Annotated in this window: 115 protein-coding genes (2 of these 115 cut by a window edge); 45 read left to right on the top strand and 70 right to left on the bottom strand. The window is 63.0% G+C overall.

Annotation, left to right across the window (positions count from 1 at the left end; all coding sequences use genetic code 11):
- Together JQ628_RS04865 and JQ628_RS04860 are read left to right on the top strand one after the other, a co-directional pair.
- On the top strand, positions 1 to 183 hold the end of the coding sequence (locus JQ628_RS04865) for a DMT family transporter (RefSeq protein ID WP_212220092.1). Its footprint begins 696 nt before the window's first position; the window shows 183 of its 879 coding nt (coding positions 697-879); the start codon falls outside the window, past its left edge; the stop codon is at positions 181 to 183.
- A gap of 212 nt (positions 184 to 395) precedes the next feature.
- Entirely contained in the window at positions 396 to 1823 is a 1428-nt protein-coding gene (locus tag JQ628_RS04860) for a caspase family protein (protein ID WP_212220089.1), read from the top strand.
- A gap of 190 nt (positions 1824 to 2013) precedes the next feature.
- Here the strand turns inward: JQ628_RS04860 and JQ628_RS04855 are convergent, their stop codons facing one another.
- Entirely contained in the window at positions 2014 to 2253 is a 240-nt protein-coding gene (locus JQ628_RS04855; protein WP_212220087.1) for a BrnA antitoxin family protein, read from the bottom strand.
- 3 nt (positions 2254 to 2256) lie between these two features.
- Positions 2257 to 3234, bottom strand: a complete 978-nt coding sequence (gene cysK, locus JQ628_RS04850) for a cysteine synthase A (RefSeq protein WP_212220084.1) — start codon at positions 3232 to 3234, stop codon at positions 2257 to 2259.
- Between the two features lie 244 nt (positions 3235 to 3478).
- Here cysK and JQ628_RS34420 point away from each other — a divergent pair, with 244 nt between their 5' ends.
- Positions 3479 to 3694: a hypothetical protein gene (locus JQ628_RS34420; protein ID WP_249127487.1), complete on the top strand. Its 216-nt coding sequence runs from the start codon at positions 3479 to 3481 to the stop codon at positions 3692 to 3694.
- 12 nt (positions 3695 to 3706) lie between these two features.
- Here the strand turns inward: JQ628_RS34420 and tgt are convergent, their stop codons facing one another.
- Entirely contained in the window at positions 3707 to 4840 is a 1134-nt protein-coding gene (tgt, locus tag JQ628_RS04845) for a tRNA guanosine(34) transglycosylase Tgt (protein ID WP_212220081.1), read from the bottom strand.
- Positions 4841 to 5033: 193 nt separating this feature from the next.
- Between tgt and JQ628_RS04840 the strand changes: the two genes are divergently transcribed.
- The 5 genes from JQ628_RS04840 to JQ628_RS04820 all read left to right on the top strand — a co-directional run bounded on the left by JQ628_RS04840 (position 5034) and on the right by JQ628_RS04820 (position 9774).
- Positions 5034 to 6197 carry a patatin-like phospholipase family protein gene (locus tag JQ628_RS04840; RefSeq protein WP_212220078.1) on the top strand — a complete coding sequence of 388 codons (1164 nt, stop codon included), beginning with the start codon at positions 5034 to 5036 and terminating at the stop codon, positions 6195 to 6197.
- 229 nt (positions 6198 to 6426) lie between these two features.
- A complete protein-coding gene (locus tag JQ628_RS04835; protein WP_212220075.1) occupies positions 6427 to 7167 on the top strand; it encodes a TetR/AcrR family transcriptional regulator in 741 nt (246 codons plus the stop codon).
- Between the two features lie 303 nt (positions 7168 to 7470).
- Positions 7471 to 8049 carry a PepSY domain-containing protein gene (locus tag JQ628_RS04830; RefSeq protein WP_433996102.1) on the top strand — a complete coding sequence of 193 codons (579 nt, stop codon included), beginning with the start codon at positions 7471 to 7473 and terminating at the stop codon, positions 8047 to 8049.
- 241 nt (positions 8050 to 8290) lie between these two features.
- Positions 8291 to 9316 carry an aspartate-semialdehyde dehydrogenase gene (locus JQ628_RS04825; protein WP_212220070.1) on the top strand — a complete coding sequence of 342 codons (1026 nt, stop codon included), beginning with the start codon at positions 8291 to 8293 and terminating at the stop codon, positions 9314 to 9316.
- A 170-nt stretch (positions 9317 to 9486) separates the two neighbouring features.
- Positions 9487 to 9774, top strand: coding sequence for a hypothetical protein (locus JQ628_RS04820; protein WP_212220066.1), 288 nt, complete (start codon positions 9487 to 9489; stop codon positions 9772 to 9774).
- A gap of 2 nt (positions 9775 to 9776) precedes the next feature.
- Here the strand turns inward: JQ628_RS04820 and queA are convergent, their stop codons facing one another.
- From queA to coaD, 5 genes are all read right to left on the bottom strand, one after another.
- On the bottom strand, positions 9777 to 10853 hold the full coding sequence (gene queA, locus JQ628_RS04815; RefSeq protein WP_212220063.1) for a tRNA preQ1(34) S-adenosylmethionine ribosyltransferase-isomerase QueA: 1077 nt from the start codon (positions 10851 to 10853) through the stop codon (positions 9777 to 9779).
- Between the two features lie 131 nt (positions 10854 to 10984).
- Complete coding sequence (locus tag JQ628_RS04810; protein ID WP_212220060.1) at positions 10985 to 11449, bottom strand: peptidylprolyl isomerase; 465 nt, start codon at positions 11447 to 11449, stop codon at positions 10985 to 10987.
- A complete protein-coding gene (locus JQ628_RS04805) occupies positions 11425 to 11814 on the bottom strand; it encodes a TonB C-terminal domain-containing protein (RefSeq protein WP_249127485.1) in 390 nt (129 codons plus the stop codon). The genes JQ628_RS04810 and JQ628_RS04805 overlap by 25 nt, the downstream gene beginning before the upstream one ends.
- Positions 11815 to 11865: 51 nt before the next feature.
- Positions 11866 to 12408: a peptidylprolyl isomerase gene (locus tag JQ628_RS04800; protein ID WP_212220057.1), complete on the bottom strand. Its 543-nt coding sequence runs from the start codon at positions 12406 to 12408 to the stop codon at positions 11866 to 11868.
- 44 nt (positions 12409 to 12452) lie between these two features.
- Positions 12453 to 12947, bottom strand: a complete 495-nt coding sequence (gene coaD / locus JQ628_RS04795) for a pantetheine-phosphate adenylyltransferase (protein WP_212220054.1) — start codon at positions 12945 to 12947, stop codon at positions 12453 to 12455.
- A 266-nt stretch (positions 12948 to 13213) separates the two neighbouring features.
- Between coaD and JQ628_RS04790 the strand changes: the two genes are divergently transcribed.
- Positions 13214 to 13471 (top strand): hypothetical protein, encoded by a 258-nt coding sequence (locus tag JQ628_RS04790; protein ID WP_212220051.1) that lies wholly within the window; start codon positions 13214 to 13216, stop codon positions 13469 to 13471.
- A gap of 105 nt (positions 13472 to 13576) precedes the next feature.
- On the opposite strand, the gene gyrA is transcribed toward JQ628_RS04790, so the two are convergent.
- Both gyrA and JQ628_RS04780 read right to left on the bottom strand, forming a co-directional pair.
- On the bottom strand, positions 13577 to 16306 hold the full coding sequence (gyrA, locus tag JQ628_RS04785; RefSeq protein ID WP_212220048.1) for a DNA gyrase subunit A: 2730 nt from the start codon (positions 16304 to 16306) through the stop codon (positions 13577 to 13579).
- Between the two features lie 188 nt (positions 16307 to 16494).
- Complete coding sequence (locus JQ628_RS04780) at positions 16495 to 16893, bottom strand: DUF2306 domain-containing protein (protein ID WP_212220045.1); 399 nt, start codon at positions 16891 to 16893, stop codon at positions 16495 to 16497.
- A 243-nt stretch (positions 16894 to 17136) separates the two neighbouring features.
- Between JQ628_RS04780 and JQ628_RS04775 the strand changes: the two genes are divergently transcribed.
- The gene (locus tag JQ628_RS04775; RefSeq protein WP_212221106.1) at positions 17137 to 17481 is read left to right on the top strand and encodes a low molecular weight protein tyrosine phosphatase family protein; all 345 of its coding nucleotides are present in this window, start codon (positions 17137 to 17139) and stop codon (positions 17479 to 17481) included.
- On the opposite strand, the gene JQ628_RS04770 is transcribed toward JQ628_RS04775, so the two are convergent.
- A complete protein-coding gene (locus tag JQ628_RS04770) occupies positions 17478 to 17966 on the bottom strand; it encodes a single-stranded DNA-binding protein (protein WP_212220042.1) in 489 nt (162 codons plus the stop codon). The genes JQ628_RS04775 and JQ628_RS04770 overlap by 4 nt on opposite strands.
- 449 nt (positions 17967 to 18415) lie before the next feature.
- Here JQ628_RS04770 and JQ628_RS04765 point away from each other — a divergent pair, with 449 nt between their 5' ends.
- The 6 genes from JQ628_RS04765 (at position 18416) to JQ628_RS04740 (ending at position 25945) form a co-directional block, all read left to right on the top strand.
- Positions 18416 to 19165, top strand: coding sequence for an outer membrane protein (locus JQ628_RS04765; protein WP_212220039.1), 750 nt, complete (start codon positions 18416 to 18418; stop codon positions 19163 to 19165).
- Between the two features lie 311 nt (positions 19166 to 19476).
- The gene (gene uvrA / locus JQ628_RS04760) at positions 19477 to 22446 is read left to right on the top strand and encodes an excinuclease ABC subunit UvrA (RefSeq protein ID WP_212220036.1); all 2970 of its coding nucleotides are present in this window, start codon (positions 19477 to 19479) and stop codon (positions 22444 to 22446) included.
- A gap of 24 nt (positions 22447 to 22470) precedes the next feature.
- The gene (locus tag JQ628_RS04755; RefSeq protein ID WP_212220033.1) at positions 22471 to 23508 is read left to right on the top strand and encodes a hypothetical protein; all 1038 of its coding nucleotides are present in this window, start codon (positions 22471 to 22473) and stop codon (positions 23506 to 23508) included.
- 163 nt (positions 23509 to 23671) lie between these two features.
- Positions 23672 to 24235: a DinB family protein gene (locus JQ628_RS04750; protein ID WP_212220030.1), complete on the top strand. Its 564-nt coding sequence runs from the start codon at positions 23672 to 23674 to the stop codon at positions 24233 to 24235.
- Between the two features lie 88 nt (positions 24236 to 24323).
- Entirely contained in the window at positions 24324 to 25298 is a 975-nt protein-coding gene (locus JQ628_RS04745; protein WP_212220028.1) for a c-type cytochrome, read from the top strand.
- Positions 25299 to 25309: 11 nt separating this feature from the next.
- Complete coding sequence (locus JQ628_RS04740) at positions 25310 to 25945, top strand: HAD hydrolase-like protein (RefSeq protein ID WP_212220025.1); 636 nt, start codon at positions 25310 to 25312, stop codon at positions 25943 to 25945.
- A 110-nt stretch (positions 25946 to 26055) separates the two neighbouring features.
- Here JQ628_RS04740 and JQ628_RS04735 read toward each other — a convergent pair whose 3' ends face one another.
- The 3 genes from JQ628_RS04735 to JQ628_RS04725 all read right to left on the bottom strand — a co-directional run bounded on the left by JQ628_RS04735 (position 26056) and on the right by JQ628_RS04725 (position 30135).
- Positions 26056 to 26838: an AAA family ATPase gene (locus JQ628_RS04735; protein ID WP_212220022.1), complete on the bottom strand. Its 783-nt coding sequence runs from the start codon at positions 26836 to 26838 to the stop codon at positions 26056 to 26058.
- Positions 26839 to 27654: 816 nt separating this feature from the next.
- A complete protein-coding gene (locus JQ628_RS04730) occupies positions 27655 to 28530 on the bottom strand; it encodes a PCC domain-containing protein (RefSeq protein ID WP_212220020.1) in 876 nt (291 codons plus the stop codon).
- A 3-nt stretch (positions 28531 to 28533) separates the two neighbouring features.
- Positions 28534 to 30135: an acyl-CoA synthetase gene (locus tag JQ628_RS04725; RefSeq protein ID WP_212221104.1), complete on the bottom strand. Its 1602-nt coding sequence runs from the start codon at positions 30133 to 30135 to the stop codon at positions 28534 to 28536.
- A gap of 143 nt (positions 30136 to 30278) precedes the next feature.
- On the opposite strand from JQ628_RS04725, the gene JQ628_RS04720 reads away from it, so the two are divergent.
- On the top strand, positions 30279 to 30608 hold the full coding sequence (locus JQ628_RS04720; RefSeq protein WP_212220017.1) for a hypothetical protein: 330 nt from the start codon (positions 30279 to 30281) through the stop codon (positions 30606 to 30608).
- A gap of 58 nt (positions 30609 to 30666) precedes the next feature.
- Here the strand turns inward: JQ628_RS04720 and JQ628_RS04715 are convergent, their stop codons facing one another.
- Both JQ628_RS04715 and JQ628_RS04710 read right to left on the bottom strand, forming a co-directional pair.
- The gene (locus JQ628_RS04715) at positions 30667 to 31143 is read right to left on the bottom strand and encodes an Lrp/AsnC family transcriptional regulator (protein WP_212220014.1); all 477 of its coding nucleotides are present in this window, start codon (positions 31141 to 31143) and stop codon (positions 30667 to 30669) included.
- Positions 31144 to 31296: 153 nt separating this feature from the next.
- Positions 31297 to 31701 (bottom strand): SPW repeat protein, encoded by a 405-nt coding sequence (locus JQ628_RS04710; protein ID WP_212220011.1) that lies wholly within the window; start codon positions 31699 to 31701, stop codon positions 31297 to 31299.
- Between the two features lie 170 nt (positions 31702 to 31871).
- Here JQ628_RS04710 and JQ628_RS04705 point away from each other — a divergent pair, with 170 nt between their 5' ends.
- Both JQ628_RS04705 and JQ628_RS04700 read left to right on the top strand, forming a co-directional pair.
- On the top strand, positions 31872 to 32150 hold the full coding sequence (locus tag JQ628_RS04705) for a GNAT family N-acetyltransferase (protein WP_212220008.1): 279 nt from the start codon (positions 31872 to 31874) through the stop codon (positions 32148 to 32150).
- 84 nt (positions 32151 to 32234) lie between these two features.
- Positions 32235 to 32507: a GNAT family N-acetyltransferase gene (locus JQ628_RS04700; RefSeq protein WP_212220006.1), complete on the top strand. Its 273-nt coding sequence runs from the start codon at positions 32235 to 32237 to the stop codon at positions 32505 to 32507.
- A 36-nt stretch (positions 32508 to 32543) separates the two neighbouring features.
- On the opposite strand, the gene JQ628_RS04695 is transcribed toward JQ628_RS04700, so the two are convergent.
- Positions 32544 to 33332: a fumarylacetoacetate hydrolase family protein gene (locus tag JQ628_RS04695; RefSeq protein WP_212220002.1), complete on the bottom strand. Its 789-nt coding sequence runs from the start codon at positions 33330 to 33332 to the stop codon at positions 32544 to 32546.
- Positions 33333 to 33422: 90 nt separating this feature from the next.
- The gene (locus tag JQ628_RS04690; RefSeq protein WP_212219999.1) at positions 33423 to 33806 is read right to left on the bottom strand and encodes a DUF3597 domain-containing protein; all 384 of its coding nucleotides are present in this window, start codon (positions 33804 to 33806) and stop codon (positions 33423 to 33425) included.
- 319 nt (positions 33807 to 34125) lie between these two features.
- On the opposite strand from JQ628_RS04690, the gene JQ628_RS04685 reads away from it, so the two are divergent.
- Positions 34126 to 35034 (top strand): DUF2189 domain-containing protein, encoded by a 909-nt coding sequence (locus tag JQ628_RS04685; protein WP_212219996.1) that lies wholly within the window; start codon positions 34126 to 34128, stop codon positions 35032 to 35034.
- A 199-nt stretch (positions 35035 to 35233) separates the two neighbouring features.
- The gene (locus tag JQ628_RS04680; RefSeq protein WP_212219993.1) at positions 35234 to 36049 is read left to right on the top strand and encodes a lytic murein transglycosylase; all 816 of its coding nucleotides are present in this window, start codon (positions 35234 to 35236) and stop codon (positions 36047 to 36049) included.
- Between the two features lie 50 nt (positions 36050 to 36099).
- Here the strand turns inward: JQ628_RS04680 and JQ628_RS04675 are convergent, their stop codons facing one another.
- Positions 36100 to 36495 carry a hypothetical protein gene (locus JQ628_RS04675; protein ID WP_249127484.1) on the bottom strand — a complete coding sequence of 132 codons (396 nt, stop codon included), beginning with the start codon at positions 36493 to 36495 and terminating at the stop codon, positions 36100 to 36102.
- 593 nt (positions 36496 to 37088) lie between these two features.
- On the opposite strand from JQ628_RS04675, the gene JQ628_RS04670 reads away from it, so the two are divergent.
- The 4 genes from JQ628_RS04670 to JQ628_RS04655 all read left to right on the top strand — a co-directional run bounded on the left by JQ628_RS04670 (position 37089) and on the right by JQ628_RS04655 (position 40814).
- Positions 37089 to 37241, top strand: a complete 153-nt coding sequence (locus JQ628_RS04670; protein WP_212219991.1) for a DUF1127 domain-containing protein — start codon at positions 37089 to 37091, stop codon at positions 37239 to 37241.
- Between the two features lie 114 nt (positions 37242 to 37355).
- Positions 37356 to 38789: a methylenetetrahydrofolate--tRNA-(uracil(54)-C(5))-methyltransferase (FADH(2)-oxidizing) TrmFO gene (gene trmFO, locus JQ628_RS04665; protein ID WP_212221100.1), complete on the top strand. Its 1434-nt coding sequence runs from the start codon at positions 37356 to 37358 to the stop codon at positions 38787 to 38789.
- Between the two features lie 7 nt (positions 38790 to 38796).
- Positions 38797 to 39900, top strand: coding sequence for an AMP-binding enzyme (locus tag JQ628_RS04660; protein ID WP_212219989.1), 1104 nt, complete (start codon positions 38797 to 38799; stop codon positions 39898 to 39900).
- A 200-nt stretch (positions 39901 to 40100) separates the two neighbouring features.
- On the top strand, positions 40101 to 40814 hold the full coding sequence (locus tag JQ628_RS04655) for a DNA helicase (protein ID WP_212219987.1): 714 nt from the start codon (positions 40101 to 40103) through the stop codon (positions 40812 to 40814).
- Positions 40815 to 40842: 28 nt separating this feature from the next.
- Here JQ628_RS04655 and JQ628_RS04650 read toward each other — a convergent pair whose 3' ends face one another.
- Genes JQ628_RS04650 through yajC form a run of 5 tightly spaced genes read right to left on the bottom strand, consistent with a single transcriptional unit; the run spans position 40843 to position 45167 of the window.
- A complete protein-coding gene (locus tag JQ628_RS04650) occupies positions 40843 to 41712 on the bottom strand; it encodes a phytoene/squalene synthase family protein (protein WP_212219985.1) in 870 nt (289 codons plus the stop codon).
- On the bottom strand, positions 41709 to 42089 hold the full coding sequence (locus JQ628_RS04645) for an Mth938-like domain-containing protein (RefSeq protein WP_212219983.1): 381 nt from the start codon (positions 42087 to 42089) through the stop codon (positions 41709 to 41711). The genes JQ628_RS04650 and JQ628_RS04645 overlap by 4 nt, the downstream gene beginning before the upstream one ends.
- 6 nt (positions 42090 to 42095) lie before the next feature.
- Positions 42096 to 43145 (bottom strand): protein translocase subunit SecF, encoded by a 1050-nt coding sequence (gene secF, locus JQ628_RS04640; protein ID WP_212219981.1) that lies wholly within the window; start codon positions 43143 to 43145, stop codon positions 42096 to 42098.
- A gap of 16 nt (positions 43146 to 43161) precedes the next feature.
- Positions 43162 to 44763 carry a protein translocase subunit SecD gene (secD, locus tag JQ628_RS04635; RefSeq protein WP_212219979.1) on the bottom strand — a complete coding sequence of 534 codons (1602 nt, stop codon included), beginning with the start codon at positions 44761 to 44763 and terminating at the stop codon, positions 43162 to 43164.
- 41 nt (positions 44764 to 44804) lie between these two features.
- Positions 44805 to 45167, bottom strand: coding sequence for a preprotein translocase subunit YajC (gene yajC, locus JQ628_RS04630; RefSeq protein WP_212219977.1), 363 nt, complete (start codon positions 45165 to 45167; stop codon positions 44805 to 44807).
- Between the two features lie 187 nt (positions 45168 to 45354).
- Between yajC and JQ628_RS04625 the strand changes: the two genes are divergently transcribed.
- The gene (locus JQ628_RS04625) at positions 45355 to 46335 is read left to right on the top strand and encodes an ATP-binding protein (RefSeq protein ID WP_212219975.1); all 981 of its coding nucleotides are present in this window, start codon (positions 45355 to 45357) and stop codon (positions 46333 to 46335) included.
- 126 nt (positions 46336 to 46461) lie between these two features.
- Here the strand turns inward: JQ628_RS04625 and JQ628_RS04620 are convergent, their stop codons facing one another.
- The 3 genes from JQ628_RS04620 to JQ628_RS04610 all read right to left on the bottom strand — a co-directional run bounded on the left by JQ628_RS04620 (position 46462) and on the right by JQ628_RS04610 (position 50372).
- The gene (locus JQ628_RS04620) at positions 46462 to 47973 is read right to left on the bottom strand and encodes a DHA2 family efflux MFS transporter permease subunit (RefSeq protein ID WP_249127483.1); all 1512 of its coding nucleotides are present in this window, start codon (positions 47971 to 47973) and stop codon (positions 46462 to 46464) included.
- Positions 47974 to 48227: 254 nt separating this feature from the next.
- Positions 48228 to 49613: a peptidoglycan DD-metalloendopeptidase family protein gene (locus JQ628_RS04615; protein ID WP_212219973.1), complete on the bottom strand. Its 1386-nt coding sequence runs from the start codon at positions 49611 to 49613 to the stop codon at positions 48228 to 48230.
- A gap of 108 nt (positions 49614 to 49721) precedes the next feature.
- Positions 49722 to 50372: a protein-L-isoaspartate(D-aspartate) O-methyltransferase gene (locus JQ628_RS04610; RefSeq protein ID WP_212219971.1), complete on the bottom strand. Its 651-nt coding sequence runs from the start codon at positions 50370 to 50372 to the stop codon at positions 49722 to 49724.
- A 284-nt stretch (positions 50373 to 50656) separates the two neighbouring features.
- Here JQ628_RS04610 and JQ628_RS04605 point away from each other — a divergent pair, with 284 nt between their 5' ends.
- From JQ628_RS04605 to JQ628_RS04585, 5 genes are all read left to right on the top strand, one after another.
- On the top strand, positions 50657 to 51034 hold the full coding sequence (locus JQ628_RS04605; RefSeq protein ID WP_212219969.1) for a response regulator: 378 nt from the start codon (positions 50657 to 50659) through the stop codon (positions 51032 to 51034).
- Positions 51035 to 51115: 81 nt separating this feature from the next.
- On the top strand, positions 51116 to 51454 hold the full coding sequence (locus JQ628_RS04600) for a hypothetical protein (protein WP_212219967.1): 339 nt from the start codon (positions 51116 to 51118) through the stop codon (positions 51452 to 51454).
- Positions 51455 to 51703: 249 nt separating this feature from the next.
- Entirely contained in the window at positions 51704 to 52237 is a 534-nt protein-coding gene (locus JQ628_RS04595) for an REP-associated tyrosine transposase (protein WP_212219965.1), read from the top strand.
- A 442-nt stretch (positions 52238 to 52679) separates the two neighbouring features.
- Positions 52680 to 53351 carry a hypothetical protein gene (locus tag JQ628_RS04590; RefSeq protein ID WP_212219963.1) on the top strand — a complete coding sequence of 224 codons (672 nt, stop codon included), beginning with the start codon at positions 52680 to 52682 and terminating at the stop codon, positions 53349 to 53351.
- Positions 53352 to 53458: 107 nt separating this feature from the next.
- Positions 53459 to 53713, top strand: coding sequence for a helix-turn-helix domain-containing protein (locus tag JQ628_RS04585; RefSeq protein WP_349628018.1), 255 nt, complete (start codon positions 53459 to 53461; stop codon positions 53711 to 53713).
- A gap of 21 nt (positions 53714 to 53734) precedes the next feature.
- Here the strand turns inward: JQ628_RS04585 and surE are convergent, their stop codons facing one another.
- Positions 53735 to 54502, bottom strand: a complete 768-nt coding sequence (gene surE / locus JQ628_RS04580) for a 5'/3'-nucleotidase SurE (RefSeq protein ID WP_212219961.1) — start codon at positions 54500 to 54502, stop codon at positions 53735 to 53737.
- Between the two features lie 271 nt (positions 54503 to 54773).
- On the opposite strand from surE, the gene JQ628_RS04575 reads away from it, so the two are divergent.
- The gene (locus JQ628_RS04575; protein ID WP_212219959.1) at positions 54774 to 55727 is read left to right on the top strand and encodes a hypothetical protein; all 954 of its coding nucleotides are present in this window, start codon (positions 54774 to 54776) and stop codon (positions 55725 to 55727) included.
- Here JQ628_RS04575 and JQ628_RS04570 read toward each other — a convergent pair.
- The 11 genes from JQ628_RS04570 to JQ628_RS04520 all read right to left on the bottom strand — a co-directional run bounded on the left by JQ628_RS04570 (position 55709) and on the right by JQ628_RS04520 (position 67125).
- Complete coding sequence (locus JQ628_RS04570) at positions 55709 to 56452, bottom strand: hypothetical protein (protein ID WP_212219957.1); 744 nt, start codon at positions 56450 to 56452, stop codon at positions 55709 to 55711. The two genes, JQ628_RS04575 and JQ628_RS04570, sit on opposite strands and share 19 nt — an antisense overlap.
- A gap of 25 nt (positions 56453 to 56477) precedes the next feature.
- Positions 56478 to 57800, bottom strand: coding sequence for a serine--tRNA ligase (gene serS, locus JQ628_RS04565; RefSeq protein ID WP_212219954.1), 1323 nt, complete (start codon positions 57798 to 57800; stop codon positions 56478 to 56480).
- A gap of 157 nt (positions 57801 to 57957) precedes the next feature.
- Positions 57958 to 58764 (bottom strand): twin-arginine translocase subunit TatC, encoded by an 807-nt coding sequence (gene tatC, locus JQ628_RS04560; RefSeq protein ID WP_212219952.1) that lies wholly within the window; start codon positions 58762 to 58764, stop codon positions 57958 to 57960.
- Positions 58761 to 59279, bottom strand: coding sequence for a Sec-independent protein translocase protein TatB (gene tatB, locus JQ628_RS04555; RefSeq protein ID WP_212219949.1), 519 nt, complete (start codon positions 59277 to 59279; stop codon positions 58761 to 58763). The genes tatC and tatB overlap by 4 nt, the downstream gene beginning before the upstream one ends.
- A gap of 87 nt (positions 59280 to 59366) precedes the next feature.
- On the bottom strand, positions 59367 to 59606 hold the full coding sequence (locus JQ628_RS04550; RefSeq protein ID WP_212219946.1) for a twin-arginine translocase TatA/TatE family subunit: 240 nt from the start codon (positions 59604 to 59606) through the stop codon (positions 59367 to 59369).
- 161 nt (positions 59607 to 59767) lie between these two features.
- On the bottom strand, positions 59768 to 60538 hold the full coding sequence (gene scpB, locus JQ628_RS04545; RefSeq protein WP_212219943.1) for an SMC-Scp complex subunit ScpB: 771 nt from the start codon (positions 60536 to 60538) through the stop codon (positions 59768 to 59770).
- Positions 60539 to 60558: 20 nt separating this feature from the next.
- Positions 60559 to 61377: a segregation and condensation protein A gene (locus JQ628_RS04540; RefSeq protein WP_212219941.1), complete on the bottom strand. Its 819-nt coding sequence runs from the start codon at positions 61375 to 61377 to the stop codon at positions 60559 to 60561.
- Entirely contained in the window at positions 61374 to 62402 is a 1029-nt protein-coding gene (nagZ, locus tag JQ628_RS04535; RefSeq protein ID WP_212219938.1) for a beta-N-acetylhexosaminidase, read from the bottom strand. The genes JQ628_RS04540 and nagZ overlap by 4 nt, the downstream gene beginning before the upstream one ends.
- A gap of 57 nt (positions 62403 to 62459) precedes the next feature.
- Positions 62460 to 64010, bottom strand: coding sequence for an SPOR domain-containing protein (locus JQ628_RS04530; protein WP_212219935.1), 1551 nt, complete (start codon positions 64008 to 64010; stop codon positions 62460 to 62462).
- A 105-nt stretch (positions 64011 to 64115) separates the two neighbouring features.
- Positions 64116 to 65906, bottom strand: a complete 1791-nt coding sequence (argS, locus tag JQ628_RS04525) for an arginine--tRNA ligase (RefSeq protein ID WP_212219932.1) — start codon at positions 65904 to 65906, stop codon at positions 64116 to 64118.
- 10 nt (positions 65907 to 65916) lie between these two features.
- Positions 65917 to 67125 (bottom strand): deoxyguanosinetriphosphate triphosphohydrolase, encoded by a 1209-nt coding sequence (locus JQ628_RS04520; protein WP_212219929.1) that lies wholly within the window; start codon positions 67123 to 67125, stop codon positions 65917 to 65919.
- Positions 67126 to 67241: 116 nt separating this feature from the next.
- Between JQ628_RS04520 and erpA the strand changes: the two genes are divergently transcribed.
- Entirely contained in the window at positions 67242 to 67571 is a 330-nt protein-coding gene (erpA, locus tag JQ628_RS04515) for an iron-sulfur cluster insertion protein ErpA (RefSeq protein ID WP_212219926.1), read from the top strand.
- Positions 67572 to 67958: 387 nt separating this feature from the next.
- Here erpA and JQ628_RS04510 read toward each other — a convergent pair whose 3' ends face one another.
- Genes JQ628_RS04510 through JQ628_RS04500 form a run of 3 tightly spaced genes read right to left on the bottom strand, consistent with a single transcriptional unit; the run spans position 67959 to position 73081 of the window.
- Complete coding sequence (locus JQ628_RS04510) at positions 67959 to 68798, bottom strand: amidohydrolase family protein (RefSeq protein ID WP_212219923.1); 840 nt, start codon at positions 68796 to 68798, stop codon at positions 67959 to 67961.
- 17 nt (positions 68799 to 68815) lie between these two features.
- The gene (locus JQ628_RS04505; protein WP_212219920.1) at positions 68816 to 71944 is read right to left on the bottom strand and encodes an efflux RND transporter permease subunit; all 3129 of its coding nucleotides are present in this window, start codon (positions 71942 to 71944) and stop codon (positions 68816 to 68818) included.
- A 3-nt stretch (positions 71945 to 71947) separates the two neighbouring features.
- On the bottom strand, positions 71948 to 73081 hold the full coding sequence (locus JQ628_RS04500; RefSeq protein ID WP_212219917.1) for an efflux RND transporter periplasmic adaptor subunit: 1134 nt from the start codon (positions 73079 to 73081) through the stop codon (positions 71948 to 71950).
- Positions 73082 to 73236: 155 nt separating this feature from the next.
- On the opposite strand from JQ628_RS04500, the gene xth reads away from it, so the two are divergent.
- Together xth and JQ628_RS04490 are read left to right on the top strand one after the other, a co-directional pair.
- Positions 73237 to 74028, top strand: coding sequence for an exodeoxyribonuclease III (gene xth / locus JQ628_RS04495; RefSeq protein ID WP_212219914.1), 792 nt, complete (start codon positions 73237 to 73239; stop codon positions 74026 to 74028).
- Between the two features lie 14 nt (positions 74029 to 74042).
- Positions 74043 to 74516 carry a GNAT family N-acetyltransferase gene (locus JQ628_RS04490; RefSeq protein WP_212219911.1) on the top strand — a complete coding sequence of 158 codons (474 nt, stop codon included), beginning with the start codon at positions 74043 to 74045 and terminating at the stop codon, positions 74514 to 74516.
- A gap of 16 nt (positions 74517 to 74532) precedes the next feature.
- On the opposite strand, the gene JQ628_RS04485 is transcribed toward JQ628_RS04490, so the two are convergent.
- From JQ628_RS04485 to JQ628_RS04415, 15 genes are all read right to left on the bottom strand, one after another.
- Positions 74533 to 75369: a tetratricopeptide repeat protein gene (locus tag JQ628_RS04485; protein ID WP_212219908.1), complete on the bottom strand. Its 837-nt coding sequence runs from the start codon at positions 75367 to 75369 to the stop codon at positions 74533 to 74535.
- A complete protein-coding gene (locus JQ628_RS04480; protein WP_212219905.1) occupies positions 75356 to 75976 on the bottom strand; it encodes a dihydroxy-acid dehydratase domain-containing protein in 621 nt (206 codons plus the stop codon). The genes JQ628_RS04485 and JQ628_RS04480 overlap by 14 nt, the downstream gene beginning before the upstream one ends.
- A 241-nt stretch (positions 75977 to 76217) precedes the next feature.
- Entirely contained in the window at positions 76218 to 77429 is a 1212-nt protein-coding gene (locus JQ628_RS04475; RefSeq protein WP_212219902.1) for a cytochrome P450, read from the bottom strand.
- Positions 77430 to 77668: 239 nt separating this feature from the next.
- Positions 77669 to 77977 carry a DUF3551 domain-containing protein gene (locus tag JQ628_RS04470; RefSeq protein ID WP_212219898.1) on the bottom strand — a complete coding sequence of 103 codons (309 nt, stop codon included), beginning with the start codon at positions 77975 to 77977 and terminating at the stop codon, positions 77669 to 77671.
- A 274-nt stretch (positions 77978 to 78251) separates the two neighbouring features.
- Positions 78252 to 79220, bottom strand: a complete 969-nt coding sequence (locus JQ628_RS04465; RefSeq protein ID WP_212219895.1) for a tripartite tricarboxylate transporter substrate binding protein BugD — start codon at positions 79218 to 79220, stop codon at positions 78252 to 78254.
- A 139-nt stretch (positions 79221 to 79359) separates the two neighbouring features.
- Positions 79360 to 80601: a threonine synthase gene (locus JQ628_RS04460; protein ID WP_212219892.1), complete on the bottom strand. Its 1242-nt coding sequence runs from the start codon at positions 80599 to 80601 to the stop codon at positions 79360 to 79362.
- Positions 80602 to 80728: 127 nt separating this feature from the next.
- Positions 80729 to 82150 (bottom strand): dihydrolipoyl dehydrogenase, encoded by a 1422-nt coding sequence (lpdA, locus tag JQ628_RS04455; RefSeq protein WP_212219889.1) that lies wholly within the window; start codon positions 82148 to 82150, stop codon positions 80729 to 80731.
- Positions 82150 to 82326, bottom strand: a complete 177-nt coding sequence (locus JQ628_RS04450) for a hypothetical protein (protein ID WP_212219886.1) — start codon at positions 82324 to 82326, stop codon at positions 82150 to 82152. The genes lpdA and JQ628_RS04450 overlap by 1 nt, the downstream gene beginning before the upstream one ends.
- 10 nt (positions 82327 to 82336) lie before the next feature.
- Positions 82337 to 83695 (bottom strand): pyruvate dehydrogenase complex dihydrolipoamide acetyltransferase, encoded by a 1359-nt coding sequence (locus JQ628_RS04445; protein WP_212219883.1) that lies wholly within the window; start codon positions 83693 to 83695, stop codon positions 82337 to 82339.
- A 2-nt stretch (positions 83696 to 83697) separates the two neighbouring features.
- Positions 83698 to 84003, bottom strand: coding sequence for a DUF5076 domain-containing protein (locus JQ628_RS04440; protein ID WP_212219880.1), 306 nt, complete (start codon positions 84001 to 84003; stop codon positions 83698 to 83700).
- A gap of 6 nt (positions 84004 to 84009) precedes the next feature.
- Complete coding sequence (locus tag JQ628_RS04435) at positions 84010 to 85407, bottom strand: pyruvate dehydrogenase complex E1 component subunit beta (RefSeq protein ID WP_212219877.1); 1398 nt, start codon at positions 85405 to 85407, stop codon at positions 84010 to 84012.
- Positions 85408 to 85492: 85 nt separating this feature from the next.
- A complete protein-coding gene (gene pdhA, locus JQ628_RS04430) occupies positions 85493 to 86521 on the bottom strand; it encodes a pyruvate dehydrogenase (acetyl-transferring) E1 component subunit alpha (protein ID WP_212219874.1) in 1029 nt (342 codons plus the stop codon).
- Between the two features lie 227 nt (positions 86522 to 86748).
- Positions 86749 to 87075, bottom strand: a complete 327-nt coding sequence (locus JQ628_RS04425) for an FtsB family cell division protein (protein ID WP_212219871.1) — start codon at positions 87073 to 87075, stop codon at positions 86749 to 86751.
- 54 nt (positions 87076 to 87129) lie between these two features.
- Positions 87130 to 87681, bottom strand: coding sequence for an NADPH-dependent FMN reductase (locus tag JQ628_RS04420; RefSeq protein ID WP_212219868.1), 552 nt, complete (start codon positions 87679 to 87681; stop codon positions 87130 to 87132).
- Between the two features lie 139 nt (positions 87682 to 87820).
- A complete protein-coding gene (locus JQ628_RS04415; RefSeq protein ID WP_212219865.1) occupies positions 87821 to 88960 on the bottom strand; it encodes a zinc-binding dehydrogenase in 1140 nt (379 codons plus the stop codon).
- A gap of 276 nt (positions 88961 to 89236) precedes the next feature.
- Between JQ628_RS04415 and JQ628_RS04410 the strand changes: the two genes are divergently transcribed.
- On the top strand, positions 89237 to 90478 hold the full coding sequence (locus tag JQ628_RS04410; RefSeq protein ID WP_212219862.1) for a hypothetical protein: 1242 nt from the start codon (positions 89237 to 89239) through the stop codon (positions 90476 to 90478).
- A 124-nt stretch (positions 90479 to 90602) separates the two neighbouring features.
- Here the strand turns inward: JQ628_RS04410 and eno are convergent, their stop codons facing one another.
- Positions 90603 to 91886: a phosphopyruvate hydratase gene (eno, locus tag JQ628_RS04405; RefSeq protein WP_212219859.1), complete on the bottom strand. Its 1284-nt coding sequence runs from the start codon at positions 91884 to 91886 to the stop codon at positions 90603 to 90605.
- Positions 91887 to 92061: 175 nt separating this feature from the next.
- Here eno and JQ628_RS04400 point away from each other — a divergent pair, with 175 nt between their 5' ends.
- From JQ628_RS04400 to queF, 3 genes are read left to right on the top strand one after another with little or no spacing between them, the layout of a single operon-like run.
- Entirely contained in the window at positions 92062 to 93048 is a 987-nt protein-coding gene (locus JQ628_RS04400; protein ID WP_212219856.1) for a Vgb family protein, read from the top strand.
- Entirely contained in the window at positions 93045 to 93410 is a 366-nt protein-coding gene (locus JQ628_RS04395) for a c-type cytochrome (RefSeq protein WP_212219853.1), read from the top strand. The genes JQ628_RS04400 and JQ628_RS04395 overlap by 4 nt, the downstream gene beginning before the upstream one ends.
- Before the next feature lie 56 nt (positions 93411 to 93466).
- Positions 93467 to 93919, top strand: a complete 453-nt coding sequence (gene queF / locus JQ628_RS04390; protein ID WP_212219850.1) for a preQ(1) synthase — start codon at positions 93467 to 93469, stop codon at positions 93917 to 93919.
- 82 nt (positions 93920 to 94001) lie between these two features.
- On the opposite strand, the gene JQ628_RS04385 is transcribed toward queF, so the two are convergent.
- From JQ628_RS04385 to JQ628_RS04360, 6 genes are all read right to left on the bottom strand, one after another.
- Complete coding sequence (locus JQ628_RS04385; RefSeq protein ID WP_212219847.1) at positions 94002 to 95234, bottom strand: HlyD family secretion protein; 1233 nt, start codon at positions 95232 to 95234, stop codon at positions 94002 to 94004.
- Entirely contained in the window at positions 95227 to 95679 is a 453-nt protein-coding gene (locus JQ628_RS04380; RefSeq protein WP_212221096.1) for a hypothetical protein, read from the bottom strand. The genes JQ628_RS04385 and JQ628_RS04380 overlap by 8 nt, the downstream gene beginning before the upstream one ends.
- Positions 95680 to 95886: 207 nt before the next feature.
- Positions 95887 to 97761, bottom strand: coding sequence for a glutaminase A (glsA, locus tag JQ628_RS04375; protein ID WP_349628017.1), 1875 nt, complete (start codon positions 97759 to 97761; stop codon positions 95887 to 95889).
- A 93-nt stretch (positions 97762 to 97854) separates the two neighbouring features.
- Positions 97855 to 99054 (bottom strand): MFS transporter, encoded by a 1200-nt coding sequence (locus tag JQ628_RS04370; protein ID WP_212219841.1) that lies wholly within the window; start codon positions 99052 to 99054, stop codon positions 97855 to 97857.
- On the bottom strand, positions 99051 to 99914 hold the full coding sequence (gene kdsA / locus JQ628_RS04365) for a 3-deoxy-8-phosphooctulonate synthase (protein ID WP_212219838.1): 864 nt from the start codon (positions 99912 to 99914) through the stop codon (positions 99051 to 99053). Before kdsA ends, JQ628_RS04370 begins: the two co-directional genes overlap by 4 nt.
- 90 nt (positions 99915 to 100004) lie before the next feature.
- Entirely contained in the window at positions 100005 to 100331 is a 327-nt protein-coding gene (locus tag JQ628_RS04360; protein ID WP_057834587.1) for an NIPSNAP family protein, read from the bottom strand.
- 192 nt (positions 100332 to 100523) lie between these two features.
- Between JQ628_RS04360 and JQ628_RS04355 the strand changes: the two genes are divergently transcribed.
- The 3 genes from JQ628_RS04355 to JQ628_RS04345 all read left to right on the top strand — a co-directional run bounded on the left by JQ628_RS04355 (position 100524) and on the right by JQ628_RS04345 (position 103361).
- The gene (locus JQ628_RS04355) at positions 100524 to 101198 is read left to right on the top strand and encodes a response regulator transcription factor (RefSeq protein WP_212219835.1); all 675 of its coding nucleotides are present in this window, start codon (positions 100524 to 100526) and stop codon (positions 101196 to 101198) included.
- Positions 101195 to 102574 carry a sensor histidine kinase gene (locus JQ628_RS04350; protein ID WP_212219832.1) on the top strand — a complete coding sequence of 460 codons (1380 nt, stop codon included), beginning with the start codon at positions 101195 to 101197 and terminating at the stop codon, positions 102572 to 102574. The genes JQ628_RS04355 and JQ628_RS04350 overlap by 4 nt, the downstream gene beginning before the upstream one ends.
- 106 nt (positions 102575 to 102680) lie before the next feature.
- Positions 102681 to 103361, top strand: coding sequence for a class I SAM-dependent methyltransferase (locus tag JQ628_RS04345; RefSeq protein ID WP_212219829.1), 681 nt, complete (start codon positions 102681 to 102683; stop codon positions 103359 to 103361).
- Here the strand turns inward: JQ628_RS04345 and JQ628_RS04340 are convergent.
- A complete protein-coding gene (locus tag JQ628_RS04340) occupies positions 103328 to 104959 on the bottom strand; it encodes a CTP synthase (protein WP_212219826.1) in 1632 nt (543 codons plus the stop codon). The two genes, JQ628_RS04345 and JQ628_RS04340, sit on opposite strands and share 34 nt — an antisense overlap.
- A 167-nt stretch (positions 104960 to 105126) precedes the next feature.
- Entirely contained in the window at positions 105127 to 105516 is a 390-nt protein-coding gene (gene secG / locus JQ628_RS04335) for a preprotein translocase subunit SecG (protein WP_212219823.1), read from the bottom strand.
- A 212-nt stretch (positions 105517 to 105728) separates the two neighbouring features.
- Between secG and JQ628_RS04330 the strand changes: the two genes are divergently transcribed.
- Positions 105729 to 106295 carry a helix-turn-helix domain-containing protein gene (locus JQ628_RS04330; RefSeq protein ID WP_212219820.1) on the top strand — a complete coding sequence of 189 codons (567 nt, stop codon included), beginning with the start codon at positions 105729 to 105731 and terminating at the stop codon, positions 106293 to 106295.
- A 3-nt stretch (positions 106296 to 106298) separates the two neighbouring features.
- A complete protein-coding gene (locus tag JQ628_RS04325; RefSeq protein WP_212219817.1) occupies positions 106299 to 106826 on the top strand; it encodes a GNAT family N-acetyltransferase in 528 nt (175 codons plus the stop codon).
- Here JQ628_RS04325 and tpiA read toward each other — a convergent pair.
- Complete coding sequence (gene tpiA, locus JQ628_RS04320; protein WP_212219814.1) at positions 106823 to 107575, bottom strand: triose-phosphate isomerase; 753 nt, start codon at positions 107573 to 107575, stop codon at positions 106823 to 106825. The genes JQ628_RS04325 and tpiA overlap by 4 nt on opposite strands.
- Positions 107576 to 107702: 127 nt before the next feature.
- Here tpiA and JQ628_RS04315 point away from each other — a divergent pair, with 127 nt between their 5' ends.
- A complete protein-coding gene (locus JQ628_RS04315; RefSeq protein ID WP_212219811.1) occupies positions 107703 to 108632 on the top strand; it encodes an FkbM family methyltransferase in 930 nt (309 codons plus the stop codon).
- A 65-nt stretch (positions 108633 to 108697) separates the two neighbouring features.
- On the opposite strand, the gene JQ628_RS04310 is transcribed toward JQ628_RS04315, so the two are convergent.
- The 3 genes in view from JQ628_RS04310 to JQ628_RS04300 are tightly spaced (at most 14 nt apart) and all read right to left on the bottom strand, a layout consistent with a single transcriptional unit that may run on beyond the window.
- Positions 108698 to 109417, bottom strand: coding sequence for a class I SAM-dependent methyltransferase (locus JQ628_RS04310; RefSeq protein ID WP_212219808.1), 720 nt, complete (start codon positions 109415 to 109417; stop codon positions 108698 to 108700).
- Entirely contained in the window at positions 109414 to 110118 is a 705-nt protein-coding gene (locus tag JQ628_RS04305) for a glycosyltransferase (protein ID WP_212219805.1), read from the bottom strand. Before JQ628_RS04305 ends, JQ628_RS04310 begins: the two co-directional genes overlap by 4 nt.
- Positions 110119 to 110132: 14 nt before the next feature.
- Positions 110133 to 111064: the 3' portion of a GDP-mannose 4,6-dehydratase gene (locus JQ628_RS04300; RefSeq protein ID WP_212219802.1), read on the bottom strand. Its footprint extends 1 nt past the window's final position; the window shows 932 of its 933 coding nt (coding positions 2-933); the start codon is cut by the window's right edge — 2 of its three bases fall inside, at positions 111063 to 111064; it ends in the stop codon at positions 110133 to 110135.

Raw genomic sequence — 111064 nt, 5'->3', positions numbered from 1 at the left:
GCCGATGCCACCGTCGTGGTTCCGATGGATTTCCTGCGGGTTCCGCTCACCGCCTTGATGGGCTGGCTGCTCTATTCGGAGCGGCTGGATGCCTTCACCGTGCTTGGCGCGGCGCTGATCCTCACCGGCAATTTCCTCAACCTGAGGCCGGGCAGTCCCGCGCCGGCGCGCGCAAGTACCTGACATCCACAGAATTTCCTTCCCGATTCCTCTGCCATTTGTGATCCAGATCACGCAGCCTTGGCGGCCGGCTGCGTAACCGTTGCGGCCGATGGCCGGCGCTGAAAGATGGGCACGGGCGCTCAATTTTTTCTGGCGCGAAGCATGGCCGTTTCATGTAGTCTGTGTGGCAGCGTTACTGCCAAAACGTTTTCGATTCTGCGGGGTATTTTCCAATGCGCTACTTCACCCTCATCGTTTCGCTGGTCTGCATGGCATTTGCGGCGACCAGCGCCAAGGCCGACAAGCGCGTCGCCTTCGTCGTCGGCAACGGCACCTACAAGAACGTGGCCCAGCTTCCCAATCCGCCGATCGACGCCAAGGCGATCGCCGGCGCGCTGCGCAATGTCGGCTTCGAAGTGGTCGAAGGCTCCAACCTCACCCGCGACAAGATGACCGAGCGGCTGCTCGATTTCGGCAAGCGCGCGCAAGGCGCCGACGTCGCCGTGTTCTTCTATGCCGGCCACGGCATCGCCATCTCGGGCACCAACTATCTCCTGCCGGTCGATGCCGACATCAAATCCGAAATGGACGTGAAGCTCGGGGCCGCCATCAACATCGACCTCACACTCGAGCAGACCATGGGCGATGCCAAGGTCAAGCTGGTGTTCCTCGATGCCTGCCGCGACAATCCGTTCGCCGCCAAGATCAAGTCGAACTCGGCGACCCGCAGCGTCAACGTGCAGACCGGCCTTGCCGAGATGAAGTCGGGCGAAGGCACCCTCATCGCGTTTGCGACCGGCCCCGGCCAGACCGCGCTTGACGGCACCGAAGGCGGCAACTCACCGTTCACGCGCGCGCTGCTCGCCAACATCACCCAGCCCGGCGTCGAGATCCAGCAGGCCATGACCAAGGTCCGCGCCCAGGTCAACGAGGAGACCAACAAGGGGCAGCTTCCCTGGGGCCACACCAACCTGATCGGCTCGGTCTACCTCAACGGCGCGCCCGCCCCGGCCGCCCCCGGCGCCGCGCCGAGCGCGCCCGCCGTCGCTGCTGTTACGCCGGGTTCGGAGGTCGAGGTGGAGTTCTGGCGTTCGATCAAGGACTCCAACAAGCCCGAAGAGCTACAGGCCTATTTGACCAACTACCCGAACGGCCAGTTCAGGCCGCTGGCGCTGTCGCGCATGGCAGCGCTGGAAAGCGGCAAGACGGATAAGGACAGCCAGACCCGCAACCTCACCACCGGCATTGATCCTGCAACCTTCACCGCGGAATCGAGCCAGCTCACCGAGGACCAGATCGGCCTCGACAAGGGCCAGCGCCGCGACGTGCAGCGCCGCCTCAATGGCCTCGGCTTCGATAACAAGGTCACGGGCGCGTTCAACGAATCCACCCGCTCGGTGATCAAGCGCTGGCAGGCCGCGCGTGGCTATCCCGCCAGCGGCTATCTCAACAAGCTCCAGCACAAGGCGCTGCTGACCGAAATCGTGGCGACTACGCCGACCGCGAGCTCCAGCGACGAGGAGCCGAAGCAGCGTCGCCGCGCCAGCAGCGGTGGTGGCGGAGGCGGTGGCGGCGGCTATCAACAACAACGCTCCCACGGCCCGGATCCCGCCGGCGCCGGCCGCTTCATCGGCGGCGTGATGGGCGGCATGCTCCGCTGAGCCGTGATCGCCTCAGACAGGCAAAAGCCCGGGATCATCTCCCGGGCTTTTTGTTCTGCTGATCCAATGCTCGGCACCGTCACCCTGAGGCACTCGCGAAGCGAGCCTCGAAGGGCGACGGCCCGTCGGTGGCCGATTCATCCTTCGAGGCCCGCGCGTTTGCGAGGGCGCCTCAGGATGACGGGTATGCTTACTTCCCCGCCGCCTTGCGCAGCGCCTCGTTGATCCGGTCCTGCCAGCCGGGACCGCCCTCCTGAAAGTATTCCAGCACATCCTGGTCGATGCGCAGCGTCACCTGCTCACGCACGCCGGGGATCGCCGCCTGCTTCGGCGGGGCTTCCACCGGCTTGGTCGTGGTGCGCTTGAAGGCTGCTTCCGCTTCGGTGCGGGCATCGTTCAGGGTTCGCGGCCGTCGCGGCTGGTCGGGCATGAATCAGATTCCTTCAAACAGGGCGGTCGACAGATAGCGTTCGGAGAACGACGGCACGATGGCGAGCACCGTCTTGCCCGCCGCTTCCGGCCGCTTGCCGACCTCCAGCGCGGCGGCAATCGCCGCACCCGAAGAGATGCCGCCGGGAATACCCTCCTGGCGCGCCAGCGCGCGCGAGGTTTCGATCGCGGTCGCGCTGTTGACCTTGACGATCTCGTCGATGACAGAGCGATCCAGAATGTCCGGAATGAAACCGGCGCCGATGCCCTGGATCTTGTGCGGCGTGTGCTGCCCGCCCGACAGCACCGGGCTTTCCTCCGGCTCGACCGCGATGATCCGGAGCGACGGCTTGCGCGGTTTGAGCACCTGGCCGACGCCGGTGATGGTCCCGCCGGTGCCGACGCCGGCCACGAAGAAATCGATATTGCCGCCGGTGTCGTTCCAGATCTCCTCCGCCGTGGTGCGGCGATGGATTTCTGGATTGGCGAGGTTCTTGAACTGCTGCGGCATCACGGCATTGGGCGTGGTCCGCACCAGCTCCTCCGCCGTTGCGATCGAACCCTTCATGCCCTGCGCCGCCGGCGTCAAAATGATCTCGGCGCCGAGGAAGGCCAGCATCTTGCGCCGCTCGATCGACATCGATTCCGGCATCACCAGTTTCAGCCGGTAGCCGCGCGAGGCCGCGACAAAAGCGAGCGCGATGCCGGTATTGCCCGAGGTCGGCTCGATCAGCACGGTGTCGGCGTTGACGATGCCCGCCTTCTCCATCGCGATGATCATCGCAGCCCCGATGCGGTCCTTCACACTCGCCGCAGGGTTGAAATATTCGAGTTTTGCTAAAATCGTGGCGTTGACGCCGTGGGCTTGCGGCAGCTTGCGCAGGCGCACGATCGGCGTATCGCCGATGGCGTCCACGATGGAATCGAAGACGCGGCCGCGGCCGGGACGGTGCACTGCACCCGTGGTTGACGAGGCGTCCATCGCAAGCGCTCCTGTTGGCGAGATGTGCGGGGGAATTGCAGTTCCCCAAGTTAGGTGCACCGCATGGCTACGCGCAAGGTGCAACGCGTGCATCAAAGAATTCGCTGCATCGCAAAATCGGGAACTATTGAAATTCTTCAAATAACGCAAAGCCAACGCATTTGTGTTGCGACAGCGTCAAAGATTTCAGTGTATACTTTCGTCGTGAGTGGAAACCCAGGTTCTGAACGCAAAGGAGGTCACGATGCCAGCAGTTGCTGAAATTCTGTCGACCATCGCGTCTCAACCCGACCCGCGCGGAAGTGATCTACCAACCTGCCCGGTCTGCGCAGATTCCATGGTTGCCGCGGAAGCATCGGCGTACCTGACTGACCACGTCATCTCGTATCTGTGGACGTGCGACACCTGCGGTTATGGTTTTGTCACAAAACACTCCGTGAAGCGCTTCCAATGTAACTGAGTTGTGAAGCGCTCACGTTGGAGCGATGTCACCGCGCGCCCACCCGGCGCGCGTTTCATTTTTGAATGCTTCAAATGTGCCGCTGCAAATCGCCGTGCGCATATCGCGCATGAGCTGCTGATAGTACGCGACATTGATCTCCGACAGCAGCATCGCGCCCAGCGTCTCCCCTGAACGCACGAGATGGTGAAGATAGGCGCGCGAATAGCTTTTCGCAGCCGGCCACAAACTCTCTTCGTCCAGCGGCCGCGGGTCGTCGGCGTGGCGGGCGTTGCGCAGGTTGATCTGGCCGAAGCGCGTGAATGCCATGCCGTGGCGGCCGTTGCGGGTCGGCATCACGCAATCGAACATGTCGATGCCGCGCGCTACCGCCTCCAACAGATCCTCGGGCGTGCCGACGCCCATCAAATAGCGCGGACGGTCTGTGGGCAGAAGCGGCGCGCTCTCCTCGATCATCGCCAGCATCACTGCCTGCGGCTCGCCGACCGCCAGCCCGCCGATCGCATAGCCGTGGAAACCGATCTCCACGAGCTTTCGCGCGCTCGTCTGGCGCAGCGCCGGCACGTCGCCACCCTGCACGATGCCGAACAGCATGTAGCCTTCGGGCGCACTCTCGAACGCGCGCTTGCTGCGCTCGGCCCAGCGCAATGACAAAAGCATCGCACGCTCGATGTCGCCGCGCTCGGCCGGCAGCCGCACGCATTCGTCCATCTGCATCGCGATGTCGGAGCCGAGCAACCGCTGCACCTCGATCGAGCGCTCCGGCGACAGCTCCACCTTGGTGCCGTCGATATGCGATCGGAACGTCACCGCATGCTCCGTGACCTTGCGCAGCTCCGACAGCGACATCACCTGGAAGCCGCCGGAATCGGTGAGCATCGGCCCGCCCCACCCGGTGAATCTCTGCAAACCGCCCAGCGCCGCGATGCGCTCCGCGCCGGGCCGCAGCATCAGGTGATAGGTATTGCCGAGCACGATGTCGGCGCCGGCATCGCGCACGTCGCGCCAGTGCATGCCCTTCATCGCGCCGGCCGTGCCGACCGGCATGAAGGCCGGCGTCTGCACCAGACCGTGCGGCGTGGCCAGGCGGCCGGCCCGGGCCTCGCCGTTGGTCGCTAGGAGTTCAAAATGGTTGGGAGGGTTCATGCGGCTGCTTATTGCTTGCCGGGGAATGCCGATCAACCGCTGCGTGCCCGCATCAGATCGCCCTGCCCAATCCTGGACACAATCGGCTTGTCTTGTTAAACAAAACGATACCGTATAGTTTTATCAGAAGGCGGATGAAGCGCCACAGTGACGCTGGCGGCGATAGCAATTGCGTGAACGGTACCGGCGGCGAATGCTCTTCTCCTCTCTTCTAACTGCACTTTCCGTCCGGTCCGACGGCGTTCGTCTGCGCAAGGCGGTCGCCGTGCTGTGCAGCTTTGCGCTGGCCGCCTGCACGTCCCTGCCGCGTACCCCCTACACCGAGGCCGATGCCAGCAGTGCCCGCGTGCTCAACCTCGACGGTCTCAGGCGCTACACGGACGAGCCCATCGCGAACTTTCGTTTCGAAAAGCGCGATTTTTCCGGCACCAGAGCCTATCTTGCGCTCTCCGGTGGCGGTGCCGACGGCGCCTATGGCGTCGGCGTCCTGAACGGCTGGACCGCGGCTGGTACCCGTCCGATCTTCTCGGTCGTATCCGGCGTAAGCACGGGCGGTCTGATCGCCCCCTTTGCATTTCTCGGGCCGCAGTACGACGATACGCTGAGAGAGGTTTACACCGGTGGTATCGCGGAAAGCCTGCTGGACGATCCCAGCATCATGCGCGTGCTCTTTGGGTCCGGCCTGTTCGGCAACACGCGGCTGCGCGAGCTGGTCGCCCGCTATGTCGGCCCCGAGATAATGGCCGCCGTCGCCCGCGAACATGCCAGGGGGCGCCGGTTACTCGTCGTAACCACCGACCTCGATACCCAGCGCACCGCCATCTGGGACATGGGGAAGATTGCCGCGATCGGCTCGCCCGACGCGCTGCACCTGTTCCGCGACGTGATGGCTGCGTCAGCCAGCATTCCTCTTGTGTTTCCGCCGATCCTGATCGAAGCCGAAGGCCAGGGCCGGCGGTTTCAGGAGATGCATGTCGATGGCGGCGTGACGACCCCCGTTCTCACGGTGCCGGACGCCTTGCTGTTTCATAATCGTCTGCCGGGGGACGGCCGCCTCAACATCTACATCCTCGTCAACAAGAAGATCGAACGCACCTTCGAGCTCGTGCCCAACGGCACGATCGACGTGGCTTCACGCAGCCTGTCGTCGATCACCCAGTCGCAGACGCGCTCCGTCATCTTCTCGACCTGGGATTTCGCCAGGCGGAATCGGTTTGGTTTCCATCTCTCCTATATCGAGCGCGATTACCCGTCTTCGTCTTCGAACGGATTCGACACCGCCTATATGCGTGCCCTCTATCAGTATGGATACGAGAAGGCGGCGGCCGGCAGGGCATGGAGTTCGGAGCTTCCCTAAGCCGAAGCACCGGCATTCGATCCAGAGCATGATCCGGAAAAGTGGGCACCGGTTTTCCGAAAAGATCATGCTCAAACAAAGAGCTAGCGCGAGATGACGATTCGAAGAAAAGTCATCTCGCTCTAGGTCGTTGAAAACAGGGGCTATTCGTCCAGTTTGGCGATGACGCGCCGATGGCCGCACGTTATAGAGCGTAGCGATTGTCCCTATCGCGCAGGGATCAACAGGCATGGGATTGACTGCGACCAAGGCAAGACCGGGAAAACGCGATGTGCCGAAATCGCGCGGCGGCCGGCCGACGAAGAGCGCCGCTCTCGAGCGCGATCAACGGCTGATCGAGGTCGCCACGCGCCTCTTCCTCGATCGCGGCTATGATGCGACCTCGCTCGATGCGGTCGCGGAAGCTGCGCGGGTCAGCAAGCCCACTGTCTACGCGCGCTATGGCGACAAGCGCGGGCTGTTCGCGGCGGTGCTGAGACGCGAGATTGCACGCTGGCTTGCTCCGCTTGCGAAGGCTGCCGAAGTACAGCTCACGAGCCCTGCGAACATCTCGGCCGAACAGCGCCTGGTGGATGTCGGGCGCGAGATGCTGACATTCACCTGTGGTCCCGATGCCGCGGCCTTCAGCCGCATGCTGACGGCGCAGTCGATCAACTTTCCCGAGTTCGCCAAGCTCGGCGAGGAAGAAGGTTGGTTGAAGGCGGTCGCCACCACAGCGCGATTCTTTGATCATCTCGTGGCGCAAGGTGCACTCGACGTCGAGGATACGACAATCGCCGCCGAGGTATTCCTCGACGTCGTTGTCGGTCACACGCACCGCATGGCGACGTTCGGCATGCCCCTTGAGATAAAGGCGGCCGAAAAGCGCATGCGATCGGCAATCAGGCTTTTCCTGGCGGGCGCGCTTGGCCCGGCGGGCCGCAGCCGGTCCGCTTCCCAACCAACCATCCGGCGGCGCCCCTCCCGCTGACAATTCCGTGAGAACGGAATTTCCCGCAGGCCGCGGCTCGACCCATCCTTGACCGAAACAAAACGATACGGTATGGTTTAATTATAGGCAAGATGCGGCCTCCGCGTTCGACAGCCCCGCCGGGCGCGCGCCGCGCTTCGAGCGTCGCAACGAGGTACAGCCTCGTTGCGACGCTCGGCGGCCGACCCGCCCGCTCAAAGGGTCGGCCGCGCCTTTGTTCGAGACGATCCTGCCCATCCGACGGCAGAGTTGGACCCAAGGTTGGAGACTGCAAGAATGCGTATGCCGAGAGGTTGGAGACACTTGCTTGCGGTCATGATTCTGGCACTGCCCCTTCCTGCCCCGGCCTATGCCATCGCCCCATCAACGGACGAGCGAGCATCGCCCTACACCGGGAACGGCGACGGAGCCGAAGCCAGCCAGCCAGCGATTAACCGCGAGCTCGAGCTCTTCCGTGGGTCAACGATCTCGCTCAGCCAGGCGATGGCGATTGCCGAAGCGCTCCACGCGGGCTCGACGACTGCCGATGTCAGCTTCGACGGCGCGTCGGACTTGCCGGTCTACCGGGTTAAAATCCTGCACAATGATCGCATCTGGCAGCACGCCGTCGATGCCGCCACCGGCAGGATCGTCGGCGGCGCCGCCGCGCTCCCACTGACGGAGCTCGACGCTGACGACCGCAACAATCTGGCTGCGCTCAGGGCCGTCCGGCACCGGCTGCCGGAAGCCGTGCGGGTGGCCGAGCATGCGGCATCCGGCAAGGCGATCAGCGGCGGACTGATCCGCGAACGCGGCAGGCTGAATTTCGCGATCGTCGTGATCAGTGGCAGCGAGTTGAAGGAGGTCATCCTTGAACCCCCGGGGCGCCGGCCGGCAAAATGACGAGGCCGGCGCTGTTGCAGTCCGGATTGTGGTGAAAAGCCGTTGACGGCGCCAAAACTCTCCCGCATAAGTCCGCGCCATGACGCTGACCACCAAAACCGCGACCAAAACCACCAAACCCATCAGGGGTTCGGGAGGCGTGCGCGCGTAGTCAGTTAGGTCGCATCGACTTCATCCGAAGCCCCGCCTGAAAAGGTCCGGGGCTTTTTTGTTGCCCGCATCACAAACATGGAGAATTAAAGTGAGTAACGATCCCGTTGTAGCGATTGTCGGCGTGACCGGCGCCGTCGGCGCCGAATTCATCGCCACCATGGACCGCCGCAATTTCCGCATCGGCAAGCTGAAGGCGCTGGCGAGCGCCCGCTCGGCGGGCAAGACCTTGCAGTTCCGCGGCCGCGAGATCGTCATCGAGGAGCTGAACGAGAACGCTTTCCGCGATGTCGACATCGCCCTGTTCTCGGCCGGCGGCAGCATTTCCCGGAAGTACGCGCCGATCGCCGTGCAGGCCGGCGCCGTCGTGGTCGACAATTCCTCGGCCTTCCGGATGGATCCGAACGTGCCGCTGGTCATCCCCGAGATCAACGCCGGCCGCATCCGGGATCACAAGGGCATCATCGCCAACCCGAACTGCGCCGCGATCACCGCGCTGGTGCCGCTCTGGCCGATCCACCGCCAAAACCGCATCAAGCGCCTGATCATCTCGACCTACCAGGCCGCCAGCGGCGCCGGCGCCGCCGCGATGGAAGAGCTGGTGGAATCCACCCGCGCCAGCCTTAACGGCGAGGCTTACCAGCCCAAGGTGCTGCCGCACCCCTACGCCTTCAACCTGTTCAACCACAACACCACGGTCGACCCCGAGACCGGCTACAACGACGAAGAGACCAAGGTCATCAAGGAAACCCGCAAGATTTTCGAGGACGAGAAGATCGCGGTCGGCGTCACCTGCGTTCGCGTGCCTGTCCTGCGCGCCCATTGCGAAGCCATCACCTTCGAATGCGAGCGGCCGATCGGCGAGGACGACGTGCGCAAGCTGCTGGCGGGCGCGCCGGGCGTGAAGATCATCGACGATCGCGCCGGGAATTATTTCCCGATGCCGATCGACGCCTCCGGCCAGGACGACGTGCTGGTGGGCCGCATCCGGAAGGATCTCAGCGATCCCTCAGGCCACTCGATCTCGATGTTCGTGGCGGCGGATCAACTGCTCAAGGGCGCCGCACTCAACGCGATCCAGATCGCCGAACTGTTGCCGCAGCGCGTAATGGCGTGAAGCCTCGGCGGACAACGGCGCGATTGCGCCGTTGTCCGCCACCCGTTCATTAAAATTATCCGCAAATTGCCAACCGGCAGCCAACCACCTTGGCAAAAGCGTGGCGGGCTTAAACCCGCCCTTGATGGCGCGCGGTGCAACCTCCTTCGAAAAGGAGGCTCGCTCAGATTATGCCCGTCGGTAAATATTTTGGTTATGTTGGATCTGCCCTGCTCGCATTGCTGTTCGTATTTGACGCTTGCTTCGGTGATAACGAGAGCAACACGCGCTTCGATGCGTCGCTGTTCGATAGCGCCACCTACGCGCCTCGGCAGGAGCAAATGCCGGCGCCATACGAGTTTCGCTATTCGCGCGATATGACGCCGGCCAGCCGCGTCAGGGACGTGTTTGCCCAGTTCGTTCCCGGCGAAACGAGGCGCGCCAGGCCAGTCTCGTCCGCCATCATCATCGTTCGCTAGGTTCAGTCCGGCGCACGAAACAACAGGCACGCATCTCCGTACGAATAAAACCGGTACCCGCTCTTGATCGCGTGCGCATAGGCCTGCTTCATCGTCTCGAGCCCACTAAAGGCCGAAACCAGCATGAACAGCGTCGAACGCGGCAGGTGGAAATTGGTCAAGAGGATGTCGACCGCGCGAAACCGGTAACCGGGCGTGATGAAGATCGAGGTCTCTCCGGTATAGGGCTGGATGGTGCCGTCCTGCGCCGCCGCGCTTTCCAGGAGCCGCAACGAGGTCGTGCCGACCGCGACGACGCGGCCGCCACGCGCGCGCGCCTCGTTCAGCGCGCCCGCCGTCGCCGCGGTGACGCAGCCCCATTCCGCATGCATGCGGTGTTCGGCAGTATCATCGACCTTGACCGGGAGGAACGTTCCCGCCCCGACATGCAGCGTCAGCCGATGCAGGCCGACGCCGTGGTTGCGTAGCGCAGCCTCCAGCGGCGGCGTGAAATGCAGCCCGGCGGTGGGCGCCGCGACCGCACCCTCATTGGCCGCAAACATGGTCTGGTAATCGGCCGCGTCCTGATCATCGGGCGTGCGCTTTGACGCGATGTAGGGCGGCAGCGGCGGGCTGCCGAGATCCGATATTGCCTGGTCGAGCGTGGGTCCATGGAACGAGAAGGACAGCGTCACCTCGCCCTCCTCGCCCTTGGCCTCGACCTCGGCGTCAAGATGGCCGAGCAGGCACACCTTGCCTTCGTTGCCGAAGCGGATGCGATCGCCGGCAGCGAGTTTTTTCGCCGGCTTCACCAGCGCCTGCCAGCGCGAACCGTCGAGCCGCTTGATCAGCGTTGCGTCGACCTTCGGCTCGGTCTCGCGGCCGATGCGGCGTCCCCTGAGCTGGGCCGCGATCACCTTGGTGTCGTTGACGACGAGTTGGTCGCCCGGCTCGAGCCAGGCCGGCAGATCGGAGATCGCGCGATCGCGCAGCACACCATCGGGCTGCACCACCAGCATGCGCGCGGAGTCGCGCGGGCTGGCTGGCCGTAGCGCGATCCGTTCAGGCGGGAGGTCGAAGTCGAAGAGGTCGGTGCGCATGGCGCGTTACCCTGCCGACCCTCATCCTGAGGAGCGCGAAAGCGCGTCTCGAAGGATGAGGCCCGGATGGTTCAGTGGCCGCATGGTTCGAGACGCCTGCTGTGCAGGCTCCTCACCATGAGGAGGTGGAGTTAGGCCGCATCCGCCGCCATGTGGGCCTTCACGATCTTGTCGGGGTCCTTCACCGGCTCGCCGCGCTTGATCTTGTCGACGTTCTCCATGCCCTCGGTGACCTTGCCCCACACCGTGTACTGGCCGTTGAGGAAGGAGGCATCGTCGAAGCAGATGAAGAACTGGCTGTCGGCGGAGTCGGGGCTGGCCGCGCGCGCCATCGAGGCGGTGCCGCGCACATGCGGCTCCTTGTTGAACTCGGCTTTCAGCTTCTGGCCGGAACCGCCGGTGCCGGTGCCGTGCGGACAGCCGGTCTGGGCCATAAAGCCCTCGATCACGCGATGGAACACGATGCCGTCGTAAAACCCCTCGCGCACCAGTTCCTTGATCCGCGCCACATGGCCGGGCGCCAGATCCGGGCGCATTTCGATGGTGACGGGGCCCTGGGTGGTTTCGAGGATCAAAGTGTTTTCGGTGACAGCCATACTTGTCTCTCTGCTGGTTTGGGTGTGGATTTTCTGGTCCTGAATGGAATTGCAAGGGGCCGGCCCGCAACGGCGCCGCCCAGTGCTTCGGTAAATGGCAACGGCGTGCAGCGCTGCAATGCCTCCATCACCGCAAGCCGGTACTGCAAACGGTCGTGATCGCTAGCCCGCTCCGATTCATGAGTGATCCGCGGACGGCCCAGGATGTGTCCGTCGCGGTTGAAGCTGACGACGACGGTGATGTCCATCGGGCTGGCCCGCGACAAGGGCGGCGCCTTCCAGCAGCCTTGCAGTCTTGCGAACAGATCCTTGAGGGTGTCGAGCTGTTGGGCTTGTGCCGTCGATATCAGTACCGGCAGCAGCAATAGCAGTGCCGCAAACCAGAGGAGTGGTTTGCCGCATCGCACCGCCGCCACTCACTTGATGTCGGATGCGACCTGCACCTTCACCATCTTGTCGGGATCGGTGACCGGTTCGCCGCGCTTGATCTTGTCGACGACATCCATGCCCGAGACTACCTCGCCCACCACGGTGTACTTGCCGTTCAGGAACGAGCCGTCGGCGAACATGATGAAGAATTGTGAATTGGCCGAATTGGGATCGCCGGCACGCGCCATGCCGACGATGCCGCGCTTGAACGGCACGTTGGAGAATTCGGCGGCCAGGTTGGGATATTTCGAGCCACCGGTACCGTTGAAGTTCTTGCCGTCACCGGTCTGCGCCATGAATCCCTCGATCACGCGGTGGAACGGCACGTTGTTGTAATAGCCGTCGCGCGCGAGTTGCTTGATGCGCTCGGCATGCTGGGGCGCGAGGTCCGTGCGCAGCTTGATGACGATGCGGCCCTTGTTGGTGTCGATCACGATGGCGTTGGCCTTGTCGAGATTGGCCGGCAGCGGCTGCGCGATGGCGGGAGCGGCGCAGATCAGCGCGGCGATGAGGGCGAGAGCTCGGATCATGAAAACTCCGGATCGGATGAAAGAGTGGAGCCGCGAAACAGGCGTTAGCTGAATTTGGTCTTGAGGCTTTTGGCGACCGCGGGCGGCACGAAGGCGGAGACGTCGCCGCCCATGCCCGCGATCTGACGCACCAGTGTGGCGGTGATCGGGCGGACCGCCGGCGAGGCCGGCACGAATACCGTGTGCACCTCGGGCGCCATGGTCTCGTTCATGCCCGCGATCTGCATCTCATAATCGAGGTCGGTGCCGTCGCGCAGGCCCCGGATCATGATGGTGGCGCCCGCCTTCTGTGCCGCCGTCACCGTGAGGTTGTCGTAGGTATTGCAGTCGAAGGCGCAGCCGGCCTTCTTCGCCACCGGCTCGAAGACGGCTTTGACCATTTCCAGCCGCTCCTCGGTCGAAAACAGCGGCTTTTTGCCGGGATGCACCCCGATCGAGACGATCAGCCTGTCGCAGAGCGTCACGGCGTGCCGGACGACGTCCAGATGGCCGTTGGTAACGGGATCGAAGGAGCCGGGATAGAGCGCGATGCGGGGCATGGCCCCTCCCTAGCCCGCCCCGGGCGGCCGGGCAAGCCGCCCCGGTTCACACCTCGGCCACCGGCCGATTTTCGCCCGGCCAATGAACCACTTCCCGTCTGAGCGCGTCTGCCGGGGGAATGTTTCGTCCCGCAGGCGGCCACGAAACAAAACAGGGATGTGACGAAACCATTTTCGCCGGCCGAGAAGACGTCCGGAAACCCGGCTTGGTTACTTCTTCACCATCAAACGGGGGCCAAAAACGGCCCGATGACTTGGGGACCGTCATGATCAAGGCAATTTCTGCGCTGGCCGCAGCCGCGTTCATCGCTGCCGCTCTCACCGTTCTTCCGGGTTTTGCACCGCAGGTCGAAGCCAGCGTGCCGGTAGCCCTGGCCAAGGGCGACCGCCTGGACATCAAGCAGGTCGGCCGCGACTGCTCCGAAAAGGCCTGGCCGAATTTCGAAGCCTCCTGCCTGCGCTCCGCCGGCACCAACACCATCGTCCGCGAAGCCCGGCTGGTGACCGCCGACCGCAACCCGTAATTCCGCTCCAGGACGTCCAGGTTGCTCTGGATCGAAGCCCTCGGGATGCCCCCCGAGGGCTTCTTCGTTTTTGAAGGACGTTACGTCAGGGCGCGGCGCGACGGATCAGCTTCCGTTGCCATTCCCATTGCCGTTCTCTTCCTCGCCGATATGCTCGACCGAGACCACATGCTCGTCCTCGGCGGTGTCGAACACGATCACGCCCTGGGTCGAGCGGCCGGCGACGCGGATGTCCTCGACCGGGCAGCGGATGAGCTGGCCCTTGTCGGTGACCAGCATGATCTGGTCGCTGTGCTCCACCGGGAAGGACGCCACCAGCTTGCCGTTTCGGTCGTTGACACTCATCGCGACGATGCCTTTGCCGCCGCGGCCGGTGGTGCGGTACTCGTAGGACGAGGTGCGCTTGCCGTAGCCGTTAACGGACACGGTCAGCACCACCTGCTCCAGCGCGGACATCTCGGCATAGCGTTCCTGCGAGAGCTGGATCGCGCCCGATGCCTCTTCGGTCTCCGCCTCGATGCCCTCCTCGGCCGAAGCTTCGCCCGCGACCGCGCGGCGCATCTTCAGGTAGGCCGAGCGCTCGTCCGAGGTCGCCTCGACATGGCGCAGGATGGCGAGCGAAATCAGCTTGTCGCCTTCCGCCAGCGCAATGCCGCGCACGCCCATCGAGGTGCGTCCGGTGAACACGCGCACCTCGGGTACGGCAAAGCGGATACACTGGCCGCCGGCGGCCGTCAGCAGCACGTCATCGCGCTCGGTGCAGATCTGCACGTCGACGATCGCCTCGCCCTCGCCGAGCTTCATGGCGATGATGCCGGAGCGGCGCACGTCGACGAAGTCGGAGAGCTTGTTGCGGCGGACGGTGCCGCCGGTCGTGGCGAACATCACGTCGAGATTGGCCCAGGAGGATTCATCCTCCGGCAGCGGCATGATGGTGGTGATGCGCTCGCCCTGCTCCAGCGGCAGGATGTTGATCAGCGCCTTGCCGCGCGCATTGGGCGCCGCCATCGGCAGCCGCCAGACCTTTTCCTTGTAGACCTGGCCGCGCGAGGAGAAGAACAGCACCGGCGTGTGCGTGGAAGCCACGAACAGGCGGGAGACGAAATCCTCATCGCGCGTCTGCATGCCGGCGCGGCCCTTGCCGCCGCGGCGCTGGGCGCGATAGGCCGACAGCGGCACGCGCTTGACATAGCCGGCGTGCGAGACGGTCACGACCATGTCCTCGCGCTGGATCAGGTCCTCGTCCTCGACCTCGCCTTCCTGCTCGATGATCACGGTTTTCCGAGGCGTGGCGAACTCGGCCTTGATCTCGGCCAGCTCGGTCTTGACGATCGCCTGCACCCGCGCCCGCGAGCGCAGGATGTCCAGATAGTCGGCGATCTCGACCTTGAGCTTTTCGAGTTCCTCGGCGATCTCGTCGCGTCCGAGCGCGGTCAGGCGCTGTAGGCGCAGATCGAGGATAGCGCGCGCCTGCTCCATCGACAGGCGGATGGTCCCGTCGTCATTGAGGCGGTGACGCGGATCGTCGATCAGCTTGAGCATCGGCTCGATGTCCCTCGCCGGCCAATCACGCTCCATCAAGCGGTCGCGCGCGGTGGCGGGATCGGGCGAGGTCCGGATCACCTGGATGATTTCGTCGATATTGGCGACCGCGATGGCAAGGCCGACCAAGACGTGGGCGCGGTCGCGCGCCTTGTTGAGCAGGAACTTGGTGCGCCGGGTGACGACCTCTTCGCGGAACGCGACGAAGATCGTCAGCAGGTCCTTCAGGTTCATCAGCAGCGGCCGGCCGCCGTCGAGCGCCACCATGTTGGCGCCGAAATTGGTCTGTAGCGGCGTGAACCGATAGAGCTGGTTCAGTACCACGTCGGGCACGGCATCGCGCTTCAACTCCACGACCACGCGGAACCCCTCGCGGTCGGATTCGTCGCGCAGTTCGGAGATGCCCTCGATCTTCTTCTCGCGCACCAGTTCGCCGATGCGCTCGACCATGCTGGCCTTGTTGATCTGGTAGGGGATCTCCGTGATGATGATCGCTTCGCGATCCTTGCGGATGGTGTCGATCGTCACCTTGCCGCGCATCACGATCGAACCGCGGCCGAGGTGATAGGCCGATCGGATGCCCTGATGCCCGAGGATGATGCCGCCGGTCGGGAAATCCGGACCCGGGATGATCTTGATGAGGTCGTCGATGCCGAGCGCCGGATCGTCGATCAGCGCGATGCAGGCATCGATGACCTCGCCGAGATTGTGCGGGGGTATGTTGGTCGCCATGCCGACCGCAATACCGCCGGCGCCGTTGACAAGCAGGTTCGGGAATTTCGCCGGGAGGACCGACGGCTCCTTCTCCTGGCCGTCATAGTTCGGAACGAAGTCGACGGTGTCCTTGTCGAGATCGTCGAGCAGATGCTGCGCGACCTTGGTCAGGCGCGATTCCGTGTAGCGCATCGCCGCCGCCATATCGCCGTCGACCGAACCGAAATTGCCCTGACCGTCGATCAGCGGCACGCGCATGGAAAAGTCCTGCGCCATGCGAACCAAGGCGTCATAGACCGATTGGTCGCCGTGCGGATGATACTTACCGATGACGTCGCCGACCGTGCGCGCCGATTTGCGGTACGGCTTGTTCCACTCGTAACCGCTCTCGTACATCGAGTAGAGGATGCGCCGGTGCACGGGCTTGAGGCCGTCGCGCGCATCAGGCAGCGCACGCGACACGATCACGCTCATGGCGTAATCGAGGTAGCTGCGCTTCATCTCGTCGAGAATGGATACGGGACGAATATCGGAGGGCACCGGCGGTTCGCCGGGCTTGTCATCTTCGCTATCGGACAAAGGGGAATCCGTGAGTTCTTAGGTGCGGAATCATATAGCCCATCTGGGGTCTTCAGACCACTTTTTAAAGCGCCCGCAAAGCGCTTTTTCCCTCAGTTTTTTCAGGGGCTTATGGCGCGGTCGCGGCCCCGCAAAATCGCTTCGTGGGAAGACCTTGAAATGCGGCTTTCGGAACCGCGATCACCCCCTTAGGGGCCGAAAACCACCGTGTGCATGATCCGCCCGGGCACGAATGTGAACAGTCCCGCGATCACGAGCGCGCCAAAGAAGATCGAAACCATCGCGATCCTGTGGCCGCGCACATTGTGCCGGCGCGCGTACCACACCGCGAGCACCAGCATGACCGGCGTGAAGATCGACAGGAAGTGGATCGGGCTCCACGGACCCCACAGCCGGATTTCGTGAATCCAGAATGAGGAGATCGCAACCACCGCCATCAGGCCTACCCAAATCCAGCCGACGGTCCGGTGCGGCAGCGTGCCCTTTGGCGCCGCGATCTGGACCGCACCGAGCACGAACGCCGCCATCGCGGCGAAGGCGTGCACCTGGATTTCGGGGGCCGCGGCGAGCAATGGAGCGAGCGACATCGAAACACCTGCAAAAATGACTCGACGATCGATGTGACGAGTATTCACATCAATCTTTCCACTGTCAAGTTTGCGGATGGTGCTGAAATGCATCATGGCCGGACTCGCGAGCCCGGCCACGCCCGAATGCCATCAGGTTGCGACGCAGTCAGAACGGAATATCATCGTCATGTCGGCGTTGCCGTTTCCGGCCACAGGGTAAGTCTGCGAACATCGCGCTCCGTCGCCCCTTCGAGTGACAAAGTGACAAATGTCCTTTTCGTCTGTAGCGCCAATCGCCTTCGCAGCCCAACCGCCGAGCAGATCTTTTCGACGTGGCCAGGGATCGAGACCGACTCGGCCGGCATCTCCAACGGCGCAAACGTGCCGTTGTCGTCCGAACAGGTCGAGTGGGCCGACATCATCTTCGTCATGGAAAAGACCCATCGCACCAAGCTGAACCGGAAATTCCGTTCCAGCTTGAAGGGCAAACGGGTCATCTGCCTCGATATTCCGGACGACTACGAATTCATGGATCCGATCTTGGTTCGGATGCTCGAAAGCCGGGCCGGCCGTTTCCTGTCCCGATCGGCTCTTCCTGCGCGTTAGAACGGAATGTCGTCGTCCATGTCGGCGTTGCGGCCGCCGCCGGCACCTGCCGCGGCCACCCGGCGCGGCGCCGGGCTGGAGCTGCCGAAATCGCCGCCGGCGTCATCGCCAAAGCCGCCCCCGCCTCCGCCGCCGCGGCCTTCGAGCATGGTCAGTGTCGAGTTGAAGCCCTGTAGCACGACTTCGGTGGAATACTTTTCGACCCCGCTCTGGTCGGTCCATTTGCGGGTCTGTAGCGCGCCCTCGATGTAGACCTTCGAGCCCTTCTTCAGGTACTGCTCGACGACCTTGCACAGCCCCTCATTGAAGATCACCACGCGGTGCCATTCGGTCTTTTCCTTGCGCTCGCCGGTGTTCTTGTCGCGCCAGGTCTCCGAGGTGGCGATGGAGAGATTGGCGATCGGCCGACCGTCCTGGGTGCGGCGGATCTCCGGGTCCTTGCCCAGATTGCCGACCAAAATCACCTTGTTCACACTTCCCGCCATCGCCGCTCTCCACGCTCGAAATTACTGGGCCGCCCCGGACACCCCGTCGCTGTCGCCGCCCGCCGCCAAATGTTGAGGCGCGACCCTATACGCTCAACGGCGGCGCGGTGGCCCCGATCCCGACGCCCGCGGCGGTTATCCACATATAGCACCGTTTTCCCCGTTGTTCCAGTTTTGTTCCCGACTGGCGGAGATTGGCCCACCCCGGCCAAGGCCATCGGCCTCCAAGGAACCGGCGGAACCACGGTCCGGAAATATTCTAAACAAATCACGATCTTGCCGTTCCCCACTTCGTCCGCCACTGTTGCATTTCGGAGACGGCTTTTTGGCGCTGAATCGCGTAGGTTCCGCTCATCAATGGATGGTTGCGGCGCTCGCACCGATTTTTCCTGACGCTTCGGGGACAACGAAAGCGGATCAGGAGCCGGAGTAGCCAAATGAAAATTGCAATGAAGAAGATTCTGCTGGGTCTCGCCGGTCTTGCTGCACTGGCCGTTCCTGCTTCGGCCGCTGATCTCGCCGCACGCCCTTACACCAAGGCGCCGCCTGCGATGATCCCGGTGCTCTATGACTGGAGCGGCTTCTACATCGGCGCCAACGGCGGCTGGGGTTCGAGCCACAAGTGCTGGGATCGCGAAGCGCTCGGTGTCTTCGTTGCTGCGGAGGGCTGCCACGATGCGACCGGCGGTACGGCCGGCGGTCAGATCGGTTATCGCTGGCAGGCCGGCACCTGGGTGTTCGGTCTGGAAGGCCAGGGCAACTGGGCCGACTTCAAGGGCAACCATGTGAGCGTGTTTGCGCCCGCCATCACCGCTGAATCGAAGATCGGCGCGTTCGGCCTGCTCACCGGTCAGATCGGCTACGCCTGGAACAACGTGCTGCTCTACGTTCGCGGCGGCGGTGCGGTCACCGACGATCGCTTCCGCATCTACTCCACCGCGACCGGCGCGCTCATCGCCAACACCACCGACGATACCCGCTGGGGCGGCGTGGTCGGCGCTGGCGTCGAATTCGGTTTCTCGCCGAACTGGTCCGCCGGCGTCGCCTACGACCACCTGTTCATGGACAGCCGCAGCTACACCTTCAACACGGTGCCGGGCGGCGCGCTGTTCGCAACCGACCGCATCAGGCAGGACGTCGATGTCGTCACGGTGCGTGTGAATTATCGCTGGGGCGGTCCGGTCATCGCAAAATACTGACCGTCCGACATATACGGAATGACGAAGGCCGGCCTCGCGCCGGCCTTTTCATTTGTTTGTTCCATCAGCGCCGCTGACACCTGCTGCCAGTAAAAGTGCCTTCAAAACAAACCGTTGATGATTCGCAGGCCGCACTGGAAATCATCTCCCGTTCTTCCTACGTTCCGATATCATCACTCCATTGGCGTCTGATCCCGGATTTTCCCGGCGATGCGCGCCAAGCATGATCGGAAAAAGCGGGCACCGGTTTTCCGGCAAGATCATGCTCAAACAAACAACAGCGGCCGTCAGGCGCGCCTGGGAATGCCGATATGGATGAAATACTCCGCGCCAAACGCCACCAGAATGCGTCCGCAACGCGCGCGATCACCATCCGCGGCGCGCGCGAGCACAATCTGAAAAACATCGACGTCGAGATTCCCCGCGACAAGCTCGTGGTGTTCACCGGCCTTTCCGGCTCCGGCAAATCCTCGCTCGCCTTCGACACCATCTATGCCGAGGGACAGCGCCGCTATGTCGAGTCGCTCTCCGCCTATGCGCGCCAGTTCCTGGAGATGATGCAGAAGCCGGACGTCGACCAGATCGATGGCCTGTCGCCCGCCATCTCGATCGAGCAGAAGACGACGTCGAAGAACCCCCGCTCCACCGTCGGCACCGTCACCGAGATCTACGACTACATGCGCCTGCTCTGGGCCCGCGTCGGCGTGCCCTATTCGCCCGCCACGGGCCTGCCGATCGAGAGCCAGATCGTCTCGCAAATGGTCGACCGCGTGCTGGCCCTGCCCGAGGGGACGCGCCTCTATCTGCTCGCCCCAGTCGTGCGCGGCCGCAAGGGCGAGTACAAGAAGGAACTCGCCGAATACCTCAAGAAGGGTTTTCAGCGGGTCAAGATCGACGGCACCTTCTACGAGCTGTCCGACGCGCCGTCGCTCGACAAAAAATTTCCGCACGACATTGACGTGGTGGTCGACCGCATCGTGGTGCGTCCGGATCTTGCCCAGCGCCTCGCCGAAAGCTTTGAGACCGCGCTGAAGCTCGCCGAGGGCCTCGCCGTCATCGAATACGCCGACGCGCCGGCCGCCGCCACCGAGGACAAGAAGAAGACCGCAAAGATCCACGACAAGAGCGGCCCCGAGCGCATCCTGTTCTCGGAAAAATTCGCCTGCCCGGTCTCCGGCTTCACCATCCCCGAGATCGAGCCGCGGCTGTTTTCCTTCAACAACCCCTATGGCGCCTGCCCCGCCTGCGGCGGCCTCGGCGTCGAACAGCACATCGACGAGGACCTCGTCATCTCGGACAAGGAGCTGACCTTGCGCAAGGGCGCGATCTCGCCCTGGGCAAAGTCGTCCTCGCCCTATTACTTGCAGACACTGACCGCGCTGGCAAAGCACTACAAGTTCACGCTCGACACCAAGTGGAAGGATCTGCCGAAGAAGGTCCAGCAGGTGCTGCTGCACGGCTCCGGCGAGGAGGACATCAAGTTCTCCTACGAAGACGGCGTGCGCTCCTACGACACCAAAAAGCCGTTCGAGGGCGTGATCACCAACATCAACCGCCGCTACCGCGAGACCGAGAGCGAGTGGGCGCGCGAGGAGCTGGCAAAGTATTTTTCCGACATTCCCTGCGAGGCCTGCCACGGCCACCGCCTCAAACCCGAGGCGCTCTGCGTCAAGATCGGCGGCAAGCATATCGGCGAGATTTCAGAGCTTTCAGTCAAGCGCGCCGGCGAATGGTTCGAGAGCGTGCCTGAAGCGCTCAACGCCCAGCAGAACGAGATCGCCGCCCGCGTGCTGAAGGAGATCCGCGAGCGCCTCTCCTTCCTGCTCGACGTCGGCCTCAATTATCTGACGCTCTCGCGCTCGTCCGGCACGCTGTCCGGCGGCGAAAGCCAGCGCATCCGCCTCGCATCGCAGATCGGCTCGGGGCTGACCGGTGTGCTCTACGTGCTGGACGAGCCCTCGATCGGCCTGCACCAGCGCGACAACGCGCGCCTGCTGGAAACGCTGAAGCGGCTGCGCGACCTCGGCAATACCGTCATCGTCGTCGAACACGATGAGGACGCCATTCGCCTTGCCGACTACGTCCTCGACATCGGTCCCGGCGCCGGCATGCATGGCGGCAACATCGTCGCCGAAGGCACGCCGCAAGACATCATGCGCGATCCCAATTCGCTGACCGGAAAATATCTCACCGGCGAATTGAACGTGGCGATCCCCGAGCGGCGCCCGCCGAACCACCGCCGCACCATCAAGGTGGTGAACGCGCGCGGCAATAACCTGAAAAACGTCTCGGCCGAAATCCCGCTCGGCCTGTTCACCTGCGTGACCGGCGTCTCCGGCGGCGGCAAGTCGACGCTCCTCATCGACACGCTCTACCGCGCCATCGCGCGAAAACTGAACAACGCCAGCGAAGGCGCCGCCCCGCACGACCGCATCGAGGGCCTCGAGCACATCGACAAGATCATCGACATCGACCAGTCGCCGATCGGCCGCACCCCGCGTTCGAACCCGGCGACCTATACCGGCGCCTTCACGCCGATCCGCGAATGGTTCGCGGGCCTGCCCGAAGCCAAGGCGCGCGGCTACGAGCCCGGCCGCTTCTCCTTCAACGTCAAGGGCGGCCGCTGCGAGGCCTGCCAGGGCGACGGCGTCATCAAGATCGAGATGCACTTTCTGCCCGACGTCTACGTCACCTGCGACACCTGCAAGGGCAAGCGCTACAACCGCGAGACGCTGGAAGTCCTGTTCAAGGGCAAGAGCATCGCCGACGTGCTCGACATGACCGTGGAAGAGGCCGCCGAGTTCTTCAAGGCCGTCCCGCGCGTCCGCGAAACATTCCGGACGCTGCACCGCGTCGGCCTCGACTACATCCATGTCGGCCAGCAGGCCACCACCCTCTCCGGCGGCGAAGCGCAGCGCGTCAAACTTGCCAAGGAATTGTCAAAGCGCGCCACCGGCCGCACGCTCTACATTCTGGACGAGCCGACCACCGGTCTGCACTTCCACGACGTCAAGAAACTGCTGGAAGTGCTGCACGAACTGGTCGCCCAGGGCAACACGGTGGTGGTGATCGAGCACAATCTCGAAGTCATCAAGACCGCCGACTGGGTCATCGACCTCGGCCCCGAAGGCGGCGACGGCGGCGGCGAAATCGTCGCCTGGGGCCCGCCGGAAGACATCGTGAAGGCGCCGCGGAGCTACACGGGCAAGTTCCTGGCCCCGGTGCTGAAGAAGGTCGCGCCGCGGAAGAAGAGCAGCGGGGCGAGCGAGGCGGCGGAGTGACGAGTTATGCCTAGCATGCCAGCAATGGATGGAAAGATCGTCGCGGCTCCTCACATAGTTATTTTAGGGGCGGGCGCGAGCATTGCTGCTTACCATGACTGGGGCAAGATTGGTCCAGCACTTCCTTCTATGCTTAATTTGATCGACCTGCTGTCCCTACGAACTGACGTAAGCGCGGCCGGATACGATCCCAATCTGACGAACTTTGAGTTGCTCTATGACGAACTGGCATCAACTGGGAAGAACGAAGAGCTTCGCAAGCTGATCGAAAGCCGCGTCTACGAATATTTCTCAACCCTTTCACTTCCAGAAGCACCAACGATTTACGACTATCTCGTCTTGTCGCTTAGAGAAAAGGATACCATTGCAAGTTTCAATTGGGATCCATTTTTACTTCAAGCTTATCAACGAAATGAATGCGTGTCGAAGATACGACGACCTCGCATTTGCTTCTTGCACGGGAACGTTAAGATAGGAATTTGCGAAGCTGACCGCATCTCCGGCGTCAATGGCAACAAATGCTCGAAATGCAACAAGTTTTTTGAACCATCAAAATTGTTGTATCCCGTGCAGCACAAAGACTATTCAACCGACATTTTTATTAAGAGCGAGTGGGATGCGCTTCGATACGCGCTTAGCTATGGCTACTATCTTACGATCTTCGGTTATAGTGCTCCAAAGACTGACGTCGAAGCTCGTCAACTTATGCTAACCGATTGGAAAAAGAACCCAACGTTGGAGCTAGCCGAGGTAGATATTATTGATATCAAGCCGAAGGATGAACTAGAGGAAAATTGGCAGGAGTTCTTTGTAAGCCATCATTACGGAATTCAAACGGACATCCATAACAGCTATCTTTTCCAGCACCCGAGGCGCAGTTGCGACGCTTTTGCGGCGGCTACGTTGATGTTGGACCCTTGGCACGACAATCCGTTTCCTCGCTTCAAAACGCTAAGAGAATTGCAAGACTGGGTTAAGCCGTTGGTCGACGAAGAAGCGAAGGTTCAATCCGAAAAGTTAGCCTTTTCGGGCGATCCGGTTCTTCCAAACAAGCGAACTTAGCAAGCGGGTAGCAGTTCGTAGAGCCTATACCGAGGGCTTAATCTCCCGCTCTTTGTGCAGCATCGGCGGATTAGGCTCCGCCAATCCGTCTTACTCCTTCCGCGGTCGCCGACTATTTGAAGCACACCAATCGACGAACGATTAGGTCCAAAGGAGAGCAATTTTGCCGGCCAGCCTCGTCCAGACCTACCGCGCATTCGCCCACAACAATGCCTGGGCGAACCATCGGCTGCTCACCGCCTGCGCCGCGTTGAGCCAACCGGATTTCGAAGCTGCGCGCACCGGCTTCTTTCCGAGCTTGCAGCTTACGCTGAACCACATCTACATCATCGACCTCTTCTACGTCGATGCGCTGGAGGGTGGATGGCTCGGGCCGGCCGCCTTTGCGAACGACGTGCCGTATCCGTCCACTGCCGGGCTAAAGTCCGCGCAAGCCGCGATCGACCGGCGTTTGATCGCCCTGTGCGACGCGCTGACACCGGACCTCCTCGACGGATTCGTACGCGTCAACCGCGACACGCGAGTCCAGACCGAGCGCCGCGATCGCCTGCTGATGCATCTCTTCCAGCACCAGATTCATCATCGCGGACAGGCGCACGCCATGCTCTCGGAAACCAACGTGCCGCCGCCTCAGCTCGACGAATTCTTTGCCGAGGGGGAAGCACCGTTACGGGCCGCCGAGTTCGCCGAACTCGGCTGGACCGAGGGCAGCGTTTGGCGATCGTGAGTTCGTCTTTCGGGAAAATTAGGAATTCGGCTTCACGTTCCGCATAGTGACGCCCCGACCACAAACCACGCACTTCAACGAGGCCGCCATGCGGATTTGCCTTTTTGCTTCCGGCCTCCTGACGCTCATCGCCCTCCCGGCTTCAGCCCAGCAGCCGGCCAGCCCCATCCCCTGGACCATGCCGGAAGTCAGCGCGTTGCCCCGGGATGCACGGGGCCAGTTGATCCGCGACGGCCGCGATCTGGTGCTGGCAACCTACGCGCATATCGGCCCCAACGTGGCCGATCCCGCAAAACGCTTTTCCGGCAACAATCTCGCCTGCACCAATTGCCACCTCGACGCGGGCACCAAGAAATTCGGCCTGCCGCTGTTCGGCATCTACGGCGACTTCCCCGCCTACAGTGCGCGCACAGGCGGTCCGATCAGCATCGAGGACCGCCTCAATAGCTGCATGACCCGCAGCATGAACGGCCGCGCCATGCCGAACGATGCCCCTGAAATGCGAGCGCTCGTGGCCTATGTCGAATTCCTGTCCACCGGCGTGCCGGCGGGTCAGCAATTGCCGGGCCTTGGCGCCGGCAAGATGAAGGAGTTGACGCGCGCGGCCGATCCCGAACGGGGCCGCGTGGTTTATATCAGCTCCTGCGCCGCCTGCCATAACACCGACGGCTCCGGCATCCTGAGGGATCGCGGCGCGCCGCAACTCGGTTACATGATTCCGCCGCTGTGGGGGCCCGGCAGCTACAATGACGGCGCCGGCATGGCGCGCCTCATCAACTTTGCCAACTTCGTCCACTTCAACATGCCGCACGGCGCCGACTATCTGAATCCGCAATTGACGGCCGAGCAGGCCTGGGACGTCGCGGCCTTTGTGCTTTCCCACCCGAGACCTCAACGCGCCGGCCTCGCAAAGGATTTTCCCGATCTGCTCGACAAGCCGGTCGACGCTCCCTACGGGCCCTATGCCGATGGTTTCAGCGAGAAGCAGCACAAATACGGACCGTTCGGTCCGATCCGCGACGCGATCGAGCGGCTGAAGTCAGTCGCCAATCGGAAACCGTAAACGGGGGCGTGATGCCTTACTCGCTCGTCATCTTCGACCTCGACGGCACGCTGGCTGACAGCTTTCCGTGGTTCCTGCGCAACGTCAACGATGTCGCCGATCGCTTCCGTTTTAACCGCATCAAGGACGAGGACGTTCAATCGCTGCGGCACGCCGGCTCCCGCGAGATTCTCAAGCGCCTGAACGTGCCGCTATGGAAGCTGCCTTCCATCGCCCGGCACATGCAGCGGATGAAGGCCGAACAGCTCGCCGACATCCCGCTGTTTCCGGGCACGGAGGCGATGCTGCGGACGCTGTACGATAACGGCCTCACGCTCGTGCTCGTCAGCTCCGACAACGAAGCCAATGCGCGCCGTCAGCTCGGCGAGACGGCGGGCCTGTTCGCGCACTTCGACTGCGGCGCCTCGCTGTTCGGCAAGGCTGCAAAATTCCGCCGCGTCCTGAAGCGCACCGGCGTGGCCCCACCGCAGGTGATCTCGATCGGTGACGAACTCCGCGACATCGAAGCCGCCCGCGCCGCCGGCATCGCCTGCGGCGCCGTGATGTGGGGCTCCGCCGCGCCGGAAGCGCTGCGGGCGCTCGGGCCGGATATGGTGTTCGAGCGGATGGAAGACGTGGCGAGACTTGTCGTCGAAACGCGACGGTAGCGTCTGAGCGTCATTGCGAGCGAAGCGAAGCAATCCATCGTGCCGCTGGCGAAGCATGGATTGCTTCGTCGCTGTCGCTCCTCGCAATGACGGGGCGGCGACGGTGTCATTCATTCCTCAAACACCGCCTCCACAAACCCCTTCGGATCATCGCAAAACTCGCGCATCACCCTGAAATGATCCGTATCCTTCACACTCACCGGCTCCAGCCCGTATTTCGTCAGCCGCAGCAGCCGCGCGCCCGGATAGGCCATCAGCATCGGCGCGTGCGTCGCCATGATGATTTGGCAATGGCCGATCTCTTCCATCCGACGCATCAGTTTCAGGAATTCCATCTGGCGCGCGGGCGAGAGCGCAGACTCCGGCTCGTCGAAAATGAAGATGCCCTGGCGCTGGCAACGCTCCTCGAAGAAGCGCAAAAAGCCCTCGCCGTGCGAGTGCGAGAGGAAGTCCGGAGGCACCCCGCCTGGAACGTTAGGAATTTCCTCCGTATTGACTTCGTCCAGATATCGCGCGACCGAAAAGAAGCTTTCGGCTCGAAAGAACCATCCATTGGTAATTTTCGGCAACCAGCTTGCGCGAAGCGCGGAGGACAATTCTCCACCCATCTCCTCCAGCGCATTGGAGTGGTCGACCGTCCGGTAGCCCTTGCCGCCGCCGGCCTCGTCAAATCCGGCGAGCACCGCGATCCCCTCCAGTAGCGTGGATTTTCCCGTCCCGTTCTCGCCGACGATGATCGTGAAGGCGTGGTCGAAATCGAGCTCGAACTCGTCGCCCAGAAACGGCAGGCAGAACGGGTAGGCCCTGCGGTCGGGCACCCGCTCCGGATCGATCCAGATCCGCTTGAGGTATGGCGCCGGCATCTTGATGACGCGATTACGTTTCGAACTCATGGCTCGCTCTGGTTTTGGATGGCGGTTCCACTCTCCCAGCGGGCAATCGCGGCGTCAAGAACAAAAGAGGAACTAGGTCAACAGAACGGAGCGATGTCTGTTTATCCAGCAACTTCAAGCACTTCGTTCTGTCGGGCAAATCAGCCAAAACTTGTCCAGCCCTCGCGGCAAAAATATTTCGCTTGGTATTTCTGGAAATCAGAATTATAAGCGCTGTGTCTCATCCCCGAGAGGGGCGTTGGCCATCGTCACCACACGTTGGGATGGGATGCGGTGGACGCTTTGGCGTGGTGAATGTTCACCCGACGAAAACGTCCAAAGCGTACGGCGAAGTCGTGTGGTTCTGACGCCGCGATGCTGGCGTCAAGTTGGCGGGAAGTGTCCCGCCGGCGACGGTGACAACAAGCCCGCTCCACCGGGAAGAGCACGAAGTAAGCCGTAAAGCCATTGCGCAGGGGATGCCGGAATGCCTCCGCTTCACCTGTATGCTCGTGTGCGCCTTCTTGCTTGCGCAACTTGGCACACGAGACCGCGGGTGCAGCGCGCACCCGGCATTCCCTGCTCCCTCTGTCTTTTGAGGGAAAGGCGAATTTGCAAAACTCGGGCGAAACGCGCCGCGAGAACGAGAAGTTGCGTTTGATGTGCGAGCCGCTTCCACGCACTCACTCGTCATCATCCGCGAAGGCGGATGATCCAGTATTCCAGAGGCCGTCGTGATTGATCCGAGAAGCCGCGGCGTACTGGATGCCCCGCCTTCGCGGGGCATGACGACCGTTGCTGTTGAACGTGCTCGGCACGCACAGAGGTGACCGGGCACTAACCCCTTCCCACCTCCTCCAGCACCTCCAGTACCAGCTCCATCGTCATCAGCACCGGATTGTCGCCGCGCACCAGCCGCCCCTCGGCAAGCCCGCCGAGATAATCCACCAGCGCGATGTCGAGCTGCGCCTCCAGCGCGCCGCTTGCACCCGCGGCAACCACCCCCGCCCCGATCGCAAGCTCGGTCGCGAACGGCACGAGGCTGCTTCCATCCGCAAAGCGCGCCCCGATAATGCTGCCGACGCCGCCGCGGATGCGGGCCTGCAAAATGCCGCGCTGGCGGCAAAAGCCTTCCAGCGCGCCGGCAAAATCCTGGTTAGGCCGCAGCCGCAGCGCGAAGGCGCGCGCAGTGCCTTTGACACCCGTCGCCTCGCGCGCCACCGGGCCGAACAATTTGAACCCGGTCTCCACGTCCGGCTCCGCCAAAAACATCGCGCCGTCGACGCCGAACGCATCGACCTCAAACGGCTCGGCGACCATCGTCTCCTCGGGGAGGATATGCCCGCCATTGATGCGGCCATCGGCCTCACGCCACAGCGCGTGACAATGAAAGAACGGCGCGCCGTCCCGCATTCCCAGCGTCATTGCCCCCATCCGGATGCGCGTGACGCCGTTGGGGCGAAACGTGTCGCTGTAGAACGCGGCGTGATCGGCCGTCTTCGACAGCGCCGGCATCACATAGGCAAAGGGCGCCAGTGCCCCTGCCCGCATGTTCAACACGCCGCCGGCAAAGCCCGCATCGGCAAAGCCGCGGCGCGCAGCCTCCAGCAACGGCAGGCCTGCCTCCAGCGTGAAGGAAAAGGCGCGGCCGCGCGCCTCCACCCATTGGATGCGCTCGGGCACTGGCGGCCCCGGCTGCTCGATGCGCCGCATCGCCTAAGTGCCCGTGGCTTTGGCGATGTCAGCCAACAGTCCGCGTGCCTCAAGCTCATCGCGCACCATCCGCTTCGGAATCTTGCCGTAGCCCGATTTCGGCAACGCATCCCAGAAGAAGAAGCGTTTTGGCATCTTGTAGCGCGGCACCTTCGGCGCAAGGAACGCCGCCAACTCCGCCTCGCTCACGGGCTTTGCGCCCTCGCGCGGCACGCAGACGGCAACGCCCACCTCACCCCAGAATGGATCAGGCACGCCCAGCACGGCGACCTCGCCGATCGCGGGATGGGTGAGAATCTTCTCCTCCACCTCGCGCGGATAAATGTTGGAGCCGCCGGAGATGTACATGTCCGAGGCGCGGCCGGTGATGTAGATAAACCCTTCCTCGTCGACATGGCCGAGATCGCCGGTGCGGAACCAGCCATCGCGAAAGGCTTTCGCATTGGCTTCGGGATTGTCGTAGTAGCCGGCGAACACCGCTGGGCCGATCACGCAGATCTCGCCGGTCTCGAACGGTTTCAGCTCGCGCCCCTGATCGTCCTGGATCGACACCTGCATGCCGGCGCGTTCATAGCCGCAGGTACCGATCCGCGCCTGCGGACCGTCTTCCAGTTCATGCAACGCCGCCGGCATCACTGTGATGTTGCCGGTGACTTCACCGAGTCCAAAATATTGCACAATGACAGGCCCGAGCTTTTTCAGCGCCGCCTTCTGGTCCTCGCGATACATCGGCGCGCCGGCATAGATCACATGCCGCAGCGAGGAATGGTCGAATTTGTCGGCTGCGGGATGCTCGACCATCATCTTCAAAATCGTCGGCACGGTGAACATGTTGGCGACGCGATGCGTTTCGATCAGGCGGAACGCCTCCGCGATGTCGAACTTTTCCGTCGGCAGCAGCACCGTCGTCACGCCGCGGGCGGTCTGCACGAGCTGATGCACGCCGGCGCCGTGCGACAGCGGCGCCACCACCAGCGAGGCGTCCTGCTCGGTCACGCCGGGCGTCAGGTCGGCGAGATGGTTGGTGACGACAAAACCCATCTGGCCGTGGGTCAGTACGGCCGCCTTGGAGCGGCCGGTAGTGCCGGAGGTGAAGAAGAACCAGCAGGGATCGTCGTAGTCGACCTTCGCCTCCTGCACCGTTGCGCCTACATGCGCCGCAATAGCTTCGCCGACCGTGCGCTCGCCAAAGGTGCCGTCCTCGCCGATCCGCCAGATGAACTCGAGCGCGGGGCTGGCGGCTTTCACCGCGCCGGCATGATCGGGAAACTCGCCGTGGCACAAAAATCCCTTGGCGCCGGAAGCGCTGGAGAGATAGGCCACCTCGTCCGGCATCAGGCGAAAGTTGGTGGGCACCCACACCGCACCAAGCCGGAAGGCGGCGAACATCGAGAAGAACATCTCGTCGGTATTTTTGGAATGAACGAGAACCCGGTCGCCCTTGACGATGCCGCGCGCGGCCAGCGCCGCCGCCAGCGCCGAAACCCTGGTGTCGATCTCCCGCCAGGTCCAGGCCCGCTCGGCCCAGACGAGGCCGACGCGCTTGCCGTGGCGGCGGGCGTTTTGCGTCAGCATATAGGCAAGGTTCATGACCCGGCGGGACATCCGGTTCAGGCCGCCGCGCGGCGCGGGATTGGTGGTAGCCTCGGTCAATTCGGTCTCCCTGACTTCTTCTTGTCCGGCCGGCGGCCCTGGAACACCCTGCGCGCCGGCCCGTTGGAATTAAGCCTAGCAGTGGCGGTAGCTCAATGCCCAGTGCGACCTATGCCCTGTTCTACGACGCGATCCTGCGGGAGAAGCAGGTGGTATGCACCTATGACGGCCGCCGGCGCGAGCTCTGCCCGCACATCATCGGCAAGAACCGCAACGGCGAGGACGTGGTACTGGCCTGGCAGTTCGGCGGAAGTAGCAGCGGCCGGTTGCCGCAATGGCGCTGCCTGCGGCTGGCCCATGTCAGTTACGCCCATGCGCGCGAGGGCGACTGGCACGAAGGCGGCTCGCACCGCTCGGAGCAAACCTGCGTCAGCGCGATCGACCTCGATATCAACATCCACGTCCGCAGGCGGCGCAGAGCATGATCCGGAAAAGTGGATACCGGTTTTCCGAAAAGATCATGCTCAAAAAATAAACGGACCACTACGACATCCAGTCCGGCTCGCGCGTCGGGATTTGCGAGGTCTCCTTGTGCGACGACAGCACGATCACCGTCTCGGTGCGCTCGATGCCCGGCACGGCCTTGATGACCTTTGCCAAAAATCCTTCCAGCATGCGCGTGTTCTTCACCCGCACCTTCAGCATGTAATTCCAGAGCCCGGTGACGTGATGGATCTCCATCACGACCGCCTGGCCCGCGACCTTTCGCAGGAAGGCGCGCTCGGTCTCGGCCTTGCTCCAGGCGACATAGAGGAAGGCGAGCAGATCGTAGCCCATCGCTTCCGGCGAAATCCTGGCGTGGTAGCCCGAGATCAGCCCACGCTCGCCGAGTTTGCGGATGCGCTCATTCACAGAGGAGGCGGCGAGCCCAACGGTTGCCGCAAGCTGCGCCTGCGGAATGCGTGCGTCCTTTTGCAGGAGGTCGATCAATTCCAGATCGGTCTCGTCGATATCGGCCATGGGCTTTCGTCGGGTGGATCGGCTCTCCTACCAAGCCGAATGCCGTTCGGCAATTGCCGGAGAACCTGCGGCCCCCTTCGATTTCGCCGCTTGATCAAACACGCGCAAGCCGTCGGTCCGCTGCCGGACCGGCTGCCCGCGAGGAGCCAGGCGCTATTGCCCGTGCCTGGCGAGTTCCTGCTCGTTCAGGTCCCAGTCCTGCCAGAGCTGGAAGCCCGCCAGCAGCACGACGAGGCCGCCGAGAGTCGTGTGCCAGAGACGCAGCATCCCCTCTTCCCAATAGCCAAAGATGTAGGGCGAGACGATCAGCCACAGGCCGAGCAGGATTTCGGCCACCTCCTCCCAACGCTGCAATGCAACATACTCAAGTTGTGCCAGGCCGAACACGAGCAAACCAACGGTGAAGGTGTTGAGGACGATAAAGCTGCGTTCCGCATCCACCATCTCGTGGGGGGCTTGGGTCGGGAACCACGGCGACAGCACGATCAGCACGCCGAGCGCCATGCCAAGCCAATCCTCCCAGGTGCGATGAGTCTTGAAGAAGCTTAAATGCGACATGTAAACCTCCCTCGGAAGAGGCATACGTCGGCGGCTGGAGAGCACGACACTCCGACTGTCAGGCGACCCGTCCGGCCGCATCAGGGCGTATGTCCAGTAACTAGAACGTGTGAACGGGTTTTGTACGCACAAGACCCCGTGAGTACAATTTTGTAACCAGGATCGAACGGATGACTGACGTGATTTCCAACAATGCAGCGCAACATCGCTTCGAGCTCGAGGTCGACGGCCATATGGCCGCGGCCTACTACAAGCGCGCCGGCGACGTGATCACGTTCGAGCACACCGAAGTGCCGGCCGAACTCGGCGGCAAGGGCATCGGCTCGAAACTGGTCAAGGGCGCGCTCGACCAGGTGCGCGCGGACGGACTGAAGGTTGTCGCGCAATGCCCGTTCGTGAAGGGCTGGATCGGCAAGCATCCCGACTACGCCGACCTGCTGAAGGCGTGAGCCGGCCGCAGGTTTGCGCCCGCCGGATCGCACGCCTAGATCAGGATGGAAATTGACCTGGACGTTCAGACTGGAATTTCAGATATGGCCGCCGTTCGCGACAACAAAACCCTGAGCCGATTTGAGATGGACGTCGAGGACGCGGTGGCGTTCGCCAATTACCGCCTGACGCCTGAGGCCGTCATCATCACCCATACCGAGACCCCGCGTACGCTGCGCGGCCGCGGCGTCGCCTCCGAACTGATCAAGGGCGCTCTGGAGCTGATCCGCGCCGACGGACGCAAGGTCATCGCCGGCTGCGGATTTGTGGTGGACTATCTCTACAAGCATCCGGAGTACGCGGAGATGACCGGATGAGCTGCCGCCCCGAGTGTCCCCGGGGCGACGCGAGCGCTATACGATCTTGATCGACATGTCCGGCAGGCCTTCGATCTTGCACAGGAGCACGTCGCCCTTGACCACCGGCCCCACGTTTTCGGGGGTGCCGGAGTAGATGATGTCGCCGGCCTTCAGCTCGAACGCTTCGGAGAGCTTTGAAATCTGCTCGGCCACGCTCCAGATCATGTTTTGCAGGTTCGAGTTCTGCTTCACGTTGCCATTCACCGCGAGCGAGATCCCGCCCTTGGTAAAGTGGCCGGTCTTCGCGGCGGGATGGATCGGGCCAAGCACCGCGGAGCGGTCAAAGCTCTTGCCGATCTCCCACGGCTTTTTCTCATCCCCCATCGCCCGCTGCAAATCGCGCCGCGTCATGTCGAGACCGACGGCGTAGCCGTAGACATGATCGAGCGCCTTGTCGGCCGGAATATTGCTGCCGCCGGATTTCAGCGCAGCCACCAGCTCGACCTCGTAATGGTAATTCTTGGTCAGCGAAGGATAAGGATGATCGGCGACCGCACCGATCGAGACGTTCTGGATCGCATCCGTCGGCTTCTGGAAAAAGAACGGCGGCTCGCGGTTGGGATCAGAGCCCATTTCGCGCGAGTGGGCAGCGTAGTTGCGGCCGATGCAATAGATCCGCCGCACCGGAAACACGTCGGTCTCGCCGACAATCGGAATGGTCGTGGTGCCGACGGGAAAAAGCGCTTTCGGCCCGGCTTGCGCTTGCGCCGAAGAACTGGCCACCGCCCCTGTCAGCGCCAGCGCGCCGGTAGCCAAAATGGTCCTGCGATCGATCGTATCCATGGGTGTTCTCCCTGTTCGTTGTTCTCGTTGCATCATATACGAAAAAGGCCCGCGATCGCGCGGGCCTTTCCGGAATCTGAAAAGATCGGCTCAGTGCTTGATCTCCGGCGGCAGCTTGCCGCCGTTGGCGGCGAGCTTGGCCATCACCTGCTTGTGCAGCCAGATGTTCATGCTCGCGGAATCGTTGGTGTCGCCGCTATAGCCGAGCTCCTTGGCGAGCTCCTTGCGCGCGGAGAGGCTGGAATCGATGTCGAGCGCCTTCATCAGGTCAACGATGGAGTGCTTCCAGTCCAGCTTCTCCTTTTTGGCGGCGACCGCCGCGTCAAGGATAGGAGCAACGTCGACATTCGCCGCGGCGGGCGCGGCAGCAGCGCCGCCGCCAGCCGAAGCACCGCCTGCGGCCGCACCTCCGGCGGGGGTCGCGCTGGCCGAGCTGCCGAAGATTGAGCTCATGATTTTTCCGAAAATACTCATCGTTCGCTCCCAATGGACTTGAAGATGGCGTGGAGGTTGGCGGCGCTTTCTGTTGTTACCGGCAGCACCCGGCCGGGGTCGCGAGCGATTCTACCTCAGCACGAAGGAACTTGCCAATGTCGCATTCACTCAAGCGTGACGTCGTCGCTGTTTGGACAGACTCTCCGTTTCGGAGTATCTTGGTGGTTCAGTTCGCGACAAGGCCAGTTACGGTTTCCTGTCTGCGCCTGGTCTGATCGTGATCGTTTACGCGGGAACGGCCGAGTGCCCTTCGCGTGGGCAGAACAGCATGGCCGTTTCGTCAAGGGAGACGACGACCATGGCCACGCCATTTCAAGGAAATGTCACACATGCCGAAGCCGCGCCGGGCAGCGCGGCAGGGCCCGTCATCCGGACCATCGGCTTGTCCGATCTGCATCGCGCGTTGCAGCTCGGCTGGGAAGATTTCAAGGCTGTTCCGAGCCATGCGATCATCCTCTGCCTGATCTATCCGGTGCTCGGGCTCGTGCTGGCGCGCCTCGTGCACGGCTATTCCGTGTTGCCGCTGTTGTTTCCGCTGGCCGCGGGCTTTGCCCTGCTCGGCCCGTTCGCCGCCCTCGGCCTCTATGAGATGAGCCGACGCCGCGAGAACGGACAGCCGGCCTCGGCTTGGGATGCGATGGATGTTTTCCAGTCGCCGTCGTTCGGTGCGATGCTTGGGCTCGGCACCCTGCTGCTTGCGCTGTTCGTGGTCTGGATCATGACAGCACAGGCGGTATACACGGCCGCATTCGGCTACGAGATCGCGGCCAACATTCCCGACTTTGCAACGCGTATCCTGACCACGTCGCAAGGCTGGTGGCTGATCATCGTGGGATGTGGCGTCGGCTTCCTGTTCGCACTGGTCGCGCTGTGCGTCAGCGTGGTGTCGTTCCCGATCATGCTCGACCGCCACGCCAGTGCAGGCGAAGCGATGGTGACATCGCTGCGCGCGGTGGCGAAGAACCCGCTGCCGATGGCGGTGTGGGGTCTGATCGTCACGGTGCTGCTGGTTGCTGGATCGCTGCCGTTCTTCCTTGGGCTCGCGATCGTCATTCCCCTGCTCGGCCATGCCACCTGGCATCTCTATCGCCAGGTGATCGAGCCTGAACTCAATCCGCAGCCGCTGCCGCCCCGTCCGCCGCGCGAAAAGCGCCCGGCGGCTGATTTCCCCGCCAATTTGTTCCCCTGGCGGCGCAAGGGCGGTTGACCCGAGCTATCGAATTCTCCCGCGAGCCGCCGGTCGATGTTATCGACCGGCGGTTGGCGTATATGCACTGTTTACTCTGAATGCCCTTGTGAAGCATCGTGACGGAACCAGCCATGTTTTGGCCGCGGTTGCCGCGAACAATTTTGCTAAAGTCGCGACACCAATATCGGCAGCGTCTCGGCATGGAGCATCCATCTCGATGAAGTCCGGCTCTTCACTCAAAGTCCTCGCGCTGAGCGCGCTGCTTGCAGTATCGGCAGCGCCGGCCTTTGCGGCCGCCTGCGGCACCGGCTCGTTCGAATCCTGGCTCGAGGATTTCAAGAAGGAAGCCGCCGCAAAGGGCATTCCGCAGGCCGTGCTTGTCACCGGCCTGAACGGCGTGACGCTCGACAAGGCGGTGCTCACGCGCGATCAATCGCAAAAGGTGTTTTCGCAATCCTTCGAGGAATTTTCCGGCCGCATGGTGCCGCCGCGCCTGACGCGCGGATCCAACATGCTCAAGCAGTACGGCTCCGTGCTCAGCCGCATCGAGCAGACCTACGGCGTGCCCGGCGAGGTGCTGGTCGCGATCTGGGGACTGGAGACGGATTTTGGCGTCAACATCGGAAAATTCCCGACCATGCGCTCGCTCGCGACGCTGGCCTATGACTGTCGCCGCTCCGATCTGTTCAAGGCCGAATTGATCGATGCGCTGCGCATCGTCGAGCGCGGTGACATCGCGCCCCAGGACATGCGCGGCGCGTGGGCCGGCGAAATCGGCCAGACCCAGTTCATGCCGTCGAGCTACATGAAATTCGCCGTCGATTTCGACGGCAACGGCCGGCGCGATCTCTTCCGCAGCGTGCCCGACGTTCTCGCGTCTACCGCGAACTTCCTGGCCAGCAAGGGCTGGCAGGGCGGCAAGGACTGGGAGCCCGGCAGCGCCAATTTTGCCGTGATCAAGGAGTGGAACAAGAGCGAGGTCTACGCCAGAACAATCGGCTACTTTGCGACCCAACTCGCGCGGGCGCCGTGAGGCGCCTGGTCAGGGCCGATCGCGGCGGCGACCGGCCCCTTTGACCGGACTTACTTCGCCGGTCCGACGTGCATTGCCTTGCTGAGATGGGCTGCGCAGACACCCATTTTGCCGCTGAGCATCGCGTCCTGCGCGGCCGCAACCTCTCTCTGCGCTGCCCACCTGCTTTCGCCAAAGGCCATGGTCTCGACCATCGATTCGGCCTTCTCAAGGTTTCCTCCGCTACAGCCCGCTTGCACCTTTGCAGCATTGGCCGGATATGTTGCGTAGGCGATGACAGCCACCGCGGTGGCCGCGAGCAACTTATTGATCATGTTATTTTTCCATTTTCTGTTGTTGCGCAGCCCGGCATCATTGCCGGAATCTGCGAGGTAATAGATTCCTGATCTCCAGAAATTTTGAGAATGAACTCCGCGCGATTCGAATGTGATCGGCGCGCCGTGCAATGCCTCATGCGAAACGTATCGTTTTGATTACAAGCCCGTAACGAACACGGCTCGCGCGCAGCGGCGTTTGCAGGCGAGTATTTCGATTTGCGCGACCCAAAAGCGAATGCCGCCGCGCTCTAATGGAAGCAATGGACTGGGAGGCTGATGTCCGCGACCGCTTCACCGGCGAACGGTCCATCTCGGGGGATCACCCTGCACCTACCTAAAAGTGATTTCTAATTCATTTTATTGTGAAAAATCCCCATGCGAATCACGCATAAAAGTAACGGCTGCCGACTGGTGTGAGGGCCCACATCGCCCCCCCCAGCCTTGATTTTCGGTTCCATTTAACCATCTGAAGAGTCGGAGATCGGGACGCAGACGATTCGGCAACCCCGTAATTGTACAGGGCTTTTTGCCGCGGCGCGCCGCTCCCTGCCCGCGCTGAGGGCAACGGCGCCGAAAGGTTAAGCGTTCCTTAGCGCTGCCATGCATGGACAGATTAGCTGCATCGCAACATCGGAACTACTGCATTGCAGCAAGGTGTTCTATATTCATTTCAACGATGCAGCGCCCCGCAAAAGCTGAATCGTAACTACCAGGAGACTACCATGTTGCTCTCGCTCATCCGCCTGATCCAATCGTTCCGGGACTATCAGCGCAATCTCGCCGAACTGTCCCAGCTCAGCGATCGTGAACTGGCCGATATTGGCCTCGATCGCTCGGACATTCCGAACGTTGCGGCGGGAAACTATAAGAACTGAATTTTTTCAGCCGCCGGAATGAACGGATAACGCCCGCCTCGCGCGGGCGTTGTCGTATCCGGATATCGTCAGCGCAGGTGCAAGGTGAACGAAAACGCGCTAACCCTGCGCGCCATGACAACCCCCAAATCACTTCTTGAGCCCGTGCACATTGTCGGCGCGGGCCTGGCCGGCTCGGAAGCCGCCTGGCAGGTCGCTACTGCCGGCATTCCCGTGGTGCTGCACGAGATGCGGCCACACCGGATGACCGAGGCGCACCGCACCGAGGGGCTCGCCGAACTCGTCTGCTCCAATTCCTTCCGTTCCGATGATGCCGCCAACAACGCGGTCGGGCTGCTGCACGCCGAAATGCGGAAGCTCGGTTCGCTGATCATGCGGTCGGCCGACGCAAATCAGGTGCCGGCCGGCGGCGCACTGGCGGTCGATCGCGACGGCTTTTCGGCGGCGGTGACCCAAGCACTGGAAAATCATCCCCTGATCACGATCGACCGCACGGAGATCGCCGGACTGCCGCCGGCCGACTGGCGCAACGTGATCGTGGCTACCGGGCCCCTCACCTCGGCGCCGCTGGCCGACGCCATCCGCGCACTCTCAGGCGAAAATGCGCTCGCCTTCTTCGACGCGATCGCGCCGATCGTGCACAAGGATTCCATCGACATGTCGGTGGCCTGGTTCCAGTCGCGCTATGACAAGGTCGGGCCCGGCGGCACCGGCGCCGACTACATCAATTGCCCGATGACCAGGGAGCAGTACGACGCCTTCGTCGATGCGCTGCTTGCGGGCGAAAAGGTCGACTTCAAGGATTGGGAGACCAACACGCCCTACTTCGACGGCTGCCTGCCGGTCGAGGTGATGGCCGAGCGTGGCCGCGAGACGCTGCGGCACGGGCCGATGAAGCCGGTCGGGCTGACCAATCCGCATGATCCGACGGTCAAGCCTTACGCGATCGTGCAGCTGCGCCAGGACAACAAACTCGGCACGCTCTACAACATCGTCGGCTTTCAGACCAAGCTGAAGCATGGCGCGCAGCAGCGCGTGTTCCGCACCATTCCCGGGCTCGAGAATGCCGAATTCGCGCGGCTCGGCGGCCTGCATCGCAACACCTTCCTGAATTCGCCAAAGCTACTCGACCGGCAAATGCGGCTGCGCGCCGAGCCGCGGCTGCGCTTCGCCGGCCAGATGACCGGCTGCGAGGGCTATGTCGAGTCAGCCAGCATCGGCCTGATCACGGGCCTATACGCGGCGGCTAATGCGCGCGCGCAAGAACTTGCGCCGCCGCCTGCCACGACCGCGCTGGGATCGTTGCTCGGCCATATCACGGGCGGCCATATCGAGACTGTCGATGCAGGCCCGCGCTCGTTCCAGCCGATGAACATCAATTTCGGCCTGTTCCCGCCGCTCGCGAGTCCGCCGACCAAAAAGCCCGACGGATCGCGGCTGCGCGGCAATGAAAAGACGGTCGCCAAGAAGCAGGCAATGAGCGCCCGCGCGCTCGCCGATCTTGACCGCTGGATCGCCGATCACCTGCGTGTCGCGGCGGCCGCGTGAGCATCTGATGAGCCTGCCGAAGCATGACGCCGCGGAGCTTGCGGCACGCTGGCGTGACGGCGTGCTGCTCAAGCGCGACGTGTTTTCCATTGTCGAGCGCGGCCGGTTTCGCGTCGACGGCGGCGAGGTCGACGGCGTGCTGCGCCGGCTCGACGAGGTGCCGTGGTGGTCGTACGGGCTGGCGCTGCATCTGTTCTCCCGCGAACGGCGCGCGCTGGAGCGTGCCCGCGACCTCAATGTCGGTCCAAAATTGCTGTGGGCCGGACGGCGCGCCCTGGTGCGCGGCTTCATCGATGGCGTCGCGTTGCATCTTGCAAAGCCGCACGGCGATGCCGCCTATTTCCGATCCGCAAGACAGGCGCTGCATCGGCTGCACCGCGCGCGCATCTGCCACAACGATCTCGCCAAGGAGCAGAACTGGCTGGTCGGCCGCGACGGCCGTGCGTACCTCACGGATTTTCAGCTTGCGGCCTGCTTCTCCCGGCGAAGCTGGCTGTTCCGTGTCGCCGCCTATGAAGATTTGCGCCACATGCTCAAGCACAAGCGCAGCTACGCGCCGGAAGCGCTGACGGCGAAGGAGCGAAAGATCCTGGCGCGCAAGTCGCTGGTCGCCAGCGTCTGGCTCAAGACGGGCAAGAAGGTCTATCAGGCGATCACGCGGGGTCTGTTCAATTTCAGGGACCGTGAAGGCGGCGGCAAGCGGCTGGTCAATGATGCGCCTGTTCTGGCCGAACTGATCCGCAAAAATCCTGCCGTGCGCGATGCCGCCATCGTCGCCTTTGCCGATCGCCGCACCGGCGTCGGGCTCTATGCCTTCGTCGAGGCCGATCAGGCCTCGCTGGAACAGCAGTTGCGCGACGAGCTCACCGCCGCCAGGGGCGCAAAACCGCCGGAACATATCCAGGTGGTGCATGCGCTGCCGCGCGATGCCGCCGGCAAGCCGCGCACGGAAATCCTGCAACTCGTGGCCATGAACCAGCTCGACCTGATCGAGCCGATGATGCGCAATGATGAAGACCGCGCATTCCTGCGAGACATTCTGGAATCGCGAAAGAACCTGCGCGACCGGTTCAACTTCGAATCGGCCGACCTGAATTCGCCCGCGCGTTGACTTTCCCCATTGCGCCCAAGCCAGGCGGTATCGCCCCGCAAGGGATCGGGCTATAATTTGATTCCGGCGCGGCCCGCGCCTCCCCCCTCCAATGGGAAAGCATCATTCATGCCGGGCCACCATCGATCATCGAACCGACTGTTCGAGCATCAAGCATAAGGAGGGGTTGCGACAACTGCTCGCAATGGGAGGTTCTCACGATGCGACTGTCTGCGCCTGTTTATCAATTGAGACGGAAGGCCCGGCTTCTATCCCGCGAAGCACGCATTCCCCTGCACGAAGCGCTTGATCGAATTGCCGCACAGGAGGGTTTTGCCGGCTGGAGCTTGCTGGTAGCCCGCGCTTCATCCGAAACGCCGGCCGGCAAACTGTTTGCGCGGCTGTCTCGCGGCGATCTTGTGCTGGTAGGCGCACGTCCCGGTCACGGCAAGACCTTGATGAGCCTTGAGCTTGCCGTGCAAGCGATGAAGTCCGGCAACAGGGCTGTGTTTTTCACCCTTGAGTACACAAAATGGGACATGCTGAATTGTTTCCGCGCGATCGGCGTGGAGCCGGCGAATTTCCATAGCCTGTTCGAATTCGACAACTCGGACAACATCAGCGCGGGTTACATCGTCGGCAAGTTGGCCACCGCGCCCCGCGGCACGCTGGTGGTCATCGACTATCTGCAATTGCTCGATCAGAAGCGCGAGAACCCGGCACTGATGCGTCAGGTTCGAACGCTCCAGTCGTTCGCACGGGCAAAGGGATTGATCTTCGTCTTCATCTCCCAAATCGATCGGTCGTACGATCCGTCGACGAAGCCGCTCCCGGATCTGGAAGACGTCAGATCGCCGAACCCGCTCGATCTGACGCTCTTTACGAAGACCTGTTTCCTGAACAACGGCGAAGTGCAGTTCCGGGCGGCAGGTTGAATACAATCGAGAGCATGGCGCGCTGTTGCTAGTCCCCGCCCCTAAACTCCGGGGAGCGGGAGGCTCGCCACAGCGTCCAGAGTAATCGAAGGCGCGGTGTCCGCCGCGGCACGAAGGGATCGTAGTCGGCCCGCGACATCCGCTTCAGGTCGCGGCGCGCCAGCGCCAGCGGCAGGAAGGCCGGGCGGACGTCTGCGGGCACCTCCGCCAGCAACCGCAACGCCGTGTCGAGATGCTTTTTTGCCTCATCTATCAACTGATCGATGGCGACCCGCATTCCGGGCGTCTGCTTGCCGGCAAAAACCTCGTGCTGGCCGCTGCCGTTCTGCTCCAGCAGTTGCAACGGGACGAATAGCTGGCGCCGGGCAGTGTCGATCGGCAGCGCCGAAATGACCTGCGTCAGGCCGTAGGCAAGGCCGGCATGGCGCGCAACATGGTCGATCTCCGCCGATGGCCGCAGCAGGAAACGCGTGCCGCAGGCGAACAGCGCCGATGCGGTGTCATTGGCGTAGCCTTCCAGCGCCGACAGCGACGGCATCGGATCGTTGTAGAGGTCGAATTCATGCTCCTCGACCAGCCGCACCAGCCGGTCGATCGGCAGCCGCCAGGTCCGGACCGCCCATAACAGCTCGGCGGCCACCGGGCTGCCCTCAATGCCGCCGTGGTCCTCCCCGAGCAGCAGATCGCTCCACCAGCGCAGGCGGATTTCGCCCGGCAGCGGCTGGGTGACCACCTCACGCACGCGCGATATCTCCACATTGAAGGCGTAGAGCGCCAGCAGCGGGCGGCGGTGCACACTCGGCAGGAACAGGGTCGAAGCGTAGCGCGGGAAATCGTGCGTGCGCACCAGATCGGCGCAGAAGGCGGCGGCCTCTTCGGGCGACTGCACTTCGCTCATGGCACCGCGATCAGCGCGGCCGCAACGCGCCGCCGCTCTCCCAGCATGATGTTGTAGGTGCGGATCGCAGGCCCCGTCTGCATGGCGTCGAGCACCACCTTCACGGCGCGCAGTGCCTCCCGCAATTCGCGCGGCGGCACCCAGACTTCCGTGCCGGTACCGACGATCAAGGTATCGATGCTGTTGGCGGCCTCAAAGACCTTTGTCAGGGAGTAGCGGTCGATCTCCTGCGGCCTCATCACCGGCCAGGCCCAGATCGCATCCGGCAGGCAGAGCAGCGAGCCACGATGCGACATGTCGGCAAAGGCGAACCCGCCCTTACCGTAGGCATCGATCGGGGCCGACCTCGGGAAATGCAGGTCCGAGGGCGCGGTCATGGATTTTTACTTCTTGGCTGCCAGTTTTTCCGGCTTGTTCGGCTTTTCCATCTTCTCCGGCTTGTCCTCGGCGTCGGCCCGGTGTTCACCGACACCGAGATAGATCAGGATCGGCGCGGCGATGAAGATCGACGTATAGGTGCCGACCAGCACCACGCCGAACATCATCACGGCCGTGAAGCTGTGGATGGCGTGACCGCCGAACAGGAGCAGCGCAAGCAACGCCAGCGTCACCGTGACGTGGGTGATGATCGAGCGCGACAGCGTCGAGTTGATGGACTCGTTCAGGAGCTGCGGCATCGGCATCTTCTTGTAGCGCCGCAGCATTTCGCGGATGCGGTCGTAGATGACGACGGTGTCGTTGAGCGAGTAACCGAGAATCGTCAGCAGCGCCGCGATACTGGTCAGGTCGAAATCGACCTGCGAGATCGACATGAAGCCGATGGTCAGCACGATGTCGTGCACGTTGGCGATCATGGCGCCGAGCGCGAACTGCCACTCGAAGCGGAACCAGAGATAGATCAGGATGCCGACGATCGCCAGCATCAGCCCGAGCATGCCGTAGGCGAGAAGCTCGCCGGAAACGCGCGGTCCCACCACCTCGACGCGGCGATACTCGACGGAATCGCCAAGCGCGGCGCGGATCTTGTCGACAGCAACCTGCTGCTCCTTGTCCCCGCCGGGCTGCTCCGCGACGCGCAGCAACACGTCGGCCTGACCTTCGCCGAATTGCTGTAATTGCACTTCACCAAGCCCGAGACTGCCGAGCGTGGTGCGCATCTGCGCGATGTCGGCGGTACCGGATTTGGCTCGTACCTCCATCAAGGTGCCGCCCTTGAAGTCGATGCCGAAATTCAAAGGGTGGGTGAAGAACAGGATGATTGCGGCGATCGACAGCGCCGCCGAGATTGGAAACGAGATGCGGCGGAACTGGGTGAAGTCGAAATGCGTGTCGTCGGGTACGATACGCAGCGGCGGCAACAGATCGAGCACGCTGACAACGGTCAACACGGCAATCAGAACGGCCAGAGAGATCAGAACGAATTGGGTGGTCACAGCCGGCTCCGCAAACTCAGATCGGCACAGTCTTCGGCCGCTTCCACTGCACCCACCACGCCACGATCAGGCGGGTTACAGTGAAGGCGGTGAAGACAGTGGTGATGATGCCGATGCCGAGCGTCACGGCAAAACCGCGAACCGGTCCGGTACCGATATAGAACAGCACCGCTGCGGCGATGAAGGTGGTGATGTTGGAGTCGAGAATTGTCGCCAGCGCACGCCTGAACCCAGCATCGATGGCCGAGATCGGCGTGCGACCGGCTCGGAGCTCCTCGCGGATACGCTCGTAGATCAGCACGTTGGAATCGACGGCGATGCCGACGGTGAGCACGATGCCGGCGATACCGGGCAGTGTCAGCGTGGCGTTGAGCAGCGACAGGATGCCGAAGATCATGGCGACGTTGATCGCGACCGCGATATTGGCGAACACGCCGAACAGGCGGTAGGTGACCAGCATGAAGATGATGACCAGGATCGAGCCGACATACGCGGCGAGCTCGCCCTTTTCGATCGAGTCCGCGCCGAGGCCCGGGCCGACGGTGCGCTCTTCAACCACCGTGAGCGGCGCCGGCAGCGCGCCGGCGCGCAGCAAGATCGCGAGGTCGTTGGCTTGCTGGACGGTAAAGTTGCCGGAAATCTGTCCTTGGCCACCCGTAATCGGCTCCTGGATTACCGGCGCGGAGATCACCTGGTTGTCGAGTACGATCGCGAACGGCTCTTTCACATGCTCGGTGGTCGCCTGCGCGAACTTGCGCGCGCCCGTCGTATTGAACTTGAAGGAGACGATCGGCTGGCCGCTGCGCTGATCAAACCCGGGCTGCGCGTCGGTCAGGTCGCCACCGGATACCAGCACCTGCTTCTTGATGACGTAGTTCTGGCCGGGGTTTTCGGCGCTGGGCAGCAATTCCGAATCGGCCGGAACGCGGCCGCCGGCCGCCTGCTCGGGCGACACGGTAAGGTCGACCATGCGGAATTCCATCTTGGCGGTCTTGCCAAGCAATTCCTTCAGGCGGGTCGGATCCTGAAGGCCCGGCACCTGCACCAGGATGCGGTCGGTGCCCTGACGCTGAATCAGAGGCTCGACGGTGCCGAGTTCATTGACGCGGCGTTCGACGATCTGGATCGACTGCTCTATGGTCTTGCGCATGCGATCGAGAATCGCCGGCTGCGGAACGGTGAGGCGGATCAAGCCGCCGCCTGCGTCCGACACTTCGAGGTCGCGCTGCCCGCTCCCTCCCATCAGGCCCCCAAGGGGCTGCGCGAGATCGCGCAGCTTGGAGAGCGCAGCGGGAACGTCGGTATCCTTGGTGATGCGAACTTCAACGGCGTCGCCGCGGACTACGGCACCGGAATTGACGATCCGGGCATCGCGCAAAACCTTCCGCACGTCGTCCCGAATGGCATTGAGCCGATCCCTCTTTACAGAGTTGCCGTCGACTTCCAGCAGAAGATAGGAGCCGCCTTGCAGATCGAGGCCAAGCACCAGATGGCGCTGCGCCCATCTCGGCCAGGTCTTGACCGTGGATTCCGGAAAGAAGTTCGGAACGGCGAACAGGCAGACGATCAGCGCCGTAAGGACGGTCGCCAGCGCCTTCCACCGCGAGAAATACAACATCGGATATGACCTGTCAGATCAGGAGAGAATGCGGCGCGCAATCACTTCGCGGTCGCATCGTCCTTGGCTTCGGCCTTCTCCTTGGCCGGCTCGCCCTTGGCGCGCACGCCGGAAATCATCTGCCGCATCTGGCGCACGCGCACGCCGTCGGAGATTTCGAACTCGATCTGGTCGTCGTCGACCACCTTGGTCACCTTGCCGACGAGACCGCCCGAGGTCACCACGGTATCGCCGCGGCGGATGTTCTTCACCAGTTCCTGGTGGTCCTTCACCTTCTTCTGCTGCGGGCGCAGAATCAGGAAATACATGATCACGAAGATCAGCGCGAACGGCAGCAGCGACATGAGCATGCTGTTGGCATCGCCACCGGCTGCGGCCTGGGCAAACGCAGGGGTAATCAGCATTCGGACAATCCTCGGGGTAAGACGGAAAAGAACCGGCAAGCGCGGGACGCGCCGGGGCCGGTTCGGGCCAAATTCGCGCGGACTATAGCGGCCGCGGTCCCAATTGCAACGCTGGCTGGCTTCTCATTTAGGCAGCTTGCGAGACCTGCCAAGGCCCGATAAGGCTGCCCCGTCAGGAACTTCGCCAATGTCCAAGAAACCCAAGAAACCTAATAAAACTGCCCCTCGGGCGGCCTCCAAGGCCGCAACCCCTGAGGTTGCCAAGCCCGCGACAAAACGTCCGGCGGCTGCGTTAACAGACGGCAATGCGGAGCGGATCGCAAACGCGCTGGAAGCCATCGCGGCGCACCTTTCCGCCGCCGTCCCGCCCGCTGCGACCGCCGAAACGTTCGGCAGCGCCGATGCCTTTGTCTGGCACCCGGACGGACGGCTGTCGCCGGTACCGCGCGTGAGCCGGGTCGAGATGGACCTGCTCAAGGGCATCGACCGGATGCGCGATATCCTGGTGGAAAACACCGAGCGCTTCGCCAACGGCCTACCCGCCAACAACGCGCTGCTGTGGGGCGCGCGCGGCATGGGCAAGTCCTCGCTGGTGAAAGCGTCCCATGCCAGCATCAATCTGAACCGCAAGCCGGCCGACAAGCTGAAGCTCATCGAGATTCACCGCGAGGACATCGAGAGCCTGCCCGCCCTGATGGACCTGCTGCGGGATTCGGATTTCCGCTTCATCGTGTTCTGCGACGACCTGTCGTTCGACGGCAACGATGCCTCCTACAAGTCGCTCAAGGCGGTGCTGGAAGGCGGCATCGAGGGCCGCCCCGAGAATGTCATCCTCTACGCCACCTCCAACCGGCGGCACCTCCTGGCGCGCGAGATGATCGAGAACGAGCGCTCGACTGCGATCAATCCCGGCGAAGCGGTCGAGGAAAAGGTCTCGCTGTCCGATCGCTTCGGCCTCTGGCTCGGCTTCCATCGCTGTAGCCAGGACGAGTATCTCGCGATGGTAAAGGGCTATTGCGGCCATTTCGGCATCAAGCTCGCCGAAGAGGAACTCGAGCGCGAGGCGCTGGAATGGTCGACCACGCGCGGCTCGCGTTCCGGCCGCGTCGCCTGGCAGTTCACGCAGGAACTGGCCGGACGGCTCGGCGTGCGGATGACGGCGGGTTGAGCCTCTCGTGTCCCGGATGCGATGCAGCGTGAAACGCTGCTTCGTAGAGCCGGGACCCCCGGCCCAATGGCCCCCGGCTCTGCGGCGCATCACTCCGTGCTGCGCCGCGTCCGGGGAACGAAAGTCCTAGCTCGGCTTCCCATCGCCCCGCTTTGAGCGCGCAAACGGAATCAGCAGCAGGCCCAGCACCGCGATTCCGGCCATCATGGCCCACGCCTCGTTGGTGCTGGCGGCGAAGGCCGCCTGCTCGATCGCTTCGGTGGCCGTCGACAAGTCCGAGGGAATCCGGTCCAGCCCGATCGCTTGCGCGGTCGCCACATCGCCGGCGGCGAGGCGCTGCCGGATGGCCTCGATATGGCCGCTGGTGCGGCCGTAGAGGATGGTATCGATCAGCGCAATGCCAACGGCGCCGCCGAGGTTGCGCATCATGTTGAACAGACCGCTGGCGTCGGGCACCTGCTTGTGCGGCAACGTCTGAAGCGCCATCCGGGTCGGCGGCAACAAGCAGAACATCGCCGCAAAGCCGCGCAGCACCTGCGGCCAGAACATCTCGTCGAAATCGGCGGTGCTGCTTTCGAACGCGCTCATGCCGAGCCCGACCGCGAACAGGGAAAAGCCGAATGCGGATAGCCAAAGCGGATTGGCCCGGCTCTCCAGCGCGCCCGCGATCGGCGCGGCCACCAGTTGCGCTGCGCCCGTCACCAGAATGATCTTGCCGATCTCCAGCGCATCGTGCTGACGGACATAGGCCAGAAAGACCGGCATCAGATAGACCGCGCCGAACAGGCCGACGCCAAGGCAAAAGCTCAGCACGCAGCCGATCGAGAACGGCCGCACTCTCAGCGTCGAAAGCTCGACGATCGGCTGCACCGCCTTCAGGGTACGGATCGCAAACAGCGCGGTGGTGACGGCGCACAGGGCAAACAGTGCAAAGCACAGCACAGAGAGCCAGCCCGACTGCGGCGCCTGCTTCAATCCGATCTCGAGGCTCGCCAGCGCAATCGCCATCAGCGCCAGCGAGATTGCGTCGAAATTTCTGAGGTGATTGAGACGCGCCCTGCCCCACGGCAGCAGGAATGGCGTTGCGAGCGCGGCAACCACGCCGGGGATCACGTTGACCAGGAACAGCCAGGGCCAGGAGTAATGGTGCGTGATCCAGCCGCCGACGACGGGCCCGACCGTCGGCGCCAGCACCGCCATGATGCCGGCGATCGTTCCGGCCACCGGATGGGCGCGCGCCGGAAACAGCAGGAAGATTCCGGAGAATACCGCGGGGATCAGCGTGCCGCCGGCAAAGCCCTGGAAGATGCGGAAGATCACCAGCGATGCAAAACTGGTGCTGAAGGCGCAGCCGACCGACGTCACCGTGAAGACGGAGATCGCGATCACGAACAGCCAGCGCAGCGTCAGGACCCGCGTCAGCCAGCCGGTGAGCGGAATGGCCGTTATCTCGGCGATCAGATAGACCGTCTGGATCCAGCTCATCCGGTCAGGCGAAATCCTCAGCGCGCTCTGGATTGTCGGCAGCGAGGTGGCGACGACCTGGATGTCGAGGATCGCCATGAACATGCCGACGCACATCAGGCCGAAGCCGAACCAGGTGCCTATCCGTGCCTTTGTCGTTCGCCAGACCGTCATTGCGCGGTGCGCGTCATCGTCTCAAGCGGCGCACAGGGCGCGCGAAAAGGGAGTGTTTTGCCGAAACCGAAGGGCGGGAATTGCGAGGTCAGTCAAATGCCAGGAGATGAAATAGCCGACCGCAACTGCGCTGTATACGGCTCTGGCGGTCCGGCAACCGGCCCTGCCGGAACCGCAAGAATGGCCTCAACAGCAAATCGCCCGCTGCAAGCGGGCGATCGTGATCGTTGATAGCAAGACCTTCGACCAAGGCCTCACGTACCGTTGAGGAATTGCATCGGGTCAACCGGCGAAGAGCCCTTGCGGATTTCGAAATGGAGCTGCGGCGAGCCCACCTCACCCGATTGACCCGACTTGGCAATGACCTGGCCGCGCTTGATCGTATCCCCGCGCTTCACCATCAGTTCACTCGCATGGGCATATGCGGTGACGTAACCGTTGGAGTGCCGCACCAGAACCAGATTGCCGTAACCCTTGAGCTCGTTTCCGGAATACGCGACGACGCCGTCTTCCGCGGCCTTCACCGGCGTGCCTTCGGGCACGGCGACATTGATGCCGTCATTGGCCTTGCCGTTGGTCTTGGCGCCGTACGCCGTCATCACCTTGCCGCGCACCGGCCAGCGGAAGGTCGGCAGCGCGCCGGTGGCTTCGCTGGATTTCGCGTTGGACTCGGCGGCGGCCGGCTTTTCCTCAACCTGCGCTGTGGGCTGTGCGAGACGCGCGGCCTGCGGCGGCGCGCCTGCCGGCGCGATCGAGCGCGTCGCGGGCGGCGCCAGCGCGGCGACCTGCTGTGCGGGAGCGGCTGGAGCCGGCGCGGCTTCGGGCGCAGCCGCAGCGCTCTTGGTGCCGGGCACGGTCAGCTTCATGCCGAGGCTGAGCCGGGCCGACTGGTCGAGATTATTGGCTCTGGCGAGGTCGGCGGCTGTGATGTGGTTGCGGCGCGCGATGCTGTGGAGCGTATCGCCGCGATTGACGATATGGACGCTGGAGGCGCTCGCGACCGGCCGGCTGGCGGGCGGCGCGACCGCAGGCGCCGGTGCAGCAGCGGCCGTGTGGCGCGGTGGAATGACCAGTTGCTGGCCGGGCGACAGCGCGCGCGGGCCCTTGTAGCCGTTGGCCTTCAGGATCTCGGCACTCGAAACGTTGTAGCGCTTGGCCAGAATTTCGAGCGTATCGCTGGTGCCGACGATGATCGTGGTGCCGCCATGTGCTGCCCCTTGATGTGCCGCCCCCTGGGGGGCCGGACTGCGCGCGGCGACCGATTTGGGCGCCACGGTGCCGGTGGTCTCGAGGCGAGGCGGTTGGGCCGGCGGCGCATAGGACGAGAGCCCGCGCCCTCCTCCCGACACGCCCCGGCTGGAAACCGGATAGGACTGCGGAGCCGACACCGGCGGGGGCAACGGCTGCGATTGATATTGCGACTGCGGCCGGGCGTATTGCGGCAGCTCACGGCGCTCGACCGGTGCGGCCGGGACCGCGGCCGTGGTCTCGGGCTGGGACGCAAAGGGATTGCTGAACGAGCTTTGCTGGAAGCGGGTCTGGGTGTCGGCGCTGCACCCGGCAAACCCGACGGAAATGAGCGCCAGTGCCGCGGCTTGCGGCACGCGACGCGAGCGAAGCAACTCGGTGACGCGGGACATGGTTACTCACTCGTACGCAACAAAATACTGTTTTGAGTAAACACCTCGGGAGTAAATAACCGCTTAAGGCCCGGATAAGCTGTTGGCGGCAGGCGCCAATCCGCAATTCTACAGCTCGCGGGCGATCCCCGGCAGGGCCGGCACGAAGCGAACGTCCACCAGTTCCCGGTGCTCAAATCCGGTTTCGGTCCTGACCACCCGGACCAGGGTCTGGACGCCGTGATGCGGTCCGACCGGCGCGATCAGGACGCCGCCCGGCTCCAGCCGCTCCAGCAATTTTTCAGGAATCCGCTCCATCGCCGCGGTCACGATGATGCGGTCGAAGGTGCCGGCGCTGTCGGGGACATCGAACCCGTCGCCGACGATCACCTCGACATTGTTGTAGCCGAGCGTCTTGAGCCGTTCGCGCGCACTGTCGGCCAGAGTCCGGTAACGCTCGATACTGACGACGTCGACGCACAGCCGTGACAGGACGGCAGCCTGGTAGCCCGAGCCGGTGCCGATCTCCAGCACCCGGTTCGACCGCTGCACGTTGAGCTGCTCGGTCATATAGGCGACCACGAAGGGCTGGCTGATGGTCTGGCCGCAGGCAATGCCGAGCGCGCTGTCGCGATAGGCATCCTCGCGATCAGCAGCGTCCACGAACGCCTCGCGCGGCACCTCCTCCATGGTGCGCAGCACCGTCTGGTCGCTGATCCCGCGCCGCCGCAGGTTGAGCTGAAACATCATTTTTTCCGGCGGATTTGAAGTAACAGCCATGTCAATCTCGAAGCGGCGCGGATCGCGGCAGCCTGACGTGCGCGTCAAGCAGATTGATGCCATATGGACCCTGGCGGTTGGCGAAAATTTGCGCTTTTCCCCCGTTCCCGGCAAGGAACCCGGCGCCCGTTACTAGCGTTTAGGGTCCCGGCAGTTGCCAAGCGCCAGGGACGACAATCAGGAAACGATAACTCCCCGTAAAAGCCCGTGATCCAAGCATTAAAGTTGCGTCTGGAGGCGTTATTTGCCAACCTCGATTCAGGGCAAGGGCAAGGAATCCAGTGATGACGGCAACACGCCCGGGGGGCGGTTCTGTTTTCCTCGTCGAGGACGAGGTCATGATCCGAATGATGGTCGCGGACATGCTGGAAGAGCTTGGTTACCGCGTCGCGGCCGAGGCCGGCGAGATCGGCGAGGCGCTCAAGCTCGCGCAATCGACCGACTATGACTTCGCCATTCTCGATGTGAACGTCAACGGCAAGGTGATTTCGCCGGTCGCCGACCTGATCAAGGCGCGCAACCGCCCCTTCATCTTCGCCACCGGCTATGGCTCGTCGGGCCTGCCCGAAGAATACCGCGACCGCCCCGCGCTTCAGAAGCCATTCCAGCTCGAGACGCTGGCGCGGATGATCGACTCCACGCTGAAGGACGCTGCGGCCTAGCCTTATTAGCCGAATTGGCGGCGACCGGTGACGGATAGGCAAAGGCTCGTATTCTCGCGACACGTTCTGCCCGAGTTGTGCATGCGCTTCACGCCCGGAGGGCGCGGGGAATGCCGGGTGCGCGCTGCACCCGCGGTCCCGTGTGCGCTGCTTGCGCAACAAAAAAATGCACACGAGCATACAGGTGAAGCGGAAACACTCCGGCATCCCCTGCGCAATGGCTTTACGGCTTATATCGCGCTCTCCCTGGTGAGCGAGCTTGTTGTCACCATCGCCGGCGAGATTGCTCCCGCCAACTTGACGCCAGCGTCGCGGCGCCAGGACCACACGACTTCGCCGTACGCGGATGACGTTTCGTCCGGCGTGATGAAACGCCTGACGCCATCAGCGTCCACCGCATCCCATCCCGACGTTCAGTGACGACGGCCGACGCCCCCTCCTCGGGGATGAGACGGCGAGGTTTATAATTCTGATTTGCAGAAATGGAAAGCGGAATATTTTTGATTTGGGGCTTGACATCGATTCTGAAAATCGGAATTCGATTTGCCCGTCGGGTCGCAGAGGATTTGTAGGGCGGATTAGCGTAGCGTAATCCGCCCTCAGGGGTCGATACAATGGTGGCGGATTACGCTACGCTAATCCGCCCTACATCCCTGCCAGAGAACCGGCATGCCAAACTATCGTCGCGCGTTCGTCCCCGGCGGGTGCTGGTTCTTCACGGTGAATCTGCTGGAGCGCCGCAAATCGCTTCTCGTCGATTGTGTCGATGCGTTGCGCGAAGCCGTGAATGCAACGCGCAAGGCGCGCCCGTTCATCATTGATGCCGTCGTGGTGCTGCCCGACCACATCCATGCGGTCTGGACATTGCCTCCCGGCGACGCCGACTTTTCGACCCGCTGGCGGCTGATCAAGATGCGATTTGCGAGAGCACAGCCGAAGACGGAACGCCTGAGCAAGGTGCGCGCGGCGCGGAGCGAACGCGCCATCTGGCAGCGCCGGTTTTGGGAGCACCTCATCCGCGATGAGGCCGACTATGCCCGCCACGTCGAGTATTGCTACATCAATCCGGTGAAGCACGGATTAGTGACGCGGGTGCAGGACTGGCCACATTCCTCGTTCCACCGAGACGTGCGCGCGGGAATTTTCCCGGAAGATTGGGCAGGTGATATTGAGACCCAAGGCGAGTTCGGCGAGCGCAGCTAGACCGTAGGGCGGGCTAGCGAAGCGTAACGCGCCGAACCGTTGAAACAAAGATGGCGGATTACGCCTGTCGGCTAATCCGCCCTACGGGCTGTTGCTGTACAGGTCCCTGGGTTCGATACGCCACGAGTCTACGACTTCATTGCGAGAGATCCCGTCGCTAGTGCCATCATCGGTGTTGAAGTAAAAACAACGCTATACGACACTATCCGTTTGAACCCGGCTCAAGTTGCAAGAGATGTCGTCGTGATGAGTGCTGGTGGTGTAGCGTCAACATTGGGAGTGACGGTGACTGGAGTTGGTTATCAAACTTATTGTTTTGCTTGCAACGTTGTTGATATCAGGTCTTCGGCGCTTCGATCTACATTGCGTAACTTTGGCGTACCCTTTGTGCACGGAGGGTATCCCGGAGTATATCGCCCATGACACTGGCGGAAAATTTAAGATGCTGAAAGAGAAAACGATTACGCTAAGGCTCAAGGAACTTGGATATCTTCGTTGCGGAAGATTCATCTATAAAGCCAGCTGGAGCGCGCCAGATGTGGAACACTACCTTTACTTTTCAACTTATGGCTCCCCCAAAGAATTTCTGGCGGGAGATTTTGGAGTTCGAAACGAAGCCGCACAGTCATTCGGCGTGAAATGCGTGCGGGCTTATGGAGGTGCTATCTATCGACTAGTTGAGCAAGATGAACCAATGCGGTGCTACATGCGCTTTCCACTTGGCAAAATCGCAGGCTGGAGTCCCCGTTGGTCTCTGACCCTCTCGAATCAACCGGAGGCTGATTTGGTGGATCTGATAAGCGAAGCTGTCCGATACCAACTATTTCCTGTAATTCGCGAAGTGACAAATCTTGGTCGATTGTTATCTCTCCTTGAGAAGGATGAGGAGCCTGTGCGGTGGGTTCATGTCAATGGCGCGATGAGGGCGGCTCAAATAGCGTATTTGGCACGATTGCTGGGGATGGGAACAGCTGAAATTCGATCGATGCTACGGCGGCGGGAAAATGAGTTAGTCGCACATTTGAGGGGAGCCACGCTGGATTGCGCCTCCTACATCGAACGAATTATTGATGACGCTGAGGTCTCTCTGCGCGTCCGGAACCCATCTACGTAGAACCAATGCAGCCATTACGGACAGCCTTTCATTGCGGTGACAGTGCTGGACTGCACCCCTTAAGTGAGACACGGTAATTGCGGTGACAGGCATTTCGAGGATGACCTGTGGCATCACGAGGAAAGAACCGTCAGTTTCCGACGGCGTTTAAATTGAAGGCGATCAAGCGTGCCGAACGAGGCGACGGCGTTCTGCCGGTCGCACGCGAGCTTGGGATATCACGCGAGATTTTGCATGACTGGATCAAGGCGTGGAAGGCGCATGGGCCAGAGGGATTAAATCGCAAACCTGGACCCAAGCCGGTCCGCGAAAGCTTAAGTGCCCACCGTCATACGACGACAAGCGCTCGCACCTCAGGATGACGGCGGAGTTTGCGGCCCTCTTTACCCCAGCGTCTTCGTCAGCGTTTCCGAAAACGCTTCATCCGTGCGGTCGAGCCGCAGCGGGGTCACCGAGACGTAGCCGGCGGCCAGCGCGGCGAGATCGGTGCCTTCGGCGGGCGCGTCCATGACAGCGGCGCGCTCGAAGCCGATCCAGAAATAGGGATTGCCGCGGCCGTCGCGGCGCTGGTCGATGTTGAGAAAACCGAGATTGCGCTTGCCCTGCCGCGTCACGCGCACGCCCTTCACCTCGCCCGGCAGCCGGGCCGGAAAATTGACGTTGATCACGGTGTTCTTCGGCACGCCCGCGTCCATCACCTTGCGAATGATTTCGGGGCCGAATTTCTGCGCGGTCTCCCACAGCGGCTTTTCGCGCGTCTCGACCGAAAATTCCTGCGACAGCGCGAACGAGGGCAATCCCAGAATGGTGCCTTCGAGCGCACCGGCGATGGTGCCGGAATAGACCACGTCCTCGGCGACATTGCGGCCGCGGTTGACGCCTGACAGCACGAGGTCGGGCATCTCCTTGCCGAGGATGTGGCGCGCGCCCATGATGACGCAATCGGTCGGCGTGCCGCGCACGGCGAAATGGCGCGGGCCGACTTCGCGCAGCCGCAGGGGATCGTTCAGCGACAGCGAATGCGACACGCCGGACTGATCGAGCTCCGGCGCCACCACCCAGACATCGTCCGACAGCGCGCGGGCGATTTGCTCGACGACCTCCAGGCCCGGCGCATGAATGCCGTCGTCATTGGTGCAGAGAATTCGCATTCGTTTTCAGGGCCTTTCGGTCGATTCCGCCAAACCGTCAGGCGCCGTCTTAACCGCCTATCGCCGGCGAGGCAAACCCCGCAAACCTTCGCAAAACGGCGATTTTCGGTTGTACCGGGCCAGGCGCCGATTGTGATATCGGTCATACAGTCTGAAATCTCGACAGCGCATAGTCGAAAGGCCCGCCGAGCAGCGGATTCTTGCGGCTATGCTCAAGTGAATGACGTTGCGACGGCGACGTCGTGTCTTGAGGACGACAAGGGATCTGGTCGTGACCCGCCTTGCAGCAGTGATCGCCATCGCGATGTTCGGCCTGATCGCGCCGACGATGGCGTTCGCGCAATCGGATCAAGCGCCGACCGGCACCGGTTCAACCCGGCAACTGACCAAGACGATCCGGGAGCCTGTGGAAGCCATCGCGTGCGACGGCGGCACCGTCATCAGCGGACAGTGCGCCTGCCCGGCGGGATTCAATCTGCTTCCCGTGCCTTCCGGAAAGGGCGGCAAATGCCTCCAGAGCAATGCAGAAAATTGCCGCGGCGGCGATCTGACCGCCGACGGCACCTGTCTTTGCAATGGGCGCGTGACGATGTCGGGCGAGACCTATGGGCTCGAATGGGTCGGCGGCAAGTGCATTCCAAAGCGATGCCCGGTCGACACCTATCTGAAGGCGGGCCAATGCGTCGCCAGCAACGATCGGGCATTCACCTTCACGTGCCGCACCGGCTACATCCCCGACGCGGCAAGTCCCGGCGCGGCCGCGACCGGGCTGCATTGCGTGCCTGACCCGACGTTCTGTCCGGCCGAGTCCAGGCGCAAGAACGGATCCTGCGCGGCGCCAGCGGCAATCGCGATCGATTGCTTCGAGGGCCGCTGCATCTGCGGACCGAATGCTGAGTTCGTGAACTATCTGTGCCAGTGCACAGAACCCTATCGCAACGTTGGCGGCAGTTGCGTGGCCGGCGGTCCGCAAACGGCAAGTCACCGGCCGGAGGCAAAGGTGGAAACCGAAGAGCCTGAATCGAAACCGGCGGAGCGCTCACCGCGGCGAAAGGCCTGCGCGCGCGGCACGGTGCGGACGAAGGCCGGCAACTGCGTCGCGGCAAGGCCCGGCTACGCCATTCCTCGCCTCGGCCCCGAGGTGGGAATCCCATCCTATTATCAGGGCGCGCGGCCCCATCGTTATCCAAACTACCCGATCGGGACTCACAGCCTGTACGACTGAACCGCGTGAATCTGCGCGCGCCAGGGACGAACAAACCTGGCGCGGCCGGGGATGGGCATGCGCATGAACGGCGCTGCCGGTGACGGCGGTTGCGCGACTTCGATCACCGGCGATTGCCGCGGCGCATCTTCTATCATCGCGGCAGGCTCTGCTGGCTCCGGCGCTTTTGTGACCGGCTGCGGCGTCACGATTTGGCGCGGCGGCGCCGGTGCAATGGGAAGCGTTTTGTCGAGGCCGTAGGCTTCAAACCATTTGTTCAGCAAATCCTCAGGCGACGCAGATGGCGCCGGCCTTGGCGGTTCAGGTGTCGGAGTTTTTGGCTCGGAGATCTCTGCGACTTTGAGCGGCGCATCCACGAAAGCGCGCATCTGCAAGGGCGCCGCGGCCTCCGTTGGCGGTAGAGCCGGTGCTGATTCAGGCTCGGGCGTTAGTTCAGGCTCTGGCGTTGGTTCAGGTTCGGGTGCCAGTTCCGGCTCAGGTTCGGGCGAAGGCTCGACCACGCGCGGCGGCTCGGGATAGCGCCTGCGCGCGATCGCGAGCCCTTTGCCAAAATCCTCGGCGTTGAACCATTTTTGCTCGGTCAGCCGATCGAGCAGCTCATCGTCCCAGAGAGCCGCGATCCCGATATCGAACCGGCCGCCATGCCGCTGATCGATCGCCTGCATCCCGAATCCGGTGACCGCCCATTGCCGGCCGATCCAGTGGATGTCGCGATGCAACGCCATGGCGTACGCTTCTTCTTGTGTGGCGCTACTCGATCACCTTGAGGCCGCCCATATAGGGCTGGAGCACATCGGGCACGGCGATCGAGCCACCCTGCTGCTGATAGGTTTCCATCACTGCGATCAGCGCGCGCCCCACAGCGGTGCCGGAGCCGTTCAGCGTGTGCACGAAGCGCGGCTTGCCGTCGGGTCCACGATAGCGCGCATCCATCCGCCGCGCCTGGAAATCACCGCACACCGAGCAGCTCGAAATCTCCCGGAATGCGCCGCCGTCGCCCTGCCCCGGCATCCACACCTCGATGTCGTAGGTCTTTTGCGCGGAAAAGCCCATATCGCCGGCGCAAAGCGTCATCACGCGGTAATGCAGGTCGAGCTGGCGCAGCACTTCTTCGGCGCAAGCGAGCATGCGCTCCAATTCATCCTTGCTGTCCTCGGGCGTCGCGATCGAGACCAGTTCGACTTTTGTGAACTGGTGCTGCCGGATCATGCCGCGTGTATCGCGTCCCGCTGCGCCCGCTTCCGCGCGGAAGCACGGCGTGAGCGCGGTCAGGCGCATCGGCAATTCCTTGTCGTCGACGATGGATTCGCGAACGAGATTGGTGAGCGCGACTTCGGCGGTGGGGATGAGACCGAGGCGTTCGGTCCTCAGGCTCTCGCCGGGCGCAGCAAGCAACTCGCCCTTGATGGCCCAGAACTGGTCGTCCTCGAATTTCGGCAACTGCCCCGTGCCGAACATCACGTCGTTGCGCACCAGCAGCGGCGGATTCACCTCGGTATAGCCGTGTTCATTGGTGTGTAGATCGAGCATGAACTGTCCGATCGCCCGCTCCAGCCGCGCCAGCCCCTTTTTCAGCACGACAAAGCGCGCGCCGGAGAGTTTTGCCGCGGTTTCGAAGTCCATATAGCCAAGGCTTGTGCCGAGATCGTCATGCGGCTTTGGCGCAAAACCATAGTCGCGCTTCTTGCCGAAGACATGACGCTGCACATTGCCATGCTCGTCGGTACCGTCAGGCACCTCGTCGAGCGGCAGGTTCGGAATCGCGGCGAGCTCTTTGGAAAGCTCTTCGTCGGCTGCCTTCGCGGCTGCCTCCAGCTCCGGCATCGTGGTCTTGAGCTCGGCGACCTCAGCCATCAGCTTGGACGCGCGGGCCTCGTCCTTGGCCTTCTTGGCATCGCCGATCTCTTTGGAGGCTGCGTTTCGCCTCGCCTGCGCCTGTTCGGAGGCCAGGATCGCAGCACGGCGGCGCTCGTCGATCGCCAGCAGCGAAGACGACATCGGCGACAGCCCGCGCCGCTTCAGTCCGGCGTCGAAAGCTTCGGGATTGTCGCGGATCGCTTTAATATCGTGCATGGCGGGAATTCCTGAATCGGCCCGACTAGGGCGCGCTCCCAGTACCACACCCGTCATACTCCGCGAAAGCGGAGTATCCAGTACGCCGCGGCGTCTCGGCTCAAGCTGAGGTCTCTGGAATACTGGGTCACCCGCCTGCGCGGGTGACGACAATGGCCTATTCCGCCGGATTGGCCGCTGACGGCGCGCCGGCGGCGGCCTGCCCCGCGGCGGCCTTCTTTTCCACCATCTGCACGGCAAAAATCGCGCCCTCGTAGAGGACCAGCAGTGGGATGGCGAGCGAGGCCTGGCTCAGCACGTCGGGCGGAGTGAGGACGGCCGCGATGACAAAGGCGATAACGATGAAATAGCGGCGCTTTTCACGCAGCATTTTCGAGGTGACGATGCCGATCCGGCCGAGCAGCGTCAGGATCACAGGAAGCTGGAACGCGATGCCGAAGGCGAAGATCAGCGACATCATCAGCGACAAATATTCGCCGACCTTCGGCAGAAGCTGGATCTGCGCGGTCTCCTCGCTGCCCATCTGCTGCATGCCCAGCGAGAAGCGCACCAGCATCGGCAGCACGACAAAATAGACCAGCATCGCGCCCATGACGAAGAAAACAGGCGTCGCGATCAGGTAGGGCAGAAACGCATTACGCTCGTGCTTGTAAAGACCGGGCGCGACGAACTTGTAGATCTGGGTGGCAACGATCGGAAACGAGATGAAGGCGGCGCCGAACAGCGCCAGCTTCAACTGCGTAATGAAATATTCCAGCAGCGCGGTGTAGATGAACTTCGAGTTCTCGGGGCCGGCGACGAAGACGAACGGCCACACCAGCACGTTGTAGATCTGCTTGGCGAAGAAGAAGCAGAAGATGAACGCCACCGCAAAGCCGAGCAGCGCCTTGATCAGCCGCGAGCGCAGCTCGATCAGGTGATCCATCAACGGCGCCTTGCTGGCCTCGATGTCTTCGTCGCTCATGACGCTTTGGCGTCCTTCAGCACTTCGGACGGCTGCGTAGCCGCGGCCTGCTGCTGCGCGGCTTCGTGCTCGCGGGTAATGACCAGCGGCTCGCTGGCCGCCGCGTGCGCTTCGGCCTCGACAAAGGTCGACGGCGTCGGCTCGGCAGGCGTGGTCGGCGTCACCGGCTCTTCGATGACAGAGGCGACCTGCGCATCGACGGGCGGCTCGGCCGGCTTGTCGAGGCTGGGAATTTGCAGGGCGTCGCTGACGTCCTTCTGTAGCGACGTCATGACATTGCCGCCGGCAAGCCCGGTAGCGGCGTCCTTGACCTCGTCAAAGCTCTTCTTGAGGTCGGCCATTTCGGCCTCGCGCATCGCTTCCTGGAACTGGCCCTGGAATTCGGCGGCCATCTTGCGCGCCTTGGCCATCCACTGTCCGACGCTGCGCAGCACACCGGGCAGTTCTTTCGGGCCGATGGCGATCAACGCGACAACCGCGATGACCATCAGCTCACTCCACCCGATGTCAAACATGAAAGTTTCCGCTCACGCGAGAAATTTAGCCCTAATCCCTCTAGCAGGATTTGGGCGCGCCCGCGCTGTTTCTCAATGCGGCTCTAGTTAGACAGCCTTGCTGCCGACATCCGTCCGGGCGGCCGTGTTCGGCGCCGCATTGTGGTCGATCGTCTTCGGCGGCTCGGCGGGCTTTTCCGGCGCCTTGTCGTCGTCCTGCATGCCCTTCTTGAAGGCCTTGATGCCGTTGGCGACGTCGCCCATCAGATCCGAAATCTTGCCGCGGCCGAACAGCAGCAGGACCACCACGATCACGACGATCCAGTGCCAAATGCTAAGCGAACCCATCCTGCAACTCCTCCAAACACGGGGGCCGAGCCGGCCCAGAGCTTTGGCCGGAAGGTAGGCTCCCGAGGGACCGAAAACAAGGAGTTTGGCCGCGGCAAATCGCTGTCCGGCCTACGTATTAATGCTACCGTTAACCCCGGGAATTTGCGGGACGAAGCGGCCTAGTTTCCCTCGCCTTTGTCGGGTTCGGGCTCCGCAGCCGGCGCCTCAGCCTCTGCGGCTGGTGCCTCAGGCTCCGCAGCAGGTGCCAGGAGCAGTTCCAGGCTGTCGCCGGGCTCCAGCGCTTCCTCATCCTCGCGCAGCGCCGTGTCGTCGGAAGGCGTCGGAACATTAAATCCGGTGGGCAGACGCGAATCCAACAATCCCGTTCCCTTCAACTCCTCGAGACCGGGCAGATCGCCCAGCGCTTCCAGACTGAACTGCGAGAGGAATGCCTCCGTGGTGCCGAAGGTGAGCGGACGGCCAGGCGTCTTGCGGCGTCCGCGCGGGCGGATCCAGCCCGTTTCCAGGAGCACATCGAGTGTGCCCTTGGAGGTGACCACGCCGCGGATTTCCTCGATCTCGGCGCGCGTCACAGGCTGGTGATAGGCGATGATCGCCAGCACCTCGATTGCCGCGCGCGACAGCCGCCGCGTCTCGGTGGACTCGCGCGTCATCAGCCACGACAAATCGCCGGCAGTACGGAACGTCCATTTGTTGGCGACGCGAACCAGATTGACGCCGCGCGGGGCGTATTCGGCCTGCAACTGCGCCAGCGCTGCCTTGACGTCGACGCCGTCGGGCATGCGCTTGGCGAGCGTTGCCGTGTCGATCGGCTCGGCGGACGCGAACAACAGGGCTTCCAGGAGCCGCAATTCCTCAGGCCGCGCTTGCGGATCGGCGGGGGTGATCGCCTCGTCTTCTTCCACGCGTCTCTCCGCCAGGCTCGCCATGGCTGGTCTCCTTCTTCCAACTACTCAACGGATAAATCAGGCGCGGCTGCGGCCTGCGCCGGACGTTTCCGGAAATAAAGCGGTGCAAACGCCTGCTTCTGGTTCAATTCCATTTCACCTTCACGCACGAGTTCGAGCGCGGCGGCAAAGCTCGATGCGAACACGGTCGCCCTTTGCGAGGGATCGGCGACGTATTGCAGCAGGAACTCGTCGAGGCAGCTCCATTCCTCGGCGAGGCCGACGAGCCGCTCCAGCGAGGCGCGCGCTTCCGACAGCGACCACACCGTGCGCTTTTGCAGATGCACGGAGGTCAGCACGCGCTGCTGGCGCTGCGTGGCATAGGCGCTGAGCAGATCGAACAGCGTCGCGGTGTATTTCGGATGACGGATTTCCGCGATCGATTCCGGATTGCCGCGCGGAAAAATATCGCGCTGGAACTGCGGCCGGTTCATCAGCCGGTTGGCCGCTTCCCGGATCGCTTCCAGGCGGCGCAGCCGGTTGGCAAGCGCAGTCGCCATCTCCTCGGCGCTTGGCCCGTCCGGCGTTGCCGGCTCCGGCAGCAGCAGGCGCGACTTCAGGAAGGCGAGCCAGGCCGCCATCACGAGATAATCGGCGGCGAGCTCCAGCCGGATCTTTCGCGCTTCCTCGATGAAGGCGAGATACTGGTCGGCCAGCGCCAGGATCGAAATCTTGGAAAGATCGACCTTCTGCTGCCGGGCCAGCGTCAGCAGGAGGTCGAGCGGGCCCTCATAGCCGCCGACGTCGACCACCAGCGCCGGTTCGCCTTCGGCGATCTCGGCAGGCCGCCCGGTTTCAAATGACAGAATTTCCGCGGTCATGCGCTCGCCATCCCTGCCCGTTCAATCAACGCATCCAGCTCTGCGCGCGCCGCTGTTCGATCGAGCGGCTGAGGCGGCTTCCGCGCCGCCAGCGCCGCCTTCGCCCGCACCAGAGCCTGACCGGACAATTCCGGCGTCTGGCCGGCGACCTCGCGCATCTCGTTGAGCTTGCCGTTGCAATGCAGGACCATGTCGCAGCCGGCATCGACGATGGCCCTCGTCCGCTCGGCGATCGATCCCGCCAGCGCGTTCATGGAAACATCGTCACTCATCAACAAACCCTGGAACCCGATCACGCCGCGAATCACCTGTTCGATCATTTTCGCAGAAGTCGTCGCCGGTTGGGCGGGATCGATCGCGCTAAACACAACATGTGCGGTCATCGCCATCGGCAGGTCCGCGAGCGGTTGGAACGCGGCAAAATCGGTCCGTTCAAGCTCGTTTGGCAGCGTATCGACCGTCGGCAGCCTGAAATGGCTGTCGGCGGTAGCCCTGCCATGGCCGGGGATATGTTTGAGAACGGGTAGCACACCGCCCTGTTCCAGCCCTTCGGTGACGGCGCGGGCGATCGCGGCGACCTTTGTCGGCTCGGTTCCATAGGCCCGGTTGCCGATCACTGCGTCCGCGCCCTCCACCGGAACGTCCGCCAGCGGCAGGCAATCCACCGTTATGCCGAGATCGATCAGGTCGGCCGCAATCAGGCGCGAACTGAGACGGGCCGCCTTCAGCCCAAGCGCCGGATCGATGTCGTAGAGGGCCGAGAACACCGCGCCGGACGGATAGACCGGCCAATGGGGCGGGCCGAGCCGCTGAACGCGGCCGCCTTCCTGGTCGATCAGGACCGGCGCCGCCGGATTTTCGACGATTCCGCGCAATTCGCTCACAAGTCCAGCAACTTGCGCCGGCGTCTCGATATTGCGCGCGAACAGGATAAAGCCCCATGGCCGCTCCGCGGCGATGAATTTTCGCTCGGAATCGGTCAGTTCCAGGCCGGATACGCCTGTGATGAATGCGCGGCTGCTCATGGGCCCGACTAGCCCCTGCGCAGCCCGGGGGTCAAGCAAGGGTCAGGGAATCAGCCGCTAATTGCTTGGGACAAAGCACTGCCCGCCGGCAGTCCTGAAGTTGCTACAAAAACTTGTGGCTTCGTCCCGGGTGCTGAACGGGCCGACGAAGGCGCGATAGACGGTGCCCTTGTCGCCAAGATCGGCGCGACGGATCACGGGCTGACGGGAGCCGAGCACATTGGAGAACTTGCTCTGGAGCGCCCGATAGGACGCCTGGGCGTCCGCCTCGGTCTTCTGCGACGACACCTGGACCAGATAGTTGCCGCCATTGCCGTTGGACGCGGGTGCAACCTGTGCCGGACTGGCGGCAGCAACCCGTGCCGGAGGCTCGGGCGCGGGCGACCCCTGCGGCGACAGCGAGAGTGGCCCATTGGCGCTGGCATTGGCGGATGCCGGATTGCGCGGCGCGGGTGCAGCCGCTGCCGGGGCAGCCGCCGTGCGTGCCGGCGCAGCGGGTGCCACGACGGCCGGTGCCGCCGGCCTCGGCGGCGGCGCACCGGCGCCGGGGGGTACCCCGGCATCGGTCTGATCGCCCTTGACCGACAAGGTCCTGATCCGGCGCGGCTCGTTGTTCGGCATGGTGCCGTTCGCGGTCGGCGCCGGGGCAATCCCGGTCGGCGCCACGCTCGCCGGCGACGGCGGATTGGGATTTTGGGTCAGCGGCACGATGCGCGGTCCGGAGCGGTTGACGTCAACCGGCGTCTCCTCGCGCGGCACCAGCTTTTCGGTGCCGTCCCCAAGCGCCATCCGGTCCGGCGCCTTGGGCGCAGATTCCGCGGCGGCCGGCATCACCTTGGTCGGGCTGTTGTCGGCCTTGATGATCGGCGGCTCTCCGCTGCGGGGCGAGCCGACGAACGTCCTGTAGCCGAACGCAGCGCTGGTGCCGAGCACCGCAAGTGCAACAACGGCGGCAACAGTGATGAGGCCGCCGCGCTTGCGCGGCTCCTCTTCCGGCTCTTCCTCATAGGCGTTTTGATATGCGTAGGGATCGTCGGGATAAGCGGGATCGCGCTGATAGTCCTGTCCGGACTCGATCTGTCCGTACAGCGCATCGTCGTAGCGCGATGGATCGGGCGCCTGCTCGTTCCGTGCGTATTGCTGCTCGTCCTGATATTGCGGCTGCTGGTGTTGCGGCTGCTGATACTGCGGCTGCTGATACTGCGGCTGCGGCGCATATTGCGGCTCAGGCGCGGCATGCTGCGCGGCGTAGCGGTGCAACGGATGCACCGGGCTCGGCTGATACTCCGGCTCGTCGTAGTAATCCTGCTGCGGCGGCGGCGGAGGCGCCGCTTCCTGCCGGTTCGCGCGCTGCATCCACGGCGGCGGGCCTGCGGGAGGCTCGTCCTCGTAGGCGGGCGGCGGCTCGTAATGTTGCTGGACCGGCTGGCGCTGCTCGGAACGCGGCTGAGCTTTTACGTTGGCGCGGCCCATCGCGAACGGATCGGTCTGCCCGATCAGGCGCGCCAGTTCCGCGAGCGGATCGCTCTCGGCCTGACCATGCGGATCGTTGCCGCGGCCATACTCGTCCTGGGCGGGATAAGTTCGGTTCTGATATCGATCAGCCATCGTGACGATGCATCCCCTTCAACAGGAGCCCAAATCGTACGACAAACGAATGGTTACCTGCCAGTGCCGCGCCACATCCCCATGCGTGCAGCCTTCACCCCTAGCCTACCGCATCTCGGTTGGAGCGTGGACGCCGAGAACGGCGAGGCCCGATGCCAGAACCGAGACGACGCCCTGGACCATAGCCAGTCGCGCCCTTGTGATCTCTGCATCATCATTGATAATGAAGCGTAAATGCGGCAGGTCGCGGCCCTTCGTCCAAAGTGCATGAAATTCGCTGGCTAAATCATACAGATAAAAAGCGATTCGGTGCGGTTCATGTGCCATGGCGGCCGCTTCTGCCATCCTTGGAAAAAGTGCCAATCTTTTGAGCAGGTCGAGTTCCACGGGCTCGGACAGCTTCTCGAGGGGGGCCCCGGCCAGAAAAGCGCGCCGCGCACCGTCCTCCTCCGGCAGGTCCGGAATGACCTCCCGGGCATTCTTGAAGATCGAATGGCCGCGGGCGTGGCCATACTGGACGTAGAAGACGGGATTGTCTTTGGACTGCTCCAGCACTTTTGCGAGGTCGAAATCGAGCGTCGCGTCGTTCTTGCGGAACAGCATCATGAAGCGCACGGCGTCCGAGCCGACCTCGTCGACCACCTCGCGCAGGGTGACGAAGTCGCCGGAACGCTTGGACATCCGCACCTGCTCGCCGTTGCGCAGGAGGCGGACGAGTTGCACCACCTTCACATCCAGCGTGGCCTTGCCGTTCGTGACGGCCTTCACCGCGGCCTGCATCCGCTTGATGTAGCCGCCATGGTCGGCGCCGAACACGTCGACCAGATTGGCAAACCCACGCTCGAACTTGTTGCGGTGGTTGGCGATGTCGGAGGCGAAATAGGTGTAGGAGCCGTCCGACTTGATCAGCGGACGGTCGACATCGTCGCCAAAGGCGGTGGCGCGGAACAGCGTTTGCACGCGGTCCTCATAATCCTCGACCGGCGCGCCCTTCGGCGGCGGCAGACGGCCTTCGTAGATGTCGCCCTTGTTGCGCAGGTTATCGATGGTCTCGGCAACCTTGTTGTTGCCGTTCTCGATCAGCGAGCGCTCCGAGAAGAACACGTCGTGCTTGATGTTGAGCGCGGCAAGGTCGCCCTTGATCTCGTCCATCATCATGGCGATCGCCTTGTCGCGGACAACAGGCAGCCAGGCGCCCTCGCCCATCGCTGTGAGCTTGTCGCCGTACTGCTTCGCCAGCGCCTCGCCGACCGGCTTCAGATAATCGCCGGGATAGAGCCCTTCCGGGATGGCGCCGATGTCCTCGCCTAGCGCCTCGCGGTAGCGCAGGAAGGCCGAGCGCGCGAGCACGTCGACCTGCGCACCCGCGTCGTTGATGTAGTATTCGCGCGTGACGTCGAAGCCGGAGAATTGCAGCAGACTGCACAGCGCATCGCCGAACACGGCGCCGCGGCAATGGCCGACATGCATCGGCCCGGTCGGATTGGCCGAGACGTATTCGACATTGACCTTTTCCGATGCGCCGACGGCGCTTTTGCCGTAGGCCGCGCCCTCGCGCAGAACTTCGCGCAGCTCATCGGTCCAGGCCGACGGTTTCAGGGTGAGATTGATGAAGCCGGGACCGGCGACATCGACCGACGTGATCAGATCGTCGGCGCGCAGCTTCTCGGCGATCTTGTCGGCCAGATCGCGCGGTTTTGCCTTGGCCTCCTTGGCCAGCACCATGGCGGCATTGGTCGCCATGTCGCCATGGGAGGCATCACGCGGCGGCTCGACCACGACACGCGAAAAATCCGTGCCCGCGAGCCAGTTGCCCTCGGCGGCGAGCGCCGCGCAAGCCGCGTGTACGCGCGCCAAAACGGCGGAAAAGAGATGCTGTGACGGGGTATCGGCCATGGGCCGCCGCCTAACGCAAATCCGGGGTCGAGTCAAAAAGCCTTTGATGCTCGATCAGCGCAAAACGGTCGGTCATCCCGGCGATGAAATTGCCGATCCGCCTGACACGCTCGGCCTCGGTTTCGCCGGCGGCCCCTTCCAGCCATTCCGGCGGCAGATCGCCGGGCGATTTCTGGTAACGATTGAACAGGTCGGACACGATCCCTTCGGCCTCGCGCATCACCCGCATCACCCAATCGTGGCGGTACATGTGCTGGTAGAGGAACGCCTTGATGCCCGCTTCCACTTCGGCAACGCCGGCGGGAAAGGCAATCATCGGCCGGTCGAGATTGCGCACGTCGTGGGCCGATTGCGGCTGGAATGCGTTAAGGCGCGCCTCGGCCTCGCCCATCACGGCCGAGATCAGATAGGAGATCAGTTCGCGCACCAGCTCTGCGCCGCGCCTGACGTGGTCGAGGCCGGGATAATGTTTTTCGATTTCCGCTGTTATGTCCGATATCAGCGGGATCGCCTTGAGGTCGTCGACCGCAAACAGCCCGGCGCGCAGGCCGTCGTCGATGTCGTGGGCGTCATAGGCAATATCGTCGGCGATTGCCGCCACCTGCGCTTCCAGCGAGGCAAAGCTCCACAGCTCCAGATCGTAGATCTTGTCGTAATCAGCGATGCCGACGGGAATGCCGTGCTCGCTGTATTTTCCGATCGCCGCCCCGCCCCGTCCGGTCAGCGGGCCGTTGTGCTTGACGATGCCCTCCAGCGATTCCCAGGTCAGGTTGAGGCCGTCGAACTCGGGGTAGCGGTGCTCCAGCGAAGTCACGACGCGCAGCGTCTGCGCATTGTGATCGAAGCCGCCATACGCCTTCAGGCACGCATCCAGCGCCCGCTCGCCGGCATGGCCGAACGGAGGATGGCCGAGGTCATGCGCCAGCGCCAGCGTCTCGGTGAGGTCCTCGTCCAGCCCGAGCTGGCGGGCCAGCGCGCGGGCGATCTGGGCCACTTCCAGCGAATGGGTCAGCCGGGTACGGTAGTGATCGCCTTCGTGGAACACGAACACCTGGGTCTTGTGCTTGAGGCGGCGGAAGGCGGTGGAATGGATCACCCGGTCGCAATCCCGGCGGAACGGGCTGCGGGTCTTGCTCGGCGGCTCCGAAAACAGCCGGCCGCGGCTGCGGTCGGGGTGACAGGCATAGGGCGCACGGGGAGCAGCCATTCCGACCGACACGGCAATTTAATCCTTATCCATTTGATTCCGTTGGCCGGCGCACTTAACTATGCCGTAAGCGCGATACCAAATGAATTGGCTATGACGCCTGTTTGGGATCACCTGGAGACCGTGTCATGACCACTGCCATCACCGTCAGCGAGCGGGCCGCCCGCCGCATCGGACAGATCCTCAAGGGCGAAGGCGAAGGCGCGATGCTGCGCATCAGCGTCGAGGGTGGCGGCTGCTCCGGTTTTCAGTACAAATTCGACGTCGAGCACAACAAGGCCGAGGACGATCTGGTGATCGCCAATGACGGCGCGGTGGTGCTGGTCGATCCCGCTTCAGTCCCGTTCTTGGCTGGCTCCGAGCTCGATTTCGTCGACGATCTGATCGGCGCCTCGTTCCGCGTGGTCAACCCGAACGCCACCGCCTCCTGCGGCTGCGGGACCAGCTTTTCAATCTAGACACTTTTGGCGGCCGGCTGACGTCGGATCCGCGGCGACGGTCAGCCGAGGCCAGCGGCGGAGCTGCCGTCGTACAGCCACCTCCAGGTCTCCTCGTCGGTCCAGCCGGGCGCTGCAAAACCCTTGGTGGGGGCGATAACGTGTGGCGCCGGCGCCCATCGGACCTCCGGCGCTCTGCGGTGATGTTTCGTCGCAGCGTCGGCGGAAGCGCACAAGGCTATCAGAAGGCCCAGGGCCAGAACGGCTTTCACCAGAACGGCTTTCATCGGGTGCTCGACCGTTATCGATATCAAGCCAACGATGTGCGTATTGGCAGCTCCCGCTCCAAGCCGGACCGGCTTCACACCGGGTCAAATTGCCTTGATGCGGCTTTCGCGGATCGCCGGATTAATTCTTCGTGACGCCCGGCGAGGCAAACAACGCCTTCGCATTCCCATTGGCGATTTGCGCGGCGATCTTCGGCGGCAGTTGCGTGAGCCAGGCGCGGTAGCTTGCCATGATCTCGCCGTAGCTCGCCCAGCGCTCGGGGACCCATGTGTCGGAGCCGAGCAGGAAGCGGTCCGGATATTTTTCGAACAGGCCGCGCCATTCGGCGGTCAGCTTGCCCGAGCCGTCGACGATGCCGCTGCGGTAGGACAATTCTCCCCACAGCTTTGGGTATTTCGTCAGCATCGCGGCGACACGATCCGTCGAGAGCCCGAAGCCGGTATGCGCCCAGATCACTTGCGCCTTCGGGTTATGGCGCATCAAAATCTCGATCGCCTCGTCGTCGGAATGGGCGTGCAGATAGAGATTGTTGGCAACAGCGAAATCGACTGTCTTCTTCACCCATTCGTTCTCGGCCGACTTGCCGTGCAGGTGAAACTCGCCGATGCCGCGGTAGTAGCCGCGTTTGAATTCGTCCTGCACCAGATTGAAAATGACGGGATCGTTGAACCAGGTCTGGATGTCCGGGCGGACGCGGTACGGGCGGATGAACGGCACCACCCACAGGCCCTCGGCCTTCGCATCCATCAGCGCATGCGTGCCGGTGTTGGGACGGCTGGTGGCGAGGATACCGGTGATGCGGTGCTTCCTGAACAGCGCCAGCACCTCATCGGGCTGGTAGTAGGGCTTCGGCTCCCAATTGTAGTGCAGGTGCGCGTCGAAGATCTCGATCGGCTCGGCCGCGCGCGCGATGGTCACCGTGAACAGCGCAAGCGCGACGCAGCCGAATGCGACGCGCATCAGCCGGCCGGCTCGCATTATTCGGCCGCGACCACGTGCGGGCGCTCGACCTCGCCCCCCTCCTCGGCCTGCGGCTCGAGGCGGCGCTTCAGGCGGCGGTCGATGCGGTCGAGATAGATGTAGACCACCGGCGTGATGTAGAGCGTCAGCAATTGCGACAAGCAGAGCCCGCCGACGACCGCGATGCCGAGCGGCTGGCGCAGTTCGGCGCCCGCGCCGGCGCCGAGCGCGATCGGCAGCGTGCCGAAGATCGCCGCAAAGGTCGTCATCATGATCGGACGGAAGCGCAGCAGCGCGGCCTCGCGAATGGCGTGCTCGGCCGACAAGCCGACGCGGCGGCGCTCCAGCGCGAAGTCGACCATCATGATCGCGTTCTTCTTGACGATGCCGACCAGCATCACGATGCCGATCATCGCGATCACGGACATTTCCATGCCGAACAGCATCAAGGTCAGGATCGCGCCGATGCCCGCCGACGGCAGGCCGGAGATAATCGTGATCGGGTGGATGAAGCTTTCGTAGAGGATGCCCAGGATCACGAAGGCGGCGAACACGGCAGCGAGGATCAGGATGCCCTGCCCGCGCAGCGAATCCTGGAACACCTGTGCGGTGCCGGAGAAACCGGTCACGATCGTCACCGGCAAATTCGATGACTGCTCGAGCTGCGTGATCTTGTCCACCGCATAGCCCAGTGAGATGCCGGGCGCGAGGTTGAACGAGATCGTCACCGCCGGCTGCTGGCCCTGGTGGTTGATCTGCAGCGGGCCGACCGTCGGCACCATTTTCGCGACCGCATCCAGCGGAATGGTCTGGCCGTTCGCGGTTTTCACATAAAGTTTGGACAGGTTCGACGGATCGACCCGGAACTGCGGCTGCGCCTCCAAGATGATCTGGTAGTCGTTCGAGGGCATGTAGATGGTGCCGACCTGCCGCGCGCCGTAGGCGTTGTAGAGCTGGTTGCGGACCTGATCGACGGTGACGCCGTAAACCATCGCCTTCTCTCGGTCGATATCGACCGTCATCTGCGGGTTCTTGATGTAGAGGTCGGTGGTGACGTCAAGCAGGCCCGGGATCTTTTCGATCCTGTCGCGCATTTCAGGCGCGAGGCGATACAGCGCATCGGTGTCGCCGCTCTGCATCACGTATTGGTACTGGGCCTTCGAAATCCGGCCCCCGATATTGAGGTTCTGGATCGGCTGAAAGAATGCCTGGAGTCCGGGAACCTGACGCGCCTTGGCCCGAAGCCGCGCGATGATCGAATTGAGATTGTCACGCTCTTTCTTCGGCTTCAGCGCAATGAAAAAACGGCCGTAGTTTGCCGTCGGATTTGGTCCGCCGGAACCGACTGTGGCGTTGATGTATTCGATCGCCGGGTCGTTGCGCAGGATATCCGCAAGCGCCAGCTGGCGTTCCTTCATCGCTTCAAAGGACGTGTCGGTTGCAGCTTCAGTCACGCCGATCAGGAAGCCGGTGTCTTCCTGCGGGAAGAAGCCCTTGGGCACGATCATGTAGAGATAGACGGTACCTCCGAGCGTGGCGAACGTCACGAGAAGCATGATCGCCTTGCGTGCCAGCACCTTGTCCAGCGTCCATTCGTAAGCCCTCAGCCAGGAATCGAACATCCGCTCGAAGATGCGCAGCACGATGTTCGGCCGCTTGCTGTCGTCGTGCGCTTTCAGCACGCGCGCACACAGCATCGGCGTTAGCGTGAGCGACACGAAGCCGGACACCACGATCGCGACCGAGATGGTTACCGCAAACTCGCGGAATACGCGGCCGACGATGCCGCCCATCAGCAGCACCGGGATGAACACGGCGATCAGCGAGAAGGTAATCGAGATGATGGTGAAGCCGATTTCGCGCGCACCCTTCAGTGCGGCCTCATAAGGCCGCATACCGTGCTCGATATGGCGGACGATGTTTTCCAGCATGACGATGGCGTCGTCGACCACGAAGCCGACCGAGAGCGTCAGCGCCAGCAGCGTCATGTTGTTGATGGAGTAGTCGAGCGCGTACATCACCGCAAAGGTGCCGCACAGCGAGATCGGCACGGCCAGCGCCGGAATCAGCGTCGCGGAGACTTTGCGCAGGAACAGGAAGATCACCATGATGACGAGCGCGATCGCGATCATCAGGGTTTCCTCGACATCCGCAACCGCCTGACGGACCGACACGGAGCGGTCCATCATGACCTGCATGGTCACCGACGGCGGAATGGCCGCGCGCAACGCCGGCAGCTTGGCCAGCACGGAATCGACCACCGCGACCGTATTCGCGTCAGGCTGCTTCTGGATCGCCAGCACGATCGCGCGCTCGCCGTTGAGCCACGTCGCGATCTTGTCGTTCTCGACGCTGTCATAGATGCGCGCGACTTCGTCGAGCTTGACCGGCGACCCGTTGCGGAACGCGACGACGACCGATTTGTAGTCAGCCGCCTTGTCCATCTGGCCAGAAGCCTGTAGCGCCACGTCCTGCTTGGGTCCGTTCAGCGTACCGACCGGAGTCGACGAATTGGCACGCGACACCGCGGCGCGGATGTCGTCGAGGGTCAGTCCGCGCGCCGCGGCGGCTTCCGGATCGGCCTGGACGCGGATGGCAAATTTCTGCGCGCCATAGATCAGGACCTGCGCGACGCCCGGGAGCTGCGACAGCGCCTGACCGATGGTGATGTCGCCATATTCGTTGACGGCCGAGAGCGGCAGCGTCGCCGAGCCCAGCGAGACGAACAGCACCGGGAAGTCGGCCGGGTTCACCTTCCGGAAGCTCGGCGGAATGATCATTTCGATCGGCAATCGCCGTTGCGCGATCGTTAGTGCGGTCTGCACGTCCAGCGCGGCAGCGTCGATGTTGCGGTTGAGATCGAACTGGATGGTGATGACGCTGGTGCCCTGCGACGAGCTCGAGGTCATCGAGGAGATGCCGGCGATGGTCGAGAGCTGGCGCTCGATAATGCCGGCGACCGAGGCGGCCATCGTATCGGCGCTGGCGCCCGGCAGCGTCGCGGTCACGGCGATGGTCGGAAAGTCGACCCTCGGCAGCGCCGAGACCGGCAGCAGGCGGAACCCGAATACGCCGAAGGCGATGATCGTCGCAGTGATCAGCGTCGTCATCACCGGCCGGCGGATACAGAGTTCGGAGAGCGTCATGCCCTAGGCTCCCGCCTTCCTGGCGCGCGGCTCCACGCGCGTGCCCTCCGACAGCAGCAATTGCCCGTCGACAACGACGCTTTCGTCACCCGACAGCCCTTCGGCAACCACAGAATAGCCCTGGAACGTACGGTCGACCTTCACCGGCTGAACCCTGGAAACGCCGTCCTTCACGACGAACACGAAATTGCCGTTCTGGCTGCGCTGGATGGCCACCGTCGGTACCACGACGGCGTCCTCGGTGCGGATCGTCAGCTTGACCGCCACCAGCGTACCCGGCCACAGCGTCTCGTTCTTGTTGTCCATGATGCCGCGCACGACGATCATGCCGGTGGTGGCATCGACGGTGTTCTCCACCATCGCCACTCTGCCTTCATCGAAGTTTTGCCGGCCCGGAATCGTCGCGGTCACCTTGGCTCCGCCGCCCTTGGCCATCGACTCCCGCAGGTCGACCAGCACGCGCTGAGGAACAGGAAAGGTCACATAGACCGGCGCCATCTGGTTGATCACCGCAAGCGCCTGCGTATCGGCCGGCCGCACCAGATTGCCGACCTTCACATTGGCCGCGCTGATCCGCCCGGAGAACGGCGCGGTGATGATTGTGTAGCTCTTCTGGACCTTCAGATTGTCGAGCGTGGCCTGATCGGCCTTGATGGTTGCGGTCAGGATGTCCGACTGCGTCTTGGCGTTGTCGACATTGACCTGCGTGGTGGCGCCCTTGCCAACCAGATCGGTGTAGCGGCGCAGGTCGCGCTGCGCGCCCTCGAGCTGCGCGCGATCCCTCGCAAGCGTGCCTTCGGCCTGCTCGATCTGCGCATCGATCTGACGCGAGTCGAGCGTGAACAGCAGATCGCCTTCGCTGACCTTGGCGCCGTCCTCGAAATGAACCGAGACGATGGTGGTTTCCAGCCGCGACTTCAGCGCGACGCTGGTGATCGGCGTGACGGTTCCGATCGCATCGACATCGACCGGCACCGGCTTGCGCTCGGCCGTGGCAAGCTCGACCGAGATCGTGCGCGGACGTTGCGGCCCCTGCGCGCTGGCGTTGCCGCCCATCCACGACGATCGAGTAACAAAGGCGCCGACTGCAACGATGCCAAGGGCGCCCGCAAGTAATATCCAGTTTCGTTTTTTCATAGTTCTTCACGTTCGCCGGCCGAAACGGCCGGGGACGGTTTCACCCAGCCCCTTGATGGCAATTTTTGCGCCTTATTTGTAAATGGTTATCACAGCCTCGCGACACATGGTATGCCACAAAGCGAAAATGTGTGGTTACGAGCCGGGTCAATTTGATGCGCATTGCTACGTGGAACGTCAATTCGATCCGGCAGCGGCTCGAGCACCTCATGACCTGGCTGAAGGAATGCTCGCCGGACATTGTCTGCCTTCAGGAAATCAAATGCACCGACGACGCCTTCCCCCGGCTGGAATTGGAGGCGCTCGGCTATAACGTCGTCACCCACGGCCAGAAGACGTTCAACGGCGTCGCCCTGCTCTCGAAGCTGCCGTTCGATGAGACCAAATCCGGGCTGGCCGGGGACCACGAAGACGCCCATGCGAGATTCCTGGAGGGAGTGGTCACCCTCAAGCACGGGGTGATGCGGGTCGCCTGCCTCTATCTGCCCAATGGCAACCCTCCGGACAGCGAAAAATATCCTTATAAACTCAAATGGATGTCGCGGCTTCTTGAGTATTCGAAGGAGCGCCTGAAGGCCGAGGAGCCGCTGGTGCTCGCGGGCGATTTCAACGTCATTCCGGCCGCCCGCGACGTCTACAACGCGCCCGCCTGGGTCAATGACGCCCTGTTCCGCCCGGCTACCCGCGAAGCCTTCCAGTCCCTGCTCGGCCTCGGCCTGACCGACGCGCTGCGCGCGGTGAACGATGAGCCCGGCCAGTACACGTTCTGGGACTATCAGGCGGGCGCCTGGCAGAAGAACTGGGGCCTGCGGATCGATCACCTGCTGCTCTCGCCGCAGGCCAGCGACCGGCTGATCGACGTCGGGATCGACAGCTATGTTCGCGCCTGGGAAAAGCCGTCGGACCACGTCCCGGTCTGGGCGGATTTCGATCTGGAAACGGCCTGACGGGCGCACCAGCCGTGCGGATCCGGGACGCCACGCCAGCGGATGCCACGGCTGCCTGCGACGTGTTGCGGCGGTCGATCAGCGAGCTCTGCGCGGCCGATCACCACAACGATCCCGCAATCCTTGGACGCTGGCTTGCCAACAAGACGCCGGAGATCGTCGCCGGCTGGACCATGGAACCGGAAAGCTCCCTGCTGATCGCGATGGAGGACGAGACGATCCTTGCGGTCGGCGCCGTCAGGAATTCCGGGGAGATCACGCTGAACTATGTCGCCCCCGCGGCGCGCTTTCGCGGCGTCAGTTCGGCGCTGCTGGCGGCCCTCGAAGCGCGGGCCTTGGACCGCGGCAGCACGCGCTGCACGCTCGTCAGCACGGAGACGGCGCATCGGTTCTATTTGTCGCGCGGCTATGTCGACGATGGCGCGCCGCAACGGAAGTTCGGGACAACTTCCAGCTATCCGATGTTCCGGCAAATCGCGCGCCGCTGAGGCGAGGCGTCAAAACTCAGTCGCGGCGGCCCTGCACCCAGTGCTCAAGCATCTGGAGCGCCATGGCGCGGTCGTTGTCGGAAGCCCTGGCGATCGCCTTGTTATAGCTTTCCTTGATCCAGGTTTCGTCAGGCGCGGCGCTGTCGCGCGCGAGCGTCAGCCACATCAGCCCGCGGGCCTTCTGCGGCGGCATCTGGTCGCCATTGAACATCATCTGGCCGAGCAAAGCCTGCGCTTGGTGCTGGCCTTTCTGGGCGGCAAGGCCGAGCCAGCGGATGCCGTAGCGGAAATCGTCGCGCGAGGCGCCGGCATTGTTGATATAGAACTGCCCCAGGACGTATTGCGCGTCCGCGTTGCCGAAATAGGACGCAGCATAGGAGAACATCTCCCGCGCCCTATCGGGATCGGACTTGATCTTCGAATTGGGAATACCGCTGAGGTAGTAGCGGCCGAGCGCCACAAACGCCTTGGCGACGATCGTCGCCTGCGGCGCGGACGGTGAATCCTCCGCGTGCTGGTTGGCGATGCGGCTGAAATATTCGAAGGCGCGCAGATCGTCCTGGGCGACGCCATTGCCATCGGCATACATGCGGCCAAGCTGCCACTGCGCGATCGGGTGACCGCCTTCGGCGGCATATTGCAGCGAGGAAAGCGAGGACGTGGACGCCGCAGCAGGCACGGCCGCCGTCGGCGGGACAGCGATCTTTTTCAGCGCGGGTGCCGCCGCACCCTGGGGCGCAACCACGGCAACCGGCGCATCCTGGTTGACCGGCGAACCATCGAATCCGAACGCGGGAGCCAGCGGGATGGCCCCCAGAACGAACGCGACAATGGTACGCCTACACGTCTGCATGGCACTGCTTCTCGTGCGCACCGCCCGGATGGGTTACGGCCCCACCCACTGCCGGCCCAACCTGTTGGGCAAATTTCCACCGCGCACCAGACCTATGGTCTGTCTCTCGGAGTCGCTGTTTGGTTTGATGCTCAGCGAGCCCGGTGCCGGTCAAATTTCCGTTAATAATTTTGGCATCAGCGCCGAAACCGGGGACGTTACCGCCCTGCAACAGGCCGCCCCGGCCGCCAACAGCGGCTTGGGGAACATTGGCCTTCAGGTTCGACATGCCTTCCTCGACGCCGGCGCCATCAAGCGCGAACCGCACCACATCTGGTTGCGGATTGTTTTTTGCGCTTTTGAGGTTTTCGGCGATCGGTCGGCCCGGGGCGGTAATGCAATCCCCGTACGGATGGCCAGTATCGAGCAACGTTTTCATCAGAAGCGGTATGCCGCCAATTTCGTGGATGTCTTTGGCAACATCGCGGCCAGCCCGCTTCAAATCCGCGATATTGGGTGTCTTTTTGAAGATTTTCGCCATGGCGAACAGACTGGCCGGCGCGCGCGAAGAACGCTCCGCGACGTGGCGGCTCGGCAATCTGCTCTTGATGTCGGTCCTGGCGTCCATTGCGAAAAATCAATTTCCTCATCAGGCTCATCTGGACCCGGGAGGTGTCGGCAATCTCCCTCGCCTTCGTGAGCGCTGCGGCTATATCTAGGGGATGATCTCATTGAGGGTGTGGCCAAAAAGCGGCGGTTCCGCGAACCGGCCCGGTTTCCACTCAAATCTTAGCTAACTGTTGCCCGCACAACACGATCGTTGCCCTCCGGCAACCATTTTTGGCGTCTGTTGCATGTACCTGAGCGGCCTATACTGGTTCCGACACAACCGGTAGGCGATCGATCGCCTTCAAACCCGGCCGCTTGCGCCATCGGATTTCCGACTCATCCACCGCGAGCGCCAGCTTGGGCCAGCGCCCAAACAGCGATTTCAGCGCGCACTTGCCTTCGATCCGGGCGAGCTGATGGCCGAGGCAGAAATGGATGCCGGTGCCGAAGGCGACATGCCGGTTCGGCTTGCGCGTCAACTCGAGCCGCTCCGGATGCGGATTGGCCGCGGGGTCCATGTTGGCCGCCGCCAGCATCGCCATGATGCGATCGCCTCGTTTGACCGTGACGCCGCCGAGATCGACATCCCGGCGGACGAAGCGCGGTTTTGTGAACTGCACCGGCGTGATGAAACGCAAAAATTCCTCCACCGCCAAATCGGCGCGGCTCCAGTCCTGCTCGATCCAGTCGCGAAGGCCGGGGTTCTTCAGGAGTTCATGCACGGAGCCGCTGATCAGATGCGTGGTCGTTTCGTGCCCGGCGAACAGCAGCAGAAACACCATGGATACGATTTCATCGCGGCTGATCCTTCCGCCCTCCTTCTCGACGCGCACGATCTCGGCAATCAGCCCCTCTCCGCCCCGCCGGCGAACGGTTTCGAGATGCGCCTCGATGTAACGCTTCACGGCAAAAACGTTCGGGATCATGCTGAAAAAGCCCAGCGCGCCGGTCAGCCGGGTAAAACCGCTCGTCCAGGCCATGAATTTCGGCCGGTCAGCCAGCGGCAGCCCGAGCAGTTCGCAAATCACCGACAGCGGCAGTTTTCGCGCATACCGCTCGACGAGATCGGCCGGGCTTCCCTCCGCAAACAGTTCGTCGGCAAGCTGGTCGCCGACGGCCATGATATGCGGCTCCATCCCGAGCACGGCACGGCGGCGAAACGCCTCGTCCACGATGTCGCGCAGCCGCTTGTGATCCGGCTCGTCCATCGAGAGCATGCTGTTGGTCATGGTGCGCACGATACGCGGCATCCACCAGCGCAGTCCGGCGACGGTGCCGTCGTCCTTGCGGATGGTGAACGTATCGGTGTCTTTCAGCACCTGATCGGCAAGCGCCTGGGTCGTCGTAGCCCAGACCCGTCCGATGATCGGAAAACTCACTTCGACGACGGGGCCAAGCTGCCGAAGTCTTTCGATCGAGGCTGCTGGATTGCGAAAATACTCCTGGCTGGCGAAGTCTGCGCGAACCGTCATGGCCACCCTCCGATGCCGCCTCAATGTGCAGAAGCCGATGGTGCCGCGCCAGACCGCACGACTCGCGTCTCTGGCGTGACAGCCATGCATTGTCGAACGCGCACCTTTGCTGTTCTTCGTGGGCGTCTCACGAGGAAATGACCCGTGATCGCGGCTCGGTCGATTCTCGCATGCAAAAGGCCGGGCGCAACGTGCGCCCGGCCTGATGCTGATGTCGAAACGGTGCTTCGGCGTATGCTTCAGTTGCCGCTGCTGGCGGCGTTACCCCTGCGGCTGCCTTTCGCCGCATGCGGAGCCTTCGGCGCATGGGCGAGCGCGTTACCCGGGTTGCTGCTGCCGAGATGGGGATCGCGGAAACAGTCGCCGCCGATACCCGCCGACATCGCCTGGCACTGCTCCATCGAGGAATAGCTACAGCTTGTCATGTGGCCGGTGACGTCCTGACGGCAGTATTCGCCGGCGGTCGCGCTGCCCGTGCCCAGCGCGCCAAAAATAGCCGCGGCGGCAATGGCCGTCGCCGGCGCGCCGAGTCGCAAGAACAAGTTCATTGTCGTCTCTCCGAATAGCTTGTTGTTTGGTTTGGAAACCCCCACGCGCAGGTGTGAAGCACGTGCGCAGTACGCAACTGCGCTCGCTGATTGTTGAACTGATGACAATCATATGAAGGTGAAGTCATGTAACCACGCGGCGAATGCCGAGCAAGATGCGCAACAGAATGACGCAAAAAAGAATCTACTGGAGAGCAGAGACCATCGCGCGTTGCATAGACGCCATTCGCAATCGCCGCCCGCCGTAACGCGATCAGCGCGCGCCGCGGGCGCGCTAGTCCACCTTGACGTTGGCAGCCTTGATGATCGGCCACCACTTTGCAATTTCGGCTTTCTGCCATGCGCCGAGCGCTGCCGGCGTCTGCTTGTCCTTGGGCGGCATCTGTAGGCCCAGGTTTTCGAGCTGCTTGCGCACGGCTGGATCGTTCAGCGCTTCCACCGCGGCTGCGTTGAGTTTTGCGATGACATCCTTCGGCGTTCCCTTCGGCACCCACATGCCCGACCACAGGGTCATGTGGAAGCCAGGCAATCCCGCTTCGTCCGTGGTCGGAATGTCGGGCGCCGAGTCGACGCGCTTGTTGTCGACGATGGCGTAGGCGCGGATGGTGCCGGCGCGCACCTGCTGGATCGAGTTGGAGGTCTGGTCGACGATCATGTCGATCTGGCCCGCCACAAGATCGTTCATCGCCGGCCCCGTGCCGCGATACGGCACATATTGCAGCTTGATGCCGGTGGCCGCTTCGAACGCCAGCCCGGCGACATGGCTGCCGGAGCCCGCGCCGGCCGTGCCGGCGGTGGCGGGCGACGGCCGCGACTTCAGCCAGTCCAAAAGTTCCTTCAGCGTCTTCGCCGGCACCGCGTTCTTGCTGACGATGATCATGGGATTGCTCGGCAGCAGCGCCACCGGATCGAGATCTTCGACGAGGTCGTAGCCGAGCTTGTAGATCGCGCCATTGGCGACATGGGTGCCGAGATGGCCGAACGAGACGGTGTAGCCGTCAGGCGGCGATTTTGCCGCGCGGCCGACGCCGATCGAGCCGCCCGCGCCGGTGACGTTTTCGACCAGCACGGTTTCGCCGAGCGAAACCTTCATCCGCTCGGCGAGAATGCGTGCCATCGCGTCCGACGGTCCGCCGGCCGAGAACGGCACGATGATGGTGACCGGGCGAGAGGGGAAATTCTGGGCGGAGGCGAGGCCACCGAGGGCGAGCGTTGCAAGGACAGTCAGAACCAGTTTCCGCATCACGCTCTCCCCCTCTACAGCCGCAAATACTTACCTCATCCTGAGGAGCTTGCGAAGCAAGCGTCTCGAAGGATGGGCCGCAACCCGTGGCCATCCTTCGAGACGCGGCCAAGAGGCCGCTCCTCAGGATGAGGGCCCGTTACAATTTCGCGTAGTCGATCGGCTTGTGACGATCGAGCGTGCGTGTCACAGGCGGCAGCGGATATTTGAGCCCTGTCGCGCAATTGAACAGCATCACCCGATCATTCTTGCTGACGCGCCCGTCCGCAAGGCTTTCCTTGTACGCAGCGTAAGTCGCCGCCCCCTCCGGACACAAGAGCAGTCCTTCCTCGCGCGACACTTCGTTCAGCGCAGCAGAAATCTTCTCGTCCGGCACCGCGATGGCAAATCCCTTGCTCTCGCGCACGGCGCGGAGAATGAGAAAATCTCCGATCGCCTGCGGCACGCGGATGCCGGAGGCGATGGTGTGGGCGTCTTCCCAGCGCGGCGCATGCTCCGTACCTGCTTCAAAAGCGCGCACCATCGGCGCGCAGCCGGAAGCCTGTACCGCCACCATCCGCGGCCGCTTGGAGCCGATGAAGCCGATGGCTTCCAGCTCGGCAAACGCCTTCCACATCCCGATCAGGCCGGTGCCGCCGCCGGTCGGATAGAAGATGACATCGGGCACGTCCCAGCCGAGCTGCTCGGCAAGCTCCAGCCCCATCGTCTTCTTGCCCTCGATCCGGTACGGCTCCTTCAGCGTCGAGGTATCGAACCAGCCGGCCTTGGCCTTGCCCTCGCCGACGATTTTTCCGCAATCGTCGATCAACCCGTTGACGCGATAGACGGTCGCGCCTTGTAGCTCGATCTCGCTGACATTCACCTCGGGCGTGTCGGCGGGACAAAAGATCGTGGTCTTGATGCCGCAAGACGTCGCATAGGCCGCGAGCGCCGCGCCGGCATTGCCATTGGTCGGCATCGCCATGTGCTTGATGCCGAGCGCCTTGCCCATCGACACCGCCATCACGAGGCCGCGCGCCTTGAACGATCCGGTCGGCAGCCGCCCCTCGTCCTTGACGATGATCTCGCCGCCACCGAGTTTTTTGGACAATTTTGGCAGCCGGATCAGCGGCGTCGTCACTTCGCCGAGGCTGACGATGTCGGCTGTTTTCCGCACCGGCAGCATCTCGCGATAGCGCCACATGTCGGCCGGACGCTGCGCCAGCGCATCCTTGGTCAGCGCCTTCTTCACGCCGGCGAGGTCGTAGCGCACCAGCAGCGGCTTGCCGGCCTTGGAGAGATTGTGCACCTGGTCGGCGGGATAATGATCGCCTTCCATCGCGCATTCGAGATGGGTCACGAACGTCGGGCGTTCGATGGTGAGGTTGTCGTTGTCTTTCACTTAAGGTTTCTTTCCTGCCCAAATGTTCTTGTTGTTCGTCATTGCGAGCGAAGCGAAGCAATCCAGCTTTGCCAAGCGAAGAAAGCTGGATTGCTTCGTCGCTTTGCTCCTCGCAATGACGGCATCCCTAGATATTCAACACGCGCCCATAGGCGTCGAGCACGGCTTCCTTCATCATCTCCGACAGGGTCGGATGCGGGAAGACGGTGTGCATCAGCTCTTCCTCGGTCGTCTCGAGATTCATCGCGACAACATAGCCCTGGATCAGCTCGGTGACCTCGGCGCCGATCATGTGGGCGCCAAGCAATTGCCCGGTCTTCTTGTCAAAGACAACCTTGACCAGGCCCTGATCCTCGCCGAGCGCGATCGCCTTGCCGTTGCCGACGAAGGGGAATCGCCCGACGCGGATTTCGCGGCCGCCTTCCTTGGCCTTGGCTTCGGTGAGACCGACGGACGCGACCTGCGGGTGGCAATACGTGCAGCCCGGGATCAGGTTCTTGTCCATGGCATGCGGATGCAGGCCCTTGATGGCCTCGACGCAGACCACGCCCTCGTGCTCGGCCTTGTGCGCCAGCATGGGCGGGCCTGCGACGTCGCCGATGGCGTAGATGCCGGGCACGTTGGTCTTGCCGTAGCCGTCGACCACCACGATGCCGCGGTCGGTCTTGACGCCGAGTTTTTCGAGGCCGAGATTTTCGATATTGCCGACCACGCCGACCGCCGAGATCACGCGCTCGAATTCAACCGTCTGCGGCTTGCCTTTGCCATCATCGATGGTGGCAACCACGCTGTCGCTCTTCTTCTCGAGCTTGCTCACCTTGGTATTGGTGAGGATCTTGATGCCCATTTTCTCGAAACGTTTTCGTGCCAGCCCTGCAATCTCCGCATCCTCGACAGGCAGGATCTGCGGCAGCACTTCGACGACGGTGACGTCAGAGCCCATGGTGTGGAAGAACGACGCGAACTCGATGCCGATCGCGCCGGAGCCGACCACCAGCAGCGACTTCGGCATCTTCTCCGGCACCATCGCCTCGAAATAGGTCCAGACCAGCTTCTTGTCGGGCTCGAGGCCCGGCAGCACGCGCGGCCGCGCGCCGGTGGCCAGGATGATGTGCTTGGCCTGATAGCTCCCCTCGCCGCTCGCGCCCTTCGGCGCCTCGACGGCGGATTTCTTCACCGTGATCTTGCCGGGCGCATCGATCGTGGCCTCGCCCCAGATCACCGTGACCTTGTTCTTCTTCATCAGGAAGCCGACGCCGTCATTGAGGCGCTTCGACACCCCGCGCGAGCGCTGCACCACGGCCTTCGGATCGTAGGCGACCTTTTCGGCCGACAGCCCGTAATCCTTGGCGTGCTGCATGTAGTGATAGATTTCCGCCGAACGCAGCAGCGCCTTGGTCGGGATGCAGCCCCAGTTGAGACAGATGCCGCCAAGATAGGCCTTCTCCACAATCGCGGTCTTGAAGCCGAGCTGGGCCGCGCGGATCGCGGTGACATAGCCGCCGGGGCCGGAGCCGATGATGATGACGTCGAAGGAGGTGTCGGCCATTACAAATCCGATCGTGAGAGAACGAGCAGCACGCCGGTCCACAGCACGGCGGCTGCCGCCGCACCGCCCAGGATGATGCGGACCTGCGTGGTCGAGGCAAGGTCCCGATTCCAGATGACGCCGGCGGCGATCACTGCCAGCGCAACGAGCACATAGGGAGCGTAGATCGCATACATGGCGATCTCCTCACACCATCATCATCACGGGGTTTTCGATCAGCCGCCGGAAGGCGCCGATCAGCTCGGCACCCAATGCACCATCGATGGCGCGGTGGTCGCAGGACAAGGTCGCGCTCATGATGTGCGCGGCCTCGATCTTGCCGTTGCGAACCACCGCCCGCTCCTCACTGGCACCGACCGCCAGGATGGTCGACTGCGGCGGGTTGATGACAGCCGTGAAGTGGCTGATGCCGTACATGCCGAGGTTGGAGACCGACGACGTGCCGCCCTGATATTCCTGCGGCTTGAGTTTGCGCGCCCGCGCGCGCGCGGCGAGATCCTTCATTTCATTCGAAATGGTCGACAGCGACTTGCTCTCGGCGCTACGGATGATCGGCGTGATCAGGCCGCCGGGCATCGCCACGGCGACGCCGACGTCGGAATGCTTGTGCTTGACCATGCCGCCTTCGGTCCAACTGACATTGCATTCCGGCACCTGCTGGAGCGCGACCGCCAGCGCCTTGATGACGAAGTCGTTGACCGAGAGCTTGTAGAGCGGCTTTTTCTCCTTGTCCTTGGGAGCCGCCGCGTTGATCTGCTCGCGGGCATCGAGCAACCGGCCGATCTCGCAGTCGATGGTGAGATAGAAGGTCGGAATGGTCTGCGTCGCCGCGGTAAGGCGCTGGGCAATGGTTCGGCGCATGCCGTCATGCGGCACGACTTCGTAGGAGCCCGGCTCGAACAGCGCGAGGATTTGCTGGTCCGACATCGCCGGCGCGATGCTCGGTGCGGCGCCAGGCGCCGCGGCGGGTGCCTTGAGGCCCTTGCCGGATTTGGCGCCCTCGACGTCGCGGGCGATGACGCGGCCGTGCGGTCCGGTGCCGGTGATGCGGCCGAGATCGATTCCGGCGTCTTTCGCCAGACGGCGCGCCAGCGGTGACGAGAAGATACGGCCCTGCCCGTTAGTTTTCGCGGCGGGTGCGGCCTGCGGAGCCGGAGCAGCCGGCGGTGGTGGCGCTTTCGCAGCTTGCGGCGCAGGTGCGGCGGCCGGTGCCGCAGCAGCAGGAGCCGGCGCGGGTTTTGGTGCTTCGGCAGCTTTCGGCGCGGGTGCTGCGGCCGCAGCACCCGCCGCCTTCACATCCTCGCCGTCGCCGGCAAGCACTGCGATCACGTCATTGACGGGAACGTCCTGCGTGCCCTCGGGCACCACGATCTTCGCGATCGTGCCCTCGTCAACCGCCTCGACTTCCATCGTCGCCTTGTCGGTCTCGATCTCCGCGATCACGTCGCCGGACTTGACCTTGTCGCCCTCCTTCTTGAGCCATTTGGCGAGGTTGCCCTTCTCCATCGTCGGCGACAGCGCGGGCATCAGAATATTGATTGGCATTGTCAGTGACCCTGTTGCGACCGCGGCGTGGTAGAGCCCATGTCGGTCGGCCGCGCGATTTCGGCTTCGAACATGTCGAGGATGCGCGCCAGCGCTTCTTCCTCGGTAAACTCGGATTCGCGCGCATAGGCGCGCGCGGCGTGGCGGGCGACGTCGACCAGCAGCAAGCCCCACATGTCCGGTTCCTCGAACGCACGCTGGAACGCGATCGAAAGCCCGCCATCGACGACGAACGCTCGCAAGACTTCTTGCGCATCCTCGCGGCCGATCACGTCGGGCGGCAACGGCTGTTCCTTCGGGCCGGCCATGGCGGCTTACCGGTAGGAGACGGCCTTGGCGGCTTCCACCACCTCGGCCACGGAAGGCAATGCGAGCTTCTCAAGGTTGGCCGCATAGGGCATCGGCACATCCTTGCCCGAGACGCGCGCGACCGGCGCATCCAGATAGTCGAATGCGTGCTCCATAATGCGCGCGGCGATCTCGGCGCCGACGCCGTTCTGCTGCCAGCCTTCTTCCACCGTCACCGCGCGGCCGGTCTTCTTCACGGACTCGACGATGGTTTCGGTGTCCATCGGGCGAAGCGTGCGCAGGTCGACCACCTCGGCCTCGATGCCTTCCTTGGCAAGTTCCTCGGCGGCTTTCAGCGCATAGGTCATGCCGTTCGACCATGAGACGATCGTGACGTCCTTGCCCTTGCGCACCACGCGCGCCTTGCCGATCGGCACGATGTAGTCATCGAGCTTCGGCACCTCGCCGGTGTGGCCGTACAGAACCTCGTTCTCCAGGAAGATCACCGGGTTGGGATCGCGGATCGCGGCCTTGAGCAGCCCCTTGTAGTCGGCGGCCGAGAACGGCGCGATCACCTTCAGGCCCGGGATTTGCGAATACCAGGCCGAATAGTCCTGGCTGTGCTGGGCCGCGACGCGTGCAGCGGCGCCGTTAGGCCCGCGGAACACGATCGAGCAGCCCATCTGGCCGCCGGACATGTAGAGCGTCTTGGCCGCTGAGTTGATGATCTGGTCCATCGCCTGCATGGCGAAGTTGAAGGTCATGAATTCGACGATCGGTTTGAGCCCGGCCATCGCCGCGCCGACGCCGACGCCGGCAAAGCCGTGCTCGGTGATCGGCGTGTCGATCACGCGCCGCGCGCCGAATTCCTGCAACAGCCCCTGCGTCACCTTGTAGGCGCCCTGATATTCGGCGACTTCTTCGCCCATGACAAAGACGTCGCCGTCGCGCCGCATCTCTTCGGCCATCGCATCGCGCAGCGCCTCGCGGATGGTCTGCGTCACGAACTCGGTGCCTTCAGGCACATCAGGCTCCGGCTCGCTGACGGCGGCCGGTGCGGTCGGGTGATGCGCGGCTTTCGGCTGCGGCGCCTCGGCCTTCGCTTCTGCGGGCGGGGCCGACTCCGCGGCCTTTTGCGGAGCCGCGGGCGCCGGTGCCTTGGCAAGATCGGCCGCGCTCTCGCCGTCCGCAAGGATCGTTGCAATCGGCGTGTTGACCGCAACGTCGGCGGTGCCTTCCGGAATCAGGATCTTGCCGAGCGTGCCCTCATCGGTGGCCTCGACTTCCATCGTCGCCTTGTCGGTCTCGATCTCGGCGATCACGTCGCCCGACTTGATCGTCTCGCCTTCCTTTTTCAGCCATTTGGCGAGGTTGCCCTTTTCCATGGTGGGCGAGAGCGCAGGCATCAGCACTTGAATTGGCATGGTAGCTCCGAAACTTAGGCCTTTTGTTTGAGCATGATCCTGTCCGAAAACCGGTTCCCACTTTTCGGGATCATGCTCTGCGCTCTCAGCGATAAACGTCGGTGTAGAGTTCGGACACATCGGGCTCGGGATCGTGCTGGGCGAAATCCGCCGCCTCGTTGACGATCTCGCGCACCTCGGCGTCGATGTTCTTCAAATCCTGCTCGCTGACCTTTGCGGCCAGCAGGCGATTGCGCACCTGCTCGATCGGATCCTGATCGTGGCGGACTTTTTCCACCTCTTCACGGGTGCGGTATTTTGCCGGATCCGACATCGAGTGGCCGCGGTAGCGGTAGGTCTGCATTTCCAGGATGTAGGGCCCCTTGCCGTCCCGGCACCATGCGACCGCCTCGTCGCCTGCGGCCTTCACCGCGCGCACGTCCATGCCGTCGACCTGCTTGCCCGGAATGTTGAAGGAGGCGCCGCGCTTGGAGAAATCGGTCTGCGCGGAAGAACGCGTCACCGAGGTGCCCATGGCGTAGCGGTTGTTCTCGATGACATAGACCACGGGAAGCTTCCACAGCTCCGCCATGTTGAAGCTCTCATAGACCTGGCCCTGGTTGGCGGCGCCGTCGCCGAAATAGGCGAGGCTGACACTGTCGTTGCCGCGATAGCGGTTGGCAAAAGCAAGGCCGGTGCCGAGCGAAACCTGCGCGCCGACGATGCCGTGACCGCCGTAAAAATGCTCGGCCAGGCTGAACATGTGCATCGAGCCGCCCTTGCCCTTGGAGTAGCCGCCGCGGCGTCCGGTCAGCTCGGCCATCACGCCCTTGGCCTCCATGCCGCAGGCCAGCATGTGGCCGTGATCACGGTATCCCGTTATGACCTGATCGCCCTTCTTCAGGGCCATCTGCATGCCGACGACGACGGCTTCCTGGCCGATATAGAGATGGCAGAAGCCGCCGATCGCGCCCATGCCGTAGAGCTGGCCGGCCTTTTCCTCAAAGCGCCGGATCAGCAGCATGTCGCGCAGCGCCTTCAGTTCCTGCTCTTTCGAAAATTCCGGCACCGAGCCGTTGCCCTTCGCATGCTCCAGCCCTGCTTCCTTTGCGGTGTTTTTCTTGGGTGCGGCCATGACGTTTCCGGGTGAGAGAAGGTGGGGAGGAACCTTGTCTATCCCAACTCAAATGCCTGCGAAAGGATTGCAACGGCTTCACGAAAATATTGCTATGCCGCACTGCAACGAGCGCGACATTTTCGTGATCGTTGTGACCGGATTTTGAAATTTGCGCACACTCCGGAGCCAGAGGCCGCGTAGCGATAAGTAGGTACCGGTTTTCCGAAAGAGATTGTGCGTCTGCCTCAGCGCCCGCTGACCGGCCTGATGACCCGGACCAGATCGCGCGGATTGGCGTAGTCGAGCTGGAATCGCGCGCGCTCATCCAGCATGTCGGGGTCGACCCGGTCGGAGCGCAGCAGCGATACCCGCTGCTCGCCCTCGGCGCGCTCGCGCTTCAGCCGCGCCAGCTCCGAGGTCAGCGCAATGATCTCCTGATCGAGTTCCTGCCGCGCGTTCAGCCCGTATTTGCCGGTGTAGGCGTTGACGCCGAAATAGCCGACCATCAGCGCCGCGATCGTATAGAGCGCGAGCCCGGTAAGGATCGATTTGAGTCGGGTACGGGAGACCATGGCCGCAACCATGCGGCCATGGGGTTAACGGAATGCTAAGCGGGGCGCTGGGCGTTACTTGCTCTGCTTCTCAACGAAGGCCGCAAAGGCGTCGATGTATTGCTGTAGCACCTTCTGCACCGGCTCGCTGGCGAGCTGACCCTTATCGTCGCAGGCAGCGCCGATGGCGTTCAGATAGATTTCAGGCTGTCCCATGATCGGGCCCGTGATGCCCGGCATGATATTCTGCAAATGCTTGGCCGCGCTTACGCCGCCCAGCGCGCCCGGCGAATTGGAGACGATCCCCGTCGGCTTGCCGAGGAACGAACTCTTGCCATAGGGCCGCGAGCCGACGTCGATCGCGTTCTTCAGCACGCCCGGGATCGAACGATTGTACTCCGGCGTGACGAAGATAATGCCGTTCGACTTCTGCACCTTTTCGCGGAAGGCGAGCCAGTCGGCCGGGGGTGCCGCTTCCAGATCCTGATTGAAGAAGGAAAGGCCATGAAGCGTGGTGACGTCGATCTGAAGCGAAGCCGGTGCCAGCTTTGCCAGCGCATTGGCGACCTTCAGCGAAAAACTGTCCTTGCGAAGACTGCCGACGATCGCGACGATATTATAGGCCATTGAATTTTTCCTTTGAGAACCGACAGGCGAAACTGACCTAGCGGCAGCCGTAGTCCCATGCAAGTGCATGCATGCCGCAATCCGGAAACGCAGCGTTCACAAAAATGCGCTTGCAGGAAGCCGCGAACAGGACAGTTGCTCACGCCTCCTTGTTCGGGTTGATCAGGAATTTCTCGCCGGTGGCGCGCTTGGCGTAGACAGCGATGTTGTCGAGTTGCAGCGTTTCCTGTAGCGACACCACCCGCGTGTAGTGGCTGGCGAACGTCGTCTTCAGTTCGGACGCCACGCGCTGGCGCAGCCGGCCAATATCGGCCGGGCCGATCTTTTGCAGGAACGGCGTCAGCAGCCAGCCGCCGACACCCCAGCTCAGGCCGAATGACCGGGAGAGTTCGGTCGGCCGATTGTCGAGGCTGCCGTAGATGTAGACCTGCTTGTACACGTTGGAGCCGTAACGGCTGTATTCCTTCGCGGTCTTGTTGGCGGCGATCTCCATCGCGGTGAGGATCTGGCCCGCCAGCCTGCCGCCGCCGATCGCATCGAAGGCGATCGTCGCGCCGGTCTCCACCACCGCGCCCGTGAGATCGTCCATGAACGTATCGGTGGAGGAATCGACGATGTATTTCGCGCCGATTTTGCGCAAGATGTCGGCCTGCTCCTTACTGCGCACGATGTTGACGAGGCCGATGCCGTCCTTGATGCAGATCTTGTTCAGCATCTGCCCGAGGTTCGAGGCGGCCGCGGTGTGCACCAGCGCCTTGTGGTTCTCCCGCCGCATCGTCTCGGTCATGCCGAGCGCGGTCAGCGGATTGACGAACCAGGATGCGCCGTCGGCCGCTGTGGTGCCGGCCGGCAGCTCCATCACGTCCCTCACCCTGAGCACGCGATACTGGGTGTACATCGCGCCGCCGATCATCGACACCGTCTTGCCCATCAGCGCTTTCGCGGCATCCGATGCGCCGGTCCGGATCACGGTGCCGGCGCCTTCATTGCCAACAGGGAGCGATTGATCGAGCCGCGCCGCCATCATCCGCATGGCCGCATCGGGCATTTTTGCCGTGATCACGGGCGCGTCCCTGGTGCCCGACGCCTTGGCGGTCGACATGTCGGCGGTGCCGATCAAGAGGCCCAGGTCGGATGGATTGATCGGCGTCGCCTCGACCCGCACGACCACCTCGTCGTCCGCGGGTTCCGGGGTCGGGATATTCACCAGCGAAAGTTCGAGCTCGCCGCTCTTCTTGAGCAGCGAACGCAGTTGCAGCCCGCTCTTGCCATCACTCATGACCACTTCCTCCCTGCCCGCGGCCGGACACACCGGCGCTTTTGCTTGTCCAAACACCATTTTCGGCCACGGTCCGCAATGACGTTAACGATTGCGGCGTGTTCGAGCCGACGCACATACCCACAGACCGACGCGTTGCGCCACGGCAACAGTTCCCCAAATCATTTGAATTCCTGTAGCATCCGCCCTTGCACGTCCACATTCCGGGCCGAAACATCGGAGTCGGATACTTGATTGTGCAACCGGGCTCGATGGGGGCCGTTGGAGGCAGGGATCATGAACCCGCGGCGATCCGCAAGTTTGGCGGCGGCGTTTTATCCAACCGTCGTAGTTGCAGGCTGGGCTTTCGTCAGCCTTACCGGCACGGCCTCACCTCGCATCGAGAACACCGACGCGGCGACGCATGTCGTCGACCGGCTCGCGCCTTCATTGACCGCCGCGGTCAACCATGCGGCTGCGCCGCAGGTAGCAGTTCCGGAGACGATTGCGGCGCAGACAATTGCGGTAAGCACCGCCATACCCGAAACCACTGAGGTTGAAGCGGCCGCCGACCTCGTGGCGAATCCACCCGCGGCGACAAAGCCCGACACCATTACAGCGACCGCCGAGATTACGGCGACCGCCGAGGCGGAGCTGAAGCCGATCGTCGTCGCTACGGCGGGCGATCCCGCGGAAGTGTTGCCGCAGGCACCTTCGCCCGTGCAGGCGGCCATATCTGGTACCATCGAGTCGCCTCCTCAGGATATCAGGCCGAATCCGAACCGCATCGAGATCGTCGGCGAGTGCCTGGTCGCGGAGCCCTGCATCGACCAATACTTGTTCGCACTGTATGAGCGCACGCCCAAGGAAGACACCATCAAGGAGACCGAGAAGCGCAAGGTGCAGATCAAGCGCAAGGGCAAGCTGATCACGGTCACCCGCAGCTTCACAAAACTCGTCGACAACGATTTCACCTGGAAGGATCCCAAGGCGGCCGAACGCATCGGCATGTCGATGAGCGACTACGTGATCGGCGGCATGGACAGGAGCTTCAAGCTGAAACTGTTCTATATGCTACAGGCGGCGGAGAATGCCGGGCTCCAGCCGGGCATCACCAGCGCGTTCCGCGACGACTACCGCCAGTCGATCGCAGCCGGCCTGAAGGCGGCGGCGAACAGGTCGTATCACGGCGGCAGTCTCCGCGGCGGTTACGGCAAGGGGCTTGCCGCCGACATCGTGAGCGTCAACGGCGCCAGTCGCGCCCAGCGCTGGACCTCGACCGAAATCCTCTGGAAATGGGTCGATGCGAACGGCAAGCAATACGGCATCGGACGGCCGTATCTCGCCTTCGACCCGCCGCATGTCGGCCCGATCGACGGCCCGGAATACGCATCCCGCCGCGGCGGCGCGAAGGCCGCGAGCGCCGACGTCAAGAAGCGCACGAGGCACGCCGCGCACAGCAAGCCCAGCGCGGCAAAGCGCGCGGTAGCGGCGAAACCGTCCAAGCCCCAGCGGCCCAAGCTCGCAGCAGCGCGGTAGAGCCGCTTCCGTTCCGATGGAATCGGAACGGGGGCTCATTTTTGTATGACGCGTTTTCTTAACGCGAACCGGTATCCATCCCGCATCGAGTGCGGGACAGGCTTCGCTCGAAAACGCTTTGCCTTTACGCCAGCGCCCTCAACGCCGCCTTCCCGGCATATTTCGCCTGCTTGCCGAGCTGCTCTTCGATGCGCAGCAACTGGTTGTATTTGGCCGTGCGGTCGGAGCGTGCCAGCGAGCCGGTCTTGATCTGCCCGCAATTGGTGGCGACCGCCAGATCAGCGATGGTGGAATCTTCCGTCTCGCCTGAACGGTGCGACATCACTGCGGTATAGCCGGCTTTGTACGCCATCTCGATCGCCGCCAGCGTTTCCGTCAACGTGCCGATCTGGTTGACCTTGATCAGGATCGAATTGGCAAGACCGCCCTTGATGCCGTCGGCGAGGCGCTTGACGTTGGTGACGAACAGATCGTCGCCGACGAGCTGGCACTTCTTGCCGATCAGATCGGTCAGCTCTTTCCAGCCCTCCATGTCGTCTTCCGACATGCCGTCCTCGATGGTGACGATCGGATAGCGCGAGACGAGATCGGCAAGATATTTGGCCTGCTCCGAAATCGAGCGCGTCTTGTTCTCGCCGCCGTAGACGTATTTGCCGTCCTTGAAGAATTCGGTCGAAGCGCAATCGAGCCCCAGCATCACGTCGCTGCCCGCCTTGTAGCCGGCCTTGCCGATCGCGCTCATGATGAATTCGAGCGCTGCATCCGCCGTCGGCAGGTTCGGTGCAAAGCCGCCCTCATCGCCGACATTGGTATTGTGACCGGCCTTCTTCAATTCGCCGCGCAGCGTGTGAAAGATTTCCGAGCCGCAGCGCAGGGCGTCCGCGAATGTCGCCGCTCCAACCGGCAGGATCATGAACTCCTGAAAGTCGATCGGATTGTCGGCATGCACGCCGCCATTGATGATGTTCATCATCGGCACCGGCAGCGTCCGCGCCGAGGTGCCGCCGACATAACGATACAGCGGCATGTCGAACGATTCCGCCGCGGCCTTGGCGCAGGCCAGCGACACGCCGAGGATCGCGTTGGCCCCTAACCGGCTCTTGTTCGGCGTGCCGTCGAGATCGATCATGGTCTGATCGATGTGCACCTGCTCCTCGACCGCCTGATCGGCCAGCGCCTCGAAAATCTCGCCATTGACGGCGTCGACCGCCTTCTGCACGCCCTTGCCGAGATATTTCGCCTTGTCGCCGTCGCGCAGCTCCACCGCCTCATGTGCACCGGTGGAAGCGCCCGACGGCACCGCAGCCCGCCCCATCGAACCGTCCTCGAGGATCACGTCGACCTCGACGGTGGGATTGCCGCGGCTGTCCAGGATTTCGCGGCCGATGATGTCAACGATGGCAGTCATGTTGTCGTCCCCAAAGTGAGATGTGGCTGGATTTGGCGGGGTCATACACGGCGGGCAAGCAAATGTGAACGCTCTCGCGGATGCCCGATCGGGACGTTTGGATGTGATAGGCTTATGCTGTTCAAAGGTTGATCCAAGCGCCCAAACCTTCCCCTTCAGAAGCCGGGGTAACGCAATGAATCGCCGCAAGTTTCTCAACTTCACGACTGCCGCAATTTTGGCCGCCCCGGCGCTCCTGCGCCACGCCGATGCCCAGGAAGGCCCGTTCCGGGTGAAATACTTTCCGGTGGCGCCCGGTTCGGGCTCGCGCGACACCGCCGCCGCGCCTGACGGCACCATCTGGTATTGCGGCCAGCGCAACGGCACGCTGGGGCGGCTCGATCCACGGGATGGCTCGTTCAAGCAGATCGACCTTGGCAAGGGAGCTGCGCCTCACGGCGTCATCGTCGGGCCGGACGGCGCAGCCTGGATCACTGAAGGCGGGCAGAATGCGATCGCGCGCGTCGACCCCGGTGACCACAAGGTGCAGTTGTTCCGCCTGCCCGAGAGCGCGGCCTATGCCAATCTCAACACGGCCGTGTTCGACAGGAACGGCATCTACTGGTTCACCGGCCAAAGCGGAATCTATGGCCGGCTCGATCCCAAATCGGGCGAAATGCACGTGTTCAAGTCGCCGCGCGGCCGCGGCACTTATGGCATCACCATCACGCCGCAGGGCGACATCTGGTACGCCTCGCTCGCCGGCAGCCACATCGCCAAAATCAACACCAGGACCGGCGATGCCACCGTGGTCGAGCCGCCGACGCCCAATCAGGGCGCGCGGCGGGTGTGGTCGGATTCGAAGGGCCGCATCTGGGTCAGCGAGTGGAACAGCGGCAACGTCTCGATGCACGATCCATCCGACAATTCCTGGAAGGCCTGGAAGCTGCCCGGCTCCGGTCCCCGCACCTACGCGGTTTACGTCGATGAGAAGGACAAGGTCTGGCTCACCGATTTCGGGGCGAATGCGATCGTGCGCTTCGACCCCATGAGCGAAAAGTTCGACTCGTTCCCAAGCGACATGGCGGGCGCCAATGTGCGGCACCTTGCCGGCAGACCGGGCGAAGTGTGGGGCGGCGAGTCCGGGACCAACCGCCTGGTGCGAATCCAGACCGTCGCGTGAAGTCAGCGCTTTGCTTCCTCTTGCTTCTCGCCCCCGTCTCCGCATCAGCCGAAGACGGGGCAAAGCTGTTCACGCCTTGCCGCGCCTGCCACAGCCTCGATCCCGCCGAACAGGGATTGCCCGGCCCCAACTTGTCCGATCTGATCGGACGAACGGTCGGCAGTGCCGAAGGGTTCGACTATTCGCCCGCGCTGCGCAAGGCGAACGCCGACGGCCTGCGCTGGGACGCCCAGCGGCTCGACCGTTTCCTTAACGACCCCGCCGAAATGTTTCCGGGGTTGTGGATGTCGATCCGCGGCATCGAGGATGCCGGTGACCGCGGCGCGCTGGTGCGCTTCCTGTCCGATCCCGCTTCGCGTTGACGGTTGACGGCCACTTCCCCTTGCGCCAATGACGGCTCTGACACAGGACCGACATCATGGCGAAAAAATCCCTGCAACTCGGCCGCGCCGTGGAATGGCCCGACAGCCCGGAAAAGGCGGTGCTCGATCCCGTTCCCAATCCGCAGGCGAATACCGATTATCTGGTGCGCTTCACGGTCCCGGAATTCACCTCGATCTGCCCGGTGACGGGCCAACCGGATTTCGCGCATCTTGCGATCGACTACGTGCCCGGCAAGTGGTTGCTCGAATCCAAATCGCTAAAGCTGTTTGTCGCAAGCTTCCGCAATCACGGCGCATTCCACGAGGATTGCACCGTGATGATCGGCAAGCGCATCGTAGACGCCATCAAGCCGAAATGGCTGCGCATCGGCGGCTACTGGTATCCGCGCGGCGGCATCCCGATCGACGTGTTCTGGCAGACCGGCCGCCTGCCCAAGGGCCTGTGGGTGCCAGACCAAGGCGTCGCGCCTTACCGCGGACGCGGGTAATTTATTACCCAAAAGACGCCTGATATCCTACCGTCCATGGGGTTGTTTCGCTATTTTTGAATCGAGCCCGCGCGAGGTCCGCTCAGTGCCCGCTCAGCACCAGCGTCTTGACCGGCAACAGCAGCGCCTGGATGCGCAACAGCAAGGCATGCACAAGTCCCGTCGCATCGACGACGTGTAATGCAAAGCTCTTGAAGCCACCGACCTTGCCCGAGGCGATCAGTTCGTGATTGCTGGTGTAGGCGTTCGCGACGCAACTGCTGCCTGGCGTCACGCCATCGAGGCCGCCCTTGAAGATCGGCTCCATGAACACGAGAATCGTTCCCGGGCGGACGGTGCTCTGCGCTTCGAGCAATTGCTCGCCGCCCCTGAACTGACCGGCCGCGATGTAATTCTGCACGTTGGTCACCACCAGCGGGATGATCACCCAGGGCCTCGAGATGCAGGTCGCCTCGGCCACCATTCCGACCTTCATGACCTGGCCCTCGATCTGGCCAAACCCAGCAGAGAGCACGCGCTGCCTGTCGCCTTCGGGGATCAGGACGCCGGCGGCGCGCATGATCGGATTGACAATATCGCCGGGGCGCAACAGGAATTGTTCGACGCGCCCATTTACGCCGGCCCGGACAAAGGTCTTGTCCAGATCGACCTGCGCCTCGGCGAGCGCCGCTTGCGCGCTGGCCTTCTCGGCCGGAATGAGCGCGGTAACGCGCGTCGACGCGGACTGTTTTGCAGCCGTTGCCGCGTCGAGAGAGCCCTGACGCTGGGCGACGATCACCTGTAGCTTTTCGATGTCACGCTGCGGCACGATACCGGGGTTGCGCCGCTGTAGCTCGGTCTTGACGTCGAGCTCGTCCTGAGCCTGCTGTAGCGAATTCTTCGCTTCCTGAAGCTGGCCTTCCGCCTTGAGCACGTCGGCTTCCGCCGCCAGCATCGCAGCATCCACTTCGGCGATCTTGCGCTTGGCCGTTTCCAGCGCGGCCCTCTGCTTTGAATTGTCCAGCGTGAAAAGCACATCGCCTTGTTTGACCGGCGCGCTGTAATCAACGTGAACCTCCGCGACCCGGCCGACCGTTTCGGTGACGATCGGGACGGTCCGGAAGTAAAGGGTTGCCGACGACGTCGACGGATGGAAATAGAAGATCATCGTGATCAGCGCGATCGTTAGCATGAGGCAGCTCACGATGCCGTATCGCAGCTCGAACCACACCGAGAAGAGATTGATCTCCTTGCCCCACCGCTTGCCCTGCCGGTAACGGCGATAGAGATAGTCGGGCAGGATCGTCAACATCGAGCAAAGCAGCAGCTCAAGCATGGCCGTGCACCTCGCTCTTGGTGGCTGGGGACTTGCCGTCGCCGGCGACCACCCGGCGCGGACCGGTGTCATCGGGCACAACGGCCGGTTCTTCTTCGGGCGTAACGCCGGCCATTTTCTCGACCGATCCCGCAATCCGGCGCAGCGGCGAGCCGAAATCAGGCAGGTCGACCATCGCAAGGAGCAAGCCTGCGACCCAAAAAATGTGGATGTGGGTGAATAGCGCCAGCAAACCCAGCACCGCCACGATCTCGAACTGAAGCTTGTGCCCCCTGTGCGCCATCCGCTCCGGCAGCGTGTGCAGGTGCAGATAGATATTTCCGAATGTGAGGATCGCGACCAGCAGGAAAATGCCGACGATCCACATCAGCACGTCGGTTTCACCCGGGGCGGTGATGAAGGCCGGCAGGTGATGCGGCGCGGCGGGATGCATCGGCTCACTCAAAAAAGCTCTCCATTCGAGCGCGCGCTTGTTCGTATGGCGCCAGGGAAAATCGACCCTATCGAGGGCCTGATTCATTGATTTAAGTCAAACCATTAGCCGCGCGTCGACATTCGAAGCCGATTTATCTTTGCACAATATTGGAACTTGGCAAGCGCCAGGGCGAAGCTTGCCGTCATCACCCTGTCGATAATGGCGCGAAGCGCATTGCTAGTAAGCGCTGAGCAGATCGACCTTGGCGTTGGCGAGGATGAGACGCCGCGCCAGCAGCGCCGAAAGATTTCTCATGATCTTCATGGAAATCTGCGGATGAAGCTGGCGGTAGTCGGCAAACGCGTCAAGCGGGAGTTCCAGGCATTTGACCGCGGTATCGGCCCAGACGTCGGCGCTGCGCCGGTTCTCGATGATCGCCATCTCGCCGAATTCCATCCCCGGCCCGAGCGAGGCCAGCCGCACGCCACTCGGCAATTTCACGCTGACCATGCCGCTTTGCAGAAAGAACAGCGAGTTGGCGGGATCGCCTGCGCTAATGATGCGCTGGCCGGCTTCGTAGCGGCGCATGGTCGACAACTCGGCCAGGGCCGCGATCTCTTCCGGATCGAGCTCGGCGAGCAGCGCCTGCTCGCCGAGATGCGTCGTTTCCTTTTGCGCCGTGAAACCGCCATAGCGGTAGATCACCTGGTCCTCAGCCCATTCGATGGCATCGTCGAGCAGCGCAAAACGCCGCAGCCGCCTGGGCTCGAGAACGCGGTCCCGGATGGCCGACCAGACCTGCGAGGTCGGCTCAACACCGGTCAGGATCGTGGTGACGCCGGCATTGCCCAGGATCGTAAGCTTTTCGCCGAGCAGTTGCGCACCGGCCGCGGTAAGGTCTGGCACCCGGCGGAAATCCAGTATCAGCAATGGTGCGTTCGGTGGCTCGCCGGCGAGCCTCCGCGTAACATAGTCGATGGCTGCAAAATTGAGCGCGCCGACCAGTTCGATGACGCGGATGTCGCTGTGACGGTCGTCGAGGATCTGCTGCTCATGCGGCTGGCGGCTGCGCCGCGATGCAATTCCGAAGATGTCGTAGTCGGCGATAATGCAGGTGCGAACGTCGGAGCTGCGGTTGAGCATGTGCAGGTCGAAGCGCGCCGACAGCGCCTCACAGACCTTGAGGCCGCGCACACTATTGAAATGGCCGTCCAATAGCGGCGAGAAAGTGCCAAGCCCCATCTGCGAAGGCAACGCCGCAACGATGCCGCCGCCGACGCCGCTCTTGGCGGGGATGCCGACGCGATAGATCCATTCGCCGGCGTAGTCGTACATGCCCGAACTGGTCATCACCGACAGCGTTCGCGCCACCACATTCGGCGCGATCACCTGCACGCCGGTGACCGGATTGACGCCGCGGTTGGCCAGTGTCGCCGCCATCACGGCGAGATCGCGCGCAGTGACGAGGATGGCGCACTGCTTGAAATAGGTGTCGAGCACGGCATCGACGTCGCCCTGCACCACCAGATAATTGCGCAACAGCCAGGCAATCGCCCGGTTGCGGTTGCCGGTTTCGGTTTCGGATGCATGCACGGCGTCATCGACACCGAGTTCGCGTCCGGCAAACTGGCTGAGCTTTTCATGAATGCGAGCGAATGCAGCCTTGCCGTCGACCTGATGGATCAATCCGGAGCATGCGATCGCGCCGGCATTCACCATCGGATTGAACGGCCGATTGTCGTTGGTGAGCCGGATCGAATTGAAGGCTTCGCCGCTCGGCTCCACGCCGATCGCCGCCGAGACGCGCTCCTCGCCGACCAGTTCAAGCGCCAGGGCGAACACAAAGGCCTTCGATACCGACTGGATGGTGAACGGTACCCGGCTGTCACCGACTTCATAGATGTGGCCATCGATCGTGACGAGGCCGATACCGAAATGCGCCGGATCGGCGCGCTTCAGCTCGGGAATGTAATCGGCCACGGCGCCGGAATGATCGGATCGAAATTCCTCGTAGCAGTCGGCGAGAAATCGCTGAAGCGGAGGTTGGGTGGCATATCCGGTAGTGCGGGCCGGGGAAATGATATTGCTGGAATTATGGAGTTGGGCGTCCACTGGTTCACCTGTAGACGAAAATTCAAGCAATCTCCGTGCCATGCATGCAATACGGCAGGCGCATCGCTGCCTATCGCGCAGGCAAAGCGTGCGTCATCCTGACGCGACCGATCCTGCATCCGCCGGCCGCACCTGCCGCAACAACCTGGCACAGGCAAATCCCAGCGCGATCATGATCGCTGCCGCCGCCAGCAGCGTCGGAGTCTTGCCGGCGTGGCTTATGCCGAAACCATAGGCGATCGGGCCGATGGTCTGGCCCAGGAAAAAGAAGAACGAGTGCAGCGCGAGCGCGGTCGCGCGCGCTTCCGCCGAAAGCTCGCTGGCAAACACCTGGAGGCAGCCGTGGATCATGTAAAAGCCCCAACCCATGAAGAGCAGGATTGCCAGCTGGATCCGCCAGTCCGGGCCGAACGCGACAGCGGCCAGTTGCAGGCCCACCAGCGCCCCCCCGGTGATCATCATGCCCCGAACACCGAGCCGCGGCAGAAAACGCGATACCGTCAGCGTGTAGAACAGTCCCCCGATGGCAAAGCCGGCGATCACGATGCCTGCGATGGAAACCGACGTCTGGCCGAGATCGAACAGGAACGAGGCGATAAAGGGAAACAGTCCCAGCACGCAGCAGCCTTCGATGAACACCGCCCCGTAGCAGAATTTCGCATTCGGGTTGTTGAAGATGGTGCGATAGCCCTGCCGGATGGCGTAGAGATTTGTGCGCGGCGGACGCGCCAGCGCGGCTCCCCTGAAGCCGGCGGCGACCGCAATCGAGGCCGCTATCACCAGCACGCCGAGCACCGCGAGCACGCCTCTCCAGCCGAGGAAATCGCCGATGAGCCCCGATGCCGTGGCGCCCAAAAGATTACCCGCCATCGCGCCTCCGAGCGTCCGGCTCATTGCGACCTGGCGCTTTTCCGGCCCGACGAGATCGCTGACCAGCGACAGCGAGACCGGAAAGACGCCGCCGGAGCCGATGCCGGCAAGGATGCGGGTGACGAACAGCATGGCGAACGAGTTCGCCAGCGCGCCGAGGATGCAGGACACGCCGAGCAGCGCGAGGCAAATCGTCATCAGTCGCGCCTTGCCGAACATGTCGGCGGCAGCCCCGAGCACCGGCTGCACGATCGCGAATGTGAAGGCGAAGGCTGCCGAAAAGCCGGCGGCCGTCGCAATGCTGACGCTGAACTCGTCGGCGACGTGCGGCAGCACGGGATCGAGCGCCCGGCCCGAAAGGCTGGCGGCAAACGTCGTCAGCGCGATGATGTTGAGGGCTGGTGGAAGCGAGGAAGCGCTCACCGCGGTGTTTTCTTGAGGTCTTGCTTGGCCAGTGCGTCGAACGCCATCAGTGCCTTCACAAGTCCCTCGAACTCGGCGAGCGGCACCATGTTGGGTCCGTCGGACGGCGCGCGGTCGGGATCGGGATGCGTCTCGATGAACACGCCGGCAACGCCGACCGCGACCGCCGCGCGCGCCAGCACGGGGACGAATTCGCGCTCGCCGCCGGAGGACGCGCCCTTCCCGCCCGGCTGCTGCACCGAATGGGTGGCGTCGAAGATGACGGGAGCGCCGGTCGTGCGCGCCAGGATCGGCAGCGCGCGCATGTCGGAGACCAGTGTGTTGTAGCCGAAGGAAGCGCCGCGCTCGGTCACCAGCACATTGGCGTTGCCGCCGCGGGTGATTTTCGCAACGACATTCTGCATGTCCCACGGCGCGAGAAACTGCCCCTTCTTGACGTTGACGGCTTTTCCGGTCGCCGCCGCCGCCAGCAACAGATCGGTCTGCCGGCACAGGAACGCGGGGATCTGTAGCACGTCGACGGCCTGCGCGACGTCGGCGCATTGCGCGGCCTCGTGCACGTCGGTCAGAACGGGCAGATCGAGCGAGGAACGTATTTCGGCAAAGATCGGCAATGCCTTTTCGAGCCCGATGCCGCGCGTCGCAGAGACCGAGGTGCGGTTGGCCTTGTCGAACGAGGTCTTGTAGACCAGCCCAATCTTCAGCCGCTGAGCGATTTCCTTCAGCGCCGACGCAACCTCCAGCGCATGCGCACGGCTCTCGAGCTGGCACGGGCCGGCGATGATCGAGATCGGCAGGTCATTGCCGAACTTGACCGGGCCGGCCGCCACGACGGATGCTGCTGAGGTGCTTGCGCTCACGGGTTTTTCCTTGTTTCGCCGCGGACCATGCCGGTCAGAGCTATCAAGTTCAACCCCGTAAGGCCCCCGAATATCAGGGTTGCGGGCCGGTTATTTTACCGCCGAGAACGCCGTCGGCACCAATAGCTGGCTGACGATGTTATCAATGATCTGGCCGTCCTCCTCGCTCTTGGCGCGGCCGGCGATCCAGTCGGGATCGCTCTGGAATGCGGTCCACTTCTTTTCGCGGTCGGCCAGCGAATCCCACGCGACGAAATAGGTCAGCTCCTGGTTGGAGGTGCCGATCAGCGTGGTATAGAAGCCAGCTTGCTTGATGCCGTGCTTGTCCCACAATTTCAGCGTCAGCGTATCGAACCGCTTCATCAGCGCCGGCAGCCGGCCCGGCAGACAGCGATAGACGCGCATTTCCATGATCATCCGTTTTCCTCCCCGGAATTGTTGTGGAGGCGCGTTATAGCGGCCGGCCGGGTCACTGTCTTGGGCTCCATCCCGCACGGCATGTGGCGCGACGCGCATAGCTCCTCCGGGCCACCCTGACGCCCGCTCCCGCAATGCTGCCGCAATGATACTGGCGCTAATACGTCCCGGTCAGGATGGCAGGTGCAGGGAATGCGGATATTGCTCGTTGAGGACGAAGCGGAAATGGCCGCGGCGCTCGCTTCGGCACTGAAGCGCTATGACATGGTGGTAGACCATGTCCCGACGCTTGCCGAGGCGGAAGAGGCCATTGCCGCCGATGTCCACGGCGCAGTGCTGCTCGACCGGCAGCTCCCGGACGGTGATGGCCTCGCGCTGATCCCGAAACTCAGGGCCCGGGCCGACGGGGTGCCGATCATCGTGCTGACGGCGCGCGGCGAGCTTGTGGATCGGATTATCGGCCTCGACAGCGGCGCAGATGACTATCTGGCAAAGCCGTTCGCGGTCGAAGAGTTGCTGGCGCGGCTGCGCGCCGTGCTGCGCCGGCCGGCCGGCATGCAGCCGGACATCGTGAAGGCCGGGCGGCTTGCCTTCGACTTCGGCCATCGCGAGGCCAGCGTCGATGGCCGGCCGCTCGACCTGCCGCGGCGCGAATTGCTTGTGCTGGAAACGCTGGTGCGACGCCTCGGCCGGACCGTGCTGCGGTCCGCACTCGAGGAGGCCGTGTACAGCTTCGATGACGCGGTACAGTCGAATGCGCTGGATACCCATGTATCGCGGCTTCGCCGCAAGCTCGCCGAGGTGGACGCCGCGGTCGAAATCCACGGCATCCGCGGCGTCGGCTATTTGCTGAGGCAGATACCGTGACCGGCCACGCTGACCCCTATTGCCTGCGCTCGCGGCTGAGCTGGCGGCTGATCTCGATGCAGGCGGCCCTGTTGGTGACGCTCGTCGTTCTCCTGATCGGCGCGTTGTGCGTCTCCGGCATCCTGCTCGTTCCGCGGGACGAGGATCATGTCATCGCCATCGTGCAGCGCGCGCTCGCGCGTGACGCGCAAGGCGAGCTGATACTACGCCCGACCGCAGACCTGAAGGAGCTCCGCGACAAAACATCCGACCTCTGGTTCATGGTGCGAGACCGGCAGGGCCATTCGCTGTCGGAAGGCTCTGTGCCGCCCGAATTTGCCAAAATCGGCGACGCGCTCGACCAAATCAGCCAGGCGCGGCTCGGCTGGCAATTGCTCGAGGATGATCCGCGCAAGCCGCCAGCGCGCTTGAAGCGCGTCAATACCGACGCAGGTTCGGTGCAGGTGCTCACGGCCACGCAGGAGCCATTGTCCAGCGCCAGGACGGTGCTCGCCACGACGCTGGCGTTTCTCGGCGTCGCCCTGCCCGGCCTTGCGTTGATGGCGATTGCGACCTTCATCGCGACGCCGATGGTGGTGCGGCGTGCCTTCGCCGGGCTCGATACGACGGCAGCCCAGGCGCGCCAGATCGATATTCACCAGCGCGGCGCCCGGCTGTCTGCCGAATACATCCCCCTGGAGGTCGTGCCGCTGGTCAACGCCATCAACGACGCGTTGGCGCGACTGGATGAAGGTTATCGGCGCCACCAGCGCTTCGTCGCCGACGCCGCGCATGAGCTGCGCACGCCGATCGCGATCCTGAACACACGGCTGGAAGCGCTGCCGGCGGGGTCCGACAAGACACGATTGCTTGAAGATACCGCGCGGCTGTCGACGCTTGCTGAACAGCTGCTCGACATCCAGCGCCTCGACCAATGCCGTCATCCGTTCGGCCGCGTCGATCTGGTGGCGATCGCGCAAAGCGTCGCCGCCGACCTCGCACCGCTGGCGATCGCCGGAGGCTACGAGCTGGCGCTTGATACGGCGGGCGAAAGCGTCGAGGTCATCGGCGATCGCTCCGCGCTGGAGCGCGCTCTGACCAACCTCGTGCAGAATGCGATCCAGCATGGTGGCCGGCGCGGAACCATCAGTATCCACGTCGGTTTGCCTGCGACCATCGACGTCAGCGATGAAGGCGACGGCATTCCGCCGGAGCAACGCACGCTGATCTTCGAGCCGTTCTACCGTCTTACGCCGCTCGATCGCGGTGCCGGCCTCGGGCTGAACATGGTGCGCGAGATCGTGCGCCTGCATGGTGGCCATGTCTCGGTGTTCGACGGACCGAATGGCGGTGCGTGCTTTCGCCTCGCGCTGCCGCCTGCTGCTTCCGGCAAATAGAGCCGCATCGCATTCCGACCGCGCAATGCTATCGCAATGCAGGCACGCGACATTAATGACGCCTCGTCATCGAATCGAGACGCGATCATTTTTTGCCGGAGTGCGCATGTCACACGACTTTTTCTCCTTCTTCCTGGCCTGGATGTCGGCTCCCGGCCGCGTCGGCGCGATCGCCCCGTCCAGTCCCGCTCTCGCCGATCTCATCACCAGCGAGATCACGGCTTCGAGCGGCCCGATCCTCGAACTCGGCCCCGGCACGGGCGCGTTCACCTACCAGCTTCTCAATCGCGGCATCCGTCAGCAGGACCTGACGCTGGTCGAATACGGCTCCGAGTTCATGAAGCTGTTACAGGTGCGTTTCCCGGGCGCCCGCGTGCTCTGGATGGACGCAGCGCGATTGGCGACGGAGCGCCTGTTCGACGGCGCGCCGGTCGGCGCGGTCGTGAGCGGCTTGCCGATGCTGAACATGTCGCCCCGCAAGATCATCTCGATCGTCGGCGGCGCGTTCAGTTACATGCGCCCGGGCGCGGCATTCTACCAATTCACCTACGGCATGCGATGTCCGGTACCGCGCCCGGTCCTCGACCGGCTTGGATTGAAGGCAAAACTGATCGACCGCGCGATGCTGAACGTGCCACCCGCGGCGGTCTATCGGTTGACGCGCCGGCCGCAGAACAAGCTGGTCACGCGGAATGCGGTCGTGTCAGCTCCGGCAATGGTGCCGACCAACATCGGTCCAGCCGAGGCAGAACATCACACCAGCCGCGACTGCACCACTGCCGCCTGAATGAACGACGCAAACAAGGGATGCGGCTCGAACGGGCGCGATTTCAATTCGGGATGGAATTGCACGCCGATGAACCAGGGATGGTCCTCGTATTCGACGATCTCCGGCAGCACACCGTCCGGCGATAGCCCTGAGAAACGCAGCCCGTGCTGCTCCAGCCTGTCCTTGTAGGCGGTGTTGACCTCGTAGCGGTGGCGATGCCGCTCCGAAATCTCGGTGGCACCGCCATAGACTTGCGACACCCGGCTGCCGCGCTTGAGCGCCGCAGGGTAAGCCCCCAGCCGCATGGTGCCGCCGAGGTCGCCGGTCTTCGAGCGCTTTTCCAGCTCATTGCCGCGCAGCCATTCCGTCATCAGGCCGACCAAGGGCTCCGGCGTCGGGCCGAACTCGGTGGAGTTGGCGTTCTCGATGCCGACGAGATTGCGCGCCGCCTCGATCACGGCCATCTGCATGCCGAAGCAGATGCCGAAATACGGTACGTCGCGCTCGCGCGCGAACTGCGCCGCGCGGATCTTTCCTTCCGCGCCGCGCTGGCCAAAACCGCCGGGCACCAGGATGCCGTTGACGTGCTCGAGGAACGGCGCCGGGTCCTCGTTCTCAAAGACCTCGCTCTCGATCCAGTCGAGATTGACCTTCACCTTGTTGGCGATGCCGCCATGCGAGAGCGCCTCGATCAGCGATTTATAGGCGTCCTTCATGCCGGTGTATTTGCCGACGATGGCAATGGTCACCGCGCCTTCCGGGTTGCGCACCCGTTCGTTGATGACGTTCCAGCTTTGCAGCGCCGGCGGAATCTTTGGCGTGATGCCGAAGGCGGCCAGCACTTCATCGTCGAGGCCGGCGGCATGGTATGCCTCCGGCACGGCATAGATATTGTCGACGTCCCTCGCCTCGATCACGGCGCTTTCGCGCACGTTGCAGAACAGCCCGAGCTTGCGCCGCTCTTCCTTCGGGATTTCACGGTCGGTGCGGCACAGCAGGATGTCGGGCTGAATGCCGATCGAACGCAGCTCCTTCACCGAATGCTGCGTCGGTTTTGTCTTCAGTTCGCCGGCACTTGGGATGTACGGCAGCAGCGTCAGGTGGATGTAGACCGCGTGGTCGCGCGGCAATTCGTTCTTGAGCTGGCGGATCGCCTCGAAGAACGGCAGGCCCTCGATGTCGCCGACGGTGCCGCCGATCTCGACCAGCACGAAATCGTACTCGTCATTGCCCGAGAGCACGAATTCCTTGATCGCGTTGGTGACGTGCGGCACCACCTGGATGGTCGCGCCGAGATAGTCGCCGCGCCGTTCCTTGCTGATGATGTCCTGGTAGATGCGCCCGGTCGTGATGTTGTCCTGCTTGGTGGCGGGACGGCCGGTAAAACGCTCGTAGTGGCCGAGATCGAGATCGGTCTCGGCGCCGTCGTCGGTCACGAACACTTCGCCGTGCTGATACGGCGACATCGTTCCGGGATCGAGGTTGAGATAGGGGTCGAGCTTGCGGAGACGGACCTTGTACCCGCGGGCCTGCAACAGCGCGCCGAGTGCCGCCGAAGCCAGTCCCTTTCCGAGCGAGGAAACCACGCCGCCGGTGATGAATATGTACCGCGCCATGGGACCTAACCTCTAACGCCAAGAATCCGATTCGCCAAAACGAATCGCGATCTCAGGCAAACAATTTGTGGGCCTGTGGGTGACGAAAAACCTGAAGCGATATCAGGGTATTGATGGGGATTTTGGATGCAGGGCGGAAGCCGTCCGTCCTGCATGGCCACCCCGCTTTATTGCGACCGCGGCGCCTGCGGACCGCTGGGCGCGCTTTGTTGCTGCTGCTCATCGACCTTCTTGAGCGTATCGAGCACGCCGCCCGAGGTCGGCGCCTGGATCGGGCTGCCGCCTGCGGGCGCGGACTGTGAGGCCGGCGCGCCGCCCATGATCGAGGTCGGCTTGCGGTCGTAGCTCGCAAGCCAGGACAAAAACAGACTGGTGATGAAGAAGCCGGCCGCCAGAATCGCCGTCGTCCGCGTCAACAGGTTCGCCGTGCCGCGGCTCGACATGAAGCCCGCGCCGCCGCCCATACCAAGGCCGCCGCCTTCGGACTTTTGCAGCAGCACCGCGCCGATCAGCACGGCGACGATCATGAGGTGGATGACGATAACGACAGTCTGCATTGCTACCTTCCGTCACAAGCCGGGCATGGCCGGCATCCGGCTCGTGGACTTGCAGGGTTTTGGTGAAGTCGCGCGGTGTTACACGAAAGCACCTGACATTGTCACCCCCGAGATAATGCCGATGATGTTTTGGGCAAGCAGGCCCGCGCCCCTTGCCGCACCCCCGCTTTGGCAGCTTGCACCGGGTAGAGAATTTCTACTATAATTGACAAATGGATACTTTGGAAGACGATCTCAGCCATCGCCTCGCCCACCGCTTGCGGCTGGAACGCGACAGCCGCGGCTGGTCGCTGGCGGATCTGGCCGAACGATCCGGCGTGTCAAAGGCCACCATCAGCAAGATCGAGCGCGCCGAGGTCAGCCCCACCGCCGTTGTGCTGGTGCGGCTGGCAAGCGCCTTCGACCTGACCTTGGCCGGCCTGATGCTGCGCGCCGAAGGCCAGGGCGAGCGGCTGTCGCGCGCCGGCGAGCAGCCGGTCTGGCGCGACCCTGAGACGGGATATGTCCGCCGGCAGGTTTTCAGCCGCCCGGATCATCCCGTTGAGCTGATCCGCGTCGAGATGCCGCCTGGGCAACGCGTGACGCTGCCCGCCTCCTCCTACGCCCATATCCGGCAATTGCTCTGGGTGTTGAGCGGCAGCATCGTCATCACGGAGGCTGGCACCCGGCATGTGCTCGCCGCCGGCGATTGTCTCGGTTTTGGACCGCCGGCGGAAACCACCTTTGCGAACGAGACGCCGGCGCCGTGCGTCTACGCCGTCGCGCTGGCGCGGAGCTGACAAATGTCCGTCAGCATCGCGCCGCTCATCGATCAGCCGCATGTCCGCGCAGCCCTGAGCGAGCTCCTGGTGGAAACGGTAGCGCACGGCGGCTCGGTCAGTTTCATGCACCCGCTCGCGCCCGAGGCGGCGGACGCATTCTGGCGCGACTCGCTGGCGTCGGCGGCGCGCGGCGAACGCGTGGTGCTTGGCGCGTTCGACGCAGAACACGTCATCGCCACCGTCACCTTGCTGCTCAGCCTGCCGCCCAACCAGCCGCACCGCGCCGAGATCGCCAAGATGATGACGCGCGTCAGCCACCGCCATCGCGGCATCGCCACCGCCCTGATGCGCGCGGCCGAGACGCTCGCGATCGAACGCGGACGCACGCTTCTGGTGCTCGATACCGCGGTCGAGGACGGCGCCTCGAAATTCTACGAAAAGCAAGGCTTCGAGCTAACGGGCGTCATCCCGGACTACGCGTTCAAGCCGCATGGCGGCCTCACAGGCACGATGATCTACTGGAAGCGGATCGCGAGGCTCGCGGCCTAACAACCTGCCGCGATTGCCAAAAAGTCCGACGCCTTCAGGCTGGCGCCGCCCACCAGCGCGCCGTTGACGTTGGCGACATCAAGCAATTCCTTCGCATTCGACGGCTTGACCGAGCCGCCATAGAGGATGCGCATCCTGCCACCTTCCGTCTTGAAGCGATCGGTCAACACACGGCGGATAAACCCGTGAACCGCTTCGACATCCGCAGTCGTCGGCGTCAGCCCGGTGCCGATTGCCCAGACCGGCTCATAAGCAACGACAAGATTCGCCGCGGTCGCACCGTCCGGCAACGAGCCCTTGAGCTGCCCGCCGCAGATATCGAGCGTCTGCCCGGCATCGCGCTGTGCGCGCGTCTCGCCGATACAAACGATCGCAATGGCGCCGGCGCGCCAGACCGCTTGCGCCTTCTGCCGCACCAGCGCATCGCTCTCGCCGTGATCGGCACGGCGCTCGGAGTGCCCGACGATGATCGCGCTGGCGCCGGCATCGACCAGCATCTCCGCCGAAAGATCGCCGGTATGCGCGCCGGACGCATTCTGATGGCAATCCTGCGCGCCGACCGCCACGCCCTTGCCCTTAGCCTTGTCGGCAAACGCGGCAATCAGGGTGGCCGGCGGGCAGACCAGAAGATCGGTCTTTTCGGCGAACGCACCCCCGCCTGCCAGCATTGCGTCAAATTCGGCCATGGACGCCTTTAGGCCGTTCATCTTCCAGTTGCCGGCGATCAGGGAGCGGATGGCGTCGGACATATCGGAAATCTCACTTCAAAAGAGGGACAGCATGCGCTAGCAGAGCGCCGCGATCTCTTCCAGCCCTCGCAATCCCCTGCCATTGGTCAATTTGAAACCGAGAACCGAGAGAACTATGCGACCAACCTTGCGACTTCTGCTCCAGCGCATTTGGCACGCAATGGAACCTGCGGGTGATTGGGCGATCCGCCGCATGCCGACCTCGATGAAGCTGATCATGTTTCGCGCTCTGGTGAAGACGCTTCGCGTTCGTACCGTGGCCGTTGACGGGTCTTATGGCCAGTTTCAGGGAAACCCCTTGGATCTCGGTGTGCTCAGCGAATACATGCTGACGGGCACCTACTCGCCTGAACTGATGAAGTTTCTTCTGAACTGGTTTCGACGCTTCGGTCCCGGCACGATGATCGACGTCGGTGCCAATATCGGACTGACGACCGTGCCGATCGCGATGGCTGGCGTCGACTGCATTTGCTTCGAGCCGGATATCAACAACTTCAAGCTGTTGCAGGCCAACACCGAGCGGCTCTGTCCGGGCGCGTCGGTCAAGCTGTTCAATCTCGCGATCTTCGACACCGAAGGCGAGGTTTCGTTCGAAATTTCGGACTGGAATCACGGGGACCATCGCGTGCGAGTGGTCGATACGGACGGGGCATTTGGAGAGCAACATCGCGCCGTCACGACCGTCGCCGCTAGGCGACTGGACAGCGTGGTGGACATCCAGAATATACGCCGTCCCCTTTTTGTTAAAATCGACACGCAAGGAGGCGAAGCGCACGTTCTGAAGGGTGGGGACACGGTCGTATCTTCGGCGGATCTCTTGTCGCTGGAATTTTGCCCGTATCTGGTGAGGCGAATGGGTCAACACGAAAGCCTGCTCATCGATTTTGTCGAACGGCACTTCGTCGCCGGCTACATTGGAAATTGGCACGTCCATTCGGAAAACGATCGTCTTCTCGGAATTGATGAGCTGGTAAGGGTGCTGCGGGACTTCAGCCGGTCCGTCAATTCGACGGAGCATCTCGATCTTCTGCTGGTGCGCGACCGGGCACATGCCTGACCTTCTGAATGCAAGGCGGCACGATGGCGCGTTGAACGGCAGTTCGCGGCCCTGATTTCGGGGAGTCAGGCCTTTTCAGCGGCGATCACGACATAGGTGAACGCATCCCTCGGGCCGAATTGCATTGAACGCAAGCGAAAGCCCGCGGCGGCAAGATAGCCTTCGACCTGCCTGCGTGACGAAACTTTCGTCGGCTCCAGCGGATGAAGCTGAATGTTGCGTCGCATGATACGGTTGAGCACGAAATGAATGACGTGCAGGGCAATGACCGAAAGACCGTATACCGGCGGCCACAGCAGAACGATTTTGCCGCCAGGCTTGAGCACGCTGTTGAACTGCTTGAGGATCTCGACGATCTCGGCGGGCGAGAAGTGTTCCATCACGCCGAGATTATAGAGGCCGTCAAACTTTTCCCGAAACTCCGACAAATCGAAAATGTTGGCGATGACCGCTTCGACTCCGGGGTTTCGCGCTTTGTATAACTCCAACGCATTGGGCGATATATCGAGGGCCGTTACCCTGAAATCGGCGACAACCCTCTTGTCGACCTCACCCCCTCCACATCCGGCATGGAGCAATTTCGATCCGGCCGCAAACTCCCGCGCCAAAACTGACGTTAGTAGCGGTTCGATCAGATAACGCCGGTAGAATTGCGCGCCAACATCGTAAATCGATCGCTCGGCTCGATCGTGCTGGTGGCCGGCCCAATAGACGTCCCAATCGTTGCGCAGGGTTTCAGCATCGGAATTCGAGGTGGATGACTTTTCCATCGTACGATCCTTCATTCTTTTTCCTTCGCCCGTAGTCGATACGACAGCAAGACCAACCGGAAAAAACCGCCCAGGATGTGCTTGAGCTGCATCTTGGAGTGGCCGTATACCCGCGCCGGAAGGTCGATAGGCACTTCGGCGATCGACAGTCCACGCCTGTGCAACAACGTCAGACTTTCGAAGAAAAAGTCGTAGTTGGCGCTTTCCAGATTGTCGATCAGATCCTGCGGTACCTTGTCCATCGCATATACCCGGAACCCGCCGCTCGCGTCATAGGGCATCGATAGAAGCAGCCGGGTCAGGAAATGGCCCAGATGGGTCATTCCCTTACGGAACAGATTCCAGTCCTTCAAGCTCTCGGTTCGCTCGAAGCGGCTGCCGACGACGATGTCCGCTGCTTCGGCCGCCGCGATGAAGCGCGCAATGTCGGATGGCTGGTGAGAAAAGTCGGCATCCATGGTGATCAAGCGGCCGTAGTTGCGCTCCTTGGCCAGCCGCAGGGCGTGGATGTGCGCACTTCCGACGCCCAGACGAGCGCCGCGCTCGATCAACGATACCGATGGATATTTGCTGCCCAGCTTCCTGACCATTTCGTCGGTGCCGTCTGCCGACCCGTCGTCGATCACAAGGATGTCTGCACCGAGGTTCAGGTCGATGATCTGCTGGATGATGCTTTCGATCGTGCCGGCCTCGTTCAGGGTCGGAAGAAAAATCAAGCAAGTTGGCCGAGTCACCTTGTACGATCCATTTCTGCCTGGACTAATCCCGAAACGAGTTGTTCGAAATTGATTTCGGGGCGCCATCCGGTGGCCTGCATGAGCCGCGCCGGATTGCCGTGGAGCGGGATAGTACGAGGTTTACGCACGACCAACGCTTCCGCGACCTTCACATGATTGCGGAAATCCAATCCGACCGTGGAGAACGCAATAGCACAGAATTCTCGCAAACTATGCAGTTTGCCGCTGGCAAAAACAAAGTCTCGCGGGGCATCCAATGCAAGGACGGCAGGCATTGCTCGCACGAAATCCTCGGCCGCCGACCAGTCTATTTCGGTGTCGAGTGAACCAAGTACGAGTTCGGTTTGAATACCGCGCTTGATCGCAATAACGGCTTTCGAAATCTTTCTGGAAACGAACTGTTGTTGGCGGAGCGGGCTTTCATGATTGAAAAGTATGCCCGCGCTGCAAAAAAGCCCATGATCGCGCCGGAAGATCTCGCACAGGCCCATGCCGAACAATTTGGTGACTCCATACGCGCAAGCCGGGCGCATCGGCGTCGCTTCGTCCTGAGGACGGCTTTCCGGATGACCGAACACCAAAGCGGACGAGGCGTAGAACAGGCGTGTTTCGGGAGAACGTTTGGCGCACGCTTGAAGAAGGCTCAGAAAACGCAAGCCGTGCGTCTCGTGACTCTGTTGCAGGAGCGTGCCCAGGTCACCGGCGTCTTGATCTGAAGAGTGATGATGCGCAGCCAGAAAATATATCTCGTCCGGGAGTATCGCCGCGATGAACGCCTCTACCCCCGACATATTCAAAAGGTCCAACGTGTCGACAGACCCATCTGACTTCAACACGCCCTGCCGTGTCACCGCAACAACGCGATATCCCTTGCTGCGCAAGTAACGGGATAGCAACGTTCCGTCCTGCCCCAGGGCGCCGACCA

The sequence above is a fragment of the Bradyrhizobium lablabi genome, from assembly GCF_018129385.1.
GTDB classification, from domain to species: Bacteria; Pseudomonadota; Alphaproteobacteria; order Rhizobiales; family Xanthobacteraceae; genus Bradyrhizobium; species Bradyrhizobium lablabi_C.
Note: the sequence above shows the minus strand (reverse complement) of the source record. Positions and strands in the feature narration are given on the sequence as shown.

Coding starts and splice junctions, on each gene's coding strand:
- JQ628_RS04860 (WP_212220089.1), top strand. CDS start 396: ATGCGCTACTTCACCCTCATCGTTTCGCTGGTCTGCATGGCATTTGCG.
- JQ628_RS04855 (WP_212220087.1), bottom strand. CDS start 2,253: ATGCCCGACCAGCCGCGACGGCCGCGAACCCTGAACGATGCCCGCACC.
- cysK (WP_212220084.1), bottom strand. CDS start 3,234: ATGGACGCCTCGTCAACCACGGGTGCAGTGCACCGTCCCGGCCGCGGC.
- JQ628_RS34420 (WP_249127487.1), top strand. CDS start 3,479: ATGCCAGCAGTTGCTGAAATTCTGTCGACCATCGCGTCTCAACCCGAC.
- tgt (WP_212220081.1), bottom strand. CDS start 4,840: ATGAACCCTCCCAACCATTTTGAACTCCTAGCGACCAACGGCGAGGCC.
- JQ628_RS04840 (WP_212220078.1), top strand. CDS start 5,034: ATGCTCTTCTCCTCTCTTCTAACTGCACTTTCCGTCCGGTCCGACGGC.
- JQ628_RS04835 (WP_212220075.1), top strand. CDS start 6,427: ATGGGATTGACTGCGACCAAGGCAAGACCGGGAAAACGCGATGTGCCG.
- JQ628_RS04820 (WP_212220066.1), top strand. CDS start 9,487: ATGCCCGTCGGTAAATATTTTGGTTATGTTGGATCTGCCCTGCTCGCA.
- queA (WP_212220063.1), bottom strand. CDS start 10,853: ATGCGCACCGACCTCTTCGACTTCGACCTCCCGCCTGAACGGATCGCG.
- JQ628_RS04810 (WP_212220060.1), bottom strand. CDS start 11,449: ATGGCTGTCACCGAAAACACTTTGATCCTCGAAACCACCCAGGGCCCC.
- JQ628_RS04800 (WP_212220057.1), bottom strand. CDS start 12,408: ATGATCCGAGCTCTCGCCCTCATCGCCGCGCTGATCTGCGCCGCTCCC.
- coaD (WP_212220054.1), bottom strand. CDS start 12,947: ATGCCCCGCATCGCGCTCTATCCCGGCTCCTTCGATCCCGTTACCAAC.
- JQ628_RS04790 (WP_212220051.1), top strand. CDS start 13,214: ATGATCAAGGCAATTTCTGCGCTGGCCGCAGCCGCGTTCATCGCTGCC.
- JQ628_RS04780 (WP_212220045.1), bottom strand. CDS start 16,893: ATGTCGCTCGCTCCATTGCTCGCCGCGGCCCCCGAAATCCAGGTGCAC.
- JQ628_RS04770 (WP_212220042.1), bottom strand. CDS start 17,966: ATGGCGGGAAGTGTGAACAAGGTGATTTTGGTCGGCAATCTGGGCAAG.
- JQ628_RS04765 (WP_212220039.1), top strand. CDS start 18,416: ATGAAGAAGATTCTGCTGGGTCTCGCCGGTCTTGCTGCACTGGCCGTT.
- uvrA (WP_212220036.1), top strand. CDS start 19,477: ATGGATGAAATACTCCGCGCCAAACGCCACCAGAATGCGTCCGCAACG.
- JQ628_RS04755 (WP_212220033.1), top strand. CDS start 22,471: ATGGATGGAAAGATCGTCGCGGCTCCTCACATAGTTATTTTAGGGGCG.
- JQ628_RS04745 (WP_212220028.1), top strand. CDS start 24,324: ATGCGGATTTGCCTTTTTGCTTCCGGCCTCCTGACGCTCATCGCCCTC.
- JQ628_RS04740 (WP_212220025.1), top strand. CDS start 25,310: ATGCCTTACTCGCTCGTCATCTTCGACCTCGACGGCACGCTGGCTGAC.
- JQ628_RS04735 (WP_212220022.1), bottom strand. CDS start 26,838: ATGAGTTCGAAACGTAATCGCGTCATCAAGATGCCGGCGCCATACCTC.
- JQ628_RS04730 (WP_212220020.1), bottom strand. CDS start 28,530: ATGCGGCGCATCGAGCAGCCGGGGCCGCCAGTGCCCGAGCGCATCCAA.
- JQ628_RS04725 (WP_212221104.1), bottom strand. CDS start 30,135: ATGTCCCGCCGGGTCATGAACCTTGCCTATATGCTGACGCAAAACGCC.
- JQ628_RS04720 (WP_212220017.1), top strand. CDS start 30,279: ATGCCCAGTGCGACCTATGCCCTGTTCTACGACGCGATCCTGCGGGAG.
- JQ628_RS04715 (WP_212220014.1), bottom strand. CDS start 31,143: ATGGCCGATATCGACGAGACCGATCTGGAATTGATCGACCTCCTGCAA.
- JQ628_RS04710 (WP_212220011.1), bottom strand. CDS start 31,701: ATGTCGCATTTAAGCTTCTTCAAGACTCATCGCACCTGGGAGGATTGG.
- JQ628_RS04705 (WP_212220008.1), top strand. CDS start 31,872: ATGACTGACGTGATTTCCAACAATGCAGCGCAACATCGCTTCGAGCTC.
- JQ628_RS04700 (WP_212220006.1), top strand. CDS start 32,235: ATGGCCGCCGTTCGCGACAACAAAACCCTGAGCCGATTTGAGATGGAC.
- JQ628_RS04695 (WP_212220002.1), bottom strand. CDS start 33,332: ATGGATACGATCGATCGCAGGACCATTTTGGCTACCGGCGCGCTGGCG.
- JQ628_RS04690 (WP_212219999.1), bottom strand. CDS start 33,806: ATGAGTATTTTCGGAAAAATCATGAGCTCAATCTTCGGCAGCTCGGCC.
- JQ628_RS04685 (WP_212219996.1), top strand. CDS start 34,126: ATGGCCACGCCATTTCAAGGAAATGTCACACATGCCGAAGCCGCGCCG.
- JQ628_RS04680 (WP_212219993.1), top strand. CDS start 35,234: ATGAAGTCCGGCTCTTCACTCAAAGTCCTCGCGCTGAGCGCGCTGCTT.
- JQ628_RS04670 (WP_212219991.1), top strand. CDS start 37,089: ATGTTGCTCTCGCTCATCCGCCTGATCCAATCGTTCCGGGACTATCAG.
- trmFO (WP_212221100.1), top strand. CDS start 37,356: ATGACAACCCCCAAATCACTTCTTGAGCCCGTGCACATTGTCGGCGCG.
- JQ628_RS04660 (WP_212219989.1), top strand. CDS start 38,797: ATGAGCCTGCCGAAGCATGACGCCGCGGAGCTTGCGGCACGCTGGCGT.
- JQ628_RS04655 (WP_212219987.1), top strand. CDS start 40,101: ATGCGACTGTCTGCGCCTGTTTATCAATTGAGACGGAAGGCCCGGCTT.
- JQ628_RS04650 (WP_212219985.1), bottom strand. CDS start 41,712: ATGAGCGAAGTGCAGTCGCCCGAAGAGGCCGCCGCCTTCTGCGCCGAT.
- JQ628_RS04645 (WP_212219983.1), bottom strand. CDS start 42,089: ATGACCGCGCCCTCGGACCTGCATTTCCCGAGGTCGGCCCCGATCGAT.
- secD (WP_212219979.1), bottom strand. CDS start 44,763: ATGTTGTATTTCTCGCGGTGGAAGGCGCTGGCGACCGTCCTTACGGCG.
- yajC (WP_212219977.1), bottom strand. CDS start 45,167: ATGCTGATTACCCCTGCGTTTGCCCAGGCCGCAGCCGGTGGCGATGCC.
- JQ628_RS04625 (WP_212219975.1), top strand. CDS start 45,355: ATGTCCAAGAAACCCAAGAAACCTAATAAAACTGCCCCTCGGGCGGCC.
- JQ628_RS04620 (WP_249127483.1), bottom strand. CDS start 47,973: ATGACGGTCTGGCGAACGACAAAGGCACGGATAGGCACCTGGTTCGGC.
- JQ628_RS04615 (WP_212219973.1), bottom strand. CDS start 49,613: ATGTCCCGCGTCACCGAGTTGCTTCGCTCGCGTCGCGTGCCGCAAGCC.
- JQ628_RS04610 (WP_212219971.1), bottom strand. CDS start 50,372: ATGGCTGTTACTTCAAATCCGCCGGAAAAAATGATGTTTCAGCTCAAC.
- JQ628_RS04605 (WP_212219969.1), top strand. CDS start 50,657: ATGACGGCAACACGCCCGGGGGGCGGTTCTGTTTTCCTCGTCGAGGAC.
- JQ628_RS04600 (WP_212219967.1), top strand. CDS start 51,116: ATGCGCTTCACGCCCGGAGGGCGCGGGGAATGCCGGGTGCGCGCTGCA.
- JQ628_RS04595 (WP_212219965.1), top strand. CDS start 51,704: ATGCCAAACTATCGTCGCGCGTTCGTCCCCGGCGGGTGCTGGTTCTTC.
- JQ628_RS04590 (WP_212219963.1), top strand. CDS start 52,680: ATGCTGAAAGAGAAAACGATTACGCTAAGGCTCAAGGAACTTGGATAT.
- surE (WP_212219961.1), bottom strand. CDS start 54,502: ATGCGAATTCTCTGCACCAATGACGACGGCATTCATGCGCCGGGCCTG.
- JQ628_RS04570 (WP_212219957.1), bottom strand. CDS start 56,452: ATGGCGTTGCATCGCGACATCCACTGGATCGGCCGGCAATGGGCGGTC.
- serS (WP_212219954.1), bottom strand. CDS start 57,800: ATGCACGATATTAAAGCGATCCGCGACAATCCCGAAGCTTTCGACGCC.
- tatC (WP_212219952.1), bottom strand. CDS start 58,764: ATGAGCGACGAAGACATCGAGGCCAGCAAGGCGCCGTTGATGGATCAC.
- tatB (WP_212219949.1), bottom strand. CDS start 59,279: ATGTTTGACATCGGGTGGAGTGAGCTGATGGTCATCGCGGTTGTCGCG.
- JQ628_RS04550 (WP_212219946.1), bottom strand. CDS start 59,606: ATGGGTTCGCTTAGCATTTGGCACTGGATCGTCGTGATCGTGGTGGTC.
- scpB (WP_212219943.1), bottom strand. CDS start 60,538: ATGGCGAGCCTGGCGGAGAGACGCGTGGAAGAAGACGAGGCGATCACC.
- JQ628_RS04540 (WP_212219941.1), bottom strand. CDS start 61,377: ATGACCGCGGAAATTCTGTCATTTGAAACCGGGCGGCCTGCCGAGATC.
- nagZ (WP_212219938.1), bottom strand. CDS start 62,402: ATGAGCAGCCGCGCATTCATCACAGGCGTATCCGGCCTGGAACTGACC.
- JQ628_RS04530 (WP_212219935.1), bottom strand. CDS start 64,010: ATGGCTGATCGATATCAGAACCGAACTTATCCCGCCCAGGACGAGTAT.
- argS (WP_212219932.1), bottom strand. CDS start 65,906: ATGGCCGATACCCCGTCACAGCATCTCTTTTCCGCCGTTTTGGCGCGC.
- erpA (WP_212219926.1), top strand. CDS start 67,242: ATGACCACTGCCATCACCGTCAGCGAGCGGGCCGCCCGCCGCATCGGA.
- JQ628_RS04510 (WP_212219923.1), bottom strand. CDS start 68,798: ATGCGCGTCGCATTCGGCTGCGTCGCGCTTGCGCTGTTCACGGTGACC.
- JQ628_RS04505 (WP_212219920.1), bottom strand. CDS start 71,944: ATGACGCTCTCCGAACTCTGTATCCGCCGGCCGGTGATGACGACGCTG.
- JQ628_RS04500 (WP_212219917.1), bottom strand. CDS start 73,081: ATGAAAAAACGAAACTGGATATTACTTGCGGGCGCCCTTGGCATCGTT.
- xth (WP_212219914.1), top strand. CDS start 73,237: ATGCGCATTGCTACGTGGAACGTCAATTCGATCCGGCAGCGGCTCGAG.
- JQ628_RS04485 (WP_212219908.1), bottom strand. CDS start 75,369: ATGCAGACGTGTAGGCGTACCATTGTCGCGTTCGTTCTGGGGGCCATC.
- JQ628_RS04480 (WP_212219905.1), bottom strand. CDS start 75,976: ATGGACGCCAGGACCGACATCAAGAGCAGATTGCCGAGCCGCCACGTC.
- JQ628_RS04475 (WP_212219902.1), bottom strand. CDS start 77,429: ATGACGGTTCGCGCAGACTTCGCCAGCCAGGAGTATTTTCGCAATCCA.
- JQ628_RS04470 (WP_212219898.1), bottom strand. CDS start 77,977: ATGAACTTGTTCTTGCGACTCGGCGCGCCGGCGACGGCCATTGCCGCC.
- JQ628_RS04465 (WP_212219895.1), bottom strand. CDS start 79,220: ATGCGGAAACTGGTTCTGACTGTCCTTGCAACGCTCGCCCTCGGTGGC.
- lpdA (WP_212219889.1), bottom strand. CDS start 82,150: ATGGCCGACACCTCCTTCGACGTCATCATCATCGGCTCCGGCCCCGGC.
- JQ628_RS04450 (WP_212219886.1), bottom strand. CDS start 82,326: ATGTATGCGATCTACGCTCCCTATGTGCTCGTTGCGCTGGCAGTGATC.
- JQ628_RS04445 (WP_212219883.1), bottom strand. CDS start 83,695: ATGCCAATCAATATTCTGATGCCCGCGCTGTCGCCGACGATGGAGAAG.
- JQ628_RS04440 (WP_212219880.1), bottom strand. CDS start 84,003: ATGGCCGGCCCGAAGGAACAGCCGTTGCCGCCCGACGTGATCGGCCGC.
- JQ628_RS04435 (WP_212219877.1), bottom strand. CDS start 85,407: ATGCCAATTCAAGTGCTGATGCCTGCGCTCTCGCCCACCATGGAAAAG.
- pdhA (WP_212219874.1), bottom strand. CDS start 86,521: ATGGCCGCACCCAAGAAAAACACCGCAAAGGAAGCAGGGCTGGAGCAT.
- JQ628_RS04425 (WP_212219871.1), bottom strand. CDS start 87,075: ATGGTCTCCCGTACCCGACTCAAATCGATCCTTACCGGGCTCGCGCTC.
- JQ628_RS04420 (WP_212219868.1), bottom strand. CDS start 87,681: ATGGCCTATAATATCGTCGCGATCGTCGGCAGTCTTCGCAAGGACAGT.
- JQ628_RS04415 (WP_212219865.1), bottom strand. CDS start 88,960: ATGAGTGATGGCAAGAGCGGGCTGCAACTGCGTTCGCTGCTCAAGAAG.
- JQ628_RS04410 (WP_212219862.1), top strand. CDS start 89,237: ATGAACCCGCGGCGATCCGCAAGTTTGGCGGCGGCGTTTTATCCAACC.
- eno (WP_212219859.1), bottom strand. CDS start 91,886: ATGACTGCCATCGTTGACATCATCGGCCGCGAAATCCTGGACAGCCGC.
- JQ628_RS04400 (WP_212219856.1), top strand. CDS start 92,062: ATGAATCGCCGCAAGTTTCTCAACTTCACGACTGCCGCAATTTTGGCC.
- queF (WP_212219850.1), top strand. CDS start 93,467: ATGGCGAAAAAATCCCTGCAACTCGGCCGCGCCGTGGAATGGCCCGAC.
- JQ628_RS04385 (WP_212219847.1), bottom strand. CDS start 95,234: ATGCTTGAGCTGCTGCTTTGCTCGATGTTGACGATCCTGCCCGACTAT.
- JQ628_RS04360 (WP_057834587.1), bottom strand. CDS start 100,331: ATGATCATGGAAATGCGCGTCTATCGCTGTCTGCCGGGCCGGCTGCCG.
- JQ628_RS04355 (WP_212219835.1), top strand. CDS start 100,524: ATGCGGATATTGCTCGTTGAGGACGAAGCGGAAATGGCCGCGGCGCTC.
- JQ628_RS04345 (WP_212219829.1), top strand. CDS start 102,681: ATGTCACACGACTTTTTCTCCTTCTTCCTGGCCTGGATGTCGGCTCCC.
- JQ628_RS04340 (WP_212219826.1), bottom strand. CDS start 104,959: ATGGCGCGGTACATATTCATCACCGGCGGCGTGGTTTCCTCGCTCGGA.
- secG (WP_212219823.1), bottom strand. CDS start 105,516: ATGCAGACTGTCGTTATCGTCATCCACCTCATGATCGTCGCCGTGCTG.
- JQ628_RS04330 (WP_212219820.1), top strand. CDS start 105,729: ATGGATACTTTGGAAGACGATCTCAGCCATCGCCTCGCCCACCGCTTG.
- JQ628_RS04325 (WP_212219817.1), top strand. CDS start 106,299: ATGTCCGTCAGCATCGCGCCGCTCATCGATCAGCCGCATGTCCGCGCA.
- tpiA (WP_212219814.1), bottom strand. CDS start 107,575: ATGTCCGACGCCATCCGCTCCCTGATCGCCGGCAACTGGAAGATGAAC.
- JQ628_RS04310 (WP_212219808.1), bottom strand. CDS start 109,417: ATGAAGGATCGTACGATGGAAAAGTCATCCACCTCGAATTCCGATGCT.